96 protein-coding genes, 2 tRNA genes and 1 pseudogene (2 of these 99 running past the window's edge) are annotated in these 115,343 nt (G+C 52.8%); 65 read left to right on the forward strand and 34 right to left on the reverse strand.

What is annotated here, in order from left to right; all coding sequences use genetic code 11:
- From HW115_RS02980 to HW115_RS03000, 5 genes are all read right to left on the reverse strand, one after another.
- Positions 1-513, reverse strand: partial view of an efflux RND transporter periplasmic adaptor subunit gene (locus tag HW115_RS02980; RefSeq protein ID WP_227021236.1) — the 5' portion only. It extends 780 nt beyond the left edge of the window; 513 of the gene's 1,293 nt are visible here — the first part of the coding sequence; the start codon lies at positions 511-513; the stop codon falls past the left edge of the window.
- Positions 434-1,837, reverse strand: coding sequence for an efflux transporter outer membrane subunit (locus HW115_RS02985; protein ID WP_178931081.1), 1,404 nt, complete (start codon positions 1,835-1,837; stop codon positions 434-436). The genes HW115_RS02980 and HW115_RS02985 overlap by 80 nt, the downstream gene beginning before the upstream one ends.
- Positions 1,834-2,490 (reverse strand): TetR/AcrR family transcriptional regulator, encoded by a 657-nt coding sequence (locus HW115_RS02990; protein WP_178931082.1) that lies wholly within the window; start codon positions 2,488-2,490, stop codon positions 1,834-1,836. The genes HW115_RS02985 and HW115_RS02990 overlap by 4 nt, the downstream gene beginning before the upstream one ends.
- A 120-nt stretch (positions 2,491-2,610) precedes the next feature.
- The gene (locus tag HW115_RS02995) at positions 2,611-3,477 is read right to left on the reverse strand and encodes a DapH/DapD/GlmU-related protein (protein ID WP_319609254.1); all 867 of its coding nucleotides are present in this window, start codon (positions 3,475-3,477) and stop codon (positions 2,611-2,613) included.
- A 176-nt stretch (positions 3,478-3,653) separates the two neighbouring features.
- Positions 3,654-5,078 (reverse strand): MATE family efflux transporter, encoded by a 1,425-nt coding sequence (locus HW115_RS03000; protein WP_178931084.1) that lies wholly within the window; start codon positions 5,076-5,078, stop codon positions 3,654-3,656.
- Positions 5,079-5,259: 181 nt separating this feature from the next.
- Here HW115_RS03000 and HW115_RS03005 point away from each other — a divergent pair, with 181 nt between their 5' ends.
- Positions 5,260-5,721, forward strand: a complete 462-nt coding sequence (locus HW115_RS03005) for a hypothetical protein (protein WP_178931085.1) — start codon at positions 5,260-5,262, stop codon at positions 5,719-5,721.
- Here HW115_RS03005 and HW115_RS03010 read toward each other — a convergent pair whose 3' ends face one another.
- Positions 5,722-6,588, reverse strand: coding sequence for a hypothetical protein (locus tag HW115_RS03010; RefSeq protein WP_178931086.1), 867 nt, complete (start codon positions 6,586-6,588; stop codon positions 5,722-5,724). It lies immediately after the preceding gene.
- A 203-nt stretch (positions 6,589-6,791) separates the two neighbouring features.
- Here HW115_RS03010 and selD point away from each other — a divergent pair.
- The 6 genes and pseudogenes from selD to HW115_RS03040 form a co-directional block, all read left to right on the forward strand.
- Positions 6,792-7,781: pseudogene (selD, locus tag HW115_RS03015) on the forward strand (selenide, water dikinase SelD); the annotation flags it as partial.
- Positions 7,782-7,794: 13 nt separating this feature from the next.
- Positions 7,795-8,307, forward strand: coding sequence for a YceD family protein (locus tag HW115_RS03020; RefSeq protein WP_178931087.1), 513 nt, complete (start codon positions 7,795-7,797; stop codon positions 8,305-8,307).
- Between the two features lie 81 nt (positions 8,308-8,388).
- On the forward strand, positions 8,389-8,571 hold the full coding sequence (rpmF, locus tag HW115_RS03025) for a 50S ribosomal protein L32 (RefSeq protein ID WP_178931088.1): 183 nt from the start codon (positions 8,389-8,391) through the stop codon (positions 8,569-8,571).
- Between the two features lie 166 nt (positions 8,572-8,737).
- The gene (gene plsX, locus HW115_RS03030) at positions 8,738-9,760 is read left to right on the forward strand and encodes a phosphate acyltransferase PlsX (RefSeq protein ID WP_178931089.1); all 1,023 of its coding nucleotides are present in this window, start codon (positions 8,738-8,740) and stop codon (positions 9,758-9,760) included.
- A 141-nt stretch (positions 9,761-9,901) separates the two neighbouring features.
- A complete protein-coding gene (locus HW115_RS03035; RefSeq protein WP_227021237.1) occupies positions 9,902-10,903 on the forward strand; it encodes a beta-ketoacyl-ACP synthase III in 1,002 nt (333 codons plus the stop codon).
- Positions 10,904-10,948: 45 nt separating this feature from the next.
- Positions 10,949-11,260 carry a hypothetical protein gene (locus tag HW115_RS03040; RefSeq protein WP_178931090.1) on the forward strand — a complete coding sequence of 104 codons (312 nt, stop codon included), beginning with the start codon at positions 10,949-10,951 and terminating at the stop codon, positions 11,258-11,260.
- On the opposite strand, the gene HW115_RS03045 is transcribed toward HW115_RS03040, so the two are convergent.
- Positions 11,246-12,448, reverse strand: a complete 1,203-nt coding sequence (locus HW115_RS03045; RefSeq protein WP_227021238.1) for an FtsW/RodA/SpoVE family cell cycle protein — start codon at positions 12,446-12,448, stop codon at positions 11,246-11,248. The genes HW115_RS03040 and HW115_RS03045 overlap by 15 nt on opposite strands.
- Positions 12,449-12,656: 208 nt before the next feature.
- Positions 12,657-13,268, reverse strand: a complete 612-nt coding sequence (locus HW115_RS03050) for an OmpH/Skp family outer membrane protein (RefSeq protein ID WP_178931092.1) — start codon at positions 13,266-13,268, stop codon at positions 12,657-12,659.
- Between the two features lie 163 nt (positions 13,269-13,431).
- On the opposite strand from HW115_RS03050, the gene panC reads away from it, so the two are divergent.
- From panC to recD, 4 genes are all read left to right on the forward strand, one after another.
- Entirely contained in the window at positions 13,432-14,280 is an 849-nt protein-coding gene (panC, locus tag HW115_RS03055) for a pantoate--beta-alanine ligase (RefSeq protein ID WP_178931093.1), read from the forward strand.
- A 235-nt stretch (positions 14,281-14,515) separates the two neighbouring features.
- Positions 14,516-17,767, forward strand: a complete 3,252-nt coding sequence (gene recC / locus HW115_RS03060) for an exodeoxyribonuclease V subunit gamma (protein WP_178931094.1) — start codon at positions 14,516-14,518, stop codon at positions 17,765-17,767.
- A gap of 11 nt (positions 17,768-17,778) precedes the next feature.
- The gene (locus HW115_RS03065) at positions 17,779-21,378 is read left to right on the forward strand and encodes a UvrD-helicase domain-containing protein (RefSeq protein WP_178931095.1); all 3,600 of its coding nucleotides are present in this window, start codon (positions 17,779-17,781) and stop codon (positions 21,376-21,378) included.
- Complete coding sequence (gene recD / locus HW115_RS03070; protein WP_227021239.1) at positions 21,375-23,105, forward strand: exodeoxyribonuclease V subunit alpha; 1,731 nt, start codon at positions 21,375-21,377, stop codon at positions 23,103-23,105. Before HW115_RS03065 ends, recD begins: the two co-directional genes overlap by 4 nt.
- Here recD and HW115_RS03075 read toward each other — a convergent pair.
- The 3 genes from HW115_RS03075 to HW115_RS03085 all read right to left on the reverse strand — a co-directional run bounded on the left by HW115_RS03075 (position 23,089) and on the right by HW115_RS03085 (position 26,629).
- On the reverse strand, positions 23,089-23,763 hold the full coding sequence (locus HW115_RS03075) for a YcbK family protein (RefSeq protein ID WP_178931097.1): 675 nt from the start codon (positions 23,761-23,763) through the stop codon (positions 23,089-23,091). The two genes, recD and HW115_RS03075, sit on opposite strands and share 17 nt — an antisense overlap.
- 281 nt (positions 23,764-24,044) lie before the next feature.
- Entirely contained in the window at positions 24,045-25,763 is a 1,719-nt protein-coding gene (locus HW115_RS03080; protein ID WP_178931098.1) for a GTPase, read from the reverse strand.
- 47 nt (positions 25,764-25,810) lie between these two features.
- Entirely contained in the window at positions 25,811-26,629 is an 819-nt protein-coding gene (locus HW115_RS03085) for a polysaccharide deacetylase family protein (protein ID WP_178931099.1), read from the reverse strand.
- A 281-nt stretch (positions 26,630-26,910) separates the two neighbouring features.
- On the opposite strand from HW115_RS03085, the gene HW115_RS03090 reads away from it, so the two are divergent.
- Positions 26,911-26,982, forward strand: a tRNA-Gln gene (locus HW115_RS03090).
- 166 nt (positions 26,983-27,148) lie between these two features.
- Here HW115_RS03090 and HW115_RS03095 read toward each other — a convergent pair.
- From HW115_RS03095 to HW115_RS03105, 3 genes are all read right to left on the reverse strand, one after another.
- On the reverse strand, positions 27,149-28,990 hold the full coding sequence (locus tag HW115_RS03095; RefSeq protein ID WP_178931100.1) for a DNA topoisomerase IV subunit B: 1,842 nt from the start codon (positions 28,988-28,990) through the stop codon (positions 27,149-27,151).
- 191 nt (positions 28,991-29,181) lie between these two features.
- Complete coding sequence (locus HW115_RS03100; RefSeq protein WP_178931101.1) at positions 29,182-30,777, reverse strand: hypothetical protein; 1,596 nt, start codon at positions 30,775-30,777, stop codon at positions 29,182-29,184.
- 348 nt (positions 30,778-31,125) lie between these two features.
- Positions 31,126-31,635 (reverse strand): GNAT family N-acetyltransferase, encoded by a 510-nt coding sequence (locus HW115_RS03105; RefSeq protein WP_227021240.1) that lies wholly within the window; start codon positions 31,633-31,635, stop codon positions 31,126-31,128.
- Between the two features lie 323 nt (positions 31,636-31,958).
- On the opposite strand from HW115_RS03105, the gene HW115_RS03110 reads away from it, so the two are divergent.
- Positions 31,959-32,861, forward strand: a complete 903-nt coding sequence (locus tag HW115_RS03110; RefSeq protein WP_178931102.1) for a homocysteine S-methyltransferase family protein — start codon at positions 31,959-31,961, stop codon at positions 32,859-32,861.
- Between the two features lie 57 nt (positions 32,862-32,918).
- Here the strand turns inward: HW115_RS03110 and HW115_RS03115 are convergent.
- A tRNA-Sec gene (locus tag HW115_RS03115) sits at positions 32,919-33,013 on the reverse strand.
- Between the two features lie 185 nt (positions 33,014-33,198).
- Here HW115_RS03115 and mutS point away from each other — a divergent pair.
- From mutS to HW115_RS03140, 5 genes are all read left to right on the forward strand, one after another.
- A complete protein-coding gene (gene mutS, locus HW115_RS03120) occupies positions 33,199-35,721 on the forward strand; it encodes a DNA mismatch repair protein MutS (RefSeq protein ID WP_227021241.1) in 2,523 nt (840 codons plus the stop codon).
- Positions 35,722-35,938: 217 nt separating this feature from the next.
- Positions 35,939-36,937: a virulence RhuM family protein gene (locus tag HW115_RS03125; RefSeq protein ID WP_178931103.1), complete on the forward strand. Its 999-nt coding sequence runs from the start codon at positions 35,939-35,941 to the stop codon at positions 36,935-36,937.
- A gap of 160 nt (positions 36,938-37,097) precedes the next feature.
- The gene (gene murI / locus HW115_RS03130; RefSeq protein ID WP_178931104.1) at positions 37,098-37,892 is read left to right on the forward strand and encodes a glutamate racemase; all 795 of its coding nucleotides are present in this window, start codon (positions 37,098-37,100) and stop codon (positions 37,890-37,892) included.
- Entirely contained in the window at positions 37,876-38,832 is a 957-nt protein-coding gene (locus tag HW115_RS03135) for a 3-methyladenine DNA glycosylase (protein ID WP_178931105.1), read from the forward strand. The genes murI and HW115_RS03135 overlap by 17 nt, the downstream gene beginning before the upstream one ends.
- Positions 38,829-39,806, forward strand: coding sequence for a cation diffusion facilitator family transporter (locus HW115_RS03140; RefSeq protein WP_178931106.1), 978 nt, complete (start codon positions 38,829-38,831; stop codon positions 39,804-39,806). The genes HW115_RS03135 and HW115_RS03140 overlap by 4 nt, the downstream gene beginning before the upstream one ends.
- A 110-nt stretch (positions 39,807-39,916) precedes the next feature.
- On the opposite strand, the gene purD is transcribed toward HW115_RS03140, so the two are convergent.
- Positions 39,917-41,167 carry a phosphoribosylamine--glycine ligase gene (purD, locus tag HW115_RS03145; protein WP_178931107.1) on the reverse strand — a complete coding sequence of 417 codons (1,251 nt, stop codon included), beginning with the start codon at positions 41,165-41,167 and terminating at the stop codon, positions 39,917-39,919.
- A gap of 197 nt (positions 41,168-41,364) precedes the next feature.
- Here purD and HW115_RS03150 point away from each other — a divergent pair, with 197 nt between their 5' ends.
- The 5 genes from HW115_RS03150 (at position 41,365) to tmk (ending at position 50,066) form a co-directional block, all read left to right on the forward strand.
- Positions 41,365-42,402, forward strand: coding sequence for a PEP-CTERM sorting domain-containing protein (locus tag HW115_RS03150; RefSeq protein WP_178931108.1), 1,038 nt, complete (start codon positions 41,365-41,367; stop codon positions 42,400-42,402).
- Between the two features lie 152 nt (positions 42,403-42,554).
- Positions 42,555-44,834, forward strand: coding sequence for a tetratricopeptide repeat protein (locus tag HW115_RS03155; RefSeq protein WP_178931109.1), 2,280 nt, complete (start codon positions 42,555-42,557; stop codon positions 44,832-44,834).
- A gap of 135 nt (positions 44,835-44,969) precedes the next feature.
- Positions 44,970-48,233, forward strand: a complete 3,264-nt coding sequence (locus HW115_RS03160) for a S41 family peptidase (RefSeq protein ID WP_178931110.1) — start codon at positions 44,970-44,972, stop codon at positions 48,231-48,233.
- 43 nt (positions 48,234-48,276) lie between these two features.
- Positions 48,277-49,431 (forward strand): molybdopterin-synthase adenylyltransferase MoeB, encoded by a 1,155-nt coding sequence (gene moeB / locus HW115_RS03165; protein WP_178931111.1) that lies wholly within the window; start codon positions 48,277-48,279, stop codon positions 49,429-49,431.
- Positions 49,432-49,469: 38 nt separating this feature from the next.
- Positions 49,470-50,066: a dTMP kinase gene (gene tmk / locus HW115_RS03170; RefSeq protein WP_178931112.1), complete on the forward strand. Its 597-nt coding sequence runs from the start codon at positions 49,470-49,472 to the stop codon at positions 50,064-50,066.
- 362 nt (positions 50,067-50,428) lie between these two features.
- On the opposite strand, the gene HW115_RS03175 is transcribed toward tmk, so the two are convergent.
- Positions 50,429-50,641, reverse strand: a complete 213-nt coding sequence (locus tag HW115_RS03175) for a hypothetical protein (RefSeq protein ID WP_178931113.1) — start codon at positions 50,639-50,641, stop codon at positions 50,429-50,431.
- A 202-nt stretch (positions 50,642-50,843) separates the two neighbouring features.
- Here HW115_RS03175 and HW115_RS03180 point away from each other — a divergent pair, with 202 nt between their 5' ends.
- Together HW115_RS03180 and HW115_RS03185 are read left to right on the forward strand one after the other, a co-directional pair.
- Positions 50,844-54,572, forward strand: a complete 3,729-nt coding sequence (locus HW115_RS03180; protein ID WP_178931114.1) for a phosphoribosylformylglycinamidine synthase — start codon at positions 50,844-50,846, stop codon at positions 54,570-54,572.
- A 252-nt stretch (positions 54,573-54,824) separates the two neighbouring features.
- Complete coding sequence (locus HW115_RS03185; RefSeq protein ID WP_178931115.1) at positions 54,825-56,408, forward strand: glucose-6-phosphate isomerase; 1,584 nt, start codon at positions 54,825-54,827, stop codon at positions 56,406-56,408.
- 200 nt (positions 56,409-56,608) lie between these two features.
- Here HW115_RS03185 and HW115_RS03190 read toward each other — a convergent pair whose 3' ends face one another.
- Together HW115_RS03190 and HW115_RS03195 are read right to left on the reverse strand one after the other, a co-directional pair.
- Positions 56,609-57,154 carry an ankyrin repeat domain-containing protein gene (locus HW115_RS03190; protein WP_178931116.1) on the reverse strand — a complete coding sequence of 182 codons (546 nt, stop codon included), beginning with the start codon at positions 57,152-57,154 and terminating at the stop codon, positions 56,609-56,611.
- Between the two features lie 42 nt (positions 57,155-57,196).
- Positions 57,197-58,624 carry a catalase gene (locus tag HW115_RS03195; protein ID WP_319609263.1) on the reverse strand — a complete coding sequence of 476 codons (1,428 nt, stop codon included), beginning with the start codon at positions 58,622-58,624 and terminating at the stop codon, positions 57,197-57,199.
- A gap of 201 nt (positions 58,625-58,825) precedes the next feature.
- On the opposite strand from HW115_RS03195, the gene HW115_RS03200 reads away from it, so the two are divergent.
- The gene (locus HW115_RS03200) at positions 58,826-59,731 is read left to right on the forward strand and encodes a LysR family transcriptional regulator (protein WP_178931118.1); all 906 of its coding nucleotides are present in this window, start codon (positions 58,826-58,828) and stop codon (positions 59,729-59,731) included.
- A 7-nt stretch (positions 59,732-59,738) separates the two neighbouring features.
- On the opposite strand, the gene HW115_RS03205 is transcribed toward HW115_RS03200, so the two are convergent.
- Positions 59,739-60,641 (reverse strand): alpha/beta fold hydrolase, encoded by a 903-nt coding sequence (locus HW115_RS03205; RefSeq protein WP_178931119.1) that lies wholly within the window; start codon positions 60,639-60,641, stop codon positions 59,739-59,741.
- On the reverse strand, positions 60,641-61,477 hold the full coding sequence (locus tag HW115_RS03210; RefSeq protein WP_178931120.1) for a transglutaminase family protein: 837 nt from the start codon (positions 61,475-61,477) through the stop codon (positions 60,641-60,643). The genes HW115_RS03205 and HW115_RS03210 overlap by 1 nt, the downstream gene beginning before the upstream one ends.
- A gap of 94 nt (positions 61,478-61,571) precedes the next feature.
- Here HW115_RS03210 and HW115_RS03215 point away from each other — a divergent pair, with 94 nt between their 5' ends.
- The 10 genes from HW115_RS03215 to HW115_RS03260 all read left to right on the forward strand — a co-directional run bounded on the left by HW115_RS03215 (position 61,572) and on the right by HW115_RS03260 (position 70,645).
- On the forward strand, positions 61,572-62,192 hold the full coding sequence (locus HW115_RS03215) for a shikimate kinase (RefSeq protein WP_178931121.1): 621 nt from the start codon (positions 61,572-61,574) through the stop codon (positions 62,190-62,192).
- Positions 62,193-62,270: 78 nt separating this feature from the next.
- On the forward strand, positions 62,271-63,272 hold the full coding sequence (locus HW115_RS03220; protein ID WP_178931122.1) for a polyprenyl synthetase family protein: 1,002 nt from the start codon (positions 62,271-62,273) through the stop codon (positions 63,270-63,272).
- 106 nt (positions 63,273-63,378) lie between these two features.
- A complete protein-coding gene (locus HW115_RS03225; RefSeq protein ID WP_178931123.1) occupies positions 63,379-64,521 on the forward strand; it encodes a CNNM domain-containing protein in 1,143 nt (380 codons plus the stop codon).
- Positions 64,522-64,824: 303 nt separating this feature from the next.
- The gene (nrdR, locus tag HW115_RS03230) at positions 64,825-65,316 is read left to right on the forward strand and encodes a transcriptional regulator NrdR (protein ID WP_178931124.1); all 492 of its coding nucleotides are present in this window, start codon (positions 64,825-64,827) and stop codon (positions 65,314-65,316) included.
- A 15-nt stretch (positions 65,317-65,331) separates the two neighbouring features.
- On the forward strand, positions 65,332-65,901 hold the full coding sequence (locus HW115_RS03235; RefSeq protein ID WP_178931125.1) for a hypothetical protein: 570 nt from the start codon (positions 65,332-65,334) through the stop codon (positions 65,899-65,901).
- Positions 65,902-65,949: 48 nt separating this feature from the next.
- Positions 65,950-66,297 carry a histidine triad nucleotide-binding protein gene (locus tag HW115_RS03240; protein ID WP_178931126.1) on the forward strand — a complete coding sequence of 116 codons (348 nt, stop codon included), beginning with the start codon at positions 65,950-65,952 and terminating at the stop codon, positions 66,295-66,297.
- A gap of 38 nt (positions 66,298-66,335) precedes the next feature.
- Positions 66,336-67,100: an exodeoxyribonuclease III gene (locus HW115_RS03245; RefSeq protein ID WP_178931127.1), complete on the forward strand. Its 765-nt coding sequence runs from the start codon at positions 66,336-66,338 to the stop codon at positions 67,098-67,100.
- Positions 67,101-67,394: 294 nt separating this feature from the next.
- A complete protein-coding gene (locus tag HW115_RS03250) occupies positions 67,395-69,110 on the forward strand; it encodes a cation:proton antiporter (RefSeq protein WP_178931128.1) in 1,716 nt (571 codons plus the stop codon).
- A 69-nt stretch (positions 69,111-69,179) separates the two neighbouring features.
- A complete protein-coding gene (gene tdh, locus HW115_RS03255; RefSeq protein WP_178931129.1) occupies positions 69,180-70,208 on the forward strand; it encodes an L-threonine 3-dehydrogenase in 1,029 nt (342 codons plus the stop codon).
- Positions 70,209-70,234: 26 nt separating this feature from the next.
- Positions 70,235-70,645 carry a (2Fe-2S) ferredoxin domain-containing protein gene (locus tag HW115_RS03260; RefSeq protein WP_178931130.1) on the forward strand — a complete coding sequence of 137 codons (411 nt, stop codon included), beginning with the start codon at positions 70,235-70,237 and terminating at the stop codon, positions 70,643-70,645.
- Positions 70,646-70,711: 66 nt separating this feature from the next.
- Here the strand turns inward: HW115_RS03260 and HW115_RS03265 are convergent, their stop codons facing one another.
- Both HW115_RS03265 and HW115_RS03270 read right to left on the reverse strand, forming a co-directional pair.
- Positions 70,712-71,770 carry a M42 family metallopeptidase gene (locus HW115_RS03265; protein WP_178931131.1) on the reverse strand — a complete coding sequence of 353 codons (1,059 nt, stop codon included), beginning with the start codon at positions 71,768-71,770 and terminating at the stop codon, positions 70,712-70,714.
- Positions 71,771-71,897: 127 nt separating this feature from the next.
- Positions 71,898-72,695 (reverse strand): TIGR00282 family metallophosphoesterase, encoded by a 798-nt coding sequence (locus HW115_RS03270; RefSeq protein ID WP_178931445.1) that lies wholly within the window; start codon positions 72,693-72,695, stop codon positions 71,898-71,900.
- Positions 72,696-72,774: 79 nt separating this feature from the next.
- Here HW115_RS03270 and HW115_RS03275 point away from each other — a divergent pair, with 79 nt between their 5' ends.
- Positions 72,775-74,160, forward strand: coding sequence for an N-acetylmuramoyl-L-alanine amidase (locus HW115_RS03275; protein ID WP_178931132.1), 1,386 nt, complete (start codon positions 72,775-72,777; stop codon positions 74,158-74,160).
- Positions 74,161-74,175: 15 nt separating this feature from the next.
- Here the strand turns inward: HW115_RS03275 and HW115_RS03280 are convergent, their stop codons facing one another.
- Positions 74,176-74,499 (reverse strand): YMGG-like glycine zipper-containing protein, encoded by a 324-nt coding sequence (locus HW115_RS03280; protein WP_178931133.1) that lies wholly within the window; start codon positions 74,497-74,499, stop codon positions 74,176-74,178.
- Position 74,500: 1 nt separating this feature from the next.
- Positions 74,501-74,947: an EF-hand domain-containing protein gene (locus HW115_RS03285; RefSeq protein ID WP_178931134.1), complete on the reverse strand. Its 447-nt coding sequence runs from the start codon at positions 74,945-74,947 to the stop codon at positions 74,501-74,503.
- Positions 74,948-75,078: 131 nt separating this feature from the next.
- Here HW115_RS03285 and HW115_RS03290 point away from each other — a divergent pair, with 131 nt between their 5' ends.
- The 8 genes from HW115_RS03290 (at position 75,079) to HW115_RS03325 (ending at position 85,565) form a co-directional block, all read left to right on the forward strand.
- On the forward strand, positions 75,079-75,885 hold the full coding sequence (locus HW115_RS03290; RefSeq protein WP_178931135.1) for an alpha/beta fold hydrolase: 807 nt from the start codon (positions 75,079-75,081) through the stop codon (positions 75,883-75,885).
- 13 nt (positions 75,886-75,898) lie between these two features.
- On the forward strand, positions 75,899-76,633 hold the full coding sequence (locus HW115_RS03295) for a helix-turn-helix domain-containing protein (RefSeq protein WP_178931136.1): 735 nt from the start codon (positions 75,899-75,901) through the stop codon (positions 76,631-76,633).
- A 133-nt stretch (positions 76,634-76,766) separates the two neighbouring features.
- Positions 76,767-77,627: a phosphoenolpyruvate hydrolase family protein gene (locus HW115_RS03300; RefSeq protein WP_178931137.1), complete on the forward strand. Its 861-nt coding sequence runs from the start codon at positions 76,767-76,769 to the stop codon at positions 77,625-77,627.
- 30 nt (positions 77,628-77,657) lie between these two features.
- Positions 77,658-78,875, forward strand: a complete 1,218-nt coding sequence (locus HW115_RS03305; RefSeq protein WP_178931138.1) for a Tm-1-like ATP-binding domain-containing protein — start codon at positions 77,658-77,660, stop codon at positions 78,873-78,875.
- Positions 78,876-78,932: 57 nt separating this feature from the next.
- A complete protein-coding gene (gene lsrF / locus HW115_RS03310; protein ID WP_178931139.1) occupies positions 78,933-79,811 on the forward strand; it encodes a 3-hydroxy-5-phosphonooxypentane-2,4-dione thiolase in 879 nt (292 codons plus the stop codon).
- Between the two features lie 55 nt (positions 79,812-79,866).
- Positions 79,867-80,562, forward strand: a complete 696-nt coding sequence (locus HW115_RS03315) for a ribulose-phosphate 3-epimerase (protein ID WP_178931140.1) — start codon at positions 79,867-79,869, stop codon at positions 80,560-80,562.
- Positions 80,563-80,586: 24 nt separating this feature from the next.
- Positions 80,587-81,414: an SDR family oxidoreductase gene (locus tag HW115_RS03320; RefSeq protein WP_178931141.1), complete on the forward strand. Its 828-nt coding sequence runs from the start codon at positions 80,587-80,589 to the stop codon at positions 81,412-81,414.
- Positions 81,415-81,476: 62 nt separating this feature from the next.
- A complete protein-coding gene (locus tag HW115_RS03325) occupies positions 81,477-85,565 on the forward strand; it encodes a PVC-type heme-binding CxxCH protein (RefSeq protein ID WP_227021242.1) in 4,089 nt (1,362 codons plus the stop codon).
- A gap of 862 nt (positions 85,566-86,427) precedes the next feature.
- On the opposite strand, the gene HW115_RS03330 is transcribed toward HW115_RS03325, so the two are convergent.
- Positions 86,428-87,027, reverse strand: a complete 600-nt coding sequence (locus tag HW115_RS03330) for a thioredoxin family protein (RefSeq protein WP_178931142.1) — start codon at positions 87,025-87,027, stop codon at positions 86,428-86,430.
- Positions 87,028-87,514: 487 nt separating this feature from the next.
- Here HW115_RS03330 and hisS point away from each other — a divergent pair, with 487 nt between their 5' ends.
- The 8 genes from hisS to HW115_RS03370 all read left to right on the forward strand — a co-directional run bounded on the left by hisS (position 87,515) and on the right by HW115_RS03370 (position 96,357).
- On the forward strand, positions 87,515-88,804 hold the full coding sequence (gene hisS, locus HW115_RS03335; protein ID WP_178931143.1) for a histidine--tRNA ligase: 1,290 nt from the start codon (positions 87,515-87,517) through the stop codon (positions 88,802-88,804).
- Positions 88,805-88,875: 71 nt separating this feature from the next.
- Positions 88,876-90,702: an aspartate--tRNA ligase gene (gene aspS, locus HW115_RS03340; RefSeq protein ID WP_178931144.1), complete on the forward strand. Its 1,827-nt coding sequence runs from the start codon at positions 88,876-88,878 to the stop codon at positions 90,700-90,702.
- 12 nt (positions 90,703-90,714) lie between these two features.
- Positions 90,715-91,233 carry a hypothetical protein gene (locus tag HW115_RS03345; protein WP_178931145.1) on the forward strand — a complete coding sequence of 173 codons (519 nt, stop codon included), beginning with the start codon at positions 90,715-90,717 and terminating at the stop codon, positions 91,231-91,233.
- A 48-nt stretch (positions 91,234-91,281) separates the two neighbouring features.
- Entirely contained in the window at positions 91,282-91,911 is a 630-nt protein-coding gene (locus HW115_RS03350; RefSeq protein ID WP_178931146.1) for a hypothetical protein, read from the forward strand.
- Positions 91,912-91,983: 72 nt separating this feature from the next.
- A complete protein-coding gene (locus HW115_RS03355) occupies positions 91,984-92,514 on the forward strand; it encodes a hypothetical protein (protein ID WP_178931147.1) in 531 nt (176 codons plus the stop codon).
- Positions 92,515-92,542: 28 nt separating this feature from the next.
- On the forward strand, positions 92,543-93,511 hold the full coding sequence (locus HW115_RS03360) for a N5-glutamine methyltransferase family protein (protein ID WP_178931148.1): 969 nt from the start codon (positions 92,543-92,545) through the stop codon (positions 93,509-93,511).
- A gap of 33 nt (positions 93,512-93,544) precedes the next feature.
- Positions 93,545-94,822: a UDP-N-acetylglucosamine 1-carboxyvinyltransferase gene (murA, locus tag HW115_RS03365; RefSeq protein WP_178931149.1), complete on the forward strand. Its 1,278-nt coding sequence runs from the start codon at positions 93,545-93,547 to the stop codon at positions 94,820-94,822.
- Positions 94,823-94,926: 104 nt separating this feature from the next.
- Positions 94,927-96,357 carry a sulfatase family protein gene (locus HW115_RS03370; protein ID WP_178931150.1) on the forward strand — a complete coding sequence of 477 codons (1,431 nt, stop codon included), beginning with the start codon at positions 94,927-94,929 and terminating at the stop codon, positions 96,355-96,357.
- Between the two features lie 169 nt (positions 96,358-96,526).
- On the opposite strand, the gene HW115_RS03375 is transcribed toward HW115_RS03370, so the two are convergent.
- Positions 96,527-97,315 (reverse strand): hypothetical protein, encoded by a 789-nt coding sequence (locus HW115_RS03375; protein ID WP_178931151.1) that lies wholly within the window; start codon positions 97,313-97,315, stop codon positions 96,527-96,529.
- Positions 97,316-97,494: 179 nt separating this feature from the next.
- On the opposite strand from HW115_RS03375, the gene trpA reads away from it, so the two are divergent.
- From trpA to HW115_RS03420, 9 genes are all read left to right on the forward strand, one after another.
- A complete protein-coding gene (gene trpA / locus HW115_RS03380; RefSeq protein ID WP_178931152.1) occupies positions 97,495-98,301 on the forward strand; it encodes a tryptophan synthase subunit alpha in 807 nt (268 codons plus the stop codon).
- Between the two features lie 13 nt (positions 98,302-98,314).
- Positions 98,315-99,127: a diaminopimelate epimerase gene (gene dapF / locus HW115_RS03385; protein ID WP_178931153.1), complete on the forward strand. Its 813-nt coding sequence runs from the start codon at positions 98,315-98,317 to the stop codon at positions 99,125-99,127.
- A 48-nt stretch (positions 99,128-99,175) separates the two neighbouring features.
- A complete protein-coding gene (gene dapA, locus HW115_RS03390) occupies positions 99,176-100,054 on the forward strand; it encodes a 4-hydroxy-tetrahydrodipicolinate synthase (RefSeq protein WP_178931154.1) in 879 nt (292 codons plus the stop codon).
- 38 nt (positions 100,055-100,092) lie between these two features.
- Positions 100,093-100,833, forward strand: coding sequence for a 4-hydroxy-tetrahydrodipicolinate reductase (gene dapB, locus HW115_RS03395; protein ID WP_178931155.1), 741 nt, complete (start codon positions 100,093-100,095; stop codon positions 100,831-100,833).
- Between the two features lie 43 nt (positions 100,834-100,876).
- Positions 100,877-101,386 (forward strand): 2-amino-4-hydroxy-6-hydroxymethyldihydropteridine diphosphokinase, encoded by a 510-nt coding sequence (gene folK / locus HW115_RS03400; protein WP_178931156.1) that lies wholly within the window; start codon positions 100,877-100,879, stop codon positions 101,384-101,386.
- An 11-nt stretch (positions 101,387-101,397) separates the two neighbouring features.
- On the forward strand, positions 101,398-102,180 hold the full coding sequence (panB, locus tag HW115_RS03405; RefSeq protein WP_178931157.1) for a 3-methyl-2-oxobutanoate hydroxymethyltransferase: 783 nt from the start codon (positions 101,398-101,400) through the stop codon (positions 102,178-102,180).
- A gap of 12 nt (positions 102,181-102,192) precedes the next feature.
- Positions 102,193-102,597, forward strand: a complete 405-nt coding sequence (locus HW115_RS03410; protein ID WP_178931158.1) for a peptide chain release factor family protein — start codon at positions 102,193-102,195, stop codon at positions 102,595-102,597.
- Between the two features lie 42 nt (positions 102,598-102,639).
- On the forward strand, positions 102,640-103,449 hold the full coding sequence (locus HW115_RS03415) for a thymidylate synthase (RefSeq protein WP_178931159.1): 810 nt from the start codon (positions 102,640-102,642) through the stop codon (positions 103,447-103,449).
- A gap of 76 nt (positions 103,450-103,525) precedes the next feature.
- Complete coding sequence (locus HW115_RS03420; protein WP_178931160.1) at positions 103,526-103,987, forward strand: dihydrofolate reductase; 462 nt, start codon at positions 103,526-103,528, stop codon at positions 103,985-103,987.
- An 87-nt stretch (positions 103,988-104,074) separates the two neighbouring features.
- On the opposite strand, the gene HW115_RS03425 is transcribed toward HW115_RS03420, so the two are convergent.
- The 4 genes from HW115_RS03425 to HW115_RS03440 form a co-directional block, all read right to left on the reverse strand.
- Positions 104,075-104,938, reverse strand: coding sequence for a hypothetical protein (locus tag HW115_RS03425; RefSeq protein ID WP_178931161.1), 864 nt, complete (start codon positions 104,936-104,938; stop codon positions 104,075-104,077).
- A 33-nt stretch (positions 104,939-104,971) separates the two neighbouring features.
- On the reverse strand, positions 104,972-105,784 hold the full coding sequence (locus HW115_RS03430) for a DUF2167 domain-containing protein (RefSeq protein WP_178931162.1): 813 nt from the start codon (positions 105,782-105,784) through the stop codon (positions 104,972-104,974).
- Between the two features lie 267 nt (positions 105,785-106,051).
- Complete coding sequence (locus HW115_RS03435; RefSeq protein WP_178931163.1) at positions 106,052-107,326, reverse strand: hypothetical protein; 1,275 nt, start codon at positions 107,324-107,326, stop codon at positions 106,052-106,054.
- A gap of 109 nt (positions 107,327-107,435) precedes the next feature.
- Entirely contained in the window at positions 107,436-108,428 is a 993-nt protein-coding gene (locus HW115_RS03440) for a hypothetical protein (protein WP_178931164.1), read from the reverse strand.
- A 322-nt stretch (positions 108,429-108,750) separates the two neighbouring features.
- Between HW115_RS03440 and HW115_RS03445 the strand changes: the two genes are divergently transcribed.
- Entirely contained in the window at positions 108,751-111,273 is a 2,523-nt protein-coding gene (locus HW115_RS03445) for an HzsA-related protein (RefSeq protein WP_178931165.1), read from the forward strand.
- A 35-nt stretch (positions 111,274-111,308) separates the two neighbouring features.
- Here the strand turns inward: HW115_RS03445 and HW115_RS03450 are convergent, their stop codons facing one another.
- Positions 111,309-112,592, reverse strand: coding sequence for a glutamate-5-semialdehyde dehydrogenase (locus HW115_RS03450; RefSeq protein WP_178931166.1), 1,284 nt, complete (start codon positions 112,590-112,592; stop codon positions 111,309-111,311).
- Between the two features lie 11 nt (positions 112,593-112,603).
- Entirely contained in the window at positions 112,604-113,569 is a 966-nt protein-coding gene (gene cysK / locus HW115_RS03455; RefSeq protein WP_178931167.1) for a cysteine synthase A, read from the reverse strand.
- Positions 113,570-113,795: 226 nt separating this feature from the next.
- Here cysK and rlmN point away from each other — a divergent pair, with 226 nt between their 5' ends.
- Positions 113,796-114,902, forward strand: a complete 1,107-nt coding sequence (gene rlmN, locus HW115_RS03460) for a dual-specificity RNA methyltransferase RlmN (RefSeq protein ID WP_178931447.1) — start codon at positions 113,796-113,798, stop codon at positions 114,900-114,902.
- Between the two features lie 71 nt (positions 114,903-114,973).
- Here rlmN and HW115_RS03465 read toward each other — a convergent pair whose 3' ends face one another.
- A complete protein-coding gene (locus HW115_RS03465; protein WP_178931168.1) occupies positions 114,974-115,288 on the reverse strand; it encodes a glutaredoxin family protein in 315 nt (104 codons plus the stop codon).
- Between the two features lie 52 nt (positions 115,289-115,340).
- On the opposite strand from HW115_RS03465, the gene HW115_RS03470 reads away from it, so the two are divergent.
- Positions 115,341-115,343, forward strand: partial view of a hypothetical protein gene (locus HW115_RS03470; RefSeq protein WP_178931169.1) — the 5' end (the start) only. Its footprint extends 309 nt past the window's final position; the window shows 3 of its 312 coding nt (coding positions 1-3); it begins with the start codon at positions 115,341-115,343; the stop codon falls past the right edge of the window.

Genomic DNA, 115,343 nt, shown 5'->3' on the forward strand with positions numbered 1-115,343 from the left:
ATCGGCCAATGCCGACTCTGCACTCGCCAGCGCTGCAACATAGTCGGAACCATCCATCTCCAACATCACTTCTCCCTTTTTAAACGTCCCTCCAGCTTTGAAGCTGGAAGCCACCTGCACCACCCTACCCATCACTTCAGCGGCTGCCTGTGTGCGGACCCGCGGAACCACCCGCCCCTGCGTTGATACATACAATTGCTGATTTCTAAATGAAACCTGCACGACCCGCACCGTTGGAACCACACCTGCAACTTCCTCTTTACTCGCCACCGGACCGTGCGTCTGGAGCCACAGCATACCCAGCCAACCTCCCACTAAAATCCCGACAACCGAAAGCAGTTTGATGACTGCCATTTGCCGCCCCTTTGGTTTTCCTTCTTTCTTTTCAACATTCATGTTTTCAAAAGTTCGTTTTAGGACAATGCATACCCGCTCACCTGAGAGAAAAACCACCACCGAGGGCAAGGTGTAAATCCACCCGGTTCGTGAGCCGAAGTCGGCGTAAGGAGGCATAAGTTGAATCCAACTGAATCCTTCTGGACTGTGCAACAAACAAGGTCAAAACATCTCCATTACCATCCCGGTAATCGTCCTCGGCCGCCGATGACGCTTCTTTCGCCAACTTCAATGCTTCGTAAATCTCCTGCTCGCGCCGCATCAACCATCGTTCCGCCGCAAGTGCTTGCTCCACTTCACCAAAGGCACGCAGCACCGTCTGATGTAAATTCGACAACGCCTCCCGTTGATTGGATTTTCGCAATCTGATTTCAGAACGAACCTGTCCACCTGTTAGCAACCACTGGGTGGCCGAAGCCCCCAGGGACCAGACTCCGTAGTTGCTGTTAACAATATTACTCAAAGCGTCCGTACTACTCCCAACCGATCCGGTTAACTTGAAACTGGGAAATGCCGCGAGCTGAGCCTCTTTCACCCGCTTAATGGAGGAAGCATATCGCCGTTCTGCGGCAAGGATATCCGGTCTGCGAAGCAAGAGCTCGGACGGCAATCCCGCAGGTGGTGAAGATGGAGCAGAAGGCAATTTCGCTCGTCCTTCAAGTCGAGCCGAAGGATACCTCCCCGCCAACAACTCCAACTGCCTGCGAGCAGACTCCAAGGTTCCCATACGTGATGACAGATCGGCCTTGGCTGTAGCTACATCGGTTTGAGCCAAGCGAAGTTGAGACGCCGATCCGCCTTCAGCCTGCATGCTCATCTCAAAGCGCTCACGAACGGCAAGCTCCGTTTTTTTACGAATTTCCAATGCCTCATTCGCCAAAGTAACTTGTTCACGAGCTTCAGCCAATGCAAACCACGCTTTGCATACCTGAGCGGCCAATGATGCCCTCGCTGCCCGGTATTCAGACCCGCCGGCTTGCCACTCGGCCAAAGCTGCCGACTGACCAGTCCGAACGCGTCCCCAAATATCAGGCTCCCACTCCACATTCAAATTCACGCCATAGGTATCCACCACGTCCGAGCCTCCAAAGGGAAACCCAACAAAATTCAACTTCTGGTTATCCGCATTCGCAACGGCCCTGGCCATAGGCCGGGATGCTGCACCGGCAATATTCGCAGCCTCCCCAGCCCGATACACACGCTCTGAGGCAATCCGCATATCCTGGTTGTTTGCCAAAGACTCATTCACCAATTGTGACAAGCGACGGTCTCCAAAACGTTTCACCCACTGCTCATCCACGCCAGCTTTGGCCTGTTTGGTTGCGGACCACTGCCCTGGGGCCATCGAAGATACGTCACCCATCGACGAGTCCGGAGCCTCAACAGAACAAGCGACCAAGCATAACGAAGCCAGCACACCAGATCGGTAAAACCATTTCATCGGGTTTCCCCTTTCTTCGACAGCAGTCCGGCACAACAAAAATCCACAATCCTGGACAAGCTGGTTTCAATGTCCGGGTCACCACTCTCTCCCCGTGTAAATTCTTTGAGCATCCCCCCATACAACAGCGTCTGATCCACGACCCCGGAACAAAAATGCAAGCGCCACCACATCTCATCCCTCGCCACTTCAGGTAAGACATCCGACAGCGCTTGAATATATGCCTCCCCCACCCGCTCAAATCCCTCCCGCATTTCATCGGACATGTCCATGTTCTGATCCATCACACATCGCCCAACCAACTTGAAATACAGCTTCTCCTTCACCCGACTACGCGTCACCATCGACAAAAAGGGACGCATAAACGCCTCCAAAATCTCCCTCACCCCACCCCCTTCGGCCAGAACCGCCTCCAAACGCTCCAGTCGCTCACGGTTCACCGGATTGATGTATCGCCCCTGAATCTCCTCGTAGAGTTTTTCCTTACTGCCAAAGTGATAATTGACAGCGGCCACATTGACCCCCGCCGCATTGGTAATATCTCTCAACGAGACACCCTCAAATCCAGACTCAGCAACCAATCGCTCAGTCGCCTCGACAATCCTGTCCTTTGTCGATCCTCGCCCGCCCTCCAATGTTGCTTCACCAGACATTCAAGCAAACGATTCAAGCAATTGCTTAAATTTGTCAAGTGAAATCCCAAGCACACAATCCTCACCACGCTGCTTGCGTCCGGCGCAAACATGCCAGTGGTTTTCAAACCGACGGAGCAATTAGATCTGATATCCGTTTCTGGCCATGGCAGCGCCACCGCTTGGCATCAGGTCATTGTCGATGATCGTATTGGGACGAATCACGCGCCCAGCTCCAATTTTTCGTCCGGGATAAATACTGGTATTCATCCCGACCTTCGCGCCATCTCCAATGATCGAACCAAAGCGGGTTCTCCCGGTATCCACCAGAGATCCATTCACTTTCGAGCGATGATTGGTGCCATCGTGCCGATCATTGCCAATGATCACCCCGGCTCCAAGATTCACATGCGCTCCGATCACGGAATCACAAACAAAGCTCAAATGTTTGATCTTGGTATGAGCATAAACCACGGAATTTTTAACCTCCACGGCATTCCCGATTTCACAGTGATCGGCAATAGACGTATTGCCACGGATATGCGCATTAGGCCCAATGCGGCAATTCCTGCCAATAATGACATTCCCCTCGATATAAACTCCGGGAAGAATGACCGATCCCTCGCCCAGATGCAAATGGCCGTCAATCTGAGCCAAGGGACTAACATCTCCGTAAATCTCTGAATTATTCACCACCGCCAACACCTCTTCATTCAGTTGTAAAAAATCCCACGGATAACGAATGCGAAAACAAGCAGCCTCAGTCACCAAGCTTCCAGTGCACGCATCTGGCGTATCCCCCCCTTTCCAAGCAACCAAATCACCGCGTTTATCCTTCAGGCACGATGGGATCTCCGAACGGGCTAACAAACATAAAGCCTTCACCGAAATCCAATGGTCCAAAGGCAAATGCACGGTCATCGGTGTCGCCTGATCATTCGGCACCAAATCGAAGCCGGCCTGCAACAAATCAGTGGCAATCAACTCCTTGAGGGGGTGATTCGCCACCAAACAATCCCCCAGCATTCTGGAATGAGTTAGAGGGACACAACTTTTCGTATTAATGGGCTCATGGAGGGTCGCTTGCATTTTTTTACATGGTTAATTACAGTAACAATGTAAACACACGTAAGTTTTGTGAAAAGAACTAATTCAAACTAAGTTCCTTAGAAGGCCCCAACTGACTACACCTCGGTTTTCAGCCACTCTCCTTTGTAATGAAGTCTGACAAAAATAAGAGCCTGACAAAGCACATCGACCATCATCACCATCCAGACACCGAGCAAATCGATATCCAACCAGGTCATCGCAGCCCATAACAGCCCGACCCGGATAGCGCCCATCGACGCAAACGAATACACGGTCACCGTTCGCGTATCCCCCGCTCCACGCATCGACATCTTCATCACCATCATTGTGGCATTCAGCGCTTGAAACATTCCGACAAAGCGAACCACCGGAGCCGCGATTAAATGCTGGGAACTACCGGGGTTACCGAACAAGGACAAAAATTCCGTATTAAAAACAGAAATCAAAATACCAGCTCCTCCCATGGTCACCACGGCAACCAACCAACAAAAGCGAACCGCCTTTTTGGCCATCATCGGATCACCCGCTCCCAAATACTGCCCGGTGAGCGTGCTCGCAGCCATGCCAATCGCAAAGCCCGGCATAAAACTCATCGACTCCAAACGCACCACCATGGCATGAGCACCCATGGTTCCTGCCGCCATCTTTCCTATGAAATAAATACCCACCGCGTGAACCGACCACATCCCGATGATCTCGATCATCGACGGCCAGCTGACGCGCCAAACCCGGCGCAACATCGGCATGTCGTAGCGTAAGTTCCGCATATGAAGCACCAAGGGTTCACCATCATCGAGAGCTTGTCCCTCCGGAGACCAGCGCCGCTTGGGCCGTAAAAACCAAAGAATGAATGCGGCCCCTGCAGCCCAGCCCACTACCGTACCTGCCGCCAGGCCTTTGACGCCCCAGCCCAGACCATAGACCAACCAGAGGCTCAAACCAACATTCACCACGTTCACGATCAGCATCGCCAAAAACGGCTTCATCGTATCGCCGTAGCCACGCAAACAGGAACTAGCAACAAACAGCACCCCGCTGAACGGAGCCAACAAAGCCGCCACACGCATATAGTCCGTCACATGCCGGGTGGCCAAGGCACTCAAACCAAAAAAGTCCGCCATATATGGCAACACCAACCAAATCATCACACCACTGAACAGCCCGGAACCAATCCCAAGAATCAACGACTGTCCCAAGGCCAGATTGGCGGATTTCATATCTTTGGCTCCGGTCGACCTGGAAACCAAGGCCATCGCTCCGGTCGCCATCGCCCCCTGTAAGATCATCAGCAGCCACATCAGATACATCGCAGCCCCCATCATATCCATAATGGCTTCAGCGGATTCACCCTCTGCCATTCTCCCCGCAATCATCATATCGGCGAAACCGACCCCAACCCCCATCATGTTCTGCAAAAACGGCCACAAGGCCAAGGCCAGCACCTGACGAGGCAAAGACAAGCCTGCCAACTTTCCACCCAGAGCCATCGGTTCCGCATCCGAAGAAGCAGAATCGCTCACTTGAGTTACCTGTCTATCATCCAAATCCATGACTCGAAATATCCTCCAATCCTATCAAGCGCATCTCAACTATAGCGCTCGCCACGCGCCGAACTATCGTCATTTTTCATCAGATTGAAATGCCAAAATCTGCTGATTTTTTCTTCAAACTCTAGCGAGAACAAGACAATATGCTTTTGTCATGGCAAACGATCCCTACCAACCGCCAAGCACGCCCCCGCTTGCATCAGCCACCCAACCACAAGAAGTACCCTTGCTGGTTATTCAACATCTTCATGGAACCCGACCATGGGTCCGCTTCTGCAGTCTTGCGGGGTATGTCGCAGCGGTTTTTCTTCTTCTGATTGGAGCATTGACCATCCATCGGATGCTGAATATCTCCCCACTTTCGCACCTCATTTTACTCGCCGGCTTTTTTATCATCTTGGCCCTACTTTTTGCCATCCCTTGCTACTATCTCTCTCGCTACGAAAAATCCATCACCCACCTCCATGTCAGCCACCAACTCGAGGATCTGGAGCAAGCGCTTGCAGATCAGCGGGCGTTTTGGAGGCAAATGGCCATCATGATCCTGATCATTCTGATCATCTACCTCATTACCATCGCCCTCTCAGCGATCCTTCTGCTTGCGAGACAAAGCTAACTAAGAAGTCTTATCGGCTTCAACGAGGTCTTCCTGGTCCTCCGCTTCATCGTCTTCATCGTCGACGTATTCCAAGACCTCACCTTTGAAATGCTCCATCACTCGGGAGAAAAGTTTTTCAGCGGGAGCTCCGTCCTCCTCTTTGAATTGGCCATAAACCATCCCATCGATTTTCGCTTTCTTCTCCTCTCCTTGATCCGAGTAATACACCAGAGCGATCCCCTTGGTATCCCACTTCCGCTTATCGATCCGCACCATGTCACTATAGAGGATTTTACGCCCGTCTTGAGTATAAAGGGCATCATGATCAGCCTTAATCGTCCGACGCATCGTCCGGAATAGAATGAACAAGGTGCCGAGAATTAAAGCAAAGGCCACAGCCGCCGCGACAAACTGCTCGGTGATTTTATTGGCCTGCATCGGCTCTTCGGCGGCCTCCGCGTCCCACCCTCGTGCCGCTGTGTAATCTTCCCACAGCTTATTGGCGCCATTCTGTCCCCCCTTGTCCTTCATCAACGAATATCCATCAACCAAGGCGTCGGGCCAGGGCATCGCGAGGTCGACGTCTTTAGGTAAAATCTCCGCTCCATTTTCAGGAAAAAAGCAAGTTTGAGATGCGGCGTAGGTCTTCCAGGAATCCTCAGTCAGCAGCCCGTCCGATTGCTTCGCTTGGAATGCTTTGCCTGCCTCAACAAAGGTATGATGCATAAAGAAATGCAAATTTTTGTCTCGATAGCCCCATATCCCATCCTTGAGAAACAACACGGCAAAAACAGAAAACATCACCAACATGGCGAGAACCCGCCACAAAAACCATGTGGTAGGTTTGCAAATCAAGGTATCCTGGGGAAGATTAGAATCACTCATATGTTTGAACAGCCACGACTCTGCATAGAAACAAGCTGGCTAGAAGCAAAAAATCCTATAATATATCTCGCCAACCGGCTCCGAAGAATCAAAAGTCGCCGCGATCCATCCATTCACCCCACTTCCCGATCACTTTTATGAGTGCACAAAACCTTCGCAACCTGACATGCTTATCGTCCGCAGCCGGATGAGCCGCCAAACTTGACCCCGAGACCCTCACGCAGGTTCTGCATGAGCTGCCTCAATACCACGACCCACGCCTGCTCGTTGGATCGGCCACCGCGGACGATGCCGGAGTCTTCAAACTGACGGATGACATCGCATTGGTTCAAACCACCGATTTCTTTACCCCCATTGTAGATGACCCGGAGCTCTATGGTCGCATCGCGGCTGCCAACGCCCTCTCCGATGTCTACGCCATGGGAGGTCGACCAGTCACCGCCTTGGCCATCGCCGGTATGCCCTCTGATTTAGTCGACAATGACACGATCCAAAGTATTTTCCGTGGGGGTGCCCAGATGTGCGTCGAAGCGGAATGCAGCCTGGCTGGAGGCCACACCATTCGCAACCCCGAACCCATTTACGGCTTGGCCGTCACAGGCATCGTCCACCCTGAACGCCATCTGGCCAATGCCCATGCCAAACCTGGCGAACACCTCGTCCTGACCAAACCCCTCGGCAGCGGCATTATCTCCACTGCCATCAAACGTGGTCTCTGCCCACCCGAGCTGGCCAACCGCGCCAGCACACTCATGGCAACCCTCAACAAACCCGGAGCCGAGCTCGCCGAACGAGACCTCATCCACTGCTGCACCGACATCACCGGCTTCGGCCTGGCGGGTCACCTCATCGAAATCTGCCGAAGCAGTGGTGTTTCAGCTGAACTCGACGTCTCAGCCCTCCCGTTCATTGACCCGGTAGTCGCCGACTTCATCGAACAAGGCTGCGTTCCGGGAGGGTCGCTCAAAAACTTAAAGCACGCCGAAACCGCAACCCACTTCTCCGATCGGGTAAGCCATAGCCAGAAAATCCTCTATGCGGATGCCCAAACTTCCGGAGGGCTTCTGCTCAGTGTTCCCGACCACAACCTCAATGGTGTCATGGAACTACTCGAAGAAAGCAAGGCTCCATGCGCCGTAATCATCGGCAAAACCGTTCCCCAAAAAGAGTTTGCCGTCTACTGCACGGCGTAAAGAACTGAATCACATGAAAAAACACCTATTCATCGACCTGGCAACCCTGCCCGAAGAAGGAAAAACCTTCTCTGGAGAACTCGACCCCTCGATTTTCACCTTTGATCACGAAGACACCAAGGCCACAGGCCCCTTGTTCTACGATCTCTACGTGCAACAATTTGACAAGGAAGTGCTCGCCAGAGGAGCCGCATCCGTGCCGATCAGCTTCACCTGCGTCCGAACGCTGGAACCCTTCGTCAAAACCATGGAATCCAGCGACTTATGCCTATCACTCGAAGCTGGATCAGGACAAATCGACCTCGCCGAGCTGCTGCGGGAAGAAATGATTTTACTCTTCCCCGACTACCCGCGCTGCGACGAAGCGGACGAACCCAAAGAATGTATTTTAGATTCCCGCTATTTAGCAGTGGACAAACCCCCGGAAGATGATGTAAAGACCCCCCCCGCCTCGGAGGAACCCGATCCATGGGCCGCCCTCGATGCGCTTCAAAATGAAAAAGAAGAAAATGATGGCAGCCTGTAACCGCATCGGCGCATCACTTCACCAGTCAACTGATCACCCGATCACCCGATCAACCAATTAACCAATTAACAACTTAAAACCATGGCCGTTCCTAAGCGTAGAACCTCCAAGATGAAGCAGAAAATGCGTCGCGGCGCCAATCGCTGGCGTACCCCTAAGCTCAAGACCTGTCCTGAGTGCGAAAGCCGCATTCCTTCCCACATCGCCTGCCCTCACTGCGGAACATACCGTGAGCGTCAGGTCCTCGAAGTGGACGACCTCTAATTTCATCTTTTGAAAGCGTCCGAACTTTCTCCTGGGGAAGTTCGTACGGGGTAAAACAAACACCCTGCCAACCGCTCGCGCACGCCGGGTTTCACTCTTTGACTAAGCGGAATGCCCCGGCATTCCGCTTGTTTCATTTCCATTTCTTTCTATACTTCCCAAACGTATGAATATTGCTCTCGACGCCATGGGTGGCGACAATGCGCCCTTTGCTACCATCAAAGGTGCCCGCAACGCCCTCAAACTGTATCCTGAAATTTCCCGTCTATTCCTGGTGGGTGACAGTGCAGCTCTTCAGTCCGAGATGGATAAGTATAAACTGGACGACTCCCGAGCCACCATCATCCACGCCCCTGATGTCGTGGAAATGCATGAGTCCGGTGCCAAAGCCTTGCGCCGCAAAAAAAATTCATCCATCTCCATCGCCACCGACTTGGTAAAATCGGGAGATGCCGCGGCAGTCGTCAGTGCTGGTAATACCGGCGCGGCCGTCGCCGCAGCTACGGTCAAACTGCGCACCCTCAATGGAGTTGAGCGGGCTGGCATCGCCACGGCCATGCCGAACGAATACGGCATCTGCAACCTACTGGATGCCGGTGCCAACCCGGAAGCCAAACCCAGCCACCTCGTCACCTACGCGATCATGGGCGCAGTCTATGCCCGCCAAGTGCTGGGAGTGGAAAAGCCGAACATCGGCCTGATGTCCAATGGCGAAGAGGATGAAAAAGGAACCACGTTCACCAAAGAAACCTTCGCCCTGCTCAACCACATGCACAACACCGGTAGAGCACCCTTCAATTTTGTAGGTAACGTCGAAGGCCACGATCTCTTTGCATCCAAACTGGACGTAGTTCTCACCGACGGATTCACCGGTAACATCGTGCTCAAAAGCTGTGAAGCCACGGCCAAAGCCATGTCCAAGTGGCTCAAACTCGAATTCAAACGCAGCCCGTTCCGAATCATGGGGGCCGCCATCGCCCGAGGAGCCTTTAAAGCGGTCAAAAAACGGAGCAGCTACGAGTATGTCGGAGGATCTCCCTTACTGGGAGTCAAAGGAACCTGCATCATTGCCCACGGATCCTCCTCCCCACTCGCCATCCAGAATGCCATCCGCGTAGCCGTGGAATCCGTCAGCCAGGAAGTCAACCCGCACATCGAGGAAGCCCTTCTTGAAATCAACCGTCCATGATCTATCATGTCAACAAATGCGACCTTGAGGACACCTCTAAGGCTTACTGTCTGCAAAAATAGCATTGTGCACTGATTTCCGCTGTTCATCCGAAAAAACTCGTCTAGAGTCTCGCCAGCATTTAGTCACTTTCTGATTTTTATGAGCGATTACACTTCTGTCATCCCTGTCACCATCGCCGGAACCGGCAGTTATGTGCCCGAACGAGTTCTGACCAACGCCGAGCTCGAACAAATGGTCGAAACCTCGGACGAATGGATCACCTCCCGTACCGGCATCAAGGAGCGACGCATCGCCCGTGATGATGAATTCACCTCCCACCTCGCTACCGAAGCCGCCAAAAAGGCTCTCGAGCAAGCTGACATCGCCGGCGAAGAACTCGACCTGATCATTGTCGCCACCATCACTCCGGACACGCTGACCCCAGCAACGGCAAGTTACGTCCAAGCCAACCTCGGGGCCCTTTCTGCCGTCGCCTTTGACATTTCCGCCGCTTGTTCTGGCTTCCTCTACGCCATGAAAGTTGCCAAGCGCCTGATCTCGGACGGGGCCTACAAAAACGCCCTGATCATCGGAGCCGAAAAACTTTCATCCTTCACCGATTGGGAAGACCGCAACACCTGTGTGCTCTTCGGTGACGGTGCCGGAGCCGCCGTACTGAGACGCTCCAAAGAAGGTGAAGGCCGAATTCTGGCCACAGAAACCGGCACGGACGGCCGCCACACCAAAATCCTTAACATCGCCGGTGGTGGCTCTGCTTGTCCGACAACCACCGACAATGCCGGGCAACGACTCGCCACCTTGTCGATGCAAGGTCAGGAAGTCTTTAAACTGGCGGTCAATGCCATGAAAAAGGCGGCCGAAAAAGTGATCGACCGGGCCGGACTCAGTGCTGACGACGTCGCGCTGGTCATCCCCCATCAGGCAAACCTGCGTATCATCGATGCCATCGCCAAACGCCTGTCGGTGCCTAAAGAAAAAGTTTTTGTCAACTTGGACAAGTATGGCAATACCTCGGCAGCGGCAGTTGCCATTGCATTGGACGAAGCTCACCGTGAAGGACGCTTCAAACGCGGTGAAAACATCGTGCTGGTCGTCTTTGGTGCTGGCCTGACCTGGGCAGCTACTGCCATCGAGTGGTAAGCCCGCTGCAACGATTACCCGCAACCACAAGCCTCTGGCCAACCGATGCGACAGTTTGTTCTCACCATCGGAACCATCGTAACTGCCCTGCTCAGCTGCTGGTATTTTTTTCAAGGAATCTCGGCGATCATGCGAGGTGGTTTGGAAAACTCCCTGCTCTATGTTTTTGTCTACACCCCGGTGCTGATGTCACTCACCATCTGTTTTGACCACGTCAACACCAATCTCCACAGCGAGTATCGCAAACTCCGGCGCTCATTAGCCCGAAAACGAGGCGTCCAGCGCGATCCGCTCCACCCACGCTCACCGGAAGTGGAAGACACCCCGTGGGAGAACGATTCTTCACATACCCACTAAGGAGCCCATACTGCCATCCGGCTCGGAAAAGCGACGCTCGGGCTCGTCCTCAGCAATCAGAGGAACCACATTACGGTGGACCCAAACGCTCTGAACCAGACCGAGCAAAAACATACACATCAAAACGAAGGTTCCCGAATAGCTGACCAAAGGCAAAGGAATCCCCGTAATCGGCGTCAGTAGGATACACATGCCGATATTTTCGAAGATATGTGCAAAAAATAAGGCCACCACAGCAGCAACGATAATTCGCCCCGAACTATCCCGACTGCCAAAAGCGATAAACAGACAGGTAATCAGCAAGGTGGAATAGCCGATCAAAAGGAGCAGACTCCCCCTGAACCCCTGCTCTTCTCCAATCACCCCAAAGATGAAATCGTTATGGGCGGTTTTCCATGGAATATACTTTTTATCGTGCAAGGAACCTTTCTGCTCAGAGGCATTCCAGCCAATCCCCTTCCAACCAGCTTTGCCAATCGCTGTAGACACCCAGTGAGGAGCGTAAGCATCCCCATTGATATCGACATCCCTACCTTCCATCATATCCAGGTACAACTCGATCCGAGCCGCCCCCCGCGGTGAGGCCTGGGGTAAAATGATATAATACGCCAAAGCAATGCATCCAAAACCCACCAGCATCATCATCGCGAGATAACGAATGGGTATTCCACTGACAAACATGATCACCAAGGTGACCGGCACCCAAACCAAGGCTGAGCCCATATCACCCATCGCAACAACAATCAAAAAAGGAATCCCGGCCAAGATGCCAATCACCAGAACCCGGACAAATGGCAACCTGAAAATGACATGCACACGGGGGAGGTCCTGCAAAACCGAACCCATCAAAACAATCCCCGCCGCAATCCCTAGCTGGGTAGGCTGAAACATTTGCCCCGCCAAACTCACCTGGTGGACATCATTGCCTTTGAGCATCGCCCAAACCATCATCGCCAAGCCTACGAGATACATCGGAATACCCAGCCAACGGATCCATTTGTAATCGACCAGAGCCGTGGTGAAAAACACAACACAACCGACCAATGCCCAGATTTTTTGCCGACCGGCGAAGTATTCACCCCCATTGTTTAAGTGCCGAGCCGCACTTTCAATGGCATAGACACCAAAGATCAACAAGGCAGCCATGGTCAGGACCAGCAGCCAGTTCATCCCCAGGATTTTTTTCATCAACGGTGTCATTGCCTCAATCTACGCCTCACTTGTGCTCAATCTTATCGCCCTCTTTTCGCTAATCGGTTGCAGAGGGACCTACCTTACCCGCATCGCTCAAACGACCTACCCCCTCTCGGAAAAACATCAACCGTAAAAATGAAAATGCCCTTCCTCCGGAAGTCGAAGGAAAGGGCATTCAAATGTTTATAATCCGCTGGAGCGATTACTCTTCGTCCTTTTTTGTCTCAGCTGCAGCTTTGGGAGCGTCAGCATTCAATTCAACCAATAAAGCAGCGGTGATGTCAGTCGCATCCTTGGTGTAAAGCAGGAAGGGCACCTGATTGGCACTCAATCCAGACTTATCCAGAACAAAATCAAAATCCTCTTTTTTGGAGTGGTCCACGATCCGCTTGCGAATCTCTTCCAGAATCCCTTGCATGCTGGCTTGCTTCTTAAGTTCCAAAGCACGGGTCCGGCGGCTCAGGAATTCGCGACGCTCACGGTCCATGGCCTTGGCTTCATCCAACTTCAATTGAAATTCACGGGATTTTTTCTGCTTCACGTTAGCACCCAACGCAGGGTCTTCGATTTTCTTCTTAATCGCCTGCAGTTGCTCTTCAATCGTGCGAATACCGGCCAAACGCTCGTTATTTTCCTTCTGGATACGGGCAAATTCCTCACTGAACTTCTGTTGTTCTTCCGTCGTCCGGTGGTACTCTTTAAAGAGGTTCTGCATATCCACAGTAGCAATCTTGAGTTTCTCTGCCGCTGCCGAACCAATGCCGAGTGCTGCCATAGCACAGATCATAAAGGAAAATTTAAGGTATTTTTTCATATGGAATTATCGTGATGGTTTGAGGTGGTTTATCGCTGGAGCGATCTTGGCGACTCACAACGCTGCCGACAAGCTGCACAAAATAGCTTGCCACGTCAACATCTATAAAGGAAAGATTCCCACGTCCAAACAGCCAATCTTCAGACCACCCCATCACTGTGCCATGCTCTGTATCCACACCCCAGACAAACTAGCAGCTAGCCTAGATCTCCAGCCTACTCCGCGCATTCTGGTCCCCACCATGGGGGCCTTGCACGACGGCCATCTCACCTTGGTCAAGAGAGCTCGGGAACTGGCTGGACCGACAGGATCCGTCATCCTCACGCTCTTCGTCAATCCCACCCAGTTCAATAACCCGAAGGACCTCGACAAATACCCTCGATCCCTCGAGCGAGACCTCGAACTCTGCAAACAACATGGTGTGGACCTCGTGTTTGCCCCGGAAAGTGGAGCCATGTATTATCAAGACCATTCCGTGAACATCTCAGAGTCATCCCTCACTCAGCGACTCTGTGGAGCCACCCGGCCAGGCCACTTCGATGGCGTCTGCACCGTGGTCATGAAACTCTTCAACCTTTGCCGGGCGGACGCCGCCGTCTTCGGCAAAAAAGACTACCAGCAACTCGCTGTCATCCGACGCATGGTGCGAGACCTGAACATCCCGATCACCATCGAAGGCGTCGATACCGTCAGGGAACCAGACGGCCTGGCGATGTCGTCCAGAAACACCCGTCTGACCACGGACCAACGGTCAGATGCCCCACGCATACGCAAAGCCCTGCTTGCCGCCCGTGATGCCTTTCTCCATGGATCATCCCAAGTCCAAGCATTACTGGAGCTGACCCGCGCCGAAATTGAGGCCTCTCCGGAAAACAAGCGGATTGATTACCTCGAGCTACTTGATGCCGAATCCCTGCAACCGATCGAAGAGGTCACACGCCCTGCGGTTATGGCCACAGCCGTCTTCTATGGTGACGTCCGCCTGATCGACAACATCGAGATGCTCCCGTAGCGAAAAGAACCTGTTCAAAGCTCAAAAAAAAGCCCAACCTGTTTGAGATGACACAGGCTGAGGCTTTCTGCTGCACGAGAGGTGGATCATACAAGGAATTCGTGCCAAGCACGGAGAGCGCTTGAAGGATCCCCCACCCGTTGGGTCACCCCAAGGCCTAAGCTTGTCACGATCATTGGATTTCAGTGTAGGCCCGTCCTGCAGACCCACCAGAGCTTTGACATTTCACTCTCCCATGCACGATTCCCATTTCTACCTGCACCATCACCCCAAACAAGAAGTTCTGGCAGATCTTCTTTTATCCAAACTAGAAGCCGAGAGCTCGGGCGACCCGTTTCACCAGTCTACGGTCATGGTCCGAAATCAGGGGATGGGCACGTGGCTGCAGCGCCGGATTGCGCACCAACACGCGGTCTGCATGCAGATCAACTTCCCTCAACCAAACCGCTTTCTCCAAGAGGTCCTAGAAGCACCAAGCATTGACCCCGAACATTTGAAGTGGCAAATCTATCAGCAGTTACCAAACCTCTGCGAGCGAGCATCATTCCGTGCCATTCAACAATACTTGGCCCCCAGTGACAGCACGCAATCTGCCACATTAAAACGATACCAGTTAGCGGGTGTGCTTGCCGGGCTCTTTGACCGCTATCTCTTATACCGCCCCGACTGGATTGCCCAATGGCAACAACCCCAAACAAACAAAGACTCCTCAGCGGATGAACAATGGCAACGCGAGCTCTGGCAAGCCATCTCCCCCGACACGGAAACCCACTGGTCCCAGGTCTTACTCAGCGATGCTCCTCTACCTGCTCCAAGCCAAACCATCACCAGCCTGCACGTCTTTGGCATCACTAACTTTGCTCCAGCCTATACCCGCTTCCTCAATAAACTGAGCACCCATATTCCGGTTCACATCTACTGGATGAACCCAGTGGAAAAAGATGGTGGATACTGGGAAGACTCCGCCACACGTAAAGACTGGCTGCTTGCCAAAGCCTTCGATGACCCTGAAATCCTACAGCAGAACAACCCACTCCTATCCTGCTTCGGGCGACTAGGACGCGAATTCATCCACACGCTCTACGGTGGAACCACAGAGGAAATCCACATCCAGGAAGAAGAACACGGACTACCACAGGCCAGCGCCAGCACCCCGACCACCCGACTCAGCCAGCTCCAAACCAGCCTCTATCAAAACAACGCTGAACCCAACAACCACAAACCTGATAGCGATGACTCCAGCATCTCGATCCACGCCTGCCACAGCCCATTGCGTGAACTCGAAACTTTGAAAACCTATCTCTTCACCCTGGCTGAAGACACCCCTCTCAACCCCGGCGATGTGCTCGTCATGTGCCCGGACATCAGCACCTACGCGCCTGCTATCGAGGCTATCTTTGGCAAACACCACAATCAAGACCTCCCGTATATTCCCTTCTCCATTGGGGACCACGGTCAACCCGACAACGAACCATCGATCACATCGCTGCTTTCCCTGTTCTCACTGCACCGCTCACGGTTCACCAATCAAGAAGCACTCAAACTGCTTTCCACTCCCAGCATCCTCGAATATTTCGAGCTCAACGAAGAGGATATCCCCACGATCAAAGACTGGATCCAACAAAATGGGATCCGATGGGGGTTCAACAGCCAGCATGTCCAACAATCAACACCAGGTTGTCCAGAATCCAGCTGGACATGGCAACATGGTATCGACCGGATGTTACTCGGCTACGCCATGCCGAACCACCCCAAGGCAAACACCCCCACACTCTGGAACCACATCTCTCCATTCCACCACATCGAAGGGACCAACACCCGAATCCTCGACGCACTTTGCAACTTCCTCGACTGGTGCCGTAAAATCCGACAAGCACTTCATAGCGACCGATCACTCGCCGATTGGGTGGAACTCACCCGCGAGTGGCTAGACACAGGAACCAGCAAGTCCGATACCCACCAGCGAACCCTGCGCCCATTCGACACCGCACTCGACACCATCCAGCAGCAGGCAAAGGCCATGAGCGAAAGCGTTCCCGCCGAGGTCATGCTCGAACACCTCACCCAGACGCTGCACAATGCTCCCGCCTACGGTGGCTTCCTCAATGGCTCTGTCACCTTCTGCGAAATGAAGCCGATGCGAGCCATCCCCGCACGCATCATTTGCCTTCTGGGAATGAACCATGATGCCTTCCCTCGCCCGGACAGCGAGACCGCATTTGACCTTACCCGCTTGAAACGCCGCATGGGCGATCGCTCATCCCGCGACGACGACACCTACGCCTTTCTTGAGGCCCTGCTCTCAGCCAGAGAACACCTCTTCATCTCCTACCTCGGAACCTCCATCAAAGACGGCAAACCACGTCCACCCTCGACAGCACTGCAAACCCTGCTCGATCAACTTCCAGGAATAAAACCCACTACCGAAAAGCTTCATAATTTCGATCCGGAGTATTTCCAACCCCATTCCCCCACACTCAAGCCAAGCTCTCATGACAGCGAACTCCTCGACTGCGCCCGGCTCCTGCTTGCCCACGATGAGCCAACATCCACCATCTGCCAAATCAACATCAACAACTTAACACCTCCGGAAAACACCACGCTGGATCATTTTATCAGCACCATCACTCACCCCACCAGACAATTTCTCCGCCACTCCCTGCAAGCCCAGAGCCTTTATCTCGACCAGCCTCTCGAACCGGATGAACCCATCAGCACAGACGGACTCACGAACTATCATATCAAACAGACGATTCTGGCAAACAAACGGCTCAGCGACGAAGACATCGAGACCTGGAAGCAGACCGGCCTGCTCCCCCCCGGATCGCTCAGCAGCCGGGCAGAATTTGAAACCATCGCCGAAATTGCCAATAAGCTCCCGGCCACCCAATTACTGGCCACCCAGATCAGCATCCCGACAAACCAGCACTCACTCAATATCACCGGCAATATTGCCCTCAGCACCGATGCCGAAGACCCAAGCGTCATCACCACAGATCCATCCGAGGGCAAAGCTAAAGCGATCCTCAACACCTGGCTACTCCAACTGGCCGCCAGCATCCAACTCCAACAACCGGTCCGAGCCGAGCTCCACGGAATCAAAGACGGCCACCCGGCAGTCAAATACTTCTCCCCACCAAAAAACGCGCAGACCATCCTGCAAGAACTCGCTGAGATCTATCAAGAAGCACTACGAACCCCCATTCCACATTTCCCAAAATCTGCCCACGCTTACATCACAGAAAAACAAAACGCCAAAGACGACGACACCCACTACGAAATCAAACGTAAAAACAAAGCCCTTACCCAATGGCTCGGCAGTCAATACAGCAGCGCCGAATCCGAGGAGGAAGCCAACCGGTATTTTTTCGAAGCCGATGACTTATTCTCCGATACCGAGCTCACCGCAGAATTTCTCGCAACTGCCCATCTGATATGGGACCCCATTCATGAGCATCTCAGCGAAACTCCGCCAGCAAACGCGTAACCCCATTTCCCATGTCCGTTAAAGATTTCAAAGTCTGCTCCACCCCCATTGAGCCCAACCTCACCCTGATCGAGGCTAGTGCCGGCACTGGCAAAACCTACTCGTTAGTCCGCATCATTGCTCGTGAAATTGTCGAGTTAGATATCCCGATCGAGCAAATCCTAACTGTCACCTTCACCCGTGCCGCTACCGCCGAGATCAAGGAACGCCTGCACGCTCTGCTCTGCGAGATTTCCACTCATCTAAAACAAGAAGATTTAGAAAAAGAAACGTGCAACGATCTCGTCTGGCACTGGCGCCATAATCAACCTGAGGTCTACGCCACGGCTCCAACCCGCGTTGCTATCGCACTGGCCAACTTCGATCGTGCGGCCGTTTTCACCATCGACGGCTTTTTTCAACGCTTGCTCAAAGAATCAGCCTTCGAAGCCAATGCTCTGTTCAGCACAGAACTCGTCACCGATGAATCCTCATTCACAGAAAATGCATTGCGCGACTACTGGCGCCAACACGTTTACTCGTTGACGCCCACCCAACTCAGAATGTTCCAAAGCTTTGTCAAATTCGACGACGCAAAAAAATTTCTTACCAACGCACTACGCTACCCCAACGCCACCTTCGACGCGGCCTACCACACATCCCCCAACGCCATCAGCCAAGCTTATCTCGATGCTTGGAAGCATTGTGCCCCGCTTCTACTCCAACACGCAGAAGAACTTCAACAATTTGTCATCGACTTACCAGGAGGCCTCAAAAAAAGCGGACATCCCTACAGCAGTGGAGGTCCGCAAAAACTGGCAACGACCATCGAACAAATCCACCAGGCACCAGACGAAGTCCCCTCATCCGTTCAACTTTTCACCAGACTCACCAGCAGCTATTTCAGCAATCCTTCTGCGTATAAAAAAGGAGGCAAGCCCGACGACATCAAAAACCACCCACTCGCCCCACTTTTCCAAGCTTTTGATGCCCTCGTCTCAGCCCAGCCACAAGGGCTGCAATCGGCCTACTACGGTGAGATCCTTCGTTTCTGCCGCCAACGCATTCAGGAACTCAAGCAGGACCAAAACGTGCAAGGCTATGGTGACGTCACCGCGACCTTGGCCCGGATGCTTCGGGAAAACACACCAGCAAGTCAGGCAGTCCAGCGGAACACCCGCAACCGCTACCAAGCTTGCCTGATCGATGAGTTCCAAGACACCTCACCGGATCAGTGCCAGGTTTTTCTCAGCCTGTTCCATGATCCAGAACGCTACTTCCACATCGTCGGAGACCCGAAACAATCCATTTATCGCTTCCGGGGAGCCGATGTCTTTTCCTATATCAAAGTAACAGAAAGAAACCCCCGAACCTATCAACTGCGAACCAACTACCGCTCAAGCCCAGTGATGGTGCAAGCAGTCAACTCATTCTTCTCGCTCTCTACCGACCCGTTTCTAACCAACGGAAAAATTCACTTCACCCCATCATTATGGAAAGACGATGAGAAAGCTCTCGAACCAAAGGAAGCCGCACTGCACATCCATCACATTCCTGAGGAACTCAGCGGCAACAAGGACAACATCAAGAAAACCACAACCAAACACATCTGCACTGAAATCCACCGGCTACTCGGTCAGCCGTGGTCGTCGTACACGAGCAAAAAAGATGGCAGCATTCAACCGTCGGATATCGCCATCCTCGTGCGTGACGGCTACGAAGGCAATAGCATCTATAGCGAACTCTGCCGTCAGAACATCCCCGCCACCTTGAACACCCGCAGCTCGTTGATGGAAAGCGAGGAAGCCCAGCAAATGCTCATCATCCTCAGAGCCATCCTCGAACCGCGTCGTCCGAAACTTTTGCGAACGGCTCTGCTCTCCCCGCCGCTCGGTTCTGGCAGATTGTTCGACCAAGAGAACGAAGAGGCATTCAACCACCTCTGCCATCAAGCAGCAGAGCTCCACTCCCTCTGGGACATCCATGGTCTGATGCCCATGATGCTTGAATGTATCAGGCAATTCGACATCCGAGCCACCCTGCTCAAGCTCCCCCAAGGCCAACGCCGCATCACCAATTTCCTCCATCTCATCGAACTGCTCGATGAAAAAGCCAGCCAACAAAAACTCAATCCGGCCGGCGCCGTCCATTGGTTTGAAATGGCACTCCAAAACCAAACCGATGACATCCTCGACAATGAAACCCTCGAGCTTAGGATTTCCACGGACGACGATGCCGTCCAGCTGCTCACTCAACACGCATGCAAAGGTCTTGAGTTCCCCATCGTCTTCGCCCTCTGTCCATGCGCCTCAGAACAAAGCAAAAAAAAGATCTCCCTCGCTTACCACGACGCGGACAATTTCGACCTTCACTTCGCTCCTGCTGAGGACAATATGCAAAGCGCCGAAACCTTGCAAACCCGCTCACAGGAAGATCATGCCGACGCAGCCCGGCTCGCCTACGTTGCCCTGACCCGCTCCGTCTCACTCTGCCATTTCTACCTCCCGCCACCCAAAACCACAAAAACCAAAGGCTGCGAGCCCGATAAACATTCAATCTATCGCATGCTCGACATGGAGAGCCCCGAAGCACTCTCCAGCCAATGCAATCTCCCCGGAACCTGTATCGAATCGAGTATCATCGACACCTCCGTGCTCAACAACTTCAAACGCTACTCCGCACCCAGCCATACCAAGCCTGCAACGCTCACCAGCCGCAACGCGGACAAAATCAACATCACCCGTCAGGAACGCACGACCTCGTTCACCGGCATCACCCGCAACGCTCCGGAAACCATCCACGATATCGATGAGAATACCGGCACACCATACACCGATGAAACACCAACAAACCAAAACCGTTTTTGGGATCAACTGCAAGGCGGGGCCTCTCTCGGGCTCGTCTTCCACGAAGTGCTCGAGGTCACAAACTTCCAAGCCCCAAGCAACCTAACAAATACCATCGCAACTAAACTCGACCAATATCGACCGTGGCGCATTCAACCCGATGACGGGTCAGCACTCAGTCAGGAAATAGCTGACACCGTCGAACAATGGCTCGACCACCCCTTTGACGATTCTGACGCCCCATTCACACTCAATCAACTGGCGGACAAACAACGCATCAACGAATGCGAATTCCTTATCACGGGGTCGCAATTTTCGTTACAAAGCCTGGCCAAGGTTCTCGACATTTCCCCGCCAGCCAACATGCCAAGCAACTACACCGAGCAGCTCTGCAAGATCGAGCAATCCCAACTCGATGGATACCTAACGGGCTTTATCGATCTCGTCTTTGAGCACCAAGGTCGATACCATATTCTCGACTGGAAAACCAACCAACTCTCGGACGACTCCCCTCTCGGCCTATGTGCAGCGATGGCGGAACACCACTACTACCTCCAATACCACCTCTACACTCTCGCTCTGGATCGATTCCTCGCACATCGCCTGACCGATTACGATCCAGCCATCCACCTTGGTCATGTTTATTATGTTTTCTTACGTGCCATAAAATCGGGGACTCCTGCAAGCGGAGTGTTCTCGGATCGTATCACGATGCCACGTCTTGAGGCTCTGCGTCAAACCTTCGCCCCGGCCCCAACATCCCCAACATCTCAACACCAAGATTGATCCCTCCATCAATCCTGCTCCAGCATTCCACCTTCACACCCATGATTTCCCATCATTTTTCCAGATTTATCAATCGTCACCATCAACCACAACACCCTGATTTCACCACGCTCGTCAGACGCCTTTGTGATGCAGTTGATGCTGGATCATCCTGTCTGGACCTCAGCAGCCAAAGCGAACATCCCGCTGAAACATGGCGTGAGATACTGGCCTGCGATCGTGATGGCAGCGCCGTAGCTTCACCCGGTGGATCGGCTCCTTTGATTCTGACAGAGGACAACCGACTCTACTTGCAGCGTTATTACCAGCACGAACAGCACATCGTCCGGGCTGTCAATCAACGAATCAGGACCACCACCGGCGACCTTGCCCCATCTATCCTGCAGCGCATCGAAGACCTCTTTGAAACCACCGAAGGCAACGACCAAGCCCATGCAGCGCTTCGGGCACTCAAACATTCATTTACCATCATCTCAGGAGGGCCCGGGACAGGGAAAACAACCACGGTTCTCAAAATCCTTCTATTGCTGAAAGAGAGCCTGATTTTTACGCACCCATCCGAATGCCTCTTACTTGCTCCTACCGGCAAAGCAGCTGATCGCTTACGTCAATCGATCCTCACAGGAATGAAAGCCCTCAAGATCAACGACCCTGAATTCCCAACAGAAACATCCACCATCCACCGGGCACTTGGCTACCTTCAAGGCAGCATCGAATTCAAACACGATGCACAAAACCCTCTGCAAGCCAAAGTCGTCATCGTCGATGAAACATCGATGACCGACCTCACTCTGATGTCCCGCTTGATGGAGGCTCTACCTGCTGAAACCCGCGTCATCCTACTCGGCGATAAAAACCAACTTGCCTCCGTTCAGGTTGGCACCGTCTTGGGGGACCTCATGGAAGTGGCTGAATCTCCCGGCCACTCACTATCTGAATGCGCGGTCACCCTCAACCGCAGCTACCGGACACAAGGTCCGATCAGTGCGGCATGCTCGGCCATCCGTGATGGTAACGCCGATAACGCCTGGCAAGAGATCATGCATTCAGAAACCGATGTTGCTGGAGCTCTCATCCACCACACGCTTCCCGACCATCCGGCAGCGGCCCTGACTCCTTTTGTCCAACAGCATTGGCTCCCGGTTCTTAAAAACAATACGATGACCGATGAAGAAAAACTTCAGGCCATTGATCGATTCCGGATCCTCTGTCCCACGCACAACGGCCGCTACGGCATCAAAGCCATCAACACAGCGGTCGACCACATTCTCAGCAGACATGGTATCGATACGTCATCCACTTGGTACCCAGGACGCTCGGTCATCGTCCAAACAAACGATTACGCTCTGAATATCTTCAATGGAGATACCGGCTTGGTCGGTCAATCTGATGACAGCACCTACGTCAGCTTTCCCTCGAACGAGGAGCCCCGGAACATCTCTCCCGCACTTCTTCCGGAAGTCCATACTGCATGGGCACTTACTATCCACCGCACTCAGGGCAGTGAATATGATCACATTCTACTCATCATTCCCCCATGCTCGGAATCGCCCATCCTCAGCCGCGAACTCCTCTACACGGGATTGAGCCGGGCCAAACAATCGGCCACTCTCTGGTGCACGGAACAAAGCTTTAGCGACACCGTGAACAGCACCGTGCAGCGGGCATCAGGACTTCCGCAAATGCTACGCGGAAAAGCGCAAAACCATGTTACCAATCCACATTGAACCCACGGGTATCAATATGAACAAAACTGCTGTAGCGGCCAACACCACCTTCAAATTTACGCTTTTTGCGCAAGTAACGGGCCACACTGGCAACACGCCAGGCTGATGCTCCATGGAACTGAATATCGACGGCTACATTCTGCATATGGTATGAGCGGGACTTACCTCGGACAGCTCGATTGTAGCGAGGGCTGCGATAAGCAGACAAAACCGATTTCACCGGCACTCCCATCTCATGGGACAAGCGGTCAATCACCTTCAAGGTTGGACCAATTTTTTTCCAAGAACTCTTCGGAGGCAGGGTATTGGCCACTCTGCCACGGGTTTTAAAGTGTGGCGCCAGAACCATGCGCGGTGTGATGTTTCTCAGCCTGAGGCCTTTGATATAGTTGGCATAGCGGTTGACATCCAACCCCTTCGCTTGGACCCAGGATTGGGGAATCCCCTGAACCGACGAAGTACTATAACCAAAATTGAATAAACCGGCCTCGGATTCGTCCAAGGAGCATAACAAGCCAAGAGCAGCAACTCCAGCCACTCCCATAAAACGCCTCCGTCCATAAGCGTCCAAAATCACGCCCTCCTCATGACTCCTGTCCTGACTCGCGTCAGAGAGGTCATCCTCTTGTCCAATTATTAGCTTATTTAAGTTACCCATATCCCCCTGATTTGTATCTTAGGTTGTAACTATATCAGAATCAGCGACTCGCCAACAACCAAAAACTTAATTTTTTTTAATTATCTCGGTTTTTGAGATAATTTATAATTTTTCACACCTTTTGGTCTCGCATTACACATGCCGGAACCAAACACACACAATGGAATCGCCCCCAACAGTCTTCTGAATTGAATTTCAAAAAATCGAAAAAGAGAACTTCTCTACCGAAAAAAAACGTAGCCCCCACCCCGGAAACCACTCGTGCCGCAGCTCGAAACGGATCACATCTCACGCTCGAGAATCATCAACTCGAGAAACAGACGGTTGCGCTCTTCAAGGTTCGGAGCCAGATCCTGCTGGGCGTGCAAAATGTGTCGCCGAACGCCACTCAACAAATCCAAATATTCGACATAAAACCGCCGGATCCCTTCGCTGTAACGAGATTCCAAGGCCTGGGAAAATTCAACCCGGCCGTGCTCTAGGCGCTGTGCCAGCAAATGCTTGACCTTACGCCCCGAGAAGACGCCTTGAATCACAAAGCCGAGCATCGCCACCCCGCCAAGAGCCAAGAATCCATAGGGAAGATAATACCGCTCCCCCAGTGATAGTGCTCCTGTGGCCCCGGCAAGCATCACACTCGAAAAACTTAGATACAACCAGTTTTTGAGGTGCTCCCTGCGTCTTTGAATAATCGGATGCAGATCTTTACGAATACGTAAATCCTGAATCGCCTTGCGACTGGCATCCGCCATACTTTGCTCAAAGCTTTCGCCAATCGAGAAAAACCCATCCGCCTCATCGTCGAAATCGTCCAAAGCAATACCCAGTCGATTTTTCACACGCGGGCGAACCGTTGACCAATGCCGGTGACACTCCTCAATCACACGCTCACCATCTTCGTTCGCCTGTTGTTGAGCTGCTGACTGCACCGTGCGGATCATCCAGCCCTCGATTACTTTCGAGGTATTTTCAGCGAACAATAAACTCTTCATACTGGACCAAAAGCCGAGCTTGCGGCGAAGGTATTGCTGAAACTCATTGTTTTTACTGGCCAACACCCTGCGCATATCAGCGAAGTCGCCCACAAACTCCTTGGCATGCCCCATCCGCTCCCGATCAGCTTCCCATTCCAGGTCTCTCAAAAAATGCTCATTCCCCTGTAGCTGCTCTGTCCTCTCTTCCACCGAGACTTCAATCCTGCGCAAGACCTCGGCCAAAGCCTGCCGAATCTCCACCAAAGACTGCTTCCTGGCTGGTGAATCCATCACCGCTTGCTGCAACCAGGAGAAAAAGGCATCAAAACCACTCTTTGCCCACATAGCCTCATCACGGCGCCCATCTTTCCGCGCTTGCCACGCTTGCCGGGCTGAGACCGGAAGAATCGGAGGGATGGTGGCTAGCCGCTGCCCGGCAAGATCCCTCACATGCCCGAGAATGATCTCTAGTTCATTCTCATCACACTCATCCTTGCGTTGCAGTAACAACACCGACTTCTGCAACACCGCATCCGGTTGCGATGAAAGCAAATCCCAAAACGCCCCCCCCCAAGGGTTGCCAATGGGCAGAACCCAAAACACATGATCACAGGACGGTAGAAAACGCTGCACCACTTCCTGACATGGCTCATATCCAGGCCCCAGGCCAGGCGTGTCCATCACATTAAACCTGCTCAAATACTCCTCCGGCAGATAACATTCTTCCAGCGCATCAGTCACGCGATTCGTCCTCGGCCGGTCAGCATAGCGGAACCAACGAACCTTAGAGCCTCTCTGGGAATCCAAGGGGCACAAAGAGCGGCCAAACAGAGCATTCACCAAGGTGGATTTACCCGCCCCGGCTTCGCCACAAACAAGCCATAAAAAAGGGCTATCAAGCCCAACGGCCACATCCCCTTCGCTCAGAGGCCGGTGATCGGTTCCAGTTTTTTCAGCCAATTCAATCACACGACCGGCCAAGTCCTCCAGACCTGACCGCGCTGAAAAATACGCTTCCCCAAACATCCCGCTAAGCAGCAAATCAGCCTACACTCTTCTCTCGGAGCCAAGTCTTACCTGACAGCAGCTGCTGGCACCGTCGATGCGGGGGGATTCAGTGCCAACAATTGCGAAACCGTCACAAATTTAAAACCCTTGCGCAGTAAGCCATCCAAGGTGCTCGGCATCGCATCCACCGTTGATTTGTGCAGATCATGCGCGAGAACAATGGAACCATTGCCAGTCCCACTCAGGATACGGGAGCGCACGACCGAAATTCCAGGACGCTTCCAATCCTCAGGATCCACGTCCCACAAAACCGTCGGATACCCATACTCTCGGTAAATCCAAGCCCGCTGACTTGAGCGCAACGCCCCGTAAGGAGGACGCATCGTTCGAGGTTGCACACCACAGGCGGAAACAATCGCATCCCGTGTGCGGTCCAACTCACTTCGGACAGAAGCATCACTCAGCTTCGTCAAATTCGGGTGCGACCAAGTATGATTACCAATTTCGTGTCCTTCGGCCACAATCCGCCGGGCAATGTGTGGATACTGGTTCACACTGCGGCCAATCACATAAAACGTCGCCTTAATGTTCCGCTCACGCAGCATATCCAACAACCTTGGCGTATTCCGAGGATGAGGCCCGTCATCAAAAGTCATGGCAATATAGGGCTGAGACGTCCGAACTCGGGAATAACTGATCCCTGTAGCTCCTGATATATCACTGGACAGAGACATATCCGGATTGCGCATCGCCGGTCCATGCACTGACGGCGTCCTGTAGCCTTTGTTAGGTGAGGTCTTCACCTCTGCCTTGTCCTTGGCTGAACACGCAACCAGCATGGTCATAGCCGCCATGGCGATAATAAAATAGGGATGTTTTTTCATGATATTGAGTCTGAGGGAGTTTGAGTCGAAACCATCGGAAAGGCGGCATGCCATCTCATCCAGGACCCGAGGCGCTGCAGTAAACACCAAAACGATCAATCTGTGAAGCTGGTAATCCTTAATTTTTCTTAATTATTTCTCACCGCCGGAACCCAAGAGTAACACGGCAGGTGAAAAAAATCAATTTTCTGGCATTTTTCTTCATTTAACTATTGCAAATCATCACGCACCACCATAAAGACTGCCCCCGTCAGCGGAAACCTCCACTGACACCCGTCAAGAGCCCTATAGTGTAATTGGTAACACACCGGATTTTGATTCCGCATTTCCAGGTTCGAGTCCTGGTAGGGCTACTTCCCCTCCCCCTCTCTTACATTCAGATCTTGGCCAACTCTGGCCATCAACCACGCTTCCCACCGCCGATCAGGCGGTTTTTTTGTGCCTTTTTTATCCCCACCATTCACCCACAGGAAAAGCCAGGATCATCCTGGCTCCCCATAGGATCAATAGGACTTAGAATCAGGCAGCATCCACGTCATCACGCAGATTCTTGATAATGAACTCCTGCCGCTTGGGTGTGTTTTTCCCCATGTAAAAGGCCAGCATCTCCTTGATGCCCTTGCCCTCTTCCATACGCACAGGATCAAGTCGCATGTCCGGACCAATCATAAACTTGAATTCGTCCGGTGATATTTCACCAAGCCCCTTGAATCGGGTAATTTCGGCAGATTTCCCCAGCGCATCCAGCGCAGCCAAACGCTCATCTTCATCGTAACAGTAACGCGTTTCCTTTTTGTTCCGCACCCGGAACAGAGGCGTCTGTAAAATGTAAAGATGCCCGTCCCTGACCAATTCCGGGAAAAACTGTAAAAAGAAGGTCAGTAATAACAGGCGGATATGCATGCCGTCAACATCGGCATCCGTCGCAATCACCACCCTGTTGTAACGCAAAGTTTCAAGCCCCTCCTCGATATCGAGCGCATGCTGGAGCAAATTAAATTCCTCGTTTTCGTAAACCACGTTCCTTTTCATCGCAAAGGAATTCAGAGGTTTACCACGCAGTGAAAATACAGCCTGGGTTTCCACATCCCGACTCTTCGTAATGGAACCGCTCGCACTATCGCCCTCGGTAATAAACACTGTGGATTCAGCGGCCCTCTTGTGCTTGCTGGAAAAATGCGCCCGACAGTCTCGTAGCTTTTTGTTGTGCACCTTCGCCTTGCGGGCTCGTTCCCTTGCAATCTTCTTCACCCCGGAAAGCTCTTTCCGCTCGCGCTCGGCGGCCAGGATCCGCTTCTGCAATGCTTCGGCTTCGGCCGGATTTTTATGCAGATGATTATCCAAATGTTCCTTGAGGAAATTCAGGATGAAGGTTCGCACCGTTTCCCCTTCCGGCGTCATCGTCAGACTACCCAACTTGGTTTTGGTCTGACTCTCAAACACAGGCTCCTCGACCCGCACCAACACCGCAGCCTCCAAGCCATTCCGAATATCGGACGGATGATACTGCTTTTTGTAAAAACCGCGGATGACCTGCACAATCGCTTCACGGAATGCCGCCAAGTGGGTCCCCCCCTGGGTCGTGTGCTGGCCGTTGACAAAACTATAATATTCTTCTCCCCCGTCTGCCGTATGTGTAAAGGCAATTTCGATATCCTTGCCACTCAGATGGATCGGTCCGTAAAGCGCCTCACCATCCATTTCCTCCTTGAGTAAGTCGAGCAAGCCATCCTTCGACTTGAACTTACGGCCGTTGAAAACAATCGACAGCCCCGGGTTCAGGTAGGAGTAGTAGCGGCACATTTTTTCCACGTAGCCGGTATGAAAGCGGGTTTTGGCAGGGAAAATCGAACGATCGACATCGAAGGCCAAGCGGGTTCCGTTCTCCCCCGCATCCTTCTTGGGCCGCTTCATCTCCTCGACCACCTCTCCTTTGCTAAACTCAATCGCCTTGGTCTGGCCGTCACGCCAGGCCTGAATTTCAAAAAAATCCGACAAGGCGTTCACCGCCTTGATCCCCACCCCGTTCAAGCCCACCGATTTCTTGAAGGCCTCACTGTCATACTTCGCTCCGGTATTAATCTTCGCAGCACAATCCATCAACTTCCCCAGGGGAATACCACGACCAAAATCCCTGACTTCAACCCGACTCTCTTCGTCGATGTCCACTCGAAGCTCCCTACCATAGCCCATCACATACTCGTCAATCGAGTTGTCCATCGCCTCCTTCAACAAAATATAAATCCCGTCGTCCGAGCTCGTCCCATTGCCAAGTTTACCAATATACATGCCCGGACGCATCCGGATATGCTCTTTCCAATCGAGACTCTTGATATCTGCTTCGGTGTATTCTGCGGCCATAATGACTAGATATAGATCAGGGGTGTTTATAATTTCAAAGGGAGCCAGACCAGCAAACCTCCAAAGAATTCGAGAAAAACCAGTCAGCCCACCGCGGATCAGCCCAAAACCGACCGCGGATCATTAAGATGTCTTAAATTTTGCCCGATGGCAACAGTGATTTTACAGAGTTAGACCGGAAAGCCCCGAACTTACGGTCTCTCTGGTTTCAGAGCATCACCGGGAGTGGGCACCGATGCCCCTCCCTCGGCATCTTCAGCCTTTGATTTAAAATACAGACGCCGCAACTCATTCTGGGCATTTTTTATCGACAGAGGAGACGACGCCGCGCCATAGGACAGAGTTCGACCATTTTCTTTTATGATTACCTCAATTCTACGTCCTCCATTGGTTCCTTCGATTTCGATAACTCCCCCACCACATACAAGAAGAAGCATTTCCACCAAATCCTCTCTTTCCCCGTCACCTACATAGGGCAGCATACCAACGCAAACATCAACCGCAACAGCCTCCTCCTTAGCGCCCCAAGGTTTAAGACCTGAAAGCCCTTGGTGCTCGACTAAAATTGACTCCATCAAAGAGCGTATTCTCATATTTCCATCATCCAACCTCACAGCCATCTGCTTGAACAATTCAGGAGCCGGATTATTCCGAATTGCCTGAATCGCAGCTTTCAGATGTTTAAGATCTGGATCATCAGACCGTTCATCAATCGCAATCAAATGGCGCAAGGGCTCGGGGAAGCTCAGTATCGCACTTTCCTTTTCACGTTTTTCCACATCCTTCATTGAGTGAATATAACGCTCCAACGCTAGCACCTCTTGTTGATGTTCATCGGCCCCACCCTTTGCATCTTCCAGCTTAGGATCTGGGTGCAAGACCAGACGCCGATCAATCTTTTGAACAGCCTTTAAGGTCTCAAGAATTTGCACTCTCGAGCTTCCGATGACATTGGATTTTGCCGCCGTCCCAAAATCACCACTGCATACCAACCACGACATCTCAGGATTCGTTGCCGCTTTCTGCTTCTCAGCCCACTTCAGCAATACCCGCTTCTCAGGCAGCCTCCCCGAGGAACCAAATAATTCAACAATTTCAGAAGCCTCAGGTGTAAAATACGGTTGACTCAATGACAAAAACTCCCGGTATGGCGCCAAATGCTCACAGCTTGGATTGGTCACTTCCAACCATCGGGATTGATTCGAAAAAATCGATTTTAAAAAATAATAGCTTCGCCCTGGATCTCCGTCACCATACTCAGGGCGACTCTTACTAAAGTCATAGCCCTTGGCATTCCTCAAGATACGCCCCTGACCATCTCTCAGACGCAATACCGCACATGGGTAATAAAGACCTCCCAACTCGTCGCCAGCCTGATTTTCAGCCGATTTCGGTGCGTAATGGTGTAGATAATTTAACGCCTTATACACCCGATCCCCCCTCTCTAACGTAAGCCCCTGATACTCGGACAAATGAACGGCCCATGCTCCGTCACGGTAATCACCACGAAGTTTAAACATGCGAACACCCGACTTTTTTCGGTCAACAATCCACAGCTCTTTCTCCCGCCCCATATAATCGCCATTGCTATAGCTAAGATACAAACGCCAGGTCTCTGGCATCCATACGGGAAGTATCTGCGTGGATGATTCCTGATCTCGCCCCAAAAATTCCCAAGCCATTTGGAAAGCTGCGCGATCAACCTTCGCCCCACTCTTTTTCTGTTTGGCTAACTGCTGACCAGTGGACTTCCACCAGCGCTCCCAACGACGCTTACAGTGAAGCATATATGCTCGATGTTCCTTTTCATTCAAACATAACGACGACTGAGGGTATCCTAGTTTGATACACGTCAACTGATGTAACCGCTCAAAAATACGCTCGTTTCTGATCTCGGAAAGCGAGTCGATTAACTCGGGCAACTCATCCCATGATGCAAAATGACCATACGCCTCACTCTCCGTCCGATCAGCGTAGACGACGGTAGAAGCAAAGCAGATAAAAAGCAAAGACCACCTTCTCATCTTCGTCCTATACCTACACAGAAACATCCTCATCAATCCGAAGCATAACCACTTGGCCAAATGAATCAACCCCTACAAACCAATGACATCTACGATCGAGTCAAGGGCACCTCAATCATGAGTCGGTTCAAACCGACTTCGAAAACCAATCCTCTCGTGCCCTTTCGGAAAATTGGGGAACCGACAAAATTCCTGGTATCCCAATCGGGAGTAGAACCCTGCCGCTTGCCAACTCTGGGTCCAGAGCCAAATACCCTGCAAGCCCTGCAATCTGGCACATTCCTCTGCCGCGCACATCAACCGTCTTCCCAAACCAGAACCACGCAACTCCGAACTCACCCAAAGCTCATCAACATACATCCAATCCCAACAGACATCAACCGAAAGAGCTGCCACCAACACCCCCTGGTCATCCCGGACCAACCACTTCTGTGATTTTTTTGCATACTCTGGAGCTGCATGCTCCGAGTTGTGATCTCGAAAACCTTCAGCCACCACCGCTTGCTCAATCTCCGTAAAACCTCCATCGTGTGGGCTAATAACGACCATAGGCACGCAGATTAGATCTTCCTGCAAAAAAGAACCAGATAAAACATCCGCACCAAAAAAACGGGCGCTCATCGCATCATCAAATGCGTGTCTCCCCAATACTCCGCATTCTCTATGCATTCTCTCCTTTCCTCTCTAGCCCGCAGCTTAAATAGCTTAACATTCATCACCTCCGGAGACTTAGCTCCAAGCAGCGAATAAAAGAAACCGCACGTATGCAAACTCATTGAACGTTCTATTTTTCGTTAGAGCCATTACTTCCTGCGGCACAGAACAAGAGCATCAGTCTGAACATCTCGCGTATTGATCAAATCGAGATCCTTACCGTTGGCCAGGTTTGAAGCTGGACAAAAAAATGGCTCGACCTTGAACTTAGCAGACGAAAAACTGAATCAGTGATTGCCGAGCTCCTAAAACAAACACCACGCATTCTCGCCGAATGTGCCGTAGCCGAGCGCCTGCGCCGCCTACCAGACGTCGAACTCCACCCGACGCTCTTCAATACTCCGCTGATCTACGGTCCAGAGAACGCACGCGATGCCATGACGGCAATCTATCGGGAATACCTCGAGGTGGCAAGAAACGCAAACCTACCCCTCATCCTGACGGCGCCGACCTGGCGACTCGACGCGTCAAGGGTCGCCCAAGCCCAAGTTCCCCGAACCATCAATCGCGATGCGGTCACCTACATTGAAAACATCCGATCCTCAGCGCCACCAACGCAAACTCCGGTAATCATCGGAGCTCTGGTCGGGCCACAAAACGATTGCTACCAACCCAGCCAGTCACCCGATGCTGCGGCTGCGGAGCGATTTCATACGCCTCAAATTCAAGAACTTGCATCGACCAGAATCGATCTACTGCTTGCCCAGACCCTGCCATCCACCACAGAGGCACTGGGCATGGCAAGGGCTCTGTCAGAGAGCGGCAAGGATTACCTCCTCAGTTTTTGTATTGGAGCCGACGGCAACGTGCTCGATGGCACGCCTCTACCGGTGGCCATGGCTTCCATCGATCAATCACTCAAATCGCCCCCAGTGGGCTATTTCGTCAACTGCACGCACCCTCGCTTCTTGTTGGATGCCTACCAGCCCGGCGAGCTTGACCGTCTGATCGGTATTCAGGCCAACGGATCCTCCAAAGACGTCACACAGCTCGACCATTCCAGCCAAACCCAAGCAGACCCGGTCAGCGACTGGGCCCAAGCCATGCTTGATCTTCACCGACTCCATCAAGTGCAGATCCTAGGAGGTTGCTGCGGCACCACAAGCGAGCACCTGATCTCACTAGCCCAATAAGAAGATTGATAACGAGAGCGTCATCACCAATGCGCCCAAAACAAAGAAGAGGCCGTCTGGCGGAGAGGGAAGGAATCGAACCAACCACAGATCATAACAACCCGTCAACGGTTTTGAAAACCGCGGCGACCACCAGGCACACTACACTCTCCTGAAACACTTGCCCGAAGGCAAAAACAAACTAACGATCGATCTCGGGCTGTCAACCACAATCCCAGCCATCACGATAGACCACAGGTAGCCCCGTCGCCCGCTCCGAGCGCGTGGCAAATTTCCTGGATTTGCGCCTCTTCCGTGGTTGCATGCTGAGTCGGCAGCCGTTACAACTTCCTCCGACATGGCAGGAGCGAAAGGAAGCAAATCAACAAAAGAGAAAAAACTCACCCCCATGATGGCGCAGTATCAGACGATGCGCCGCTCCCTCCCCGAGGACATCCTGCTTTTTTATCGTCTGGGCGATTTTTACGAGATGTTTTTTGAGGACGCCAAAACGGCCTCCACTCTGCTTAACGTCGCGCTGACCAAACGCAACGGCATCCCGATGTGTGGGGTCCCCCACCACGCGGCTCAAGGGTATATTGCCAAACTCATCCAGCAAGGAAAGCGAGTAGCCATCGCCGAACAGACCTCGGACCCGCAACCAGGGAAAATAGTCGAACGCGAAATCGCACAGATTATTTCTGCCGGCACGGTCAGTGACATGACCCTGCTCGACGACACCCGCCACAACTACGTCGCCGCCGTTTACCAAGTGGGTAAGGCGATCGGGTTGGCCTGCGCCGACCACTCGACCGGTGAGTTTACCGTTGCCGAATTCGACCACAAAGACGCCCTGCAAGATGAAATCCAACGTCTGGCACCACGCGAATTGATCATTGCCGACGACCAAATCAACCAGTTTGGGCACCTTCGCTCCTGCCTTCCCTACGACGGCTACGCCTTTCTCACCGACCAGTCACGCCATGCCCTCTGCGATCATTTCAAGGTCCAGTCTCTGCGGGGCTTTGGCTGTGACGACATGCCGGCCGCCATCTCTGCCGCTGGAGCCATCCTGCATTATCTGGCATTCCAACTCCGCCGCTCCTGCGACCACCTTCGCCAGATCTCGGTTCGCAGCGAGAGCAACCACGTTCTGATCGATGCCTCATCGCAACGGAATCTGGATTTGGTTGATTCTCCAACCGGACGCCAGCACTCGCTGCTGGGTGCGCTCGACCGCACCGCCACCCCGATGGGGGCGCGCAAACTACGCGACTGGATTCTGCATCCACTGCGTGACATCACCACCCTGAACGCCCGTCAGGATGTCATCAGTTCCTTTCTCAACGAACCCTTCCTACTCGGTCAATGCCGGGAAAGCCTGAAAGGCATCCGTGACATCGAACGTACAACATCGCGCCTCTCCCAAAACTCGGGCAATGCCCGCGACCTGCAATCACTCTGCGTCTCGCTCCAAAAAATCCCGGATCTCAAAAGCCACCTGGAAGCGCTCAATCAAGAATCACAAACCCCGAATCTCCAATCACAAATCCTCGAGAACCTGCACGAGTTCAAAGAGCTTGTGCAGGTTCTCGAGAGTGCGCTCACGGACGAACCTCCAGCTGGAACCAAAGACGGAGGGATTATCCGGGATGGTTTTCTCGCTGAACTCGACGAACTGCGCTCGGCCTCCGGCGATGGCAAACAATGGCTCGCGCAAATGCAGGAAACCGAGCGAAAGCGCACCGGCATCGACACCCTGAAAATCAAATTCAATAACGTCTTTGGCTATTTCCTCGAGGTCACCAAAGCCAAAGCCCACCTCGTGCCCGACGACTACCAGAGGAAACAAACGATGACCAATGCCGAGCGCTACATCACGCCGGAACTCAAGGAGATGGAAAATAAAATCCTGGGGGCCGACGAACGGGCAAAACAAATCGAATACGAAGAGTTTGTCAAACTGCGTCAGGCCGTGGCAGAAGAAATCGACCGACTCCAACAATGCTCTGACGCTCTGGCCACGCTTGATGTGCTGCTTGGGCTAACCGAACTTGCCCAGCTGCACCAGCACTCCCGCCCGTTCCTCGACGAGTCACGTGATCTGATCATCAGCAACGGCCGCCACCCTGTGCTCGAACAAACGCTGGTCGATGAGAAATTTGTCCCTAACGACAGCATCATGGAAGAGGACACCTCCCGGGTGATTCTCCTCACCGGCCCCAACATGGCCGGTAAATCCACCTATATTCGTCAGGTTGCACTGATCACTCTGATGGCGCAGATCGGAGCCTACGTTCCGGCAGAACAAGCAAGAATCGGGATCGTCGACCGCATTTTCTGTCGAGTCGGTGCCTCTGATGACCTGACCAGTGGACAATCCACTTTCATGGTCGAGATGAATGAGACCGCACTGATCATCAACAACGCAACCGAGCACTCGCTGGTGATTCTGGATGAAATTGGCCGGGGCACCGCGACTTTTGACGGCCTATCCATTGCCTGGTCGGTAGCCGAACATCTACACGATCAGATCAAGGCACGCACCTTGTTTGCCACCCATTATCACGAACTCACCGACCTCGCCCGCAGCCGGGATGCGGTCGAAAACTACAATGTTGCGGTTCGGGAGTGGAATGACGACATCATCTTTCTGCGCAAAATCCTTCCCGGCACGGCAGATAAATCCTATGGTATTCAAGTAGCCAGACTGGCCGGACTACCACCTGCGATCATCGACCGGGCAAAGGACATTCTCAGCCACCTGGAACTGAACTCCACCCGCCCTGAAGCCAAGGGGAAACCGAAAGCGAAAAACACGCGGAGTAAATCCAAAACCATGCCCGATGCCCATTCCCCTCAAATGAATCTTTTTGACTAATTGGGTTCGGGTGAACCATCCGCAGACAGTAACTCCATCCATCCAAACAAAACACTAAAAACCCTTCCCGTGGCCATATGCAAAGACTAGGTTGAACATACAGCTCTCAACCACCATCATAAGAGAAGGCAACAAAGATCTTTTCCGCAGAATCCTAAAAGATTTCATCGAGGAATTTCAGTTCGAGCTGCCAGAAATCCTCCATTCCTGATTCAACATGTTCATCCTCTACACCACCGAAGACGGCAATAGCCAAATTCAGCTCCGAGCGGAGAATGAGACGGTGTGGCTGAGTCAGCTCGAAATGGCGGAGCTTTTCAATGCCACCAAACAAAACATTTCCCTCCACCTGAAGAACATCTACGCTGATGAAGAATTAAGCCAAGAGGCAACTGTCAAGGATTCCTTGACAGTTCAAACTGAAGGAAGCCGCAAGGTTCAACGCTCCCTCACCCTCTACAACCTCGATGCCATCCTCGCGGTCGGCTATCGGGTCAGGTCCCCACGAGGCGTGCAGTTCCGTCGCTGGGTATCCACGGTGCTTAAGGACTACCTGCTGAAGGGCTTTGTCATGGATGATGAACGGCTCAAAAATCCAGATGGTCGCCCGGATCATTTCGATGAAATGCTCGAGCGCATCCGCGACATTCGGGCTTCAGAAAAACGCTTCTACCAAAAAGTCCGCGATCTCTTTGCTCTCAGCAGCGACTACGACAAAACCGACCTCAGTACTCAACAGTTTTTTGCCACCGTGCAGAACATTCTCATTTTTGCTGTTGCTCAGAAAACAGCAGCTGAACTTATCACTGAACGTGCGGACCCAAAAGACGAACACTTTGGCCTGCTCACATGGAAAGGAGCCAAAGTGCGCAAACAGGACGTCATCGTCGCCAAGAACTACCTCAGAGAAGACGAAATCGACACTCTCAACCGCCTTGTCGTCATCTTCCTGGAAACGGCAGAGCTGCGGGCTAAAAGCCGCCAAGAAACCAAGATGAGCTACTGGCAAAATAATGTTGCCCAAATCATCACCAGCAATGGCTTTGCACTTCTCGAAAATGCTGGCTCTGTAAGCCATCAGCAAATGCTGGAGCAAACCTCACAACAGTATCTCTCTTTCGACCAACAGCGAAAGCACCGGGAAGCCATCGAATCGGATCAGGCTGATGAACATGAGCTCAAGGCTCTCGTAGATAAAATCAAACGACGAAAGTAGAAATTTTCAACATGGATCCAGGACTTCTGTATAAATTCAACTTATGGAGTCACACCAGCATAGACGGTGGGTTCCCTGCTGGATAACTCAAGAGCATAACAAACCCCTCAAAAAGCCGGGTCTGGATCTCCTGCCCAGCATTGAAACAAAAAAGAAAAAAATGAACGCACCTATTGGCATCCTTGACTCAGGCCTAGGCGGGCTCTCTGTCCTCAATGAAATCAGGACGCTGATGCCCGGTGAAGACGTCATCTATTTTGGCGACAGTGCCTGGTGCCCTTACGGTCCACGCCACCCGGAAGAAATCCAGAGACGGGTCATCGCCATCACCGATGTCCTGATCGAGCAAAACTGTAAGCTCGTGGTCATCGCCTGCAACTCAGCGACCATTTCTGCGGTCGAAGCGCTGCGAGCCACCTACCCCATCCCCTTTGTTGGTATGGAGCCTGCGGTCAAACCCGCCGCAACCCTTACGCGCAGCGGCACCGTCGGAGTGCTTGCGACCGAAGCATCGCTGGCAGGAGAAAAATTCCACCGACTTGTCCACGACCACGCGGATGGCGTGAGGGTCATCACCCGCCCCTGCCCGAATTTCGTTCAACTCGTAGAACAAGGTGAGCTGAGTGGCCCGAGAGCCAAGGCCATTGTCGAAGAAGAAACCATTCCTTTGCTGGAGTCCGGCGCAGACGTGCTCGTGTTAGGCTGCACCCATTACCCTTTCCTCAAACCCTTGATTGAAGAAGTGGCCGGTCCCAACATCCACATTCTGGACACCGGATCCGCGGTGGCGCATCGTGTGCTGCAGTTGCTCCACAACCGCAGCCGTCCAGACGAAGGAAACACCCGCTATGAACTCCTAACAACAGGAAGCGAATCAACACTACGCTCACTCGTCCCCACCCTCTGCCCCGGACTCGAACCCGAACGCATTGCTCATTATGATCTCTCACAATGAGACCTATCTCCCCCTGTTACAGTGGCAAACCATTGCCAAACAGCACCGTGAGCGAGCTCTCCGCTGGACGGAACCATGCCGACAGCGGAAATCGCGTCGTATCAAACATCCGATTCTGGACTTTCTGTTTGTCTATTATCCGTTTTCCCCTGGGCGACTCGAGCAATGGCACCCTGGTCTTCACGTCAATTTAGAGCCCAGCTCAACGCTACCGCAGACATTACGGGGAAAACATTACCAAATAAACGAACAAGGGGTTTCACTCAACCCTACGAGTTTAAACGACAAGGAACAGACCAGGCTCAAGCGCATCCATAACCTGCTCACCCTCACTCAGCAACGCAAAGCCAATTACTCGTGCTTCGGTATGCACGAGTGGGCGATGGTTTACCGAGGCAGCGACATCCGGCATCGGGAATCGGTCCCCCTCAGGCTCAGCCAAAAGGAAATCGACCACATCGTCGAATCCAGGCCCTTGTGCTGCAGCCACTTCGATGCCGTGCGTTTTTTTGCACCGGAAGCCCTGCCGCTAAACAAGCTCAAGCCCACACTTGAAGACCGTGAGCAATTTGAACAACCAGCGTGCCTACACAGCAATATGGACCTCTACAAATGGGCATCCAAATGCATGCCCTGGCTGGGCAGCGAGCTCCTGTGGAATTGTTTTCAATTGGCTCTCAACGCGCGGGAACTCGATATGCGAGCCAGCGCCTACGACCTCGACGAATATGGATATACTCCCGTCCCGGTCGAAACCCCGGACGGCCGGCTGGAATACGAGCGACAACAACGCAAAATTGCAGCCGATGCCCAACCGCTGCGCCAGCAAATCATCGATACTCTAGCAACGGTCTTGAGCCTCGCTAACAATCAAGTCCCGCCCTCTCGCGACAAGGCAAACAATCCAGCCCCAGATCTAACCAGATTCATTCACCCATGAGCCACCACGAAGCATCCAACACCTCGGGCAAGCCAAAGGGCGGAGCCGTCAGCAAACGGGGTCGCAAGGTCACTCTGACCGGACTGTTGATCAATCTCCTGTTAGGATTCTTAAAGATATCGATTGGCTGGGTATTCGGAGCCAAGGCTCTAGTGGCCGATGGCATGCACAGCTTCCTTGATTTATTTTCCGACGCTGCGGTTTTGGCCGCCATCCACTGGTCGTCACGCCCGGAGGATGAAACCCACCACTACGGTCACCACAAGTTTTCCAGCCTGGCCCAGTTTTTTATTGGCTGGCTGATTCTCTTTTTGGCCGTGGCTTTGGTGATTGCCGCCTTTTTCCACGACTCTCACCTTCTCCCAGCATCGAACTTGAGCGGCGTCACGGTGGTGGTGGCCTTGATTTCACTGGTAGTCAAAGAAGGTCTGTTTTGGTGGACCCGCAACGTTGCCCGGCAAACCCATTCCGATTTATTGATGGCCAATGCCTGGCATCATCGAACCGATAGCGTCAGCTCCTTTGCGGTCGCCTTGACACTCTGCGCTGTCTGGATCGGTGGGGCCGAGTGGCGCATTCTGGATGACATCGTATCCGCCGTGCTGGGATCCTACCTCGCCGTCGAAGCCGGAAAAATCATCTGGAAAAGTTCCGCGGACCTACTGGATGCAGCGCCCCGTAAGGAAATCATTGACGACCTCAGAGAACACATCCTCACGATTCCCGGAGCCATTGCCTATCACGACTTCCGGGTGCGCAAGACCGGAGACTACTACGAGGTGAATCTCCACCTGCAAATCAAACCGGAGCTTACAGTTCTGCAAGGACACGAAATCGCTTCCGAAGTCAAAAATTCGCTGCAAGCCGCCCACCCCGAGGTGTTCAGCGTGCTGGTCCACATCGAGCCAGCCACCGGCCGCCATCTCGTGGAGCGCGGAATTTCAGGAGGAGATGACCACACCTCATCCCGATGAACATTCTGCTTCAGATTTCAGAGCGCTGCGACACTCTAATTGAGCGCCATAGGCATCCTCTGAACACTTGAAGCTTCAAACTCCATTAATCCACAAGCGCGGATTGATGGTTAAAAGTGCATCCGGCCGATATCGCTGCGGTTCTGAGCACCATCAAACTTCACCTTGGTAAGTTCGGCATAGGCTGCGTCCACGGCGCCCAAGCGGTCTTCAGCACCAGCAACCACGGCAAGCACCCTGCCGCCATTGGTTTCCCACTGCCCCTCGGCATTTCGCTTGGTTCCAGCATGATACACTCTGGCCCCATCAACCTTCTCGAGACCCGAGATCACATCCCCGCTACGTGAGCTGGCAGGATATCCGGCACTGGCAAGAATCAGGCACACGCTCCAGCCTTCATCAAAGCTGAGCAGCTCGGACTTCATCTCCCCCTTGGCTGCAGACAGACAGAAACTGGCAATGTCCCCCTGAACCAATGGCATCACAGCCTGGCACTCGGGGTCACCAAATCGGCAGTTGTATTCAATGATTTTCGGGCCGTCCGGAGTCAGCATCAGGCCAAAATACAAGTAACCACGGTATGGCAAGTCATCCTTGACCAAACCTTGAATGGTGGGCTTCACAATGGATGTTTCAATTTCTGCCAGCATGTCGGCATCAATCAGCTGACGACTGGCAACCGCTCCCATACCACCGGTATTGGCCCCCTCGTCGTTATCCCCGATGCGCTTGTAATCGCGGGCCGGAGTAAAAATCAAATACTCGTCATCACAAACCGCGGCAAAAATGGAAACCTCCGGCCCGGTCAGGCATTCTTCGACCAACAGACGTCCATCCCCGAACTTACGTTCAACGAGCACTTCCTGAAGAAATTCTTCCGCGCTGGCCTCATCGGGGCAAACCGCCACGCCTTTGCCGGCAGCCAAGCCATCGAATTTCAGCACCGTTGGATACTGCCCATTGATGGCAGCACGGGCTTCATCGATGTCCGCACAGCCGCTAGCGGCTCCCGTCGGGATGCCGTGACGCAGCATAAACTCCTTGGCAAACTCCTTGCTCGCTTCAAGCTGAGCCGATTGTTTATGTGGCCCCCAGCAGGGAATGCCTGCCTGCTCACAAAGGTTGGCCAACCCTTCGCCTTTCACCAAATAGCTTTCCTCACCCGCTACACACAATTCGATCTCGTGATCTTTCATCCACACAATCAGCTCATCCAAACCGTCCACTTGCACACTGCTGGCCAGTGACTCAATCGCATCGCTGCCGGGAAAACAGAACAACTCGGTATCGACCGGTGATTCGTCCAATGCGGTAATCAATGCGTGCTCACGCCCTCCTTTGCCTACAACGAGAATTTTCATCGCGGGAAATGAAGCGAACACAGCCCTGATGCGCAAGTGTTTTCCATAGGAGATACTCAAGCCGAAGCCTATGAAGGCGATGGGCTGGGATTCATTGACTACTCATATCGAACGAAGCACACACAAAGAAAAAAATTTGCATTGACGTGCAGGGAGTTCAATGGTGGTCTGATATCGTTCATCCTTACCCGAATATTATGATCTTTTCACGCACTCCTTGCTGTATGGTGATGGCATCGGCATTTCTTGCTTCAATACCATCACATGCCGCCAACCTGATTACGAATGGTGACTTTTCCGGTGGAACGTCGGGAACCTATGCCCCCGGCTCCGCTACAGGAGGGGCCAATAACGTCCCTACCGGCTGGGTCGGGTATGCCACAGGCAACGACTCTCTGTTTGTCAATGGATCCCAAAGGGTCAACTTCAACGGTGGAGACAAACCATCGGGCAGTTACATCGAGCAAAGTGTAAGCACTCAAACCAACCGCTGGTATGCGCTAGCCTGGCAACAGCAAAGCCATTCCGGGACCGACAATGGAGGTGTATTGATGACAAGCACACTGACCAGTGGAGCTGCCAGTACAACAAGCAGCTTGCGGGGGATGCTGGACGGAGCTTCCCTCATCCATACGATGTCGACATCAACGACGGTTCGCCTGTCGGATATCGGAGCGAGCACCGTATCGCTCGACACCCAACTGGACAATGTTGTTCTGGATTTGGCCAATGGCCAATACAACGTAGCTCATCTGGCCACGCTGAGTTCTGATTCCCAGTATGGTCTTGGAACATGGGGCAACGAAGAAAATGCCGTGGATGGTCGCATTGGAGCGACGAATTCAAGCAACACCATTTTTCACAGTAATAACAACTCAGGAGGTTGGTATGAAATGGATTTCACGTTAAACGCCATGGGGGCTTACATTGATCGTATCGAGATCGAAGCAAGGCCAGGGTTCAACTCCCGCATGGGAGACTCCATTCAAATTTATTCCACATCCGACGCCCTCTTGGAAACCATCGTTATTGATGATTCATCAGGAAGCTTCGGTGTTGATGGGACATGGAGTGATGTTGGCAGAATTCGTATCGCCAATGACGGAGATTTCATCAACTTAGCAGAAGTCAGGACCTTCAGCAGTTTTGTCGATGGCGTCATGGTTCCAGAACCCTCCTCGCTCACTCTTTTGGGACTCGGAAGTCTCGCTCTGGTTCTACGCCGCAGGAAATAAACTCACGGATCATTCCGGAGAAATCCAAAGAGCTTCTCAGCCCGCCGGCTGACGAAGCTTTTTTGTGGAGTGCTGAAAAGACTCTCGGCGATTAACTCCTTGAGACTTTTGCATTTGCAAGAGAGCTTGAAATTGAGTAAACGGCCTGACCCATGAGCGATCTACACCTACGGCTCCGAGGGGCATTCCGCCTGCTCTTGATCCTTGTCTTTGCCTGCTTCTCGTTGCCCCTGTCCGCGCAACAGCAGCAAGACCCGAGGACCTTGGACCCGTCCGATATTTTTTTCCAGGCATGGCTCACCATCCGGGATGCCGAAAAACTCGAAAAAGAGGGCAACTTCAACGATGCCCGCCTGAAATACCAACAGGCGGCCAAGTACTACCAAGTGCTCACCCGCTACCATAAAAATTGGAAACCTCACCTAGTCGAGGCCAGGGTCACATCCACTCAGGAAGCCATCCGACTGGTGGAGCCCAAGGCCGTGGACCAAATTGCCAAACGCAATGCCAAAGCCCAGGACCTCGTCGAGGGAGGCCCCGCAGCAACCCCCAACCCGAATGCCCCCACGGGATCAGGGCATCGAAAAGCCACCCCGACAGCGAGCCCCCGCACCCCCAGCATTAGATCAAACCCAAAGGTGGCGGCAGGCTCATCAGCGCCAACACAACCACGGCCGACGCCAACCAAACCGACATCCAAGGCAACAGCCTACTCCGAAGCCATCCAGCGTGGACAACAACGGCAACTCGAGAAGTTACAACGCGACAACGCCCGGCTTCAGGAACAGCTGAAACAAGCCCAGGCCCAGGCAAAAAATGCTCAATCCGATGAGCAAAAACGTCTGATTAACAAAATTGCAACCAAAGACCGTGAGATAGCCACCATCCGCAACCTGCTCGCCCGGGCTCCACTGCAGGCAGATCTCGACCGATTGGAAAAAGAAAACCGGACGCGGAAAGCAGAGCTCGAAATCACCGCTCTCTCGCTCAAAGGCACCCGTGAGCGTATGGCCAAGGAACAGGCAAAAGCGAAAAAATCCGAAGAGGAAGCCGCTCTCGCGAAACGCCGGGCCGAAGAAATCCAAAAACAAATGAGTCTGCAGGGCAGAGTCAACAACGAGGTGATCCGCAAACTCCGCCAAGAACTCAAATCCGTCACCCAAATTCTGGAAAACACCCGGGTCGAACTGGGAAAGGCCAATGCGAAAATCGCCAACATGCAACGCAGCATGGATCAATCCAAGGCGACCATCGCCGAACTCACTAAAGAGCGGGACGCCCTGCGAACCGAACGCGACGCCCTAGCCGAAGTGCTCAAACAAAACAACTCGGACGGCGTGCGCAAATTGATCTCTGAAAACATGCGCCTCGGCAAAGAACTCAAGGAAAGCAACGACCGACTTGAATACCTGACAAAGAAAAACAACGTCACCCAGGATGAACTGCTCGAGGCCAAACGCGATCTGGCCGTGGCAAAAACCAGAATCATGCGCTACCAGCAGGAACGCGTGCAACACGGGCATCGGATCCAATCGCTCGAAAGCCAGCTTCGGGATGCTGAAGCCGAACTCGCAGCAGCCCGGAGCAATCCGGAAAAGGCAGCCAGTCAGGAGGAAGTTGAGATCCTCAAGGAAACCGTCAAACGTCTGATTGCCGCACAGGAACGCCGCAAGGCAGCGGAAAAACTCCTCTGGGAAGCTTACCAGGACTCCAAAAAAATCATCCCCGGCATTGTCGAAGCCTATGAGGACATCAGAAAAACCAAGGTAGAGCTCACCGATGAGGAAAAAGGGCTGATGATCAAACAGATCCCGGATGGGGAATTCACCGTTCCTCAACGCGTGACTCCTGAACACGCGATGGCCAGCGCCAATGCCATGGAAAAAGACATCAACCTCCATCACAACCTAGCCGAGCGACTCTACGTCAAAGGTCGCTACGAAGCAGCCCGTGAAATCCTGACGGAAACCGACGAGCGCTATCCGGGGCATTTTGCCACCCTCTGCAAACGTGGCGTGGTTGAACTTAAAACCAAGCACTACATCGAAGCTCTGGATGTATTCAACGAAGCTCTGACCATGCAAGAGAACAGCAGCTACGCCCACTACATGCTCGGACTTTCCAACTTTCACATCCAGGATTTTGACACGTCAAGAAATGCATTCGAGCAATCCATTGAACTCAAACCCGGCAATGCCAACGCCCATCTCTACCTCGGCATCCTCGCCGGAATCGGAAGACGCTACGAGCAGTCAGAGAATCACCTGCAAGAGGCCATCAAGCTTAACCCGACATCGGCAGAAGCCTATTACAACCTCTCGTTTCTCTACTTGAACCAAGGAAAGAAAAAAGATGCTTTGGACGCATACCGCAAGGCCTTGAACCACGGCTCCCAACCTGACCCTGAGCACGAACGCAAACTGGGAATCTGAGCCCGCGCTTCCTGAATTCCCCTTTCCCCCCTTAGCGCTGGGATTTGCCGCTGATTATGCTCTGGACCTTCGATCTTGTTTTTTGATTTTTTCAGCTTCAAGCCTAGCTTGGGGCCCCGACCGCCATCCACCATCATGTTTTTATCGATTCGATTTTACCTTCTCGCCCTCCTTCTTTTTCCCACCTTGTGTCTGGGGGCCCAACCCATCCGTATGGCATCCTACCCGGCTCTCTCGCCGGATGGGACTTCGCTCGTTTTTTCCTGGCGCGGAGACATTTGGAAATCTTCCCACAATGGAGGCGAAGCCCAGCGCCTGACCACCCACCCGGCGAGAGATTTTGCACCTCGCTTCACGCCGGACGGTAAGTCGATCTGTTTTGGCAGCACCCGGGCTGGCAGCTATCAAGTTTTTATGATGCCTGCCAAGGGGGGCACCGCCCGTCAAATCACCCACCACTCCGAAGGATCATTTTTACAGGACATAGCCCCGGACGGAAAATCTGTGCTCGTCAACGGCCTTCGCGATGTTCCGGGGCGCAAACCTTATCGCTTTTTCCAAATCAACCTGGAAGAACGCAAACCCGAACAATTGGTCTTCCATGCCGATGGCGAAAACGGCCGCTATGCACCCGGTGGCAAGTCGATTATTTTCACCCGTGAAGGGACCCAAACCTACCGGAAAGGTTACCGAGGCACTCAAGCCAGTCAGGTCTGGATCTGGAATCCAAAAGCGAAACAACCCTTCCGACAAGCGCTCAAACACGCGCAAGGGTGCCGGACCCCCCTCTTCCACCCCGACGGAAAAGGTTTTTTCTACACCCGTGGTGGTGACAACGGTTTCAACTTGCACTTTCACGATCTGAGCAAGGGGCAGGATCTGGCGATCACCCACTTTGAAGATGACAGCGTCATGCAACCTTCAATCGCCAACGATGGATCAGCCATCGTGTTTCGCCACCTCTTTGACCTCTACCACCTGACGCTTGGCTCTGATCCATCCACTCCGGGAGAACTCAAGAAACTCGATATCTGGCACGAGGAAGATCTCGACCTCAAAGACCATCAAGACCGGGTGATCAAAAACACCCGGGATATCAGTTTTTCTCCCAGTGGCCTGGAAACCACCTTCACCGCCGAGGGCGACATCTGGGCCATGGACACCATTCTGCGTAAACCTAAACGACTCACCGACACCCCGGGCTATGAGCGGGACCTCTGGTTTTCTCACGACGGAACCTCCATCTACTACCTCTACGACGACGGCCTGCAAACCGAAATCCGCCAACTCAAAAAATCCAACCCCCGCCAGTATTGGTGGGAAGCGGAAGCCTGCACCCACGAGGTGATCGTCCCCGCTGAACACAAACCGACGAGTATCACCCCGGACCCGAAAGGCAATCAAATCGCCTACACGACATACCCCGGAACCCTCTGGCTCAGCCAACCCGACGGAACCCAACCCGTCCGCTTGCTCGAATCGTGGGATCAACCGATGGTCCAATGGTCGCCAGATGGGAAATGGCTGACCTACGCCCTACGAGACGATAATTTCAACCCGGACATCTACATTCTGAAAGCCGATGGGCAATCGACACCCGTCAACGTCAGCAGTCACCCCGACATCGATTTCTCACCTGTCTGGTCGCCCAATGGTAGACGACTCGCCTTTGTCGGAAAACATCACGACCGTGAGTTTGATATCTTTTACGTCGAGCTCTATCAAGAAGATGATATCGAGGACAGCGACAGCAAAACGCGGGAAAAAGCCCGCAAAGCCATGCAGAAAGACCCCGCCTACAAAGAAACTCAGGAGGAAGGCACCAAAGAGATCGTCAAAAAAGCAATCAAAACGCTAACCAAACCGGAAAATAAACCTAAACCAACCAAGAAAAGCTATGACCTCAATGATATTTTCGAGCGGGTGCATAGGCTTCCCCTGAAAGGCATCACACCGAGCAAACTCATCTGGAGTCACGACTCCAAACACATCATCTACCAACAACAAAACGGTAAGTCCCTCTACTCGATCGAGGCCAAGGCCAAAGCTCGCCCGGTCAAACTCGGTGACGCCACAGGCACACCGATCAGAGTAGACAGCAAAGGAAAACTCTATTGGTTATCCGATGGAGTGCCTGCCACGTTCTATCAAAAAAAGAACACCAAGTTTAGTTTCAACATCTATACCAGCCGCGATCGGACGGCTTGGAAACGAATGGTCTTTCGCAGCGCATGGAACACCATGCGCGATAAGTTCTACGACCCCAGCATGAACGGCCGCAACTGGCAGCAAATTCGAGAAAAATACGAAGACATGGCAGCGATGGCTCCCAATTCGATGATTATGGACCGCATCGTCAATATGATGTTAGGCGAGCTCAATGCCTCCCACATGGGTTTCCGTAGCATCAGTTGGCCCAAACCATGGAAACTCGAAAAACAATGGAAAGAAGAAACCGTGCACCTCGGTGTGCGCTTTGACCCGCAACATTCCGACAGAGGTTGGAAAATCAAAGAGGTCATCCCCCGCAGTCCAGCCGACCATGACAAGTCGCGACTGGAACCAGGTGACGTCATTCTCAGCATCGGAGGCGAAGTGGTGATGCCGGACTGCCCAATCACCGCCCACCTGAACCTGCGCCCGACCGAACCGGTTCAACTCAAGGTGATCAACGCCAAGGGTGAGTCCCGCTCGGTAAAAATCCAACCGATCAGCTATGCCAAAGCCAGAGAGCTCAGCCAAAAAGCCAGACTCAGCGCAACGGCGAAAAAAGTCCAACAACTCTCCGGTGGAAAACTCGGCTACATCCACGTAGCCCGTATGATGTGGGATGAATTTGAACAATTCCAACAGCACCTCTATCAACAAGGCGTTGGCAAGCAGGGACTGATCATTGACGTTCGTAATAACGGCGGAGGTTTCACCACCGACCACTTACTCACCGCACTCTGCCAGCCGAACCACGCCTTCACCATTCCTCGCAATGGTGGTATTGGCTACCCACAGGATCGAACCGTCTACACCACTTGGAATAAACCGATCATCGTGCTCTGCAATCAGAACAGCTACTCCAATGCCGAGATTTTCGCCCACGCCATCCGCAACCTGAACCGGGGAAAAATCATCGGTGTGGAGACCGCCGGGGGCGTCATCTCAACCGGTAGCGTCAAAGTGCTCGACGCAGGCACCATGCGTCTTCCCTTCCGAGGCTGGTTCAGCAGCTTCAATGGTAAGGACATGGAAATGAATGGGGCGCAACCGCACATCACACTCTGGAACAAGCCCGGAGACATGAGTCGGGGCCTTGATATTCAGCTCGAAAAAGCCGTGCAAATCCTTCTCAAAGAAAGTAAAGACCATCAGACGCTGCCGGCACCCAGCTACCGCAGCGAATGGTAATCCCCCCGTCTTCCATCATCAGATTGAATCAACAACATCCCCCATGCTCAGCACCGACGAAAAAGCCCGATATGCCCGTCATTTTTCCCTTAGCCAAGTAGGCCTCGAAGGTCAGGAAAAACTCAAACAATCATCCGTGCTCTGCATCGGAGCCGGAGGACTCGGATCCCCGTCCACCCTGTATCTGGCCGCCGCCGGAGTCGGACGCATCGGTATCGTCGATCCCGATTGCGTGGAGGTCTCGAATTTGCAACGCCAGATCTTGCACGGTCAATCGACCCTCGGCAAAAGTAAACTCGACAGTGCCATTTCCCGGCTTCGCGATATCAACCCCCACGTCATCGTCGAACCCCACGCCTGCACCTTCACCTCAGAGAACGCCATCGCATTAGCATCATCCTACGACATCATCATTGATGGCACCGATAATTTTCCCACCCGCTACCTCAGCAACGATGTGGCCTACTTCCTGAAAAAGCCCAACATCTACGCCTCGATTTTTCGTTTTGAAGGACAACTGAGTGTCTTTGCCCCCCACCTCGGAGGCCCCTGTTACCGCTGCATGCTCCCAACCCCACCCGATCCGGGAACCGTTCCCAGCTGTGCGGAGGCCGGAGTGTTGGGCGTTCTGCCGGGCATCATTGGTAGCCTGCAAGCCATGGAAGCGATCAAGCTCTTACTCGGCGCCGGCGAACCTCCTCTCGGACGACTCATCCATTACGATGCCCTTCAGACAAAGTTCAGGGAGTTCAACCTGCGGCGCGACCCCGAGTGCCCTCTATGCGGGGACCATCCGACGATCAAAGAACTGATCGACTATGATGACTTCTGCGGCATCCCCAAAACCTCGGCGGCGACTCCGGTCAACGATGACCCCACAGCCATCACGGTAGAAGAACTCCGCGACAAACTCGCCAATCCATCCGGTCTGCTGCTCATCGATGTCCGTGAACCTTGGGAATACGATGTCGCCCACATCGACGGTTTTCATCTTATGCCCCTGACCACCGTTCCGGCTTCCTGCTCTGAACTCGATGAGCAGGCCCGCACCCAAAAAATCATCCTCCTCTGCAAAGGAGGAGTCCGCAGCGCTCGGGCCCAGGAATTCCTCGCCCAGCAAGGCATCACCAATACCATCAATGTCCTGGGTGGCATGGACGCCTGGCTTCGGTCCGGATTTGAAGCCTCTTCCAGATAACCCACTCCCAAACCACCACCTCTGCACCCAACCCTACCATGAGCAACGATTCAAAAGGAAAACTCATCGTCATCGAAGGCATCGACGGCACCGGAAAATCGACCCAGGCAAGGATGCTCGCCGAACAACTCCGAAGCCAAGGGCTCCAGGTCAAACAAAGCTTCGAACCCACCAACGGCCCATGGGGAAGCAAATTGCGGGCCAGCGCCACAAGCGGCAGACTCAGTATCGAGGAAGAGCTCGAACTCTTTCTGAAAGACCGCCGGCAGCACGTCGATGAACTGATCCAACCAACGATCAGCAGCGGTGGCATCGTCATTCTTGACCGCTATTATTTTTCCACCATGGCGTATCAGGGAGCTCGGGGGATTGACCCTCTGGAAATCCGTCAGGCCAATGAATCCTTTGCACCACAACCGGATCTCTTGCTGATTCTGGACCTCCCGGTTGATCTGGCGCTTGAACGTGTCGGAGTGCGTGACGGTCAGGCCAATGAGTTCGAACAACGGGACTCCTTGCAATTCTGCCGGGACCTCTTTCTCAGTTTGCAAGATGAACCCTTCGCCAAACTGGTTGATGCCTCCCGGGACATCGATGAGGTCCACCGCCAAATCATGGAAAACGTCACCGTCTAAACCGGGGGCCTCGTGAGCGACGATCGACCGGTCGTAACAAAGCCGCAAAAGAAAGCCGCACAAGAAAGCCGCAAAGAAACTCTCGTCCCCTGCGGCCTTGAACGTGCAAACGGCCAGAGATCACATCTGACCGCTTTAAAAGCTGAGCATTGGCTTATGCCATTCTCCCAGTTAAATTGGCAGAATGGTTTGAGTTTAAGATGATGAGTCAGTCAGCAAGCTGAATGGCAAGGGGGCACTGAATCTTTTAGATTTTACCGTTGTTGCGCGTCGGTTGCATAGCCCGCTATGCGCCTTCCTTGCGCCTAGTTAAAATCGAAAACCTCCAGTGCCATTCAGCCAATTTAACTGATCAAATGGTATTACTCAGCCTTTTTCTTACCTGAACACTCCTTTTTCTCAGAGCACTCTTTTTTGTCGGCGCAGGCCTTTTTATCGGCACAGCTTTTCTTGCACTTGGAGGCACACTCCTTCTTCACAGCTTTGTCCTTGTGAGCCGCGCATGAGTCACAGGCAAAGGCAGTGGAAGTTCCGAGTGTCGCGGAGACAACGAGGAGTTGGATCATTGTTTTCATATCGTTTCTAGTAGTGGTTGTTGTTTGAGAAACGCCGCCCAGATCATCCGAACGGCGCTTACAAGGGTTAAGAGCAGAGTTCACTAATAATTATTCCGTATTCTTTAATCTTTTTTTTCAAGCTCTGCGAATTTCAGCGCATTGCGCTTGCTTGCGCATCGTCCTTCACTAGTATGCGGGCTTTCCCAGCCACCAAGCACTCATGAACCGCGTTTTTGTCGAAAAACAAGCCGAATTTAATTCTCAAGCCCGTGAACTTCTGCACGATTTACGGGACAACCTCAACCTCAAGTCCCTGGAAGCCGTCCGCGTCGTCCAGCGCTACGATGTCGATGGCTTGAGCGATCAGGAATTCGCCGAAGCCGTCCGTCTGATCCTGTCCGAACCTCAGGTTGAATCCTCGGGCGACTCCCTTGAGTTGGGCGATGATGAAACCTCATTCGCCGTTGAATACCTGCCCGGCCAGTACGACCAGCGCGCCGATTCCGCTGCGCAGTGCGTTCAGATTCTGACTCAAAAATCCAGGCCTCTCGTGGCCTCAGCCCGAGTGATCATCCTCAAGGGTAAGCTGAGCGATCAGGACATCGAAAACGTCAAAGCCTATACCATCAACGCAGTGGACTCGCGGGAAGCATCGATGGAGATTCCGGCCAGCCTTGAACTCAAAACCGACCCTCCGGCGGATGTCGAGACCCTCGCGGATTTCACGGCTGCCACGGAAGATGAACTGCAAAACAAGCGCAGTGAATGGGGACTCGCCATGTCGATTGAAGATCTCATCTTCACTCAATCTTACTTCCGCGACGAAGAAGGCCGCAATCCGACCATCACCGAGATCAAAATGCTCGACACCTATTGGTCTGACCACTGCCGCCACACCACCTTTGCCACCAAAATCAAGTCCGTCGAATTTGAAAACCCGAGTGTCATCTCAGAAACCTACCAAAAGTATCTTTCCACTCGCGACACCGTCTACGGAGACGATACCGACCGGCCAATCAACCTCATGGATATCGCCTTGATTGCCATGAAAGAGCTCCGCAAAACAGGAGAACTGGACAACGTCGAAGTCTCGGAAGAAATCAATGCCGCCTCAATCGTGGTGCCTGTCGATGTCGATGGGACAGATGAAGACTGGCTGATCATGTTCAAAAACGAGACCCATAACCATCCGACCGAAATTGAACCCTTCGGCGGAGCCGCGACCTGCCTCGGAGGTTGCATCAGGGATCCGCTTTCCGGACGTTCCTACGTCTATCAAGCGATGCGTGTTACCGGCGCTGCCGACCCGCGCACCCCCTTCTCAGACACCCTGCCCGGCAAACTTCCCCAACGGAAAATCTGTCGTGAAGCCGCTCATGGCTACTCATCCTACGGAAACCAGATCGGTCTTGCCACCGGTCAGGTCTCCGAGGTGTTCCACCCGAATTACGTGGCCAAGCGCATGGAAATTGGAGCCGTGGTTGCAGCGGCACCAAAGAAAAATGTCTTCCGAGGATCCCCCTCTGCCGGGGATGTGATTCTCCTGATCGGTGGCCGCACCGGGCGCGATGGCGTCGGTGGAGCCACGGGTTCATCCAAGGAACATACTGATACGGCTCTGGATAACTCAGCAGAGGTCCAAAAAGGAAACCCACCCACTGAACGGAAAATCCAACGCCTGTTCCGCAACCCGGAACTCGCCCCTAAAATCAAAGTTTGTAATGACTTCGGAGCCGGCGGCGTTTCTGTCGCCATCGGTGAAATTGCCCCGAGCCTCGAAATCAACCTCGATGCCGTGCCCAAGAAATATGAAGGTCTCGACGGCACGGAGCTCGCTATCTCCGAATCCCAGGAAAGGATGGCCGTATGCGTCGACCCCTCCGAAATCGATTTCTTCAAAGATGCCTGCGATCAAGAAAACTTGGAGTGCACCCACGTTGCTGACGTCACTGACAGTGGCCGGCTCGTGATCAAGTGGAGAGGTAAAAAAATCGTCGATTTCTCCCGTGCCTTCCTCGACACCAATGGAACCACCCAGTCGACCAAGGTGCACGTAGAGGCCCCGGGAACCCGCTCGCCACTCGGCTCACCCGCGAACCAACCAGCCTCCTCCCTCAAAGAAAACTGGTGTAACACCCTAGCCAACCTCAACACGGCATCGCAAAAAGGCCTCGGTGAGATGTTTGATGCATCCATCGGTGCCGGAACCGTCAATAACCCGTTCGGAGGAAAATACCAGCTCACCCCCACCGATGCCATGGTCGCCAAGGTGCCTTTGCTCAAAGGTGAAACGACTACATGCACCCATATGGCTTGGGGCTTCAACCCGAATATTGCCTCCTGGTCCCCCTTCCACGGTGCGCTCTACGCCGTCACTGAATCCGTCTGCCGGGTTGTGGCCTCCGGAGCCAAACTAGGAGATATCCGCCTCACACTTCAGGAGTATTTCGAAAAACTCGGAACCGATGCCACCCGCTGGGGAAAACCATTCTCCGCACTGCTCGGTGCCTACCTCGCCCAGCACGAGCTACGACTCGGTGCCATCGGAGGTAAGGACTCAATGTCCGGAACCTTCAATGACATTGATGTGCCCCCAACGCTGGTATCCTTTGCTGTCGCTCCGGGCAAAACAACGCTCGCGCTCTCACCCGAGTTCAAACAAACGGGATCCCAGATTCACTTCATCCAAATTCCGCGCAACGAACAACACGTTCCGAATTTTGCGAAGCTCAAGCAAATCGCCGATCAACTTCATGCTGAAAACCAGGCTGGCAACATCCTCTCCATCCACTCTCTGGCGGAGGGCGGAATCGCAGCAGGTGTCGCCAAAATGGCCTTCGGCAACAAAATCGGTGCCTCACTCCATACCAAACTCAACCTCTTCCAAGAAAGATACATCTGCTTCCTGGTCGAAACCACCGGTGAACTGAATATCCCGTCCGAAAAAATCGGAGAAACCATCGCCGAAGCGAAAATCCACGCCCAAGGAGAATGCCTCCCCTTGGACGAGCTACTAACAGCTTGGACAAAACCGCTCGAATCTACCTACCCGACTCAAGTCACAGCCGCGCATCAAGAGCTCGACACCTTTTCCTTCAAAGGCAAGGCCAAGAAAAAGGCCCTGAACTTCAAGCTCAAGCGTTCCAAGATTCAGCCACGGGTTATCATCCCGACCTTCCCTGGAACCAACTGTGAGTATGACACCGCCCGGGCATTCACCCAGGCTGGAGCCCAAGCGGAAACCTTCGTCTTCCGCAACCTCACAGCCAACCATGTGGAATCCTCCATCCATGCTCTGGCCGAACACATCAAGCAGTCCCAGATTCTCATGCTGCCAGGAGGGTTTTCCGCCGGTGACGAACCGGACGGCTCCGGCAAGTTCATTGCCACCGTGCTTCGCAACCCGTTGATCACGGACGCCGTGATGGATCTCCTGCAGAATCGCGATGGCTTGATCCTGGGTATTTGCAACGGCTTCCAAGCGCTGGTCAAAACCGGCCTCGTCCCTTACGGAGAAATCAGACAACCAAAAGAAGGTGCGCCAACGCTCACCTTTAACGACATCGGGCGACACGTCTCTTGTTACGCCACCACCCGGATTGCCTCCACCAAATCCCCATGGTTCGCCAACACCCAGGTCGGCGACCTGCACAATGTCCCCTTCTCTCACGGTGAAGGAAAATTCTACGCAAGCGAAGAGGAAATCAAGGAACTCGCAGCCAAAGGACAAATTGCAACCCAGTATACGGACTTGGACGGCAAGCCCTCCATGGACATTGCCTACAACCCGAACGGCTCGCTGTTCGCCATCGAAGGAATCACATCCCCCTGCGGAAGAGTGCTCGGCAAAATGGGTCACACCGAACGACGTGGCGACAACATCGCTCAAAATGTCCCCGGCAATAAACACCAACCGTTGTTCAAAGCCGGCGTGGATTACTTCTCCTAACGCAGGCTAACAAAAAGGAAGAATAATCACTCAGACTCAAGCGGGTCTGAGATGAGTATCATGCTAAGACGCCAAGGAGCTAAGGGACTCGAGACCAACCTCCTTGGCGGCTTGGAGGCATTTCCGAACGTTTAAATCCGGATTCATTCGGAGTATTCCCTTGGAAAAGCGGGTTCATTTTGTCACCCGATCATCGCAATATGCACGTGTTCCCACTTGACTCTTTTGCCGACTTCCCTAAACCGTTGCGTCATGCACACCACATCCTCTCCCGCCAACTGGCAAAGCTTTCAGTCATCCCACACTCGCTACCCAGAACTCGGATTCACCATCGACACATCCCGGATGGATATCCCAAGCGATTTCCCGGACTCTCTTACAAAAGAAATCGACCGTGCGATCAAAGGCATTCAGTCTATTGAAAAGGGAGAAATCATGAACCCGGACGAAGGGCGCATGGTCGGCCACTACTGGCTCCGCAACCCTGAGCTGGCCCCCAATCAAGAACTGAAAACCCAGATCACTCAGCCGATCGCCGACCTCAAGGTTTTTGCCCAGCAAGTGCATACTGGCAAAATCACCAACCCCAAGGGGGGACGATTCGAAAACCTTCTGATCATTGGCATCGGTGGATCGGCCCTCGGCCCCCAGTTCATTTACGAAGCCCTCGGCGCCAACAGCCCACTCAAAACTTTCTTCTTCGATAATACCGACCCCGCCGGTATCGATGCGACCCTCGCCAAAATCATCGGCACTCAGGGAGGACTTAAATCCACCCTCTCACTGGTTGTTTCCAAATCCGGAGGAACCCCGGAAACCCGCAACGGCATGCTCGAAGCCGTGGCCGCCTACGAAGCCACCGGCCTGGACTTCGGACCTCACGCGGTCGCCATCACAGGTGATGGCTCCCAACTCTTCGAATACGCCAAGAACAACGCATTTATCACCACCTTCCCGATGGAAGATTGGGTCGGAGGACGGACTTCGGTTATGTCCACGGTTGGCCTCGTTCCTGCCGCGCTGCAAGGCATCAATACCGACGATCTGCTCGACGGTGCCAAGGCAATGGACGACCGCACCCGCAGTGCCGATATCAAAGAGAATGCAGCCATGCAACTTGCCCTCGCCTGGCATCATGCCGGGAATGGAAAAGGGGAAAAAGATATGGTCGTACTCCCCTACAAGGACTCACTGGTCCTCTTTTCAAAGTATCTTCAACAGTTGGTCATGGAATCACTGGGGAAGGAACTCGATCTCGACGGTCAAGTGGTCAACCAAGGGGTTGCTGTCTATGGGAACAAGGGATCAACCGACCAGCACGCCTACGTGCAACAACTCCGCGACGGGGTAGCCAATTTCTTCGCCACCTTCATTGAAGTTCGCAAAGGCCGCGATGGCGAAAGCGTGGAAGTCGACCCTAACACCACAGCCGCCGACTACCTTCAAGGATTCATGCGAGGCACACGTAGCGCCCTCTATCAATCTGGACGCAAGTCCATCACACTCTCAATCGAGGAAGTCACCCCCCGCACCGTCGGAGCTCTGATCGCCCTTTTCGAACGCGCCGTTTCCATCTACGCCCTGCTCGTCAATATCAACGCCTACCACCAACCAGGTGTCGAGGCCGGCAAAAAAGCAGCAGGCATTTTCCTCGAGTTGCTTCAGCAAGTCAAAGGTGCCTTAACCGAACAGGAGCAAACCGCCGACCAAATCGCAGCAAGCGTACAAGCCGACGCAGAAGACGTCTACCACTGCCTGACCCACTTGGCAGCCAACGACTCCGCCAGCGTCAACTACGGCAACTCCCCTGCGAGCGACAGCTTCAAGGCAAGCTAACGAACCAAATCACAAAAGAACAACGCCCGGATCCTAACGTAGGATCCGGGCGTCTTTTTTTCTACATTTTTCAACTGGCAGTCAGGCTTAAGTGGTAATACCCAGCGATTTCAGATTGAGCAGGAAAAATAAACACCCTCCTAACACGACCACATGGCCGTGTTAGGAAGATCATCCGGCTGACCTTTATTCGGTTCGAATTAATAATGCACAGCCCAGCGCAAACGTTTGCGTTCTCTGGCTTCAAACAGCCTCGACACAAGCTTGCGCATCACGCGGGTCAATGTCGCACCCGCCCGTAAGAACGCATTCTTAACTGGATGATGTTTTCCCACACTTTGCAGATAGACCAACATTTGTTTACGTCCGAACATGGCGGCAAAACTAACAGGTGTCTGCCCGTGCCCCTGGGGGGCTTCCGGATCGGCACCATAATGGACCAATATTCTGGCGCAGTCCATGTGCCCTTTAAAGGCCACGCCGGCCAACGGTGTTTGGCCCCGACCATTGCGCCGATCAACCTCTGCACCGTAATATGCAAGACACTCCACCGTGTCGGGATGATCGTGATACGCGGCCAGCATAATCAGCGTGTTTCCTTTGGCATCCGCCAGGTTTGCGGGCATACCTGCGCGTAACATCGGTTCCAAGGTGGAGGTTTCACCCATACGCGCCGCGTCCAAGGCAATTTGCTGCAATTCGGCATAGCGGGTTTCTTCTTCCGGGGTGGTTTGTTTTTCGTTCATGGTTTTGGTTCGGATTGGGGGTTATTTATGAGAATGTAAATATTAACTCGAGGATGAGCTTAAGGCATCGCGAATCCCCTGCCCGTAGGCAGGATCAGCACGATCAAAATGGGCCAACTGACGTTCAATGATTTCTTGCGGTACACCTTGCATGGCCTCGGCAATGTTATTGAACAGCTGTTGCTGTTGATTCGGGCTCATCAGGCGGAACAAGTTTCCAGGCTGCGTGTAGTCATCATTACCTTCACGGTGGTCCCAGCGATCGGCGTCACCAGAAATCCGCATCGGTGGTTCTGCAAAGGTCTCATCCTGGCTTGGGCCACCCATACGGTTGGGTTCGTAGTATGCATCGCTGGATGAAGGTTCCTGAGCATTCATCGAGCCATCCATATGGTAGGTTTTCACGGGAGACTTCGGCCGGTTGACCGGAAGTTGCTCATACCATGTTCCTACACGGTAGCGATGGGCATCCGGGTAAGAGAAAATACGGGCTTGCAACATCTTGTCCGGTGAAAATGAAATCCCTGGGACAATATTTGACGGTGAAAAGGCAGACTGTTCGATTTCTTGGAAGTAGTTTTCCGGGTTACGGTTCAATTCCAACACACCGACATCGATTAATGGAAAGTCTGCGTGCGGCCACACCTTGGTGAGATCAAAAGGATTAAAGTCACAGGCTTCAGCTTCCTCTTCGGTCATCACCTGGATTTTGAAATCCCATTGCGGGAAGTCTCCCTTTTCAATCGATTCGTAGAGGTCCCGCTGCGATGACTCACGATCCACAGCGACGACCTTTTCAGCCTCACGATTGGTCATCGTTTTTATCCCCTGTCGGGTTTTAAAGTGAAACTTCACCCAGTAGCGCTCACCGGCGGCATTAATGAATGAATAAGTATGGGAGCCGTAACCGTTGGTATGGCGATAACTCAGAGGAAGTCCACGATCCGACATCAGAATCGTGACCTGATGCAACGATTCAGGGCTCAAGGACCAAAAGTCCCACATCGCCGTTGCCGAACGCATATTGGTTCGGGGGTGGCGTTTCTGAGTATGGATGAAGTCTGGAAATTTCAAAGGATCACGGACAAAAAACACCGGGGTGTTATTGCCCACCATGTCCCAGTTCCCTTGATCCGTATAAAACTTCAATGCCCAACCACGCACATCTCGCTCGGCATCGGCAGCTCCTTTTTCTCCGGCCACCGTAGAAAATCGAAGTAAACATTCGGTTTGCTTGCCGATCTCTGAAAACAAATCCGCCTTGGTGTATTGGCGGATGTCATGAGTAACGGTCAAGGTGCCAAAAGCTCCGGACCCCTTGGCGTGCACAACCCGCTCCGGGATACGCTCACGGTTCTGGTGCGCCAGCTTTTCGATCAGTTGATAATCCTCAAGCAACACTGGACCTCTAGGCCCGGCGGTTTTTGAATTCTGATTATCGGCAACCGGATTCCCTCCGGTCGTTGTCATGGTGTTATTTTCTTGGCTCATCTTGCTATTTTATGGTCAGTGGTTTGTCGGTAGATCTCATTTACTTCGGGAGGAAAGCTCCCCTTGATGAGCCCCGGTCGGACTCACATCAGAATCTGAAACTAGCGACAATCAGACTATCTAGGAAATATATTACCATGATAGTTGCCATAGATATTATCTATATGCTAAAGAAGGGTTATGGAATTGAGGCAATTGCGCTATTTTGTTACCGCCGTCGAGCTTGGATCGATCAGCAAGGCCGCGGATGCCTGCCGCGTGGCACAACCCTCGATGAGCCAACAGTTGTCGGTTCTCGAACACACCTTGGGAGTCCGCTTATTGGAACGAAGTTCACGCGGAGTAACGACCACCGAACAAGGTGAGCGGATTCTTGATCATGCCCGCATGATTCTGCGCGAAAGTGAGAACCTCAGAGCTAAACTATTCCCTGATCAAAGCCTGCAAGGAACCCTCCGCATCGGGGCGATCCCCACCATCGCACCCTATGTCATTACGACCTTGGTAAGCGAACTCAACAAACAACTGCCACAGATTGCGATCGAACTGGTCGAAGACCAAACTCAGGTCCTGGTCCAGCGCTTGGGACAAAACGAAATCAGCTGCGCGATCGTCAGTGACGTGCACCTCAAAGATCGTAAAACCTGGTCGATCCAGCTGAAAGAACTGTTTCAGGAACCGATCGTGCTCGCCCTGCCTGAACGTCACCCACTGGCCACTCGCCGTAAACGCCCCAGTGTCGAAGAGATCGACGCCGAAGAGCTCATCTACCTCAAGGAAGGCCATTGTCTGCTCGATCAAACCCTGAAAGTCTGCCGCGTTAAACAACCCGGACAACGGCTGAAATGCGATCAATTGGAAACCGCGCTCACGATGGTAGCCGCCGGAGTTGGCGTTGCCGTTGTGCCCAAGCTCGCCACCTTGCGCCACCCGATGCAAGGGCTCGTGATCCGCCCCTTCAGCCCTCCACAACCAACCCGCATGGTCGGACTCATGAGGAAACGTAGCAGCGGAGCCTCTCAACTGGTCGACCGGCTGATTGATATCATGGATCACATCGACTTCGGCAATGTCGAAAAAACCTGAAAACCTATCAAAGGATTTCTGCAAGCACCCGATCTAACCAACGTTCCAATTCCGTCGTCAAGGCCTCGCGGTTCTCATCGGAAAACAGTTCATGCAGCCCACCGTCAAAGGTGACGTAATGTTTGTATGATTCATCACGGGACGGATAACGCTGGAAAAAGGCATGACTAAGAGAGGCCGGACACACAGGATCATCGCCCCCCTGGGTCAAAAGCAAACGAACGTCTTCTGGTGCATCTTCACAAGACGACTGCAGCAAATCACTGGCATCAAGCAAGACCTTCGCCCAGCCCAGCGAAATGCGACTATGCCATAAAGGGCGATCCGACCGCTCAACATCCCCTGCCCTAGACATGCTCCCTGCTTGCTCGACGCAGCCTTGCTCATCCTTCTGGCGGCACATCGAGGACGTCACTCCGGTGGAAATGGTTATTTTGGGAAACCAGGAAGCCAGCCACTGAACAGCATTCACCAAACTCCGGGGACGACCACAGGTCGGTTGAATCAACGGGGCATTGATCCACGCCATGCTCGGAGATCGAAACTGACCTTGTCCTGCGAGCACCAAATGCCTTGCAGCTAACAAACCACCCATGGAATGCCCCATCACCGCGTATGGCATTCCATCAAACAATGCGAGACTGCTCCGAATGACGGCATTCAACAACGCTTCGTCACCACCGTGCCCTCGCCGCCCCGGACTGTGACCGTGACCGGGAAAATCCGTTATCACACATGCAACCCCGCGCTCTGTGAAAGGTGCCAGCACCTCGGGGTATCGGTCGGCATAGTCCCCTTGGCCATGATAAAAAAGTGCCCCCATCCGGATGGGCACCCCCTCATCCGGCGACATCGTCAACCGGTGCAAGAGGTGTCCATTGATATTCACTCGATGCTCGGCAACCTTCATTATTTCAAAGACGCTGCCAGCTGTTTCAATAAATCCGCATCTTCAGAACGCCCCAAGGAGCCAAGACTGTAGTGCATCTCCAACAAATACCTGGCAAGCACATCGCCCAAGTAACACGGCATCACAATCGATGCCCGAGCTTTGTCCGAAATATTCAAACTCCCCCCCAACAAATCCTCGATATCAAAGCGACGTCCGTTGTGGGCACAATCCACCAAACAGGCCCGCCCCAAGTCATGCATTTTACAAAGAAAATGCCCGGGGTAATTACAAGCTTCGATCGCCACATTCAGGCGCCGTCCAAGCAACATGAACAGGCAACCCAGACTCGTGGCATTCCCCACACCGCGGTCGATAACATAACAAAGATCAAAGTGTTTAAGAGCGTCCGGCTTTTTCGACCCTCGGGAAAACGGACCACGGACAAACAGGTAGCGCCGCAAACTATCGGCGGTCACCTCAGCCAACTGCTCACGAATGTCTTCAGCAAGCAAATCCAGACTATCATGCAACGATGGTCGCAAGGTGATTCCATCATGTAAAAAATCCATCAATAGACCCAACAGATTTTCAAAGTTATCCCAGTCATCCGCGATGCCCGCCATTCCATTGCTTGGAACAAGCCACGCACCTGCCAGACTCTGCCGGCGACCTGGCTCCAACCACTGAGACACCCGCTTTTTCCCCGCAGGGGAAAGCCGAACCCCCAGGGCAGCAAGATCGTGACTGATATCTCCATCATACGTGGCAAACTGCTCACGTACGGCAGGACGCACATCCGGATCATTGTCATCCAGCAGGCGAATCAAATACGGCAAGTCACTCACACTCGGCATGACAAAACCTACATCAATCTCCGGCAGGTAACAAATGACAATTTTCCCATCTTCGCTATCGCATCGCCCTGACAACTCCTCTATGATAGCTCACATGGACGAAGAAACAACGTCACAAGCCAGCTCCTCACCAGTCATGCAGAATATCCTACTGGTCGGATTCATGGGCTGTGGCAAGTCCACAATCGGCCGGGAATTACACCAAGTCCTCGGCTACCCACTGATCGACAGCGACGAGGCCATCGAGCAGCAGGCAGGCAAGAGTATTCCTGACATCTTCGCCCAGGACGGAGAAGCTTCCTTCCGGGATCTGGAAACCCAACTTCTGGAAAACCTGATCCAAAACGAGACCCAGCATACCATTATCTCAACAGGAGGTGGGATCATCACCAACCCCGCAAACATCCCATTGCTCAAGCAGCTTGGGTTTGTCGTCTGGCTGGCATGCAGTCCCGAAGTCATCTTTGAACGCACCTCCCGCAACAGTAATCGCCCCCTGCTCCAATGCGACAACCCGATGGAGCTGATCCATACATTGCTGGACCAACGCAATCCGTTATACCAAGAGGCATCCCACTTGAAAATCAACAGTTCCAACCTTGAAATTGATGAACTCACCTGTGGCATCCTCGAAAGCGCCCGATATCACTTCAGCGCGCCCAATTGCCCCCCACTGCCGCAGAGTTCTGCTTGCACTGCACGGAATCGGCAATAGCTTGGGCTCCCGAATAAGGACAAAGGAAACTATTGCCAAAATAGGCCAGTTGTGCCTAGCATCCCCAACGATTTTCCCATGCCGCTGATCAAAAACAAACCCAGTGTCCAGGTCTCTTTCCAGCTCGTAAAGAAGGAGCTCAAACTTGTCGAATCCCAGATTCTTGACCAAGTCAAGGCATTCGACCCTGCTCTCGAGCCCTACATGGACTACATCTGCAACACCAGCGGCAAACGCATCCGCCCTGCACTTGCCATCCTTGCCGGGGGAGCCACCGGCGGCGTAAACGACGACCATCTTAAAATCGGTGTCATTCTCGAGCTCATTCACATGTCCACCCTGGTCCATGATGACATCATCGATGGGGCGGATACCAGACGCAAAGTTCCGACAGCCAATGCCAAATGGGGCAATGGTATGGCCGTCCTTCTCGGTGATGCCCTGTTTTCACACTCACTGCTGCTGGCCACCGAATTCGACAGCATCGATATCTGCCGCAAAGTAGGCAAGGCCTCGCGGGAAGTCTGCCAGGGAGAAGTCATCCAGACCCAGCGTCGCTTTGACCTCACTTTGACCAAGGATGATTATTTTCATATCATCGAAATGAAAACCGGGGCGCTGTTCGCTGCTGCCACCGGTATTGCAGCTTCACTCTCAGAGGTCTCCGAGGATGTCGAAACCCAACTCTACAACTACGGAATGAAACTCGGCACCGCTTACCAGATCTACGACGATTGCCTGGATCTCGTAGGCACCGAGGAAGAGGTGGGAAAAACCCTGCGTACCGACCTCGAAAAAGGAAAACTCACCCTCCCCTTGCTCAACCTCATCGAGCAAGCAACCCCCGCCCAGCGTGAAAAGCTGAACAAACGCATCATCGAGCAACAGCCCCTCGACCTCCCGGTCCTGATTGGGATCGCGGAATACGAAGGCGCCGTGGAATCGGCCCTCGACACCGCTGCCAACTTACTCCAGGAAGCCAGAGAAGATCTTCAGATCCTGCCTGCAAGTAAGTGGCGCTCTTCTCTGGAAGAGATCACATCCTACCTCGACGGATTACTCGATAAATGTCGGAAATAATGTTGGCGATTCCCCCTCTCACTCACCTATCAGGTGTAACCGGGATCCTTCGCTCTTTTTTTAAGCTCGATCCATCCCGGGCACTTCTATAGGTTTACCATAAGGCATGACTCTTCTGATTCTTTATTTCACCCTCTCGATAGGCTTTTCCTTTTTGTGTTCTATCTGGGAGGCGGTGCTACTGAGCATCTCCCCATCCCACATCAACATGCTGGAAAAAGAGCGTCCGAAGCTCGGCCGTAAAATCAAAAGGATGAAGGAGGAGATCGACCGACCCCTGTCGGCCATCCTCAGCCTCAATACGATCGCCCATACCGTGGGAGCCATCGGCGTCGGAGCCCAGGCAGGCAAACTCTACGGTTCCGAATCCATTTCCCTCGGCTTCCTTCACATCTACTACGAATCCATTATTGCCACGGTGATGACCCTGGCCATTCTGATCCTGTCGGAAATCATCCCTAAAACCTTGGGTGCTACCTACTGGAAAGCCCTGACCCCTTTCACGATCCGCTCCGTCAGCCAGCTGATGACCTTCCTTTCCCCCTTGGTCTGGATGAGCCAGAAAATCACCGGCAGCCTCAAAGGCGAAAGCACCGATAGTGTCCTGAGCCGCGCCGACCTCGCCGCCTATGCCGAACTCGGAGAACAACACGGAGCCATCAACTCAGGGGAATCCCGCATCATCTCCAACCTGCTGAAAATGCGGACGCTAAAAACCGTCGACATCATGACGCCCCGAACGGTTGCCGTGATGGCACAAGAAGACAGCACCGTCTCCGAATTTCACCAAAAACACCAAAATTCTCCCTTTTCCCGGATCCCGATCTACGAAGAAAAACATGACCACATCACGGGTATCGTGCTAAAAGACGATATCCTGATTGCCTTGGCCAACGACAATGATCACACCCAACTCAAGGACATCAAATACGATGCGGTCACCGTCAGCGACAGCATGCTGCTGCCCCAGCTGTTTGAGACCATGCTCAGTAAAAAAATCCACCTTAGCATCGTCGCCGACCAGTTTGGCAGCCTGCTCGGGCTGGTGACCCTCGAGGATGTCATCGAAACCTTACTCGGACTGGAAATCGTCGATGAAACCGACGAAGCCCCTGATTTGCAACAACTGGCACGCCAAAAATGGAAAGAACGTGCCGCCAACCTCGGCATCCTTCCCATCGCTGAAATCAAGCCCGATGAGACACCGAAACAAGCAGGTGATCAGAAAACACCCGAAAAGGCAATGTAGCCCATCGGAAGAAAGCCGGAAAACAAGCGAGGTATGGGAGACCTCGGCCAATTGGCTCAGCAAAAGGCACTCAATCCATTGAGGGTGGATCCTTGCCATTTTTCTTCGACCCAGCATCGCGGGCGAACCTCGACTCCCATTTTTTTTGACCCATCTCCGCCGTTTGGGTCCCCAACGCAGAAGATTTTAAAAAGATTGTTTTCGCCTGCTTGATCGTCAGCAGCAATAACTAAATATTGTATGCTTTTTTCTTTACTCCTACCATATATGCGATTTTAGCTGGTCTTGTCACCAGACAAAACTATGCGTTGCATTCAATGTGGATCCCTCAAAGACAAAGTCATCGACTCTCGTATGTCGAAAGATGGCACGACGATTCGTCGTCGCAGGATTTGCCTTGCCTGTGACTACCGCTACACGACTTACGAGCAAATCGAACGCACCGAATTACAGGTTGTGAAACGTGATGGGACCCGTGAATCGCTCAACCGCGAAAAAATTCTAAGGGGGCTGGTGAAGGCGTGTGAAAAGCGCCCGGTCTCAATGGACCGACTTGACCGGGCCGTGGAGGAGATCCTGGCTGAACTCCACAAAGATCACTTGTCCGAGGTTCCATCCAGCAACATTGGCCCCAAAGTGATGGCTAAGCTACACGAAATCGATCCGGTTGCCTATGTCCGCTACGTCTCCGTCTATCGCCAGTTTGACAACGTCGGAGAGTTCATCAGGGAAATCCAGCAGCTCGAACACCGGGCCGCCAACAACCCCTACCAACGCAAACTGTTCAAAGACTAACCCCACTCTGAATCCATGATCTGTATTGTTGGAAATCGCCCAGTCCTACAAGTCGGCCGCCAGCAGGTGACCGGCTACGACACCTCCTGGCTCCGGCAAGCCATCGTCCGCGGTGCGGAGGCTGCCGAGCGTGAAGACTTCCCCTTCGTTGACGACCTGATGGAGGGGATCCTCCACTACCTGGAGCACAAATGCTCACTCAGGGTGCTCACCGTTGAGGATCTTCATGCACGGGTCCGTCGTATGCTGGAACGTATCGGCTGTGAAGCCATCGCCCAGACCCTGCCCTTGCTGGCCCCGCCTGTCACCATCTCACTGGAACGCGCCGCAAGGGAAGCCGGAAACGGATTCGAACTCGCCTTCTTCAATAATATCCACGACGAAATTGAGGACCTCAAAACCCACGGTGTCGAAGAGCTTCGGTTTACCGGCACCCGCGACTGCGTCAAACTACTCAAAGGGGCTGAAAAATGGAATCGACCATGTGAACGGCTGCATCAGGAAATCATCAATTTTCTAACCACCCACGGCCATTCCACGCTCCCCAACCCGAAAGAAATCCGACTCAATTTGATCGACGGTTGAGCCCGGCCATAAGCATCCTCTATCAGACAGCTTCCATTTTTTCAATCGATGAGTGACAAAACCATTTTTCAAATGATCGCCGATCGTGAGATACCGGCAGATATCGTCTACGAGGACGATCTCTGTTTGTGCTTCCGCGATATCAATCCTCAGGCACCGATCCATTTACTGATCGTGCCCAAAAAACGCATTATCCGGATCGCTGAGGCTGAGGCTTGCGACCAAAACACTCTGGGCCACCTCCTTCTCACCGCACAAAAAGTAGCCCAACAAGAAGGGTTTGCCGACTCCGGATTCCGCACCGTCATCAACAACGGGGCGGATGGAGGCGAAGAAGTCCCTCACCTGCATCTTCATATCCTCGCCGGCCGCAAACTCACCTGGCCACCAGGATAACAGTCCGCCCCATTCTCCACCTTCATTCCCAATCATCCATGCGCCTCATTTCCTGGAACGTAAACGGTATCCGCGCCGTACTTAAGAAAAACTTTACCGAGTTTGTGCTCGACCACGCCCCCGACGTACTGTGCCTACAGGAAACCAAAGCCCGTCCTGAGCAGGTCGACATACCACTCGAACTGGCAGGCTACAAGTGCTACTGGAATGCCGCTGAAAAACCAGGCTACTCGGGAACGGCCATCTTTAGCAAATCCGCCCCCATCGAGGTCAGCGAAGGTATCGGCATCGAAGAGCATGACACAGAAGGCCGGGTGATCACTGCCGAATATCAGGATTTTTACCTGGTCACCGTTTACACCCCCAATTCCCAGAACGAACTCAAAAGACTCCCCTACCGCCAAGAATGGGATGCCGCATTCCTCGGCTATTGCAAAAACCTGGAAGAAAAAAAGCCCGTCGTTTTTTGCGGAGACCTCAACGTCAGTCACCGGGAAATCGACCTTGCCCGACCAAAACAAAACCGCAAAAACGCCGGATTCTCAGATCAGGAACGTGCCGGATTTGATAACATTCTCGATGCCGGATTCATTGATTCCTTCAGGCACTTCTATCCAGACCAAACCGACGCCTACTCATGGTGGAGCTACCGAGCTGGAGCCAGAGGAAAAAACATCGGGTGGAGACTCGATTACTTCTGCGTCTCGTCCTCGATCATCGACAAGGTCGAATCCGCCGGCATTCTTTCCGATGTGTTAGGGTCCGACCACTGTCCTGTCCTTCTCGAGGCCAAGCTCAAGTAAACCCATCATCCGCAGCTGCGAATAATGGGAATTTGAAGTCTTCAGTTTCAAGTTTGAAGACAAGAGTCTATCGCCTTCAATAGCTCTTGGGTCAAGGCGAACCACATCCATCCACGACAAATCACACAAAAGAACCTTCCGTGTGTTCGGTGTTTTCCGTGGTTTGAATAACACCCCACCCCTATCGCCCGTGGTCAAAACAAGCGCAGCGACGTAGAACACGCCCCATCACCCCAACACCGACACAAAGCAGACTTTCAACTTCGATGAATATCTGATACAGCTAAGGTATTGATGATCCTACCTCCTTCCATTGCCTCACTATTAGCGGCGTCCAGCTTAAATATTGCACCGCTTTTTGCTGTCTTTGCGGTCATCCTCGTTTTTTCAGTTCTCGTCTCACTCGTCCTCGTCAAAGCCAGACAGAGTCTGCTGGTTGGATACTTTATCTGCGGCGTGGTCATGGCCAACAGCGGCCTCATCGACCAAATCCTCGTCCACAAAGACTCAGCGGATGTCATCCACCTGATGGCAGAAATTGGAGTCATCCTCCTAATGTTCACCCTGGGAGTCGAGTTCCCGCTCAAGGAGATTCGCTACATCTGGCGTATCACTTTTTTGGGTGGTGCGATGCAAATGACACTAACAACCGGCATCATTTTTATCATCGGCCTCGCATTTGGTTTTCCTCTTGCTCCCACCTTTGTTGTGGCGGTGGCACTAGCCTTGAGCTCTACCGCGGTGAGTTTAAAATCCTTTCAGGACTTGGGGCTCAGCAACCATCCCGGGGCCAGGCTTTCGCTCAGCATCGCCCTGTTCCAGGACATGCTGGTGATCTTGTTTATCCTGCTGCTTCCGTCCATTCTTGGAACCAACGAGCAAAGTATTTTGGTGGCCATCGGACTCTCACTGGGCAAAGGGCTGCTATTCATGTTACTTGCCGGGCTGCTTGGAGCTTACCTCATTCCCAAGTTACTCGACGCCGTTGCCCGCACTCGCAGTCGAGAGCTATTCACGCTCACCGTGATCGGACTGTGTGCCACCATTGCCTATGCAGGCTCAGCCATGCAGTTAGGACTGGCATTGGGTTCCTTCGCTGCCGGTTTGATCGTCAGCGGTTCCATTTATAGCCACCGCATTCTTTCGGATATTCTACCGTTCAAGGACCTGCTGCTCACCGTCTTTTTTGTCTCGGTCGGTTTGCTGATCGACCTTCAAGTCGTCATCGACAACTGGCTGCTGGTCATTGCCGGAGTCACGGCCCTACTCATCGTAAAAGCCACTGTTATCACCTTGGTTGCCAAATCCATGAAGCTGCCAAGCATAGCGGCCATACTCTCTGCGGCCTCTCTTGCCAGCTCCGGGGAATTCACCATCGTGCTCCTCACTCAGGCTCAGGCGATCTCCCCCCTGCCTGATGAAATCGGACAAATCATCCTGGTCTGCACCGGCATCAGCATGGGACTGGTTCCCACCCTGATGAGGCTGGCCCCCAAACTACACATCTATTTGGAAAAACAAGGCTGGTGCAAAAAACATCAACACCCACAAGGCGCGTTCTCACGCTCCAACCGCATGCTCGAACTCGAGGACCACGCCATCATTTTTGGCTACGGCCCGGTCGGGGAAGCTCTGAACCACGCCCTGCGCCAACACAACATCCCCACCCTGGTCATCGACCTCAACGCCGAAACCATTCAACAGCTCTACAAGGACAACCAACCCGCGCTGTTCGCCGATGCCACTCACCACGAAATCCTCGAATTGGCCAAAGTCAAACAAGCCAGGTTCCTCGCCTACACCTTCCCGCATATCGAAGTCACCATCCAATCACTCAAGATGGTCCGACTCTACCACCCGGAAGCACAAATTTTCGCCCGAGCCAAATTTGGCTCGGAAGTCAGACAACTTGAAAAACTGGGAGTTCAGACGATTCATGACGAACGGGAAAGCGGCCAGGCCATGGTAAACCTCGGCCTCTCGGCCTACCTGGTGGAGGAATCACAGTGAAGTAAAGATAGTGCACAATCACGAAAAAAAGTACGTGCAATTTGATACGTTCGGAGCTTCAAAGGCGGTGTGAAAGCACTCGTCAAATCCAAGTCTGAAGTAGGTCTCTGGTTGGAAGATGTTCCCGAGCCTGAGGTCGGTCCCATGGACGTCCTGATCAAGATCAACAAAACCTCTATTTGTGGCACCGATGTGCATATCTGGAACTGGGATAAATGGGCACAAAAAACCATCCCCGTCCCGATGACCGTTGGCCACGAATACTCCGGAACCATCGCCGCCGTCGGATCCGGTGTGACTGATTTTAAAATAGGAGAACGCGTCTCCGGTGAAGGTCACATCGTCTGCGGACACTGCCGGAATTGCCTTGCCGGACGCCGCCACCTCTGCCCGAACACGCAAGGAGTCGGAGTCAACCGCACCGGAGCCTTTGCCGAATATCTTTCTATTCCTGCACGCAATGCCTACAAAGTGGACGAATCCATCCCGGAAGACATTATCTCGACCTTCGATCCACTCGGTAATGCCGTGCATACCGCCCTCTCCTGGGACATGGTCGCCGAGGATGTTCTGATCACCGGAGCCGGCCCGATCGGCTGTATGGCCGCCGCCATTGCCAAGTTTGCCGGAGCTGGACACGTGGTGGTCACCGACGTCAACCCTTACCGGCTCAATCTGGCCAAGGAGCTCGGAGCTACTCGTGTGGTCGACGTTTCCAAGGAGTCCCTCGACGAAGTCAAAAAGGAACTCGACATGAAGGAAGGTTTCGACGTCTGCCTTGAGATGTCCGGCCACCCGAGCGGCCTCAATGACATCCTCACCCACTCCTCCAACGGAGCCAAAGTCTCCCTACTCGGAATCTTCCCCGACAATGTAGCCATCGACTGGGACAAAGTGATTTTCAAAGGATTGATCCTCAAAGGCATCTACGGCCGCGAAATGTTCGAAACCTGGTATAAAATGACCTCCATGATTCGTGCTGGACTGGATATCGCACCAGTGATCACCCACCGCTACCACTACACCGAATTCGAGCAAGGCTTCCAAACCATGCTCTCCGGACAATCCGGCAAAGTGGTTCTCGATTGGGATCAATAAAATCCACGAACTCAGTCACCCCCTCTATGCCAACATCCACGGAACAAGCGGCACACGCACTCGGTGTGCCGCACCAGATCGAACGGCACCTCTTTCTTTGCTGCGATCAAGGCAAAGACAAATGCTGCCCGAAGGAGGAAACTTTGATTGCCTGGGACTACCTCAAAAACCGACTCAAAGAGCTCGACCTTCAGCCGGTTGGCAAAATCTTCCGAAGTAAGGCCAACTGCCTGCGTGTCTGCATGCAAGGACCTATCGCCGTCGTCTACCCCGAAGGCGTCTGGTATCACTCATGCACCCCCTATGTGCTCGAACGCATTATCGAAGAGCACTTGATCGGAGGTAAGGTAGTCGAGGAGTTTCAGATTGCGCCACCACCAAACGAGGCAGCTTCGGCCCCTCACGATGAACCGGGGCAGCAAAACGATATCCAATAAAAATGCGAAACCCGGTGACAGGCTTCGCATGTTTTCTATTCGTGGATAACGCTCAAGGCTCTCGCTCTAGAACTTCCAATCGCCCTTGTCCATATCGCAAACGCAAGCGGCCAGAAGATTGATGCAATGTTCGATGTCCTTCTTGTTGGACATCTCAGTCGACTGGTGAACGTTCCGGGTTGGAATGGAAATAGCGCCAGCGATCGACCCACCGGGAACCATACGCTGAAGTCCGGCGGTATCCGTTCCTCCTGCGGATAAAATTTCAGGCTGCCATTTGATCTTTTTGGCATCCGCTGTCTTTTTCATAAACGCGACCATGCGGTAATCGCAGATGGCAGAGCTGTCCATGATCTTGATCGCTGCACCATCGCCGAGGCTGGTGACTTTCTCCTGCGGCTGAGCGCCAGGTGTGTCAAAAGCAATCGTGGTATCCAAGCCGATACCAAAATCCGGCTGAATCTCCAATGCGCTGACATTGGCTCCACGGATTCCGACCTCTTCCTGGACCGTAAAGGCGGCATAAAAATCATAAGCCGGCTTGCGACGACTCTTTTTGATCGAACGCAGAGCTTCCAACAAGACAAATACCGACACACGGTTATCCAGAGACTTCACATTCACACAGTCACCCAACTCCAACAACTCGCTCAGGCGTGTGATGGGGTCCCCAATACTAACGACCTTTTCAACCTGCTTTTTGCTCATTCCCAGATCGATAAAATAATCGGTGAGTTTCATATTCTTGCCCCGCTCTTCCGGTGACATGATATGAATGGGTTTACACCCCATCACACCGATCAAATCCTTCTTACCGTGAACAATGATGCGTTGAGACGTGAGAGTCTTCGGATCAAAGCCGCCTAGTGGATTAAAGCGGATAAAACCATTGTCATCGATGTGAGTGACCATAAACCCAATCTCATCCATATGGGCCGCGGCCATTACTTTTTTCTTCGATGATTTACCTTTTTTCAGGGCAATCACATTACCCATATTATCCACCCGAACATCATCAACCAAGCCCTTCAGTTCCTTCAAAACCAATTCTCGGATTTTGATTTCAAACCCCGGAGCTCCGGGAGCTTCACAGATGCGCGACAATAGCGAAATATCAATAGCCATACGCGCAAGCTAGACAAGTCAGCCCACAATACCAGCGAAAATCCAAGGCTCTGGCCAATTTAAAACCACCCGTCCATGATCCGGCACAAGGCCGGCATTCCTCACCCCCTGGCTCGCCACCGCCAGACTATTGACCCAAGTCCAAGAGCTCATTGTAGCGCTCAATCGAACGCGCCATCCCAGTCTCTTCATCCACATCCACCACCACCCCACACAGGCGAACCTGTCCCTTGGCGACAGGAAAACGGGTGGGCATGCCGGTTTTAAACCGCCACACCACAGACTCGACATTCCGACCTAGAATCGAATGGTCCGGACCACACATGCCCGCATCCGTCAAATGAGCCGTCCCCTTGGGCAGTATTTTTTCATCTGCGGTCTGCACATGGGTATGGGTGCCAACCACGGCGGAAACCTTACCGTCCAAATGATGCCCCATCGCAATCGACTCACTCGTCGTTTCCGCATGAAAATCGACAAACACCACCTTCACGTCCTCTTCCTCCCTGAGTCGGGCCACTTCGTCCTCCACTCGGGTAAAGGGGTTCTCCAACGGTGGATTCATAAAGGTTCTTCCCTGCGCATTGATCACGGCCACCTTTCCTTTCGCCGTTTCCAAAACAACCGATCCCTGCCCGGGAGTCCCCTCTTCGTAATTCAACGGTCTCAACAGCCGAGGTTCCGTCGGAAGATATTCCACTATTTCCTTTTGATCCCAAATATGATCTCCTGTAGTCAAGACGGCGATGCCGGAACGAAGCAATTGAATCGAAATTTTCGGTGTAATACCTCTTCCCGCAGCGGAGTTCTCACCATTTGCTATGATAAAATCAACCTCCAGCTCACGTTTAAGAGAAGATATCCGGCCAATCACCGCTTTCCGGCCAGGCTCTCCGACAATATCACCCAAAAATAGTATGCGCATCACGGCGCAACTCAATCATAGCTAACTGCTTTCGCCAACCATTATCCCAACAAGATTCACGGATCCCTCCCCATCCATCATGTCCACCGCCGTCAAGTTTGTCATCACCACCCTGGTTGTTCTTCTCCTTGGTTCCGTCGCCTTCATTCTGTTCCTCCATCAACAGCTCCAGGAAGCTCCAAACCCATTCGAAAGGCCTCCAACGGCAAGCGAATCCGAAAGCCAAGAAGAAGCCTCACCACTGCCGGATGGCTCGGCAGTCACGGTCGTCCCAGGCGGCCACGATACCACTCTCGCAGATCTCGGAACCCGCCCAGACTGGCACATGCTCGACCTCTGGCAGGAAACCATCACCCGTGAAAATTTCACCCGACTCCTCACCCAGATTTATACCGTTGATGACAGCTGGAAACGGTATATCACCATCAAACCCGACCACGCGGTGATCAGGACCGACACCACTAAACCCAACACCTACTACGAACTGAAGTTTTCACACGGCTACAACGATTCCTCTCCGGACCGTAGCTGGAAAAGCATCGACGACCTACCACCCGCCACCACCAATAAACCACTCGCGGACCTACGCATTGCCATCGACCCCGGCCACATTGGCGGCGAATTTGCCAAGGTAGAACAACGATGGTTTCAGATTGGAGACAATAAGCCCGTCATGGAAGGCGAACTCACCCTAACAACAGCCAGACTCATCAAACGGCAGCTTATTAACCTCGGAGCCAAAGCCTACCTGACGCGAGGAACCAACGAACCCGTCAACCCACACCGTCCGGAATTCTATCGGGAGCTGGCAACCGCCAAAGCCCGCTCACTGGGTAAAACCGATGAACAAACAATTCAGTATTTTCAAAACAAGTTTTTCTATCTTACGGGTGAAATCCGTGCCCGGGCGCGCAGAATCAACCTGGCCTTCCGACCGGACCTCGTTCTGTGCCTACATTACAATGCCGAGAGGTGGGATGATCCTGAGAACCCGACTTTAACCAACAAAAACCACTACCATGTCTTACTCCACGGCGCATTAACCAGCGCCGAACTCGCCCACGACGATGAACGCTTTGAAATGTTGACCAAGATCCTGCAACACAACCATGAGCAGGAAAAAGGATTGGGCATCGCTATTGCCAAATCACTGGCAAAAGCCACGAAACTGCCGGCTTACAACTATCAACCGCATTCAAAACGTGCCCGCAAAGTCAAGGGGGCCGAAGGGCTGTGGGCCCGCAACCTGCTGGCAAACCGTATCTATCAATGCCCGGTCATTTTCCCCGAACCCTACGTCATGAACAACCAGGAAGTACACGACCGGGTGCAGCTTGGAAACTACAAGGGAAAAAAGAAAATCAATGGTGTGGATCGTAAATCCATTCAGCGTGAATATGCCGATGCCGTCGTCGAGGGCATCAAAAACTACTACCTGGCAAACCGAATCATCTACACCCCGTAGTCTGCATCCCTATCCTTACCTAGGGCGGCCGCTATAGTGCCGGTATCCCATGGAGCCGCTCGACGTTGAATTCGTGTTTCCACTCTGACCCGACCTACCGGGATACGTGCCATAAGCAGGATCTCCCGTCGCGGTTCCATAGCCAAGCAATCCGCCAATCGCTGCGCCCGTGGCAGCGCCTGACCAGCCACCCATCAATCCTCCCGCAGCAGCCCCCACAGCACCGCCACTCGTTGCCCGGGCAGTATGTTCTGGAGTTGTACAACCACTGAGCAGCAAGCAAATGGCTGCTGCGCAGACAAAATCAATTTTCCCGAACAATAGATACTTCTTTTTCATCTCAGTCTTCGTCTTCTGGGGTGAGATCCGGCAAATCGGCAAGTGTGACGTAACCCTTGCCTTTGGTATCGAGCTTGCGGAATGCTTGTTTTAAATTTTCAATCAAGGCTTTGTTCCGATAAACATCCTTTTTACGGATGTATCCCTTATTTTCACGATCCATAATCGGATATTCCTGTTCCGCCTTTTTTTTGTCCCGAGCATGAGCAAAAAACTCACTGCGGCTGATCGTCCCATCCTTATTTTGATCAAAATCGCGAAACAAGCGGGTAATGATCACATCCACAAATTCTTGTTTCGACAGCTTACCATTGTGATCGCCATCGAAATCGGCAAACAAGCGTCGTTGATTTTTTTCTTTCTGCTCGGGCGTCATTTCCTCCAGAGCTGCCCAAACGTGGACATGACTCAGACACAGTATGCCGAGCATCACCAAAAAGCACTTCACAGAATAAACCATCGCGGAGCAAATATAGGCCCATTTGCATCGGCATCCCAAGCAAATAAACCTGCTGGAATTCCATGCTGCCATACTGACCGGTTGCACCTGAGTGCATTTCACCATATTCTTCCAGACTTATGTCACTTCCCGCATTCCAAACCCTCGGCAACCCGAATGATCCCCCCTTACTTTTTCTGCACGGACTCGGAGCTGGTAAAATCCAGACGACCTCTGCCTTCCCCTCGCTGCCCCATTGCTTTCTGATTGCGCCCGATATGCCTGGACACGGAGAATCCCAATCATACGACCCATCAGGGTTCAGCTTCGATTCCTTCGCCGACCTCACCGTCCGGCTGATTCGTCATCTGGGTATCGAAACCCTTCACCTCGGAGGCCTGTCGATGGGATCTGGCATCGCCCTCAACATCGCCCTTCGCTACCCTGAAATGGTCCATTCCCTCATCTTGCTTAGGCCCTCATGGACAGACAAACGCAAGCCTGAGCACCTCAAACTCGTCGCCTGGGTCGGGCAATGGATTGAAAAGCTCGGCATGCACGGAGCCCGAGAACAACTACTCCAATGCCCTGACTTCCTGATCTTACAAACACAAAATCCCCCGGTCGCCGATTCGATTCTCGCCCTGTTCGACCGCCCCGAAACACCTGCATCCACAGCCGTGCTTTACAAAATGTGGCAAGACGCCCCGTTCCACGCCCTCTCCGAACTTCAATCCATTGAGCAGCCAACCCTCATCCTCACCACCGGACGAGACGAATTACACCCCCAGTTGGCAGCCGATCAGATCGCAGCGAACCTGCGGCACCACCGTAGCACCGCCCTGCCAGCCCGCTATCACGAACCCGAAGCATACCATACCGCCCTGAGGGGTGAGGTTCGTGATTTCCTTGCTTCGAATGAGCTTTCCGAACCGTCACCAAGCTGATTCAATCAGCTTTATGCACGACGACCAATTTTTTCAAAAAAACAAACTCGGTGACCATGTGGCGAGCATCTTTGATGATCTGGCAGGCTTCACCTATTTCATCAAAGACACCAAGCTCCGCTACGTCGCCTTCAATCAACGACTAAAACTCATTTTCAATGTCGACCATGGATCTGAAATCCTCGGCAAGACCGATGCCGATTTCATGCCGGAGCACATCATGCTGAATATCCGAGCCGACGACCTCAACATCCTCAACTCCGAAAAACCCATCCTCAACCGCATCGAATTGGTGCCAACAGGAAATGGCTTTGTCGATTGGTCCGCAACCAACAAAAAGCCGCTCTATACCACCGAAGGCAAACTCTGTGGAATCGTCGGCGTCACCCGACCCTTTAACCAAAGTAATGCGACATTAAGCCAAAACAGAGAACTCGGGCCCGCACTTGAAATGATGCACCGCTCGTTCAGAGACAACATTCCCATCGAACATCTGGCATCGTCAACTCACTTGTCACGCAGCACCTTCCAACGAAAATTCAAAGGCTGCTTCGGAATGACAGCCAAAGAATATTTACGGCATCTGAAAGTCCAGGAGGCTTGTCACAAAATCTCCCAGACCACCATGACCTTCGCCGATATCAGCTACCACTGCGGATTCGCTGACCAAAGCCATTTTTCACGTGAATTCACCCGTATCATGAAAGAGCCCCCGTCTTCTTATCGGGCAAGATATCGCATCAACTAAACTCAAGCAAACAAACCACGCAAAACCAGATTGACCAATTTATTCATAAAATAGAAGCAATCTTTCAAGACCAAAACAACAATCCCGCTTATAGATATTCATCAATAAGAACCACATCCAAGCAAACACAGTCATGATTACCAAACGCATCAGCACCCAACAAATCCTCGCCAACTTGCAACATAAAATCGAGCAGCGCCTACCTATTATGATCTCGTCCGCAGGTAGTGGTCTGGTCGCAAAACTTCAAGAGCAGTGCGGCACCGACTGCATTAATACCTTTTCAGGAGCCCGACTTCGAGCCAATGGCATGGGTACCATGTCGATGATGTGGCCGATCCTCGATTCCAACAAACAAACACTCGACTACACTCGTGAAGACATCATGCCGGCACTTGACGGCAAAGCCTTTGTCTGCGCCTGCCTGAATGCCAACGACCCGCTCAAGGACATGCGTATGGTGCTTCAAGAGTGCAAGGACATGGGTGTCAACTCAGTGTCGAATATCGGTCCATCGATCTCCTACGTCGACCACGATTCCGAAATCTACAAGGTGATGACCTCGGCCGGTATCACCATCGATAACGAAATTGAAATGCTCAAATTGGCCAAGGAGGAAATGGATATGGTCAGTATTGGCTTGGCCTTCACGCTCGAAGATTCCATCCGCATCTGCGCCGAAGCAAAGCCACACATTTTTTGCTACCACGCCGGAACGACCAAAGGCGGTATCAAAGGCTACGATAATGGTATGACCATTGAAGAAACCGCCGAGCAGACGGAATACGCTTACCAAAAATGCCGTGAAGTCCACCCCGAGGTCATCCTCGTTGGTCATGGCGCAGCCATGGAGAACCCGGACGATGCCCAGTATATGCTCGACCACACCTCTGGACATGGATTCTGGACCGGCTCATCCACTGAACGCCTTCCCATTGAACGGGCAGTGACCCAGGCCGCATCTGAATTTACCTCTCTCCGCTTCTCCAAGTAATCCCCCCCTCAACTCAAAAAACCTCAGATCATGAAAACCATTGCCATTCTGGCCACGCTCGACACCAAAGCTGCCGAAGCCGACTTCATGCGGCAACAAATTGAAGATCTTGGTGGTCAGGCGATTCTCATGGACTTGGGCTTACTTGGTGAGCCTTCTACCAAGGTCGACATCACCAAAGAAGAAGTCATCTGTGCCGGAGGAAGTTCTCTTGAAGAACTTCTCCAAAGCCCTAGCCGTGAAAAATCCAACCCGGTCATTGTCGCTGGAGCAACCAAACTCACACTCGAGCTTCAGCGCAGTGGAAAAATTCATGCGGTGGTGACACTCGGAGGCACCCAGGGCACCTCGACCTGCGGCCCTATTTTGCAAGCACTCCCCTATGGGTTCCCCAAGGTGATGCTCTCAACCGCTGCCTCGGGCGACACCTCCCCCTTTGTCGGAATCAAAGACATCACCATGATGTTTGCCGTCAGTGACATTCTGGGCTTGAACGTTTTCTCTCGAAAGATCCTCGCCAATGCCGCTGCGGCAGCTTGGGGAATGGCTCAGTCCGATGTATGCATTACCCAATCCACAGCCAAGGGAGTCATTGGCATGTCTAACCTCGGCGTTCTCACCCAGGGGGCGATGCATGCCATCCATCTCTTCGAACAAGCAGGCTATGAAGTGATCACCTTCCACGCCATCGGAGCGGGTGGCGATGCCATGGAACAAATGATGAAAGAAGGAATCATCACCGCTGTCTTTGACTATGCCCTCGGGGAAATCGCCGACGGCTGCTTCGATGCCCTCCGAGCATCCGGCCCGGAACGTCTCACCACCGCCGGCAAGCTCGGCCTTCCGCAGGTGATTTGCCCGGGTGGATCCGAACACCTCGGACTGCTGGTCAGCAAGCCCAACGAAGTCCCTCCAGGATGGGAAGACCACCAGATCACCTGGCATACCCCTTACGTATTTGTGCCTCGTCTCAATGCTAAAGAACAAAGCAAAGTGGCCAAGACGATTGCCGACCGTCTGCAACATGCAAAAGAAAAAACATGTTTCCTCATGCCCCTCAAAGGGGTCAGCAGCTACTCAGCTGAAGGAGGAGAACTCTACAACCCCGAACTTGACGCAGCCTACTGGGACTCTCTGAAGAAGGAACTTCCTGAGAACATCCAAATCGAAGCTCTCAACCTAACAGCTGAAGACCCTGAATTTGTACAACACGCGGTTACGACTCTCATCAAAATGATCGAAAACTAACATTACACTTTTACTAACAAACCAACCAACTACCAAACCCAAAACTATAATACAATTATGGCAGACCTAGACGACATCAGAGACGGAGACAACTTCGGACTCAACACTCCAGCAGACACAAGTGCATTTTACCTCAAAGGTATGAATAGCGCTTCGTGGGGAATTAAAAACCGCATGTCCCGTATCTTCAACCGTGATTCAGGGCGCACCGTAATGCTGGCCTTCGACCATGGCTTCCTTATGGGACCCACATCCGGACTTGAGCGCATCGACCTCAATATTGCCCCCCTCGCCGAAGAAGCAGACTGTTTGATGGGATGCCGCGGCATGATCCGCACCTGTATCCCGGCAGAGAACACCAAACCCATCTGCCTACGGACAGACAGCGGAACCACCATCCTCACGGAAATGAATCACAACGTCCTCATCTCCGAGCAAGATGCCATCGGCATGAACGTATCGGCCATGGCCGCCATGCTCGCCATTGGTGATGCTGATACCGAAGCCTCCACCATCGCCAACTTCAGTCGCCTGGTTGACATTGGCAACAAATACAGCATCCCCGTCATGGGAGTGACCGCTGTTGGCAAAGACATGACTCGTGACTCCCGCTACTTCGGACTGGCTTCCCGTGTCTGCGCCGAGAACGGTGCCAGCATTGTTAAAACCTACTACACCGAGGGTTTTGAAAACGTCGTTGCCGCATGCCCGGTCCCCGTCGTTATCGCTGGAGGTAAAAAACTCCCCGAACTCGAGGCTCTCGAGCTCTGTTATAAGGCAATCCAATGTGGAGCGTCCGGAGTCGATATGGGACGCAACGTCTTCCAATCCGAAGCTCCCCTCGCAATGATGAAAGCGGTCAAAGCCGTCGTTCACAACAACGCGACACCAGCTGAAGCATTCGATCTCTTCAACACCCTGAAGAACGAAAACTAACCTAAACAAAGCAAGGTGGGCTGACCATCGGCCCACCTTGCTTTTTCTTATCCCCATGAGCTATACAGAACGACTCAACAGGCTTCGATGCGCTACACAAAGCGCGCCCATTCTTAGCATCGGCACCTTGACAGGAAACATGATGCATCAGGCCAATGACATCCAACTCCTCGAAGAGGCCGGCATTCAACTCCTCCACCTCGATGTCATGGACGGAACGGTGTGGCCTAAAATATCCGTTGGCTCAGGATTTTTGTCAGGACTTCAAACGCAGCTCATCAAAGATGTCCACTTACTCACAAGCCACCCGGAAAAACACATCGGCGATTTTGTATCCGCCGGAGCTGACATCATCACCATTCAAATTGAACACTGCCAAGATATCGGAGCTACACTCAATCAAATCCGTGAAGCCGGGGCACTCGCCAGCGCCGGCATTTACCCCACGACCCCAATCGAAGAACTGCTACCATATCTAGAACTCTGCGATGTCGTATTCATTCTCGCCATCGGCCCCGAAACAGGAAGTCAATCCTTCTTTGACGTCGTAGCCAAACGCATCACACAACTTCGCGAACTCAACCCGGACCTCATCCTCGCTGTGGACGGAGCCGTCAAAAAAGAGACCGCCGGCGAAATTGCCTCGATGAAACCAGACCTCATCGTCAGTGGCAGCGCCATTTTCAATGGCCATGACGCCACAGCAAACATCCATGAGATGAATCAAATTATCTCCACAGCCACCGAATAACCCTCACCACACCCCAGCATTATTATGTCCCAAAAACTCATTCAACAGGCCGAAGCACGAAAGGCTGCCTTTGATTACACCCAAGTCACAGCTCTCCAACCACACCTTGGAAAAGTCGCCATCGTCACCGGCGCCGCAGGCGGCATAGGTCGGGCCACCGCAGAAAAACTCCACGCCGATGGAGCCACCGTCGTAGGTCTCGATATCAACCCCGCCGTCACCAAGAATCTTCAAGGTCAGGGGCTCAGTGGCGCTGTCTGTGACATCACGGATGACACGGCACTCCAACAAGCCGTCGACAAAGTGGTCTCAGACCATGGAGGGCTCGATATCATTGTGGCCAACGCTGGCATTTTCAAATCCGGGGAATTCATTGAAGAGCTCGATGATACCTGGGACCTCCACATCAAAATCAACCTAACAGCAACGCAGCGCTTCCTCAAGTTCTCCATCCCTTACCTCAAAGTGGGCATCAAGGCTTCGATCATCATCATGGGGTCTCGGAATTTTTCTGCCCCAGGCCCGGGTGCCGCAGCCTACTCCGTCACCAAAGCCGGGGTCACCCAGTTGGCTCGTGTCGCAGCCCTTGAGCTGGCGCCATTCGGAGTACGGGTCAATACGCTCCACCCCGATGCCGTGTTCGACACCGAACTATGGACCGATGAAGCCCTCGAAAAGTCCGCAGCCCGATACGGCATGAGTGTGCAGGAATACAAAACCAAAAACCTGCTCCACACAGAAATCAAATCCACCGATATTGCCCAACTCGTCAGCACGGTCGCCGGTCCGGCATTCCATGCCACCACAGGTGCCCAAATACCCATCGACGGTGGAAACGACCGTGTCATATAATCATAAAATACGCGCAACGCATGAAAGAATATGCACAGAACCACGATATCTTGTTTCAAACTATGAATAACACCATCAAACCTTTCATCCTCGTGTCAGCCCTGACACCCCAACTCCTCGGTGCCCAGCCGAGCGATCATCTGGTCTTCGAGGGAAACTCGGGCCCGGGAAAAGGAAAACACGTCGTTTTTCTATCCGGTGATGAAGAATACCGCTCGGAAGAATCCATGCCAATGATGGCTCAGCTGATGGCTGAGCTTGGCTTCAAATGCTCGGTCCTCTTTTCATTGAATAACAAAGGCATTGTCGATCCAAACAATCAAAAAAGTCTCTCTCATTCCGAGGCTCTGGATTCAGCAGATGCCATCGTCATGTGTGTCCGTTTCCGCAACTGGGAAGATCAGGCCATGCAGCGCTTTGATCAAGCTTTCGAACGAGGAACCCCCATCGTAGCACTGCGCACCAGCACTCATGCCTTCAAATTCCCCAAAACGAGCAAATGGGCAAAATACAGTTTTAATGCCAAACCAGAAACCGGCTGGGATAAAGGCTTTGGTCGTCAGGTTCTCGGTGAAACTTGGGTCAACCACCACGGTGTTCACAAAAAGGAAGGAACCCGTTCAGTCATTGAAGAGGCTAACAAAAACCATCCCATCCTTCAAGGCGTAGGAACCATCTTTGGAACATCCGACGTCTATGGAGCCTCCCCACTGAAACCATCCACCATCTTGCTGCGCGGCGAAGTGACCAAAACCCTTGAGGCGGACTCCCCGGCGGTTGAAGGCAAAAAAAACAAGCCTATGCAACCGATTGCCTGGACGCGTGAGTTCAAGCAAGCAAACGGTAAAACGAACAAAATCCTCACCACCACCATGGGAGCAGCTACGGATCTATCCGATGCCAACCTGAGGCGCCTTGTCGTCAATGGGGTGTTCTGGGGAATGGATATGAATGTCCCCAAAGATATCTCAGTCGATACTCCAGGCGAATACAAGCCATCCAAGTATAGCTTCAACGCCTTCAAAAAAGGATTAAAACCAAGCGACTTTGTCTTGAGCCCCGCCACTCCGTCAAAAAAGACTGAAGCCAAGACCGAATCAAACAACATTAGGATCAAGCAAAACGAACATATCACCTTGCTTGGTAGCGGCCTTGGCTCGCGCATGAACCACTTCGGACACTTTGAAACCGATTTGCAATTGCGCTTCCCTAACAACAAACTTATCATTCGCAACCTCTGTGATGAAGGCAACACCCCGGGGTTTCGCCCCCACCCCGGTCGCCCATCTCCCTGGGCATTCCCCGGAGCCGAAAAATTTCAAACCGAATTGAAAAAAGGCTCCGGTAGCCAAGGCCGCTTTGAGTCTCCCGACCAATGGCTGACCCGGCTCAAGACGGATACAATCATTGCCTTTTTCGGCTTTAACTCCTCATTCAACGGCCCGGCGGGATTGGATAGCTTCCGAGAGGAACTCGACGGATTCATCAAACATACATTGGCGCAAAAGTACAATGGTAAAGAGCGCCCTCAATTGGTTCTGGTATCACCCACAGCCGTTCAAGACTTATCAAGCACTCATGGCACACCTGACGGTAAATCCATCAACGCCAACTTGAAACTCTACACGGAAGCCATGCAGGAAGTGGCAACGGCAAACAAGATCCCCTTTGTGGATGTTTTCTCCCCCTCCCTCGCCATTTTTTCCCGTAGCACCAAACCCCTCACCGTAGACGGAGCCCTGCTCAATGACAGAGCCTACCGCTGGCTTGCCCAACGGCTCAGCACGAGCCTCTTCGGTAAAACCCATACCGATACCACTCACAAAGCACTTGTTCACGATGCCGTGATGGAAAAAAACTGGTGTTGGATGAAGGACTATAAAATCGCCAACGGCGTGCACGTCTACGGGCGTAGATACAAGCCATTCGGCCCGCAAAACTATCCAGACGAACTCATCAAAACCCGCGAAATGACCAAACTGAGGGACCATGCCATCTGGCGTGCTCTGGAAGGTAAAAAGTCCGATCTGGCAAAAGCGGATGCCAAAACCCACCCACTTCCCGAGGTGCCGTCTAACTACAAGCCCAGCAATAAAAACGGCAGTCCAGAATATCTCCCGGGATCAAAGTCGGAAACCAAAATCGAGGTTGCTGACGGTTACAAAATCGAACTCTTTGCCTCCGAGCGTGAGTTTACGGATCTCGCCAACCCGGTTCAGATATCTTTCGATAACAAAGGCCGACTCTGGGTAGCCACAATGCCAAGCTACCCACACTATAAAATCGGAGACCCCAAACCTTCCGACAAACTCATCATCTTTGAAGATACCAATGGCGATGGCAAAGCGGACAAACAAACAACCTTTGCTGACGACCTCCATATCCCGATCGGCTTTGAGATCACCGACCATGGAGTCTACGTATCTCAAAGCGACAGCCTCGTCCTACTGAAAGACACCGACGGCGATGACCGCTACGACACGAAGGAAATCGTCCTCAGTGGATTTGACGACCACGATACCCACCACGCCATCAGTGCATTCTGCGCCGATCCATCCGGGGCCATCGTGATGGGAGAAGGAGTCTTCCTCCATTCCAACGTCGAAACCATTTATGGTCCCCAACGTGGAACCAACGGTGGCTTCTTTCGCTACTCCCCACAAAGAAAAAAGCTGATTCGTTATGCCCAGTACAGTATTCCCAACCCCTGGGGCATCGCCTACGACAGCTACGGGCAGGACTTCTTCATCCACACCTCCGGCCCCTCAGCCTCATGGATGCTGCCGGGAACCGTCAAACCCCGCTACGGAGTAAACCTCAAGGCTCCCGACGTTCTCACCAGCAATAAAGTGCGCCCAACCTCCGGACTGGAAATAGTATCCAGCAGCCACTTCCCAGATAACGTTCAGGGGGACATCCTCATCAATAACAACATCGGGTACCTTGGCGCCAAGCAACACCAAGTGGTGGAAAATGGAACAGGCTTCAGCACCAAGTACCGACAGGACCTATTTAAATCAGCAGACAAAAACTTCCGCCCCGTCGATCTCGAATTTGCCCCCGACGGATCGCTCTACATCGCGGATTGGCACAACGCCTTGATCGGCCACATGCAACACAATGCTCGTGACCCGTTCAGAGATCATGCGCACGGGCGGATCTATCGTCTAACCTATCCCTCAAGACCTTTGGTGAAGCCGGCGTCCGTCGACGGAGCCAGCATCAGCACCCTGCTCGACAACCTGACACTGCCGGAATACCGCACACGTTACCGTACTCGCCGGGAGCTCAGAGGTCGCGACGCCGATGACGTGTTACCCGCATTAAAGGCATGGGCTGCAGCACAAACAAATGAGCGCCACAAACTTGAAGCCCTCTGGGTTTCGTGGGGACTCAATCAAGTTGACGAGGCTCTCCTCAAGCAGCTCTTGAAATCCCAAGACCACAAAATTCGATCAGCTGCGGTCCGGGTCCTGCGCTTCAATGAGCACCTGATTGAAGATCAAGCATCCCTCTTGATGGTCGCAGCCAATGACGACCACGGACGAGTTCGCCTCGAAGCCATCGCCGCAGCCTCATGGATCGGTAAGGAACAAGGGCTCCCCATCGTCGAAGCAGCTGGAAACAAAGCAGTGGACAAATACATCAAACAATCCCTGACGACCAGCAAAGCCCATTTGCAGGGAGAAAGCTCAGCCAGCGAGAAAAAACACGTCGTCAAGACCCATCTCAAAGGTAAAGCCAAGCAACTCTACCTCAAGGGTGCTGAAATCTACGAGCGGGAAGGTCATTGCGGCACCTGCCATCAAGCCGACGGCAAAGGTTTACCCGCATCCGGGTTCCCCCCACTCAGCAAAACCAAGTGGGCCATTGGCAGTGAAGACCGACTGATCAAACTGACCCTCAAAGGTCTGCATGGCCCGATCGAAGTACTTGGAAAACCATACCCCGGCCAGGTGCCCATGACCCCCTTTGAAGGCATGCTCAATGATGAGGAGATTGCTTCGGTGCTCACCTATGTCAGAAACTCCTTTGGAAACAAAGCATCGGCCATCACACCACAAAAAGTGCAAGCCATCCGAGCGGAAGTCAAAGGCAAGCAAGGCTTCTACAACCCGGATGAACTACTCAAGGAACACCCCCACCAATAAATACTGACCACCCACAATCGCGGATGACAGCAAGATAAAGGATTCAAAGCGCCCCAACCCATTTTTGATACGGTTGGGGTTGTTTTTTCAGGATCAAACACACAACGCCGTATTTGATCGCCATATCATCGCAGCTTTTCCAGCTAAAGGGCACCTCTAAGAAATAGGGCGATTTTCGTTTAAGCCAAGGCTCCCGTCACTGACAGAAACCACGAAACCACGAAAGACAGGGCTATATCCCGGCGGGGCTAATACCATTTGAGTGGTTCGTTTGTCGGAATGGCGGGGTTCGTTTGGTCTTGTTTTCATCTCGGCTATCGTCCCGTCAATTTTATACCAAGTAGCAAAACAGACGGGACGATTGCCGAGATAAATTTCTGTTTTGGCAAGGCGCGACGATGGAATGGTGCGGGCACCATGACTGAGGAGAAACGCAGCCAGAACAGAAATTTATCCGGAACTCTGGTAGACCACGAAGTGCATTTCCTCACAGCTTTAAAACTTTCAATCGTCTCATCTGTTTTGCGGAGTGGTATTACTACTTGGTATGAGCCTCCATTTCACGGTTCATCCCTTCGGGCCCAATGCTAGCTTTTGCAAATCAACCCATCGTTTCGATGGTATTTCAAATCGCATAGAACGTTTTTCTTGATCCATGTTCGAGAGATAGGATCCCATACCGTCTGCATCAATCGCCAGCAACAAATTATTGTGCTCTGTTTGATTCAACGACGGAAAGAAACGTCGACCTTGATAATTAAACCGATCAAGTAACCGTCAATCCTCATACGGTGACGCGTATAAACACACACCCGAAGTATACAGATCGCGCTCGGGTTTACCCCCCTAGACAAGAAGGCATCTACTTCTTCCGACTACGCTCGAGATCGTAGTCAAGCGGAGTAACTGCTCCATCACGTGGACGTTGCTGAACCCCCTCAGGCAACCAATCGTCCTGAAGCGGTCCGATATATCCTTCCTTACGAGGTTTGCTGTCAGGATTGGCCAAATGGTAACGAACGACTTCGAGAAAGCGGTCCGTGTCCACCTTACCTTTGAATTCTTCCAGCAACTGACCTTCCCGGTATACCCGAAGCGTCGGCACATTGTGAATTTGAAGTCGATCCATCAGCTCGATATTCCGTCCGGCCAGCACTTTGGCAATCAACACCTTGGATGGCAAGCGGTTGACAGACTCATCAAATTCCGACTTTTCACTATATGAACCCGAGGTTTCTTCGTGATGGAAATCAACAATCACCAGACGACCTGGCTCTTTAATGACGGCATCAAACTCAGCCCCGTCAACCATACGGACCTCAGCATACTCCCCCTGAAGAAAGACCTGCTCCAATCCTGTAACCACCACACTGGCCATCTGAAATACCACATTCCGCGCGCGCTCGGATGCGGGCAGCACAATAGCACCAGCAGCAAGGCATAGGTAGAAAAAGGTTTTCACAATAAATTCAGAAATAGGGGGTCAGTAATGGGTCAGGCAGCGCAATGCGCTTCGGCAAGATTTAATGCGTGGAATTCAAATAAGCTGGTTAAGTTCTTACTTTAAGTTGGGCTTCAAATTGTTGTTGTTCGAACCATTGAAAACGCTCTGTGATGATTGTTCTCTGGTTCGTTTGTTCCCCTGTAAACCCAACTCCTAATACACCACATCCCCTACCTCTCATACCAGCATCCGTATCCGACAACTTCCATGATGAGGTTATTTCTGTGACGTTTCTCAGCGATTTTGGGCTCGTGAGGCACGTGCAATGAGTAATTTTCTACTCTCTGTGCCACAAAGTATGGACTAGTGAAACGATTATCACAAGATTTAAAGTTATTTTTTTGTAATTTATTCAATCCCCCTTCACATATCCCTATCTTTACAAGCAGCTTTTCCCGCCATTTATCTTGATAACCAGTGCGTTCTATGCCATTCCCCCGCCCGCATGGCCGACAAGCGTTTCCAATCTTTACCCGGGTTTCGGGATTTCACCCCGCGTGACTGCGCAATCCGCAACTACCTTTTCTCCGTTTGGAAAGAGGTGGCCCACCGTTACGGCTTTGTTGAATATGAAGCTCCGATTGTCGAATCAACAGACCTCTACCTCAAAAAATCAGGAGGCGAACTGACGACCCAGCTGTTTCGCTTTGAAGACCAAGGCGGCAGAGACATCACCCTGCGCCCGGAGCTGACCGCATCGCTGGCCCGGATCGTCGGAGCCAACCAGCGCGACTACCCTAAACCACTGAAATGGTTCGAAATCGGCCCCTGCTTTCGCTACGAAAAACCACAAAAAGGCCGTGGCCGGGAATTTATCCAGTTCAATGCTGACATCCTGGGCGAAAAATCCGCACATGCGGATGCCGAGCTGATCGCTCTGGCGATCGACACCATGCTGGCACTTGGATTCAAGCAGGGTGACTTCGTCATCCGGGCATCAGACCGACAAAGCTGGCTAAGCTTCTGTGAACAACACGGCATTGACGATCCGTCTGAGTTCTTGCCGATCATCGATCGACTGGAAAAACTCAAGCCTGAGGCCATCGCGGAAAAACTGGCAGCATTCCAAGTGACCCGTGAGCAAGTCGATGCATTCATCAGCAATCCGGAGAATGCATCAGACGATTTTAAATCCATCCAAGCGGACCTCGATGCCCGAGGGCTCAGTCAATTCCTCGAGCTCGACCTCACGATTGTTCGGGGCCTCGCCTACTACACCGGTGCTGTCTTTGAGATTTTCGACATCAAAAAGTCGATGCGTGCCGTGGCTGGAGGCGGCCGATACGATGGCCTGCTCGCGACCCTCTCTGACGGATCGGCGGATTTACCCGCCACCGGATTTGCCATGGGCGACATGGTCATCCGGAACTTCATTGAAGAGACGCCCCATGCCAAGATGGAAATGGAAGCTTGGCTGCAACGCAATGCCCCCTGCGATGTTTTTGTTGTCCTTGCCGACGATTCAAAACGCAGCCAGGCTCTGGGCATCATCTCCCGACTCCGTTCAGCCGGAGTCGCTGTTGACTTCCCGCTGTCACGATTGAATGTTGGCAAACAGTTTAAAAAAGCCGAACAATCCGGCGCCCGCTTTGCCTTGGTGGTTGGGGCTGAATTTCCAGAAATGCAGCTTAAATCCCTCTCTTCACGCACCGAACAACGAATCGCTCCTGAAGAAAATCCTGTAGACGTCATCCTCCACCAGATCACCCAGCCTGACGGGCCTCTGATCGCCTGACCAGGCAAGCCAGAAAAACACCAACCCTACCACCCTTTTTCTCCCCCCCTCACTACCCACATTTTTTTACAATGAGAACGCATACATGTAACGAACTTCACCACTCCAACATTGGAGAAACCGTCACCCTGATCGGCTGGGTCAACTCAAACCGGGACCACGGCGGTGTCGCCTTCATCGACCTCCGTGACCGCGAAGGCATGACCCAGGTTGTCTTCCGTCCGGAAGAAAACGCCAAAGCTGCCGAACTTGCGAAGTCATTGCGCAGCGAGGACATGATCCAAGTTTCCGGTAAGGTGGAAGAACGCCCTGAAATCGACGGCAACTCAACCGTCAACCCCGACATGGCCACCGGCTCCATTGAAATTTCAGCCTCCGAGCTTGTCATCGTTAATAAATCCGAAGTGCTCCCCTTCCAACTCGATAAGGAGTTGTCCAATGAGGACCTCCGGATGAAGTACCGCTACCTCGACCTGCGTCGCGCCCGGATGACCCGCAACCTCCGTCTGCGCCACCGGATCACCCAGTCGACCCGAAACTTTCTCGATGCAGACGGATACTGCGAAATCGAAACGCCGATCCTCTCAAAATCCACTCCTGAAGGTGCCCGCGATTTTCTGGTCCCCTCACGGATGCATCCCAATCACTTCTACGCGCTACCTCAGGCACCGCAGCAATACAAACAGCTCCTGATGTGCGGAGGGATCGAAAAATACTTCCAAATCGCCCGCTGCTTCCGCGATGAAGACCTACGCGCCGACCGCCAACCGGAATTCACCCAGATCGACATTGAGTCCTCATTTGTCACCCCAGACGACATGCACGGACTCATCGAAGGGCTGCTCGGCAAGGTCTTCAAGGATGCTCTCGGGGTCGAGATTCCGGCATCCTTCGACCGCATGACTTACGTCGATGCGATGAACACCTACGGATCGGACAAACCCGACCGCCGTTTCGAATATCATTTGACCGAACTTAGCGAAGAGCTCAAGGACTGCGAATTCCGCGTCTTTTCGGGAGCGATCGCCAATGGCGGAGTCGTCAAGGCGATCAACGCCAAAGGCTTTGCCGGAGCGACCCAAGGACAAATCGAAAAACTGACCCAGACAGCGATCGAAGCCGGATCAAAAGGTTTGGCCTACATCCAGGCCCGTGACGTTGACCGCTCAACCTGGCGCTCCCCCTTTGTCAAACGCATGACCGATGAGGAAGTCGAAGCCCTTCGCGAAAAACTCAACATCGAACCAGGCGACCTCATCCTGTTTGGAGCCGGCGAATGGGAATCCGTCTGCGAAGTGTTGGGCAGGATTCGTTTGGAATGCGCCAACCTTCAAAACCTGCTGGAAGGCAACGAGGAGCTGAACTTCCTCTGGGTCACCGAGTTTCCGCTTCTCGGATTCGACGAAGAAGAAAACAAATGGAACGCCGTGCACCACCCGTTCACCCGCCCGATCCCCGAAGACGTCGATCAACTGATTGCCGCCACCAAAGCCGAACTTGATGACGAAAGCCAACGCTACGCCGGCCTGCGAGCCCAAGCCTACGATGTGGTACTCAACGGTTACGAACTGGGTGGAGGCTCCATCCGAATCCACGAAGCTGAACTTCAAAGTGCCATGTTCACCGCGCTCGGAGTCACCGAGGAAGAAAAGGAAAGCATGTTCGGCCACATTCTCGAAGCCTTCAAGTTTGGTGCACCTCCACACGGAGGCATCGCCCTCGGCCTCGACCGACTGGCCATGCTCATCTGTGGTGAGTCCTCGATCCGTGAGGTGATCGCCTTCCCTAAAAACAACCGGGGAATGGACATCATGTCCGCATCCCCAGCTGCGGTCGATTTCAAACAGTTGCGCGAGCTTCGCATCCAGAGCACTGTGAAGGACAAACCAAAAGCCTAACCCATTCAACAAATGACTTGGAACGATCAATTCCTCAAACTCTTCGAACGCTGCCTCGAACAATACCGGGGCGGCAATGATGACTTCCATTCTTACTACAGTGAGGATGACATCGAATTCCTCGCATCCATTGGGTACAAACCCCGCGAATTGTTCGACTTCGTCGAGGATCTCGCAGATGAGGGGGAACCAACCGAATCAACAGCCCTATTGGTAGCCGCCGTTCGGCGCGACTATTTCCTCACGATTCAAAAAGGCATCCACAGCGACAAGGAAATCACCACCGACGACCTCCCAACCTTTGGAGACACGCTCGGCGAGCTGGCTTACCTGCCAAGAATCCTGACCAAGGCCCGAGCCAAACTCAGCGGAGAACTCGACCCTAACATCATGTTCGGCTGCGGAGGTGACCGCAAGTTCCTCCGGGAAAATGGCAATATCCATCCTGCGGATTTCCTACGCCATGTCTGGGCGGCTGACAAGGATGACAAGGCAGTGCTTGACTACGTCTTGTCCCAACGACCGCAATAAGCCCGAGCCCCGGCAAGCATTAGCCTCTTCATTTACACCCATCCAAGCATGAAAGATTACAAAGGAGAACAAATCCTCGTCGTCACCCGCGATCTGCTGAACAGCCTCGGCAGCTTCCAAGGGATCAACACCCAAGTCGAGGACTACCTCCCGTCTCTGCTCAATCCGGAGAATAACTTTTTCATGGACCGTGGAGCGGCCGAAGAAGACCCCAGCCACAAACAACTCATCCCCTACTGCATTTTCCGGGTAAAACAGGATGAAACTACCCGCTACCTCCACTACACCCGTGGTAAATCCGGCGGCGAATCCCGACTCCACGCCAGTGGATCTGTCGGCATCGGCGGCCACATCAACCCGGTGGACCAACGTAACGACGCTCTCGGAAAAGAAACCTACATGGCAGGAGTAGAACGCGAGATCGACGAAGAACTGAATCTTACCGGCGATCACAGCAACCGGATCATCGCACTGCTCAATGATGACTCCAACAGCGTAGGAGAAGTTCATCTGGGAGTCGTCCACCTGATCGACCTTGAATCCGACCAGGTCAGAGCAAACGAAGACGCCATCGCCAACCTCGGCTTACTCACTCTTGAAGAACTCCGTGGAGAACTCTATGAACGGCTCGAAACCTGGAGCCAACTCTGCGTCGATGTGCTCGATAGCGTCGACTGAAGCCATCCCGACCGTGACCCGGTTTTTATTTCCAGCGCTTGATTTATCTTAGCCCTCAGGCATGATTCGAAGGTGCCTGTTACCTTTGACTCGTTTGAAACTGGAAAACCGTTCCGCCATTGTTGCGATTGCGGGTGCGAGTTGGTTCACGCCGAGATGTACATCATCAACCAATCGTTTGCCGGCGATGAATGTGTCTTTGAGTTTGCCCTTTGTATGGATTGCCGTGAAAAAATGCACAACCAACTCTCCGAGCCATCGAAAGTTGCCATGTTCGATTTCATGCACGACCACATCGACATGGAACAACGGGAAGAGCAGCTTGGCACCGACTCAGCCACCGAGGATTATATTACAAGCTGCATCACCTGCCACCAACCACGCTCGGCAACCAACGGCTACACACTGGGCGCCATGTTCGCCGGCCACGAACTCATCAAGGGGCCCTTCCCCATGCTGATGTGCAGCACCTGCGAAGAAGCGCTCGCTGACAGCCTGTCCGATGAAACCCGCAAAGTCTGGGACCGTTTCATCGCAGAAAATTTCCCCGGGCCACCATCCGAAGTCAAGCTCCCCACCGGTTCCAAACCCGTCCTGATCTAACTATCCCCCTTGCATTCATCCGAAGTCCATGTCTCTCACCACCGTTCTAGACACCATCGAAAAAGGTACCATCTACCTCGAAAACAAAGGCATTGATGACGCCAGACGCAATATGCAACTACTGGTCATGCACCAACTCGGTTGCTCCAGAGTCGAACTCTACATGCAATTCGACCGACCAATGGAAGAATCTGAACTGACACCTCTGCGCGAGCAATTACTCCAGCGAGGCCGCGGTGTGCCACTTCAACACCTGCTTGGAACCGTAGAATTCTATCGGCGCGAATTTAAAACGGACGCCAGGGCCCTGATCCCGCGCCCGGAAACCGAAGAACTTGCGGACATTTTACTGAAGCACCCGGAGCTCCAAGCTCCCCCGCTATCAGAGCCTGAAATACCGGCCCCCAGTCATCTGGCGGAAACTGACACGGATAAACCAGAGGGAAGCGATACGGCAGAAGAGCCAGAACCATCGACGGATGACCAACGTCTAAGGATTCTCGACATGGGAACCGGCACCGGTGTTCTCGGCCTCACACTGGCAGCCGAATTCAGCGGACGCTGTCAGGAGGTGCTGCTCGCCGATATTTCAAAAGAGGCGTTGAGTCTGGCCAAGGAAAACACCGAACTACTAGGAACGCCCCGCTATCAACTCATTCAGACAGACCTCTTCTCACAATTACAAGGTGAACAGTTCCACCTGATTGTTGCCAATCTTCCCTACATCCCGGAAAGCGACCGCGACTCTCTGTCCTCCGAAGTGATGAACGACCCCACGACGGCACTCTTCGGAGGAAAAGATGGGCTGGACATCATTCGCGATTTCATCCAACAAGCGCCCTCACATTTACACCCCGGCGGTATGATCGCATTGGAGATCGGGTACGACCAAGCCCCAGAAGTCGAATCCCTACTCCAACAACGTGGTTTCCAATCGATCCAAACACACCAAGACTTAAATCAGGTTTCTCGCTTTCCCATCGCCATCTTTCCTTAATCTCCCTCAACCGATAACCAACCACCACGATCCATGGATAAACTCTTCGTTCACGGCGGCCATACCCTGCAGGGGGCGGTCCACATCTCCGGCTCAAAAAATGCTTCTCTGCCAATCCTTGCAGCAACCCTGCTGACAGGTGAAACCTGTATCATCCGCCGCGTCCCCGATGTTTCGGACACCAACTACATGATCCAAATCCTCGCTGCGCTCGGTGCCGAGGTCGAACGATCCAGTGGAACCGTACGCATCACCGCCGGAACGATCGACCACGACGCGCCTTATGAAATTGTCCGCAAAATGAGAGCATCCATCTGCGTGATGGGACCGCTGCTCGCGCGCCTTCACAAAGCCAGCGTCTCACTACCCGGTGGCTGTGTGATCGGCGACCGCCCGGTCGACCTCCACCTGAAAGGGCTCGAAGCCCTCGGAGCCAAGATCGACATGGAAGGCGGCAACATGCACATCGAAGCGGCTGAAGGGCTACACGGAAGTGAGTGCGACCTCAGTGGCAAGCACGGTCCCACCGTGTTGGGAACCGATAACATGATGATGGCGGCGGTTCTTGCGGAAGGCACCACGGTGATTGAATCCGCAGCCTGTGAACCTGAAGTTGTCGACCTCGCCAATTTCCTCAACAAAATGGGAGCCAAAATCACCGGTGCCGGGACACGCAGAATCACGGTCGAAGGAGTCGATAAGCTCAACGGCGTCGAGCACACGGTGATTCCTGACCGAATCGAGGCAGGCACGTTCATGGTCGCCGCAGCCATGGCTGGATGCCCGGAAAAGGGAGTCACTCTTCACCGGGTTTGCCGTGAAGACTTGGTCCCTGCCACCGAAAAACTTGTCGAATCAGGACACCAAGTAGAATTCAATGAAGCGGGAACCAGCTGTACCGTCACGCCGGGACAAAACCCGATTGGAGCCAATATTGTGACAGCCCCCTTCCCTGGGTTCCCAACCGACATGCAGGCCCAGTTCACAGCCCTGTTTGCCATCACCCCGGGAATCTCTGTGGTTGAAGACACCATCTTCCCCCAGCGTTTCATGCACTGCGCCGAAATGACCCGGATGGGTGCCGACATCAAAGTGGACAATGGCACAGCGGTCATCCAAGGGTCCTCCGACATGTCTGGAGCCCCAGTGATGGCCTCCGACCTGAGAGCATCAGCAGCCCTCGTTCTTGCGGGACTTTGCTCCAAGGGAACCACGGAAATCAACCGACTCTATCATATCGACCGCGGATACGAAAACATCGATGACAAACTCATCATGTTAGGAGCCAACATCGAACGGGTCCGGGAATAGGCAAACACAGCCAATGAAATAATGGAGTGCCGGAAAACGTAATGGGATCGTAACGCTTGCAACACACATACACCAAGCGCTCCCACTACACTCTCCCTGCTCTTATGTCTCATTCCTTGCACACCCACTGGTTCCGTAGTTTCAGCATCCTCAGTCTACTCACAGTACTTTGCTTATCGCTTCACACGGTTTCCGCAGCTTCCCCCAAACAACCTAACATTCTATTCATCCTGCTCGACGATTTGGGAAAAGAGTGGGTTGATTGTTATGGGGCCGAAGGCATCGAACTCCCCAACATCAACAAGCTGGCGGACTCGGGCATGCAATTCAGCAACGCCTACTCGATGCCACAGTGCACCCCCAGCCGGGTCACCCTGCTTACCGGCCAATACCCATACACCCATGGATGGGTCAACCACTGGGATGTTCCACGCTGGGGTGGTGGCTGCCACTTCGATCCGGCAAAAAACCCATCCCTTCCACGAGTGCTAAAAAAAGCAGGCTATGCCACAGCTGCGGCAGGTAAGTGGCAAATCGACGACTTCCGTGTCGAACCCGAAGCCATGCAAACAGTCGGCTTTGACGACTACTGTATGTGGACTGGTTATGAAGCCGGGGTCAAAGCCAGCTCCAAGCGATATTGGGACCCCTACATTCATACCCGCAGTGGCAGCAAAACCTATCCGGGCCAATTCGGAGAAGACATCTTCACCGATTTTCTGATATCATTCATGAAGAAGAACAAGGACAAGCCCATGTTCCTCTATTACCCGATGTGCCTTCCTCACGGTCCATTAACAACAACACCGCTGGAAAAAAGTGTCAAAGGCAAGGAAAACACCCACCGGGCAATGGTTCGCTATACCGATCACATTCTCGGCAAGCTGATGGCCTCTCTTGATGACCTCGGCATCAGGGAGAATACCATCGTGATTTGGACCACCGACAACGGAACGTCCGGATCTCTGAAAAATACGCTCAATGGCCGTCTGGTCAAAGGAGGTAAAACCAAAACCACTGAAAATGGCATCAACGCCCCCTTTATCGTCAACTGCCCTGGACGCGTGCCAAAAGGAAAAACCACCGACGCCCTGATTGATTTCGCCGACCTTCTGCCGACCTTCGCTGAATTGGCGGGGACGCAACCGTCGTCCAAGTTTCAATGTGACGGAGTGTCTTTTGCCAAACTTCTGCTTGGGCAGGCCGATGACTCGCCCCGCACCTGGATTCTCGGTATGGGCGGACGAAACGAAGCACGACTGACTGCTGACGGTGTCCAAAATAAATACCGGTTCAGAGATCGGGTCGTGCGTAACAAACGCTACAAACTCTACTTCAACCTCGAGCGCAAACCCGTCAAACTGGTCGACCTCAAAACCGACCCAGGCGAGCAAACCAACCTGATCGAACGCCCCGAATTGCAACCCGTCATCAAAGAGCTCCAATCCGTTGAAAAACAATGGCCGGACGAAGACAAGGCCCCGGTTTACACTCCCAATCCGCCCCAAAAATGGGACGTCAAAATCAAAAAATAACCACCCCGGTAAAGCGGCACCATAGGACAAGGCATTGGGTCTCGAACGAGGTGGGCCATCGCGCCAAGATCGCCCCCGGCTCTCGCAGGGAAAAATTGAAGGGCACCCTGCCGTAGTTCCGACAGGATGCCCTTTTTTTGTGGGGGGGGAGTTTTCTAAAAGATACAGCTTACTTCAGCTCAATTTCAACCTTCTCCTGGGCTTCGAACTTTACACCCTCCATGCCCTCGAGAGCCTTCTTGGTTTTTTCGAAATCGCCCGACTGTAAGGCTTTAAGCTTCTCGGGGTTGCTGAGCAGCTTATCAAACTGGATGTCAGCCATCGTTACGGTGTCACCCTCGACGTGCGTGGCATTGGTCTTTTTGATGCCCGGCTCAAGCTTGAGCTTCATCGTCATGCGCATGTCTTTCATCATCTGCTGCATCATGGCCATCGCTTGCTCTTCCATTTCATCACCCATGGCGTCTTCCTTATCTTCGGCGGCCTCGGCATCACCTTTCGGCTGTTTCTGAATAATGGTCAACTTTCCATCGGCATACTTGAATTCCGGAGCGGCATTTTCATCCTCTTTGACATCCATGCCTTCCATATCGCCCATCGCACTGGAAGTCGTGTATTTCAGCTTGTTGATATCGGCAAATTTGAACACCGTCTTTACTCCGATTTTCCCGTTGGCGTTGATTTTTTCCACGCTGACCAGCTCAACGCCCTCACCCATGCCTTTCGCGCGGGCTGCGGCCTTGGCTTTGTCAACCATTTGAGCCATCGGATCGGCATCGGGCCCTGCCTGGGCTGCGGCCATTTCCATCATTTGCACCATCTGCTGTCCGAGAATGAGATTTTCGGTGATGGTTCCACTACCGTCTTTTTTCAAAGAAATCGTGCTTTCCACCTGCAAGCAGGCGTTCATCAAAAGCGCCATCGCGCCCGTCATTATGTACAATGCTATCGTTTTCATACAAACGTATAAGCGACACCTTCTGGCCACTTTGTCTAGCGAAAAATGAAGCGAGCCGGTGACCTTTTCGCCTCATCTCTTGTAAAAATGGAATCCCAGCACTAATTTCCCCTCTCAAAATCAAGATTCGGGGTTTTCTTTTTTCCATTTCCAGCCTATTGCCTTTGCAGCCAACCACTATGAGCACAAACCGTATCGATACCACCTTCCAGCGCTTAAGCGAAAATGGCCAGGCAGCCTTTGTCGCTTACGTCTGCGCTGGTGACCCCACACCGGAAGCCTCTCTCGACGTCATTCGATCCCTTGCGGACGCAGGTGCGGATATCATCGAGCTCGGAGTCGCGTTCTCCGACCCTCAGGCCGATGGCATCGTCAACCAGCTCGCGGCTGAACGGGCCATCAACAGCGGAATGACTCTGGCCAAGCTCATGGAGCTGATCCGCGAGTTCAGAACCACACACGAAACCCCGATTGTGCTCTTCACCTATCTCAATCCGGTCTACACCTACGGCTACGAGCAATTTCACGCCGATGCTGCTGCGGCTGGAGCCGACGGCATCCTAATGCTCGACCTTCCGCCCGATGAAATTGCCAACAACCAGGAACTGGTAACGGCATCCGGACTGAAGCGCATCACCCTGATTTCGCCATCAACACCAGCAGCACGCATGCAAATGCTGGCTGAGCAATCCGAAGGCTTCATCTATGCGCTTTCACGGATGGGTGTCACCGGCGCTCAAGCGGCACCGTCCGAGAGCATCGGCAAACTGGTTGCCAGCATCAAACAACACACCGACACTCCAGTCTGTGTGGGTTTCGGAATCAATACACCGGAACAAGCGGAAAGTGTGGCCAAGGCCGCCGACGGCGTCGTCGTTGGCTCAGCCATCGTCAATCAAGTCGCTGAACATACCCAATCTAGCGAACTCGCCGAAATTATCGGCCAATTCACCAAGCCTCTGATCGAGGCATCCAAGAACCCTTGACCCACGTCCCATCATGCAACTCTCATTCCATAAAATGAACGGAGCCGGCAACGACTTCGTTGTCATCGACAACCGGGAACTCAATATCCAACTCAACAAAGAGCAAATCGCCTGGCTCTGCGACCGCCAACGCGGAATCGGGGCCGACGGCCTGCTTGCGGTTGAACCTGCCCAAAAAGGAGCCAACTACCGCTTCCGCTATTACAATGCAGATGGTGGCGAGGCGGAAATGTGCGGCAATGGGGCCCGCTGCTTCGGTAAGTTTGTCTCACGCCTGAGCGAGCCCCATAAAAAAATGGTCACCTTTGAAACCATCGCCGGCACATTGAGCGCTGAAATCCTGGGCGACCAGGTGCGCATTGCCATGTCCACCCCGACCGACCTGGTTCTGGGGAGCACCATCCGCGTTGCCGGACTCGAAGGCACGGTGCACAGCATCAACACCGGAGTCCCCCACGTCGTGGTCTTTGTTGACGACCTCGAAAACCTCGATGTGGTGAAGTACGGCGCCGCTCTACGCTACCACGATAGCTACGCCCCGGCCGGAACCAATGTCAACTTTGCCAAGGTCCTCGATGAGCAACACATCGCCATTCGGACCTATGAGCGAGGGGTAGAAGGAGAAACGCTCGCATGCGGAACCGGCATGACAGCCTGCGCCCTGATCCACCACCTCATCACCGATGCTCCCGGCCCGATCCAAGTAAACGTGGCAGGAGGCGACACCCTCGAAATCGGTTTTGAAACCTACGAATCAGACACCTTCAGTGACGTCACCCTCACCGGCCCGGCCGACTTCGTCTATCAAGGCGTCATTACCTTCTAACCCTTTCCCCATCTTCTCTTTACCCAACTCTATTACCACCCACGAATTATGTTCCAAGGAACCCACACCGCGCTTATCACACCATTTCGCAACGGACAAGTTGACACCGAGGCCTTCCGAGCTCTGATCGAACGCCAGGTCGAAGGCGGAGTCGATGGCATTGTGCCATGCGGCACAACCGGAGAATCGCCCACGCTCGAACAAAAAGAGCATCTCAAAGTCATCGAACTTGCCGTTGAATACGCAGCCGGCCGAGTCAAAGTAATCGCAGGCACCGGAGCCAATGCCACAGCTGAAGCGATCCACCTCACTTCTGAAGCTGCCAGGATCGGCGTTGATGGCACGCTACAAGTATGCCCATACTACAATAAGCCCTCTCAAGAAGGACTCTATCAGCACTACAAGGCCATCGCCGAGTGCTCGGACCTTCCGATCATGCTTTACAGCATTCCCGGTCGCTCGGTCATTGAAATTGCCGTCGACACCATGGCTCGTCTTCATGCCGACTGCCCAACTATTATTGCAAATAAGGAGGCCGGTGGTGACCCAGAACGGGTCACCCAAATCAGGGAAGCTCTCCCCGAGAGTTTTCAGATCCTTTCCGGTGACGACCCACTGACCATCGATTTCATGAAGCGAGGAGCCGTCGGACTTGTCTCGGTTGCCACCAACCTGATTCCGGATGTCATGTCCAAGCTGGTCAAAGCCATGCTTGACGGCCGGGTTGCAGAGGCCGAAGCCATTCAGGAACAATACGAAGACCTGTTCAGCACCCTGATGTCCATCGACACCAACCCGGTGCCCATCAAATCCGCGGTTGCCTTACAGGGTCACTGCACGGACGAGCTTCGCCTGCCAATGGTCAACCTCAGCCCAAGCAACGAGGCCGCCCTCAAAGCCAAGCTTGAGCAATACAAACTGATCTAAGTGCAGCCCCCCCATACACAAAACACATCTCCAATTTCATGACCAAGTTACTCATCACAGGAAAAAGCGGACGCATGGGCCAATCCTTGATCCAAGCTGGCACCGAAAACCCGCAATCAGAAGTCACCAGCACGCACGACGTGGGTGAAGACCTGGCCGCCGCTTTTGCAGGTGTCGATGCCGCCATTGACTTCACCGTTCACCAGTTCACCGACGAAGTCCTCAAAGCGGCCATCGAAAGCAACACCCCACTGGTTATCGGAACCACTGGCCACAGCGATGAGCAAAAAGCACGTATCGAGGAAGCCGCAAAAAAACTGCCAATCGTTTTTGCCCCGAACTTCTCAATCGGCGTCAACACCCTGTTCTGGCTGACCAGCAAAGCCGCCCAAATTCTTGGAAACGATAGCTTTGACATCGAGGTCACCGAAATGCACCACCGACACAAAATCGACTCACCATCCGGAACCGCCCGGCGCTTGCTCGATATCCTCAATGAGGAAACCAACACCAGCTATCAGGATGATGTCACACACGGCCGTGTGGGCAACATCGGCCCCCGCCCCAGCAAGGAAATCGGGATGCACACCCTGCGTGGTGGCGATGTCGTTGGGGATCACACCGTGATGTTTGCCGCCGATGGAGAACGTGTGGAACTCACTCACAAAGCCTCGAGCCGGATGACCTTTGCTTCCGGAGCTGTCCGGGCAGCCATCTGGCTTCAGAGCCAGCCTGCAGGGCTCTACGATATGCAAGATGTGCTCGGGCTGAAATCGTAGCCCCATTGAATCCTCGGATCGTAATCCCGCTCATTATCACACCATGGCCAACCGTGTCGGACTAGCTCTAGGGTCAAACCTAGGAAATCGCCTTGCTCATATCAAGGAGGCGCGGGACATGCTGCGCAAATTGATGCCGGACGATGCCGCCTACCATCAGGCTCCCATTTACCAATCCGAGCCGGTTGACTGTCCGCCGAACTCGCCCGATTTCTTCAACACCGTCGTTGAAATCGATTACATCGGCACCCCGCACGAGCTGCTTGAGTATACCCAGGGCATCGAATTTCACTTCGGCCGGGGAGTCGTCTACCAGACCAACGCTCCGAGGATTATCGACGTCGACATCCTCTATTTCGGCAACGAATCCGTGGATGGAGGCATCCTCACCATCCCTCACCCCCAGCTCACGCACAGACGCTTTGTCCTGCAACCGTTGGCGGATATTCGCCCGGACATGGTCCTACCTGGTGACACAGCCACGATCGCCACTCACCTCCACCACCTTGACTCTGGTGAGCCCCCGCTTACCCTTGTCCAAACTCACTGGTAACCTTTTCCCCCATGAACTCGATCGACAAAGCAGCCGCCATCACGGCGCGGAAAGGAAACGGAAAACCGATCTCCGCCCTCACAGCGTATGACTACCCAAGCGCCCGCCTCCTTGATGAAGCAGGCGTGGACGTCCTACTCGTCGGAGATTCACTCGGCATGGTCATGCTCGGGTTCCCCGACACCACGCATGTCACCCTTGAGATGATGCTTCACCATGTGGCAGCCGTCTCCCGGGCCGTGAATCATGCGCTGGTCATTGGAGACATGCCCATCCATACCTACAACACTCCGGAACAGGCACTCGCTACAGCCAAAGCTCTGGTAGAAGCTGGCGCTGACGCCGTCAAACTGGAAGGTGGCGTCCGTCAGGTCGACAAGGTGAAAACCATCGTCGCCGCAGGTATCCCGGTCATCGGCCACCACGGAATGCTCCCCCAGCGAGTGTTGGAAGAAGGAGGATATAAGAAAAAAGGGAAAACCGAGGAAGAATGCCAAGCGATTCTCGAAGGGGCTCTCGCCCTACAAGATGCGGGTTGCTCCGCACTCGTGCTCGAAAGTGTGGTGCCCGACCTCGCGGAAACCATCACATCCCAACTCGACATCCCGACAATTGGCATTGGCTGCACCAACAAAGAAAAGCCGAAGACCTGTGACGGAGAAATCGCAGTCATCACCGATGTGATTGGATCATCACCATGGTTTGTTCCTCCCTTTGCCACCACCAGAGCCAACGTCGCAGGCGAAATCACCCGCTGCGCCAAGGAATACATCGCATCCCTGTCTCAAGCTTGATCTCGCCGACCCATGCCTAGCCCGGAAAAATCGGCAGCCCTCGAAGCTCGAATGGAGGCACTTGGGGTCACCCACGAATCCCTGGTCGAAAAGTTTATTCACGGCAGTGGTAGCGGTGGCCAAAAAGTGAATAAAACCGCCTCCTGCGTCTACCTCAAGCACCTCCCCAGCGGTATCGAGGTCAAATGCCAACGCGAACGCTCCCGCGAACTGAACCGCTTCCTCGCACGCCGGGAACTCTGCGAACAACTCGAAACCATCCGTGACGGTAAAAAATCCGCCCGTCAGCAGGCTCGCGAGAAAATCCGCCGCCAAAAACGTCGGCGCTCACGACGCCAGAAAAACAAGATGCTCGATGCCAAATCAAAACACGCTCAAAAGAAGAACCTCCGCAAACCGCCGGGGGGCAATGATTAATTCATCTTGTATCTTGTGCGTAGTTTCCTGTAACTTTTTTTTATGCAGCAATACCTCGACCTTCTCCGTGATGTTCTCAAGCATGGTGAAACGCGCAGTGACCGGACTGGGACAGGAACCATCTCCGTTTTTGGACGACAAAGCCGCTACGACCTCCGTCAGGGATTCCCCTGCCTGACCACTAAAAAACTCCATCTCCGCTCCATCATCCACGAGCTACTCTGGTTTCTCAAGGGTGATACCAACATCCAATATCTCAAAGAGAACGGCGTCCGAATCTGGGACGAATGGGCAGACGAACAAGGTGAACTCGGGCCCGTCTACGGTCAGCAATGGCGTGCGTGGGAAGGTGATAACGGTGAAATCATCGACCAAGTCGAACGCTTGATCGATGGGCTGAAAAACAATCCTCACTCACGTAGACACCTCGTGTCGGCTTGGAATGTTGGAAAGGTCGATCAAATGGCACTCCCACCGTGCCATATGCTTTTCCAATTCTACGTGCACGACATCGATTCCGATCGCCCGGGGCTCTCCTGCCAACTCTACCAACGAAGTGCCGACCTCTTTCTCGGCGTCCCCTTCAACATCGCATCCTACGCCCTGCTCACCATGATGGTCGCTCAGGTCTGCGGCTACGAAGCCCGGGACTTCGTGCATACCTTCGGAGACCTCCACCTCTACAGCAACCACCTCGAACAAGCAAAACTTCAACTCACACGTAATCCCAAACCCCTCCCTACTATGTGGATCAATCCGGAAGTCAAGGACATCAACGGCTTCACCTTCGAAGACTTTGAACTTCGGGACTACACGCCGGATCAACACATCAAGGCCGACGTGAGCGTCTAACGGGCCACCATCCGACCAACGCATTCTATCGGCATTTCCCCCGCGCCTTCAACCATCAACCACTCAGCTCTCACCCATGACTCTTACTGCCATTGTTGCCATGACTCCCGACCGGATCATCGGCAAAGACGGAACCCTGCCCTGGCACTTGCCAGAAGACCTCAAACTCTTCAAACGTCACACCACAGGGAACCCGATTGTCATGGGGCGCAAAACATGGGACTCGATCGGAAAACCGCTACCTAAGCGACAAAACATCGTCATCACTCGCGATCCGGACTGGTCGGCTGATGGTGCCGAAGTCATCCACTCGCCAAAAGACTTGGAAAAGTTAGAACTCATAACCGACAAGGTCTTCATCATAGGAGGAGCCCAAATCTACAGCCTCTTCCTCCCGCAACTTGATGAAATCCTGGTTTCCCATGTTCACGAAAACTACCCCGGCGATACCCGCTTCCCCGAGTTCGAACACCAATTTCCCAAGGTCAGTATCGAGGAAGTCTATGACACCTTCGAGCTACGCCGTTACCAGAGGTAGGCACGGTTCAAGCATACCGTATACAGCTGGTCGATCCCAGGCTCCATACCAACAATTTCGGGCTGATCAGTTTATCAGCCTCTTGACTCACTTTCCGTCCGCTTCGAACCGAAGCAATGATGTCTCCTTGCAGTCAGAACAAACATCAACCGCTTGGGAGTAGACTTCGTGACAACACGGACAGTAATGTTCACCTCCGGACTCTCTATCGGGAGGCATCAAGAGAGACTCGGCATCAACACCTAACAATCCATACAAACGCCTGAGGTCATCCTCCTTGTAGGATGCATGATCGAGATAGATACTCTCTCTCAGTGCCTTCCCAAGAACACACCTTCCCTTTGCTCCTTCAACCAGCGAGACAGCAGCCAGAGGGTGAAGGCCCGAAATTGGAGAAACCAGGAGCAATTCATCAGCGAGTCGCATCGCATGCCAAGGCATCGTCATGGATAAAAACAAGTGCTTGAATCGCTCTGCTTTTTGTTTCGGCCACAAGCGTCGATGGAGCGAGGAGTACCGAAGCCACGCGGCGAACATCAGGATAAACCCGACAGCAAGCGTATACATTACTCTGGGAGAACCACCTTCCAAATGGTAGCGATAAGGAACCAGAACAAAGAACGTTAAAAAAACTCCCAGTGACATCAACCGAAGATCAGCACTCGCCCGGACTATCAGTCGTGTCAGGCGAAGCAATGAAGCCTGCGAACCTCGCCTCTGAAGCTGAACTTCAGCTGTACCCTTAGCCAGAATCAGCACCGGTGGCCAGGGCAGCAATGGGGCGATGAACAGGTCCTTGCGAATCCCTCCCAAGCTGGCGACAGAAGGTCGTAAACGCCAAGAGCCCCAAGCGGTTTTGACAACGCCCTGGCATCCACGAGCCGACACCTTGATGCAACTGCTTAGATAAAGCAGCAGCAACAAGAGGTAAAACGACTGCCCATCGGACATTGCGGATTCAACAATCAACTAAACTGCCCCGAATTAAGAAACACGGCCTTCACTGGATCCGCCGAAGAAACGATTAAAAAACTTCTTCACACTCACACCCACAACCAGAACCCCGGCACAAATAGGTTTCCAGAATTTCCAGAGAACAAATGCTCCTCCGGCCCCCATCAGGCCCAACAAGCCAAACTCAGCAACCTTATCCCCATCACGATATTCACCATAGGTATTCCCTTCATTGTAAGAAAAGCCTTTGAGAGTTTCATCTAGAACAGGCTTCAATGAAGCAAATTGCTCAGGACCACAAAGCAAGGTGGCATTCATCACTCCGTGACGACCAAGCAGTCGAACCTCATGGTTGATCGATTGGCTTCCTTCATCATCTTCAAGAAGCATCCCCCATTCCAGGTTGTTGGTCTGTGTGTTGTAATTCGGAGCTACAACCCAACGGAGAATTTCTAACTCTCCCAGTCCTTGTTGCACCCGCTGCTTATTGGCTTCCTTCTGACCTTCCCGATTTTCTTCCAAAATCGCATCGGCATCGATCTCTTCTTTTTCATCGTCTTTGACATAACCCACATCGGAAAACTGGAAAGTAATACACCACGAACCGTCATCAGGCATCAACAGCCCGTCAATCTCCGATGGCAAGTTCCCCCACGACTGCAGCAAACGATCTCCGTCACGACCATTCAAAAAGACCATATCATCTCCGATTTCAATTCTGGCTTGTGAACCGATTGCTCCAGCCCCATTTTTTTGTGCACTTGGAAACTCGGCTTTGATCATTTCTAAAACCACCTGTTTGCTTGCGGGGTCAGAACCCGGATCTTCTGCAGACAGAGACATGGAGGATGCGCAAAGGGCAATAGCTAGCGATACATATAATTTCATCATCATCGATAAGGGTAAAATTTAACTCCCTATTCAGACTGCTTCTCTAAAGAGAAATCCGAAGTAAGTGCGTGCAGACTATAAACCAAGTCAATTACCACAAGCAGAAAACCTCACCAGCGAAGACAAATACAAAGTGAGTGAAAACCGGGCCATACACAAAAGTGGCCACCCTGAAAAACACAGGATGGCCAACAAGGCTTTGGGACGTTCAACGTCCGATTACTTTCGCTCCTTGAAAGGAACTTTGATGATCATCGTGTCTCCTTTTCCTTGTTCATCAGCGATGCTTTGGATCGTCCAAAGATCAGTTAGATTATCACCATCAATGGTGCTTCCACTGTAATCCCCCCATGCGACACCATTAGCTGCACCTTTTCCGTCTCCGAGTTTGACGACCTCGCGCACCGTACCTTTAGGGTCATTTGCATGGCGGAAAGCCATCCGAGGACTGATAAACATATCCGGACCAGCTTCCTGGAAGCCGACCAGCACATCCTGCTGTTTGTTTACCGCAATGGTGGTTTGTATATAATTATTCTTCGGGTGGCTGATCAGGCCAGACTGCACGATACTGCCATCGAGGCGCAGTTGATGCCACTGGACCGCCGAACGCCCTTGATGGTTAACGGCGTGGGAAAACCAGATGCACCCGCTTTGGATCACCAAATTTTTCGGACGCCGGTCACCGGATGAAACCACCTGCTTGGTTCCCTTCTGCGGCGATTTCGGTGGATACTTGAAATTAATCTTGTGAGGCACATCCGCAACCACCGTCGCGACCGGACCACCGTTACCTTCATCATCTACCTTGGTGATGATGAAGTTCGTTTGGGTGATCTTCAAAAAATACAAGGCATCTATGGAGTCCTGGGTTGCCACCGGATGCCCCATGTTCCCTGCAAAGTGATAGATCGTTGCCGGTTTACCAGCTTTTGCCTCTGCCATTTTCAGCACAAAGTTTTGTGCCGGTCCTCCTGGGAATTCATAGCCTATCCATTTTCGACTATATCCAATCCCTCCGCCGTCACGCCCCTGGGGTGCCGGGATCGGGTAGATATTCCAGGCCTTTGTCGGGTCACTGGTTTCGGTGACGGCAACGTTGACCGGCTTTTTTTTCTCTTTGTCCCATGGATTCCAGAGATCAAAACCAAATACCTTGTTATGTGGACAGAAAAACAACTTGGGGTCGATCCCATTGTTGAAAGCCGACTGCTTGACGCCTTGGATAAACGTTCCTTTTTTATCGTAGATAATCAACCCACCATTCGTACCGTGAAAAATATATCCTCCACCAACGGCTATTTGTGGGTCCACCTGGCGATTCCCATCCATCGAACCATCGAAGACCTGATAGCCGGCAACCTCACGAGGGTTCCCTCCTTGCTTTCTCTCTTTGGCTTTACCTCCTTTATTGAAGCTTTCATTCCGAATGGGTTTGATCACCTCACTTCGAACTGGTTTGACTGCTTCGGCAGCGCCTGCGAAAGAAAGCATGCACAATGAAGCCACTGATAGGGTTAAACAATAAGTATTCATTTGAGTGTTCTGGTTGGAATTCTATTTCCAAAAGAGATTACGGCAAGCGGGCGCACCATATTGCAACTTATTCAGAAGCTACCTGCTCACCGTCGGACACGCTTTCCGAATCGACCTCCGGTTGGATCATGGCTTGAAAATCTTTGATCCACTGAGGAGCATCCTTGTGTGTAAGATTCGTCTCAAGGTGTTTCAACATACGCAATGCCGAAGCCCGCTCATCTCCAGCCTCAAAACAATCCACTTCCATCTCCCACTGAAGTTGCGGCCGGGTAATACTCAAGAATTTTTCCATTTGCGGCGACCTCAGCGCATCTTTCTTACCAATGGTCGTACCTTTGGCTTCGGTCCATTTTTCGAACACCATGCCCTCATGCATGATCCGCTGTTTCCATGCGGTACGTAATCGACTGATCCGGTCAGGCTGTCGCAAAGGCGGCATGACCACCTTGTCGTAAATCTGGGCAATATCCAAAGCGGATTTGGGCCAGTCCTTTACTTTGATATTCAGCTTGTATGCTTGGGCAAACACAGAACTCAGCGCATTTTGGCCCAATACCGCACGGTGTTCTTTCAAGGTTTCAGCATGTTGAAATATCTGGTCCAGATGCTGGATCGCCCGATCTCCCAACTCACTAACATCCCCCTCACGGCGTGCCGCCTCAATACTCAACAAAAGCCATGAAAGCTGGTGTCTCAAGGCCATCCGCATCGATGATGAGCTTAAGCGTTGCTTGTTTTTACGTTTCCAATCGCGAAACTCCTGGCTTTTCCGCTTCTCATCTTCAAAGTGCACCTTTTCATAACACTTCAAATACAAATCCATGGTGGCATCATCCGAGCGAATGGCAGCCCGGTAATCCTGAATAGCCCTGCGATACAAACCGCTGACCCGGTCATCGGATTGCTTTTGGATTTTTTCGAGCTGGTCCAGCAAGGCAATGCGATCAGCCTCGGTCAGATTGTCGGTTTGAGCCATGGCACCTGTGGCCATACATACGGAGAGACAGGCAATCCATGCTGCGCATGGTCGCCTTTTCAAGCGGATTGGGATCAACATAATAATCGTTGGTTGGTGGTGTAGGTGGTGAGGCAAAAACAAACCGGCAAAGGTTCTCAGCCAGCGATTCTGCCTATGACACTTACTATACGCACCCCTAGGCCTCTGACGAGCGGTTTTTTTCCTGTCAGATATCAATCCCCTGATAATCACTCCGCTAAGAGCTTCAGGTCACCTCCAAGAACTTCAATCTCAGCCAGGTAAATGAGAACTCTCCGTGTCCGGCAGTGGCAAAATAAAATTAACGAACAAAAAGAAAAAGGACTGAACGTATTCAGAATAGCTCTCCCTATCTCAGCTTCCCCCATCCTTCAACTGAATCATGCCCGTCGCTACCACCATCCCCCGCTTGTTTTTCATTACAATTCTGCTGTCCGTCTGTCTACAGGCATCCGAACCCAACTCGGAATACGCCACCCTGCAGCACGCACTCAAACACCAAGGGCCAAAATCCGATGGCTACCCCCGACTGAAAAAAGAAGCATTCCGACAAGAATCCCTCATCCTTGCCAGTGATCAATCCCCATGTGATGTCATTTTACGCCGCACCCAGGCATTATTGAATCACCTGCGGCAAATGAAGAATGCTCCTGATTTAGACGAGGAACAGAGCGAACTTGATACGCTTGCTCTTCAGGTGAACAAACAAGCGAGTGGCGAATCTGACCCAAAACTATTCGACCAACTTTGCCACATTCGACGCCGAATCGCTTTGAAAAATCCACTACTCGACTTTGATCAAATCCTTTTCCTCAAACACCACAAACAAGGCAGAGGAGAAATCCATATGGTTGATCAATATCTCGGATTCAACCAAAAAGCCGGCGGCGGCGTCTTTATTTTGGACAAGGCGTTTTCCAACACGCCCGGTGTTCGCCATTTTCTTGAATCAAGTGTGGTCAAATCAGGAAGACTACAAGGAAAACCGCTCACCCCGGGGTCTTTCATCTCTCTCGATCTCGACTACGATGCCCAACGGATTGCATTTGCCTACACCGAAGCCCACCACGAGCACCTCGGGCCAGAGGCCGACTGGTCCAATCAACATTGGAGCTACAAGGAATGCCGCACGAAATCAAAAAACTACCGGCAATACCATTTCCGACCGGAAAGCACCTTCCACATTTACAGCGCAAACATCGACGGCTCCGATTTGCGGGCTCTGAGCGATGGCATGCACAACGAATACGATCCCTGCTTCATGCCGGACGGACGCATTGCCTATATATCCGAGCGCAACGGTGGTAATCAACGCTGTGGTAGCCGGGCCTTACCCTCAGGGACACTTCACAGCATGTGCGGCGATGGATCCCAGCAGACCACACTCAGTTGGCACGACACCAATGAATGGCAGCCAAGCATCGATAACCACGGCATGATCGTTTATACTCGCTGGGATTACATCGACCGGGATTCTGACGTCGCTCACCACCTCTGGACCTGCTACCCCGATGGACGAGACCCTCGTAGCAACCACGGCAATTACCCGGACTCCCGAGAAAGCCGGCCATGGATGGAGATGTCCATACGGGCCATTCCTGACTCCAACAAGTTCGTTGCCGTTGCGGCCCCTCACCATGGTGAAGCCTACGGGTCCCTCATCCTCATCGACCCTGACATTACCGACGACAGGCAAATGTCTCAGATCAAACGGCTGACACCGGAAGTTCTGTTTCCGGAGTCCGAGAAAGCTCCAGGCGTCCCCCACGCCAAAGGCAAACATCGCCCCAAGGGTGAAGTTTACGGATCCCCCTGGCCACTCAGCGAAAACTTCTATCTCTGCGTCTACGACCCGGGACAAAAAAACCATGGCATCTATCTGGTTGATTCTTTCGGCAACAAAGAACTCCTGTACCGAGACCCGAGCATCGCCTGCCTCGATCCCATCCCGCTGAAAGCGCGCGCACGACCTCCTATTTTACCCATTCAAACCGCTGCCTTGAGCGAACATCAAGAAACGAGCAAACCCGAGCTCGGAACCATCGCGATCATGAATGTCTATGACTCGGCTCTCCCTCTTCCCAAGGGAACCACGATCAAGGAACTCAGGGTGGTGGCGGTTTTCCCAAAATGGAATGCCTTTCAAGATCGCCCTCGAATTGGACTGGCCGACCAGTCACTCGCACGAGGAGTCTTAGGCACAGTCCCGGTCGAAGCCGACGGCAGCGTTTACTTTGAATGCCCCACCGATATTGAAATCTATTTCCAACTACTGGATGAATCCGGTGAAGCGATACAGTCGATGCGTTCCGGAACCTACCTCCATCAGGGAGAGAGAATGAGCTGTATCGGATGCCATGAAAACAAACACCATGCCCCCACGAACAGAGGGAAACGCCCCATCGCCATGAAACGCGCCCCCTCAAGACTAGTCCCCGAAGCCCCGGGGTCCTACCCCCTCACCTTCCCCCGACTCGTCCAACCCGTACTCGATCAGCACTGCGTGGAATGCCACAACCAAAAAAGCTCCAACACCTTTTCTCTCGACGGGGCGACCGTCCAGAAAAATGGCAAGGCCGTCCCATTTGGATGGAGCAACGGGTTCTATCACCTCCGTAAATATGGTTGGGGAAAACATGGAGGCAACGGAGCCTTAATCAAAAAGAATCACACATCTTATTCCATCCCCGGAAAAATAGGGGCCAAGGCCTCCCGCCTGAAAACCCTACTGGATCAAGGCCACCACGAGGTAAACCTCACTCCGGAGGAAAGACGAAGACTCACCTTGTGGATGGATTGCAACACCAACTTCTTCGGAGCCTACCGTGACACCCGGAAGCAGGCGGAAGGCGGTATCGTCATGCCGAAAGTGCATACCATCAAGCCGACCCAACAAGCGCGCTGAGCCAGCTTCAAGCTAAAACTTGCCAACCTAACAGATCAAGTTGTTGCGCACAGAGCCCGGGTCTGGCCAGAGCCCCGGATTCGGTATTGATAGGATGTCAACTCACGCAAGCCCATCGGCCCGCGGGCGTGCAACTTATCAGTGGAAATACCAATTTCCGCACCAAATCCAAACTCCCCGCCATCGCTGAAACGAGTCGAAGCATTATGATAGACACAGGCACTGTCCACCATCCGAAGAAAGCGAGATGCCTGTTGATCGTCCTTGGTGATAATACAATCGCTATGACGTGAGCTATGCTGGTTAATATGGGTAATCGCTTCTGCCATATCATCTACGACTTTGATTGCGACTATCATATCGAGATACTCGGTATCCCAGTCCTCAGGAGAAGCGGGAACAACAGCACTGCCAAGAATCGCCTGAACCTGTTCATCGCCTCGCATTTCAACCTCACGGGCGCTGAAGGCCTCAGCCATCGCAGGCAGGAACGATTCTGCAATATCCCGGTGAACCAACAACGTTTCCAAGGCATTACAGGCACTGGGTTTATGAACCTTCGAATCCTCGGAAACGGCCACGGCCATATCCAAATCGGCATCCGCATCCACATAGACGTGGCAAATGCCATCGTAATGCTTGATCACGGGCATGCGAGCCTGAGAAACAACCGCTTCAATCAATCCCTTGCCACCGCGCGGAATAATCACATCCAGCCACTGGTCCATTCCAGCCATCACACGAACACTCTCACGATCGGTGAAAGGAATCAGTTGAATCGCTTGTTCAGGTAACCCTTGGGACTCTCCACCGGCTTGTAAGGCCGAGGCAATCGCCCGGTTCGAATGAATGGCTTCCGAGCCCCCTCGCAAAATCGTGGCATTGCCGGATTTTAAACAAAGCACAGCCGCATCACTGGTCACATTCGGGCGGCTTTCATAAATGATCCCAATCACCCCGATAGGCACGCGAACATGTTCAATTCGAATGTCATTCGGACGAGTCCAGGAATCGAGAACCTCTCCTACCGGATCAGGCAATTCAGCCACTTCCTCAACCCCCACGGCAATGGCCTCCAAGCGGGAGGAGTCTAGGCGAAGGCGGTCCAGCATCGCCTCCGTCAGACCGTTGGCCTCACCGGCATCGATGTCTTTTCGGTTCGCGTCGAGGATTTCATCAGCCCGATCACGCAGGCCATTGGCCATCGCACGAAGAATCGCATTTTTCTGATCAGCATCCAACACAGCCAAGGCATGGGCCGCAACCCGAGCCTTGGCTCCCATACCAAGGATCTCCTCCTTGATTTGTTCTTTATCCATAGCTCGGCAAATTAAATTTCAGACACAGGCATTGAACTGACTTCTTCTTTGGCGGCTTCGGCAAGGGGGGTGCTGAGATAACGCTCGGTCGAACTGCAGGCGACAGTGACAATACGCTTACCCGCAAACTCGGGGCGCTTGGCCAACTGCATCGCGGCCCAGATATTGGCTCCACTGGAAATCCCCACTGGAAGCCCCTCGTTCTTGGCTACGGCCTGGGCTGTTTCAAAAGCATCTTCATTGGTCACACAAATCGTCTCATCGATAATATCGACATTCAGGTTGCCAGGAATAAACCCGGCACCAATTCCTTGAATCTTATGAGGCCCAGGCTGGCCTCCTGAAATAACCGGGCTGGCAGCGGGCTCCACAGCAATCGCTTTCATATCGCAACGTCCTTTGAGAACCTCCGAGACACCTGTGAGTGTGCCACCAGTTCCAACACCGGCAACAAAAGCATCGATTTTCCCATCTGTTGCCGACCAGATTTCTTCAGCTGTCGTCTGACGATGGGCTTCCGGGTTGGCCGGGTTATCAAACTGGCTTGGACCAAACGCATTACCACCGGCTTCTTCAAGAAGCTGTTTGGCCTTGGCGATCGCACCACCCATTCCCTTCGGTCCAGGGGTCAATACAATCTCAGCCCCCAGCATACGAAGAAGAACCCGACGTTCGAGTGACATCGTCTCGGGCATGGTCAACACACAGCGATAGCCTTTGGCTCTGGCAACAAATGCCAAGGCGATCCCTGTGTTTCCGGATGTGGGCTCAATGATGGTGCCCCCTGGCTTCAAGGTTCCAGCCTGCTCTGCGGCTTCGACCATTGAACGTCCAATGCGGTCCTTCACACTAAACAAAGGGTTGAAAAACTCGGCCTTGACCAGGATTTCTGCATCCAGTCCGGCTGTGATCTGATTCAATTTAACAAGCGGCGTATTGCCGACGGTTTCAACGAGGTTGTTTGCTATTAGGCTCATGATTCGATTGTGTTTACGATGAAAAAACTAAAAACTAGGGGCTGTACAGACAATGGTCGAACGACTGTTTAGATCGTCCATGTCCATTTTCGCTCAATTTATCAGACGATCAAGCATCATTCGCTTGGATTTCTGTCATGCACCCCCATCGTGGCGCTCAGCACGTCACCCTGATAAAAAATCCGTGCCTTTCACCAAATCCGTGCTACAAGCCGATGTGCCCGCTATGACAAATCCACCACATCCTACCGACTCCCTGCTCGGCCTGAGCAAAGAGGATCTGGAATCCTATTTCACCTCCGAGGGGGAAAAACCATACCGCGCCAAGCAGGTGCTTGAGTGGCTCTACCAGCAGCGCGTCAACGAGATTGACGAAATGAGCAACCTCTCCGCCCCCATGCGAGAAAAACTTGAGGCCCGCTTTCACATCAACAACCTGAAACACGTGGAAACCAAGGGGTCCGAAGACACCACACGCAAGTTTCTCTTCAAACTCGACGACGGTCGTTATGTGGAAACTGTCTTTATTCCGGCTTCGAAAGGATTGAAAGGCAAGCAGTCATCGAGAAAGACCATCTGTGTCTCATCTCAGGTGGGTTGTGCCTACGGCTGCAAATTCTGCGCCTCCGGTCTAGCCGGCTTTACCCGCAACCTGACGGCAGCCGAAATCGTAGGCCAAATGCTTTCGGTGGAACAAATCACCGGGGAAAAAATCAACAACATCGTCTTTATGGGGATGGGCGAGCCTCTCGCCAACCTGAAAAACCTGATTAAAGCGCTGGAAATCATCACCAGCCATTGGGGGCTGAACATCGGCGCGCGCAGCATCACGGTTTCCACATCCGGTCTCGCTCCCGCCATCCGGAAACTGGCTGAATTCCCGGTTCCTATCCGACTCGCCATTTCATTGCACGGGGCAACCGACGAGGTCAGAGACCGCATTATGCCCGTCAATAGTAAGTGGCAGATCAAAGAACTCTTTGATTCGCTCCATTATTGGCGCCAATTCAAAAAACAAAAAATTTCACTCGAGTATATCCTGATCAAAGATGTGAACGACGACTTGGAGCAAGCTCATATCCTCGCCAAAAGAGCCAAAGGGATTAACGCAAAGGTCAACTTAATCCCATACAATACCGTCGAAGGCCTTGAATGGGTCAGGCCCACGGAAGAGCATTGTTACGCCTTCCGTGATGTGGTCGCATCCTATGGCATCAATACCACCCTCCGCCTTGAAAAAGGAAGTGATATCAATGCCGCCTGCGGCCAGCTACGCCTGAAAAAAGAAACCGCCGAGGGCATTGTCAAAGCTCCAGTCAAAGCCGGCAGGTAAATTCCTGACGCCCCCCCCTCTCAGTGGGATGAACAGCGGAATGAAATCCTAAGCCTGCGGGGTGATCAGCATCAGCCGTGACCAACACAACCGCTGCCGGTAGGAGCATCCGCGGCATCCTCACGAGCCGACACCATACCTTCTTCCAGCAGATACTGCTCCACCTCATCGCCTGAGACATCGGCAAGCATGTGACCATTAACCGTAACGCAGGGACTCAGCGGCTGACCGCTCTTCTGTTCCATTTCCCAGCGAAAAGCGGGGTTCTTGATAATATCCTTCTCCTCAAAGGGCAGCCCATACTTGCGCAACATGGCACGAACCCCCTCACTCCATCCACAAAAGGTCTTCAAATAACAAACAATATCCAGTTGGTGATCACTCATAGCGTTAACTTGTAATTTCACCGGAATTGATCATAGTCCCACAACATTGCAAATG

It is taken from the genome of Oceaniferula marina (genome assembly GCF_013391475.1).
GTDB classification, from domain to species: Bacteria; Verrucomicrobiota; Verrucomicrobiia; order Verrucomicrobiales; family Akkermansiaceae; genus Oceaniferula; species Oceaniferula marina.

What these genes read in the sequence shown, in the direction of transcription:
- HW115_RS02985 (WP_178931081.1), bottom strand. Translation starts at nt 1,837, where the DNA reads ATGAAATGGTTTTACCGATCTGGTGTGCTGGCTTCGTTATGCTTGGTC.
- HW115_RS02990 (WP_178931082.1), bottom strand. Translation starts at nt 2,490, where the DNA reads ATGTCTGGTGAAGCAACATTGGAGGGCGGGCGAGGATCGACAAAGGAC.
- HW115_RS03005 (WP_178931085.1), top strand. Translation starts at nt 5,260, where the DNA reads ATGGCAAACGATCCCTACCAACCGCCAAGCACGCCCCCGCTTGCATCA.
- HW115_RS03010 (WP_178931086.1), bottom strand. Translation starts at nt 6,588, where the DNA reads ATGAGTGATTCTAATCTTCCCCAGGATACCTTGATTTGCAAACCTACC.
- HW115_RS03020 (WP_178931087.1), top strand. Translation starts at nt 7,795, where the DNA reads ATGAAAAAACACCTATTCATCGACCTGGCAACCCTGCCCGAAGAAGGA.
- rpmF (WP_178931088.1), top strand. Translation starts at nt 8,389, where the DNA reads ATGGCCGTTCCTAAGCGTAGAACCTCCAAGATGAAGCAGAAAATGCGT.
- plsX (WP_178931089.1), top strand. Translation starts at nt 8,738, where the DNA reads ATGAATATTGCTCTCGACGCCATGGGTGGCGACAATGCGCCCTTTGCT.
- HW115_RS03035 (WP_227021237.1), top strand. Translation starts at nt 9,902, where the DNA reads ATGAGCGATTACACTTCTGTCATCCCTGTCACCATCGCCGGAACCGGC.
- HW115_RS03040 (WP_178931090.1), top strand. Translation starts at nt 10,949, where the DNA reads ATGCGACAGTTTGTTCTCACCATCGGAACCATCGTAACTGCCCTGCTC.
- HW115_RS03045 (WP_227021238.1), bottom strand. Translation starts at nt 12,448, where the DNA reads ATGAAAAAAATCCTGGGGATGAACTGGCTGCTGGTCCTGACCATGGCT.
- HW115_RS03050 (WP_178931092.1), bottom strand. Translation starts at nt 13,268, where the DNA reads ATGAAAAAATACCTTAAATTTTCCTTTATGATCTGTGCTATGGCAGCA.
- panC (WP_178931093.1), top strand. Translation starts at nt 13,432, where the DNA reads ATGCTCTGTATCCACACCCCAGACAAACTAGCAGCTAGCCTAGATCTC.
- recC (WP_178931094.1), top strand. Translation starts at nt 14,516, where the DNA reads ATGCACGATTCCCATTTCTACCTGCACCATCACCCCAAACAAGAAGTT.
- HW115_RS03065 (WP_178931095.1), top strand. Translation starts at nt 17,779, where the DNA reads ATGTCCGTTAAAGATTTCAAAGTCTGCTCCACCCCCATTGAGCCCAAC.
- HW115_RS03075 (WP_178931097.1), bottom strand. Translation starts at nt 23,763, where the DNA reads ATGGGTAACTTAAATAAGCTAATAATTGGACAAGAGGATGACCTCTCT.
- HW115_RS03080 (WP_178931098.1), bottom strand. Translation starts at nt 25,763, where the DNA reads ATGTTTGGGGAAGCGTATTTTTCAGCGCGGTCAGGTCTGGAGGACTTG.
- HW115_RS03085 (WP_178931099.1), bottom strand. Translation starts at nt 26,629, where the DNA reads ATGAAAAAACATCCCTATTTTATTATCGCCATGGCGGCTATGACCATG.
- HW115_RS03095 (WP_178931100.1), bottom strand. Translation starts at nt 28,990, where the DNA reads ATGGCCGCAGAATACACCGAAGCAGATATCAAGAGTCTCGATTGGAAA.
- HW115_RS03100 (WP_178931101.1), bottom strand. Translation starts at nt 30,777, where the DNA reads ATGCTTCACTGTAAGCGTCGTTGGGAGCGCTGGTGGAAGTCCACTGGT.
- HW115_RS03105 (WP_227021240.1), bottom strand. Translation starts at nt 31,635, where the DNA reads ATGAGCGCCCGTTTTTTTGGTGCGGATGTTTTATCTGGTTCTTTTTTG.
- mutS (WP_227021241.1), top strand. Translation starts at nt 33,199, where the DNA reads ATGGCAGGAGCGAAAGGAAGCAAATCAACAAAAGAGAAAAAACTCACC.
- HW115_RS03125 (WP_178931103.1), top strand. Translation starts at nt 35,939, where the DNA reads ATGTTCATCCTCTACACCACCGAAGACGGCAATAGCCAAATTCAGCTC.
- murI (WP_178931104.1), top strand. Translation starts at nt 37,098, where the DNA reads ATGAACGCACCTATTGGCATCCTTGACTCAGGCCTAGGCGGGCTCTCT.
- HW115_RS03135 (WP_178931105.1), top strand. Translation starts at nt 37,876, where the DNA reads ATGATCTCTCACAATGAGACCTATCTCCCCCTGTTACAGTGGCAAACC.
- HW115_RS03140 (WP_178931106.1), top strand. Translation starts at nt 38,829, where the DNA reads ATGAGCCACCACGAAGCATCCAACACCTCGGGCAAGCCAAAGGGCGGA.
- purD (WP_178931107.1), bottom strand. Translation starts at nt 41,167, where the DNA reads ATGAAAATTCTCGTTGTAGGCAAAGGAGGGCGTGAGCACGCATTGATT.
- HW115_RS03150 (WP_178931108.1), top strand. Translation starts at nt 41,365, where the DNA reads ATGATCTTTTCACGCACTCCTTGCTGTATGGTGATGGCATCGGCATTT.
- HW115_RS03155 (WP_178931109.1), top strand. Translation starts at nt 42,555, where the DNA reads ATGAGCGATCTACACCTACGGCTCCGAGGGGCATTCCGCCTGCTCTTG.
- HW115_RS03160 (WP_178931110.1), top strand. Translation starts at nt 44,970, where the DNA reads ATGTTTTTATCGATTCGATTTTACCTTCTCGCCCTCCTTCTTTTTCCC.
- moeB (WP_178931111.1), top strand. Translation starts at nt 48,277, where the DNA reads ATGCTCAGCACCGACGAAAAAGCCCGATATGCCCGTCATTTTTCCCTT.
- tmk (WP_178931112.1), top strand. Translation starts at nt 49,470, where the DNA reads ATGAGCAACGATTCAAAAGGAAAACTCATCGTCATCGAAGGCATCGAC.
- HW115_RS03175 (WP_178931113.1), bottom strand. Translation starts at nt 50,641, where the DNA reads ATGAAAACAATGATCCAACTCCTCGTTGTCTCCGCGACACTCGGAACT.
- HW115_RS03180 (WP_178931114.1), top strand. Translation starts at nt 50,844, where the DNA reads ATGAACCGCGTTTTTGTCGAAAAACAAGCCGAATTTAATTCTCAAGCC.
- HW115_RS03185 (WP_178931115.1), top strand. Translation starts at nt 54,825, where the DNA reads ATGCACACCACATCCTCTCCCGCCAACTGGCAAAGCTTTCAGTCATCC.
- HW115_RS03190 (WP_178931116.1), bottom strand. Translation starts at nt 57,154, where the DNA reads ATGAACGAAAAACAAACCACCCCGGAAGAAGAAACCCGCTATGCCGAA.
- HW115_RS03195 (WP_319609263.1), bottom strand. Translation starts at nt 58,624, where the DNA reads ATGACAACGACCGGAGGGAATCCGGTTGCCGATAATCAGAATTCAAAA.
- HW115_RS03200 (WP_178931118.1), top strand. Translation starts at nt 58,826, where the DNA reads ATGGAATTGAGGCAATTGCGCTATTTTGTTACCGCCGTCGAGCTTGGA.
- HW115_RS03205 (WP_178931119.1), bottom strand. Translation starts at nt 60,641, where the DNA reads ATGAAGGTTGCCGAGCATCGAGTGAATATCAATGGACACCTCTTGCAC.
- HW115_RS03210 (WP_178931120.1), bottom strand. Translation starts at nt 61,477, where the DNA reads ATGCCGAGTGTGAGTGACTTGCCGTATTTGATTCGCCTGCTGGATGAC.
- HW115_RS03215 (WP_178931121.1), top strand. Translation starts at nt 61,572, where the DNA reads ATGGACGAAGAAACAACGTCACAAGCCAGCTCCTCACCAGTCATGCAG.
- HW115_RS03220 (WP_178931122.1), top strand. Translation starts at nt 62,271, where the DNA reads ATGCCGCTGATCAAAAACAAACCCAGTGTCCAGGTCTCTTTCCAGCTC.
- HW115_RS03225 (WP_178931123.1), top strand. Translation starts at nt 63,379, where the DNA reads ATGACTCTTCTGATTCTTTATTTCACCCTCTCGATAGGCTTTTCCTTT.
- nrdR (WP_178931124.1), top strand. Translation starts at nt 64,825, where the DNA reads ATGCGTTGCATTCAATGTGGATCCCTCAAAGACAAAGTCATCGACTCT.
- HW115_RS03235 (WP_178931125.1), top strand. Translation starts at nt 65,332, where the DNA reads ATGATCTGTATTGTTGGAAATCGCCCAGTCCTACAAGTCGGCCGCCAG.
- HW115_RS03240 (WP_178931126.1), top strand. Translation starts at nt 65,950, where the DNA reads ATGAGTGACAAAACCATTTTTCAAATGATCGCCGATCGTGAGATACCG.
- HW115_RS03245 (WP_178931127.1), top strand. Translation starts at nt 66,336, where the DNA reads ATGCGCCTCATTTCCTGGAACGTAAACGGTATCCGCGCCGTACTTAAG.
- HW115_RS03250 (WP_178931128.1), top strand. Translation starts at nt 67,395, where the DNA reads ATGATCCTACCTCCTTCCATTGCCTCACTATTAGCGGCGTCCAGCTTA.
- HW115_RS03260 (WP_178931130.1), top strand. Translation starts at nt 70,235, where the DNA reads ATGCCAACATCCACGGAACAAGCGGCACACGCACTCGGTGTGCCGCAC.
- HW115_RS03265 (WP_178931131.1), bottom strand. Translation starts at nt 71,770, where the DNA reads ATGGCTATTGATATTTCGCTATTGTCGCGCATCTGTGAAGCTCCCGGA.
- HW115_RS03270 (WP_178931445.1), bottom strand. Translation starts at nt 72,695, where the DNA reads ATGCGCATACTATTTTTGGGTGATATTGTCGGAGAGCCTGGCCGGAAA.
- HW115_RS03275 (WP_178931132.1), top strand. Translation starts at nt 72,775, where the DNA reads ATGTCCACCGCCGTCAAGTTTGTCATCACCACCCTGGTTGTTCTTCTC.
- HW115_RS03280 (WP_178931133.1), bottom strand. Translation starts at nt 74,499, where the DNA reads ATGAAAAAGAAGTATCTATTGTTCGGGAAAATTGATTTTGTCTGCGCA.
- HW115_RS03290 (WP_178931135.1), top strand. Translation starts at nt 75,079, where the DNA reads ATGTCACTTCCCGCATTCCAAACCCTCGGCAACCCGAATGATCCCCCC.
- HW115_RS03295 (WP_178931136.1), top strand. Translation starts at nt 75,899, where the DNA reads ATGCACGACGACCAATTTTTTCAAAAAAACAAACTCGGTGACCATGTG.
- HW115_RS03300 (WP_178931137.1), top strand. Translation starts at nt 76,767, where the DNA reads ATGATTACCAAACGCATCAGCACCCAACAAATCCTCGCCAACTTGCAA.
- HW115_RS03305 (WP_178931138.1), top strand. Translation starts at nt 77,658, where the DNA reads ATGAAAACCATTGCCATTCTGGCCACGCTCGACACCAAAGCTGCCGAA.
- lsrF (WP_178931139.1), top strand. Translation starts at nt 78,933, where the DNA reads ATGGCAGACCTAGACGACATCAGAGACGGAGACAACTTCGGACTCAAC.
- HW115_RS03315 (WP_178931140.1), top strand. Translation starts at nt 79,867, where the DNA reads ATGAGCTATACAGAACGACTCAACAGGCTTCGATGCGCTACACAAAGC.
- HW115_RS03320 (WP_178931141.1), top strand. Translation starts at nt 80,587, where the DNA reads ATGTCCCAAAAACTCATTCAACAGGCCGAAGCACGAAAGGCTGCCTTT.
- HW115_RS03325 (WP_227021242.1), top strand. Translation starts at nt 81,477, where the DNA reads ATGAATAACACCATCAAACCTTTCATCCTCGTGTCAGCCCTGACACCC.
- hisS (WP_178931143.1), top strand. Translation starts at nt 87,515, where the DNA reads ATGGCCGACAAGCGTTTCCAATCTTTACCCGGGTTTCGGGATTTCACC.
- aspS (WP_178931144.1), top strand. Translation starts at nt 88,876, where the DNA reads ATGAGAACGCATACATGTAACGAACTTCACCACTCCAACATTGGAGAA.
- HW115_RS03345 (WP_178931145.1), top strand. Translation starts at nt 90,715, where the DNA reads ATGACTTGGAACGATCAATTCCTCAAACTCTTCGAACGCTGCCTCGAA.
- HW115_RS03350 (WP_178931146.1), top strand. Translation starts at nt 91,282, where the DNA reads ATGAAAGATTACAAAGGAGAACAAATCCTCGTCGTCACCCGCGATCTG.
- HW115_RS03360 (WP_178931148.1), top strand. Translation starts at nt 92,543, where the DNA reads ATGTCTCTCACCACCGTTCTAGACACCATCGAAAAAGGTACCATCTAC.
- murA (WP_178931149.1), top strand. Translation starts at nt 93,545, where the DNA reads ATGGATAAACTCTTCGTTCACGGCGGCCATACCCTGCAGGGGGCGGTC.
- HW115_RS03370 (WP_178931150.1), top strand. Translation starts at nt 94,927, where the DNA reads ATGTCTCATTCCTTGCACACCCACTGGTTCCGTAGTTTCAGCATCCTC.
- HW115_RS03375 (WP_178931151.1), bottom strand. Translation starts at nt 97,315, where the DNA reads ATGAAAACGATAGCATTGTACATAATGACGGGCGCGATGGCGCTTTTG.
- trpA (WP_178931152.1), top strand. Translation starts at nt 97,495, where the DNA reads ATGAGCACAAACCGTATCGATACCACCTTCCAGCGCTTAAGCGAAAAT.
- dapF (WP_178931153.1), top strand. Translation starts at nt 98,315, where the DNA reads ATGCAACTCTCATTCCATAAAATGAACGGAGCCGGCAACGACTTCGTT.
- dapA (WP_178931154.1), top strand. Translation starts at nt 99,176, where the DNA reads ATGTTCCAAGGAACCCACACCGCGCTTATCACACCATTTCGCAACGGA.
- dapB (WP_178931155.1), top strand. Translation starts at nt 100,093, where the DNA reads ATGACCAAGTTACTCATCACAGGAAAAAGCGGACGCATGGGCCAATCC.
- folK (WP_178931156.1), top strand. Translation starts at nt 100,877, where the DNA reads ATGGCCAACCGTGTCGGACTAGCTCTAGGGTCAAACCTAGGAAATCGC.
- panB (WP_178931157.1), top strand. Translation starts at nt 101,398, where the DNA reads ATGAACTCGATCGACAAAGCAGCCGCCATCACGGCGCGGAAAGGAAAC.
- HW115_RS03410 (WP_178931158.1), top strand. Translation starts at nt 102,193, where the DNA reads ATGCCTAGCCCGGAAAAATCGGCAGCCCTCGAAGCTCGAATGGAGGCA.
- HW115_RS03415 (WP_178931159.1), top strand. Translation starts at nt 102,640, where the DNA reads ATGCAGCAATACCTCGACCTTCTCCGTGATGTTCTCAAGCATGGTGAA.
- HW115_RS03420 (WP_178931160.1), top strand. Translation starts at nt 103,526, where the DNA reads ATGACTCTTACTGCCATTGTTGCCATGACTCCCGACCGGATCATCGGC.
- HW115_RS03425 (WP_178931161.1), bottom strand. Translation starts at nt 104,938, where the DNA reads ATGTCCGATGGGCAGTCGTTTTACCTCTTGTTGCTGCTGCTTTATCTA.
- HW115_RS03430 (WP_178931162.1), bottom strand. Translation starts at nt 105,784, where the DNA reads ATGTCTCTGTCTGCAGAAGATCCGGGTTCTGACCCCGCAAGCAAACAG.
- HW115_RS03435 (WP_178931163.1), bottom strand. Translation starts at nt 107,326, where the DNA reads ATGCTTTCTTTCGCAGGCGCTGCCGAAGCAGTCAAACCAGTTCGAAGT.
- HW115_RS03440 (WP_178931164.1), bottom strand. Translation starts at nt 108,428, where the DNA reads ATGTTGATCCCAATCCGCTTGAAAAGGCGACCATGCGCAGCATGGATT.
- HW115_RS03445 (WP_178931165.1), top strand. Translation starts at nt 108,751, where the DNA reads ATGCCCGTCGCTACCACCATCCCCCGCTTGTTTTTCATTACAATTCTG.
- HW115_RS03450 (WP_178931166.1), bottom strand. Translation starts at nt 112,592, where the DNA reads ATGGATAAAGAACAAATCAAGGAGGAGATCCTTGGTATGGGAGCCAAG.
- cysK (WP_178931167.1), bottom strand. Translation starts at nt 113,569, where the DNA reads ATGAGCCTAATAGCAAACAACCTCGTTGAAACCGTCGGCAATACGCCG.
- rlmN (WP_178931447.1), top strand. Translation starts at nt 113,796, where the DNA reads ATGACAAATCCACCACATCCTACCGACTCCCTGCTCGGCCTGAGCAAA.
- HW115_RS03465 (WP_178931168.1), bottom strand. Translation starts at nt 115,288, where the DNA reads ATGAGTGATCACCAACTGGATATTGTTTGTTATTTGAAGACCTTTTGT.